The organism is Sutterella sp. AM11-39 (assembly GCF_003472385.1).
In the GTDB taxonomy this organism is placed as follows: Bacteria; Pseudomonadota; Gammaproteobacteria; order Burkholderiales; family Burkholderiaceae_F; genus Duodenibacillus; species Duodenibacillus intestinigallinarum.
This window is the reverse complement of sequence record NZ_QRLV01000003.1, coordinates 170489-260110: the sequence shown is the minus strand read 5'-3', so window position 1 is coordinate 260110 and position 89622 is coordinate 170489. Positions and strand designations below refer to the sequence as shown.

At 55.9% G+C, this 89622-nt stretch carries 71 protein-coding genes and 3 tRNA genes (1 of these 74 running past the window's edge); 28 read left to right on the top strand and 46 right to left on the bottom strand.

Annotated elements, in window-relative coordinates; genetic code table 11:
* Positions 1-347: 347 nt before the first annotated feature.
* The 3 genes from DW133_RS04430 to DW133_RS04420 all read right to left on the bottom strand — a co-directional run bounded on the left by DW133_RS04430 (position 348) and on the right by DW133_RS04420 (position 1429).
* Complete coding sequence (locus DW133_RS04430) at positions 348-638, bottom strand: hypothetical protein (RefSeq protein ID WP_147408869.1); 291 nt, start codon at positions 636-638, stop codon at positions 348-350.
* A gap of 209 nt (positions 639-847) precedes the next feature.
* Positions 848-1066, bottom strand: coding sequence for a hypothetical protein (locus DW133_RS04425; protein ID WP_118275424.1), 219 nt, complete (start codon positions 1064-1066; stop codon positions 848-850).
* 48 nt (positions 1067-1114) lie between these two features.
* Entirely contained in the window at positions 1115-1429 is a 315-nt protein-coding gene (locus DW133_RS04420) for an AAA family ATPase (protein ID WP_158571112.1), read from the bottom strand.
* 488 nt (positions 1430-1917) lie between these two features.
* Between DW133_RS04420 and DW133_RS04415 the strand changes: the two genes are divergently transcribed.
* From DW133_RS04415 to DW133_RS04400, 4 genes are all read left to right on the top strand, one after another.
* Positions 1918-2817, top strand: coding sequence for an amino acid ABC transporter substrate-binding protein (locus tag DW133_RS04415; protein WP_118275422.1), 900 nt, complete (start codon positions 1918-1920; stop codon positions 2815-2817).
* 140 nt (positions 2818-2957) lie between these two features.
* On the top strand, positions 2958-3692 hold the full coding sequence (locus tag DW133_RS04410; protein ID WP_118275421.1) for an amino acid ABC transporter permease: 735 nt from the start codon (positions 2958-2960) through the stop codon (positions 3690-3692).
* A 15-nt stretch (positions 3693-3707) separates the two neighbouring features.
* A complete protein-coding gene (locus tag DW133_RS04405; RefSeq protein ID WP_118275420.1) occupies positions 3708-4391 on the top strand; it encodes an amino acid ABC transporter permease in 684 nt (227 codons plus the stop codon).
* Between the two features lie 54 nt (positions 4392-4445).
* Positions 4446-5174 carry an amino acid ABC transporter ATP-binding protein gene (locus tag DW133_RS04400; protein ID WP_147408870.1) on the top strand — a complete coding sequence of 243 codons (729 nt, stop codon included), beginning with the start codon at positions 4446-4448 and terminating at the stop codon, positions 5172-5174.
* Positions 5175-5460: 286 nt separating this feature from the next.
* Here DW133_RS04400 and DW133_RS04395 read toward each other — a convergent pair whose 3' ends face one another.
* From DW133_RS04395 to DW133_RS04375, 5 genes are all read right to left on the bottom strand, one after another.
* Positions 5461-6717 (bottom strand): ATP-binding protein, encoded by a 1257-nt coding sequence (locus DW133_RS04395; protein ID WP_118275418.1) that lies wholly within the window; start codon positions 6715-6717, stop codon positions 5461-5463.
* Between the two features lie 128 nt (positions 6718-6845).
* Entirely contained in the window at positions 6846-7550 is a 705-nt protein-coding gene (locus DW133_RS04390; RefSeq protein ID WP_118275445.1) for a gamma-glutamyl-gamma-aminobutyrate hydrolase family protein, read from the bottom strand.
* Positions 7551-7838: 288 nt separating this feature from the next.
* Entirely contained in the window at positions 7839-9044 is a 1206-nt protein-coding gene (locus tag DW133_RS04385) for an MFS transporter (RefSeq protein ID WP_118275417.1), read from the bottom strand.
* Positions 9045-9244: 200 nt separating this feature from the next.
* Positions 9245-10381, bottom strand: a complete 1137-nt coding sequence (locus DW133_RS04380) for a porin (RefSeq protein ID WP_147408868.1) — start codon at positions 10379-10381, stop codon at positions 9245-9247.
* Positions 10382-10665: 284 nt separating this feature from the next.
* Entirely contained in the window at positions 10666-11409 is a 744-nt protein-coding gene (locus DW133_RS04375) for a hypothetical protein (protein ID WP_118275415.1), read from the bottom strand.
* Between the two features lie 269 nt (positions 11410-11678).
* On the opposite strand from DW133_RS04375, the gene DW133_RS04370 reads away from it, so the two are divergent.
* The 3 genes from DW133_RS04370 (at position 11679) to DW133_RS04360 (ending at position 17692) form a co-directional block, all read left to right on the top strand.
* Entirely contained in the window at positions 11679-14087 is a 2409-nt protein-coding gene (locus DW133_RS04370) for a DMSO/selenate family reductase complex A subunit (RefSeq protein ID WP_118275414.1), read from the top strand.
* Positions 14088-14099: 12 nt separating this feature from the next.
* On the top strand, positions 14100-14723 hold the full coding sequence (locus DW133_RS04365) for a DMSO/selenate family reductase complex B subunit (protein ID WP_118275413.1): 624 nt from the start codon (positions 14100-14102) through the stop codon (positions 14721-14723).
* Between the two features lie 737 nt (positions 14724-15460).
* On the top strand, positions 15461-17692 hold the full coding sequence (locus DW133_RS04360; RefSeq protein ID WP_118275412.1) for an autotransporter outer membrane beta-barrel domain-containing protein: 2232 nt from the start codon (positions 15461-15463) through the stop codon (positions 17690-17692).
* Between the two features lie 247 nt (positions 17693-17939).
* On the opposite strand, the gene DW133_RS04355 is transcribed toward DW133_RS04360, so the two are convergent.
* The 8 genes from DW133_RS04355 to DW133_RS04320 all read right to left on the bottom strand — a co-directional run bounded on the left by DW133_RS04355 (position 17940) and on the right by DW133_RS04320 (position 25391).
* Entirely contained in the window at positions 17940-18380 is a 441-nt protein-coding gene (locus tag DW133_RS04355; RefSeq protein WP_118275411.1) for a hypothetical protein, read from the bottom strand.
* Between the two features lie 6 nt (positions 18381-18386).
* Positions 18387-18821, bottom strand: coding sequence for a DNA polymerase III subunit chi (locus tag DW133_RS04350; protein WP_118275410.1), 435 nt, complete (start codon positions 18819-18821; stop codon positions 18387-18389).
* 45 nt (positions 18822-18866) lie between these two features.
* Entirely contained in the window at positions 18867-20486 is a 1620-nt protein-coding gene (locus tag DW133_RS04345; RefSeq protein ID WP_118275409.1) for a leucyl aminopeptidase, read from the bottom strand.
* Positions 20487-20562: 76 nt separating this feature from the next.
* Positions 20563-21744 carry a tetratricopeptide repeat protein gene (locus tag DW133_RS04340; RefSeq protein ID WP_118275408.1) on the bottom strand — a complete coding sequence of 394 codons (1182 nt, stop codon included), beginning with the start codon at positions 21742-21744 and terminating at the stop codon, positions 20563-20565.
* A 28-nt stretch (positions 21745-21772) separates the two neighbouring features.
* Positions 21773-22741 (bottom strand): uracil-DNA glycosylase, encoded by a 969-nt coding sequence (locus DW133_RS04335; RefSeq protein WP_199588791.1) that lies wholly within the window; start codon positions 22739-22741, stop codon positions 21773-21775.
* A 63-nt stretch (positions 22742-22804) separates the two neighbouring features.
* Positions 22805-23272: a ribosomal protein S18-alanine N-acetyltransferase gene (gene rimI / locus DW133_RS04330; protein ID WP_147408867.1), complete on the bottom strand. Its 468-nt coding sequence runs from the start codon at positions 23270-23272 to the stop codon at positions 22805-22807.
* Positions 23269-23979, bottom strand: a complete 711-nt coding sequence (tsaB, locus tag DW133_RS04325) for a tRNA (adenosine(37)-N6)-threonylcarbamoyltransferase complex dimerization subunit type 1 TsaB (protein WP_158571111.1) — start codon at positions 23977-23979, stop codon at positions 23269-23271. The genes rimI and tsaB overlap by 4 nt, the downstream gene beginning before the upstream one ends.
* Positions 23976-25391 (bottom strand): YihY family inner membrane protein, encoded by a 1416-nt coding sequence (locus DW133_RS04320; RefSeq protein WP_118275404.1) that lies wholly within the window; start codon positions 25389-25391, stop codon positions 23976-23978. Before DW133_RS04320 ends, tsaB begins: the two co-directional genes overlap by 4 nt.
* A 203-nt stretch (positions 25392-25594) precedes the next feature.
* Between DW133_RS04320 and DW133_RS04315 the strand changes: the two genes are divergently transcribed.
* The 3 genes from DW133_RS04315 (at position 25595) to DW133_RS04305 (ending at position 29734) form a co-directional block, all read left to right on the top strand.
* The gene (locus DW133_RS04315; RefSeq protein WP_118275403.1) at positions 25595-27346 is read left to right on the top strand and encodes a proline--tRNA ligase; all 1752 of its coding nucleotides are present in this window, start codon (positions 25595-25597) and stop codon (positions 27344-27346) included.
* Positions 27347-27669: 323 nt separating this feature from the next.
* Positions 27670-28674, top strand: a complete 1005-nt coding sequence (locus DW133_RS04310; RefSeq protein ID WP_118275402.1) for a YeiH family protein — start codon at positions 27670-27672, stop codon at positions 28672-28674.
* Positions 28675-29098: 424 nt separating this feature from the next.
* Positions 29099-29734, top strand: coding sequence for a response regulator transcription factor (locus DW133_RS04305; RefSeq protein WP_199588790.1), 636 nt, complete (start codon positions 29099-29101; stop codon positions 29732-29734).
* Between the two features lie 123 nt (positions 29735-29857).
* Here the strand turns inward: DW133_RS04305 and DW133_RS04300 are convergent, their stop codons facing one another.
* From DW133_RS04300 to leuC, 3 genes are all read right to left on the bottom strand, one after another.
* Positions 29858-30328 (bottom strand): hypothetical protein, encoded by a 471-nt coding sequence (locus DW133_RS04300; protein WP_118275401.1) that lies wholly within the window; start codon positions 30326-30328, stop codon positions 29858-29860.
* An 85-nt stretch (positions 30329-30413) separates the two neighbouring features.
* Positions 30414-31058: a 3-isopropylmalate dehydratase small subunit gene (gene leuD / locus DW133_RS04295; RefSeq protein WP_118275400.1), complete on the bottom strand. Its 645-nt coding sequence runs from the start codon at positions 31056-31058 to the stop codon at positions 30414-30416.
* Between the two features lie 18 nt (positions 31059-31076).
* Positions 31077-32486: a 3-isopropylmalate dehydratase large subunit gene (gene leuC, locus DW133_RS04290; RefSeq protein ID WP_118275399.1), complete on the bottom strand. Its 1410-nt coding sequence runs from the start codon at positions 32484-32486 to the stop codon at positions 31077-31079.
* Between the two features lie 138 nt (positions 32487-32624).
* On the opposite strand from leuC, the gene DW133_RS04285 reads away from it, so the two are divergent.
* Positions 32625-33587: a DMT family transporter gene (locus DW133_RS04285; protein WP_233542110.1), complete on the top strand. Its 963-nt coding sequence runs from the start codon at positions 32625-32627 to the stop codon at positions 33585-33587.
* Between the two features lie 225 nt (positions 33588-33812).
* Here the strand turns inward: DW133_RS04285 and DW133_RS04280 are convergent, their stop codons facing one another.
* From DW133_RS04280 to DW133_RS04235, 9 genes are all read right to left on the bottom strand, one after another.
* Positions 33813-35717 (bottom strand): SurA N-terminal domain-containing protein, encoded by a 1905-nt coding sequence (locus tag DW133_RS04280; protein ID WP_158571110.1) that lies wholly within the window; start codon positions 35715-35717, stop codon positions 33813-33815.
* 189 nt (positions 35718-35906) lie between these two features.
* A complete protein-coding gene (gene bioD, locus DW133_RS04275) occupies positions 35907-36584 on the bottom strand; it encodes a dethiobiotin synthase (protein ID WP_118275443.1) in 678 nt (225 codons plus the stop codon).
* A 318-nt stretch (positions 36585-36902) separates the two neighbouring features.
* Positions 36903-39161, bottom strand: a complete 2259-nt coding sequence (gene bioA / locus DW133_RS10175; RefSeq protein WP_118275396.1) for an adenosylmethionine--8-amino-7-oxononanoate transaminase — start codon at positions 39159-39161, stop codon at positions 36903-36905.
* Between the two features lie 264 nt (positions 39162-39425).
* Positions 39426-39502, bottom strand: a tRNA-Asp gene (locus tag DW133_RS04260).
* Positions 39503-39532: 30 nt separating this feature from the next.
* A tRNA-Asp gene (locus tag DW133_RS04255) sits at positions 39533-39609 on the bottom strand.
* 264 nt (positions 39610-39873) lie between these two features.
* Positions 39874-41283: an ATP-binding protein gene (locus tag DW133_RS04250; protein ID WP_118275442.1), complete on the bottom strand. Its 1410-nt coding sequence runs from the start codon at positions 41281-41283 to the stop codon at positions 39874-39876.
* A 169-nt stretch (positions 41284-41452) separates the two neighbouring features.
* A complete protein-coding gene (locus DW133_RS04245; protein WP_199588789.1) occupies positions 41453-42130 on the bottom strand; it encodes a GNAT family N-acetyltransferase in 678 nt (225 codons plus the stop codon).
* Between the two features lie 18 nt (positions 42131-42148).
* Positions 42149-43363 (bottom strand): MFS transporter, encoded by a 1215-nt coding sequence (locus tag DW133_RS04240; RefSeq protein ID WP_118275394.1) that lies wholly within the window; start codon positions 43361-43363, stop codon positions 42149-42151.
* Between the two features lie 264 nt (positions 43364-43627).
* Complete coding sequence (locus DW133_RS04235) at positions 43628-45172, bottom strand: flavocytochrome c (protein ID WP_118275393.1); 1545 nt, start codon at positions 45170-45172, stop codon at positions 43628-43630.
* A 184-nt stretch (positions 45173-45356) separates the two neighbouring features.
* Between DW133_RS04235 and DW133_RS04230 the strand changes: the two genes are divergently transcribed.
* The gene (locus DW133_RS04230; protein ID WP_118275392.1) at positions 45357-46313 is read left to right on the top strand and encodes a LysR family transcriptional regulator; all 957 of its coding nucleotides are present in this window, start codon (positions 45357-45359) and stop codon (positions 46311-46313) included.
* A 63-nt stretch (positions 46314-46376) separates the two neighbouring features.
* Here the strand turns inward: DW133_RS04230 and DW133_RS04225 are convergent, their stop codons facing one another.
* The 9 genes from DW133_RS04225 to tig all read right to left on the bottom strand — a co-directional run bounded on the left by DW133_RS04225 (position 46377) and on the right by tig (position 56654).
* Positions 46377-47222: an ABC transporter permease gene (locus DW133_RS04225; RefSeq protein WP_118275391.1), complete on the bottom strand. Its 846-nt coding sequence runs from the start codon at positions 47220-47222 to the stop codon at positions 46377-46379.
* A 33-nt stretch (positions 47223-47255) separates the two neighbouring features.
* Positions 47256-48077 (bottom strand): ABC transporter ATP-binding protein, encoded by an 822-nt coding sequence (locus tag DW133_RS04220; RefSeq protein WP_118275390.1) that lies wholly within the window; start codon positions 48075-48077, stop codon positions 47256-47258.
* A 57-nt stretch (positions 48078-48134) separates the two neighbouring features.
* The gene (locus DW133_RS04215; RefSeq protein WP_118275389.1) at positions 48135-49160 is read right to left on the bottom strand and encodes an ABC transporter substrate-binding protein; all 1026 of its coding nucleotides are present in this window, start codon (positions 49158-49160) and stop codon (positions 48135-48137) included.
* Between the two features lie 443 nt (positions 49161-49603).
* Positions 49604-49679: transfer RNA gene (locus DW133_RS04210), tRNA-Val, on the bottom strand.
* A 32-nt stretch (positions 49680-49711) separates the two neighbouring features.
* Entirely contained in the window at positions 49712-49984 is a 273-nt protein-coding gene (locus DW133_RS04205) for an HU family DNA-binding protein (RefSeq protein WP_118275388.1), read from the bottom strand.
* 264 nt (positions 49985-50248) lie between these two features.
* Positions 50249-52768, bottom strand: a complete 2520-nt coding sequence (gene lon, locus DW133_RS04200) for an endopeptidase La (protein WP_233542109.1) — start codon at positions 52766-52768, stop codon at positions 50249-50251.
* Positions 52769-53111: 343 nt separating this feature from the next.
* Positions 53112-54410, bottom strand: a complete 1299-nt coding sequence (clpX, locus tag DW133_RS04195) for an ATP-dependent Clp protease ATP-binding subunit ClpX (protein ID WP_118275387.1) — start codon at positions 54408-54410, stop codon at positions 53112-53114.
* Between the two features lie 20 nt (positions 54411-54430).
* A complete protein-coding gene (gene clpP / locus DW133_RS04190; protein ID WP_118275386.1) occupies positions 54431-55033 on the bottom strand; it encodes an ATP-dependent Clp endopeptidase proteolytic subunit ClpP in 603 nt (200 codons plus the stop codon).
* 238 nt (positions 55034-55271) lie between these two features.
* Positions 55272-56654, bottom strand: coding sequence for a trigger factor (gene tig, locus DW133_RS04185; protein WP_147408865.1), 1383 nt, complete (start codon positions 56652-56654; stop codon positions 55272-55274).
* A gap of 313 nt (positions 56655-56967) precedes the next feature.
* On the opposite strand from tig, the gene DW133_RS04180 reads away from it, so the two are divergent.
* Positions 56968-58527, top strand: a complete 1560-nt coding sequence (locus tag DW133_RS04180) for an FGGY-family carbohydrate kinase (RefSeq protein WP_118275384.1) — start codon at positions 56968-56970, stop codon at positions 58525-58527.
* A 158-nt stretch (positions 58528-58685) separates the two neighbouring features.
* On the opposite strand, the gene DW133_RS04175 is transcribed toward DW133_RS04180, so the two are convergent.
* Positions 58686-59639, bottom strand: a complete 954-nt coding sequence (locus tag DW133_RS04175) for a LysR family transcriptional regulator (protein ID WP_118275383.1) — start codon at positions 59637-59639, stop codon at positions 58686-58688.
* A 229-nt stretch (positions 59640-59868) separates the two neighbouring features.
* On the opposite strand from DW133_RS04175, the gene DW133_RS04170 reads away from it, so the two are divergent.
* Entirely contained in the window at positions 59869-61311 is a 1443-nt protein-coding gene (locus DW133_RS04170) for an aspartate ammonia-lyase (RefSeq protein WP_118275382.1), read from the top strand.
* 100 nt (positions 61312-61411) lie between these two features.
* Here the strand turns inward: DW133_RS04170 and DW133_RS04165 are convergent, their stop codons facing one another.
* Complete coding sequence (locus tag DW133_RS04165; RefSeq protein WP_118275381.1) at positions 61412-62761, bottom strand: ATP-binding protein; 1350 nt, start codon at positions 62759-62761, stop codon at positions 61412-61414.
* 166 nt (positions 62762-62927) lie between these two features.
* Entirely contained in the window at positions 62928-64358 is a 1431-nt protein-coding gene (hydG, locus tag DW133_RS04160; protein ID WP_233542108.1) for a [FeFe] hydrogenase H-cluster radical SAM maturase HydG, read from the bottom strand.
* 307 nt (positions 64359-64665) lie between these two features.
* On the opposite strand from hydG, the gene DW133_RS04155 reads away from it, so the two are divergent.
* Positions 64666-65589: a LysR family transcriptional regulator gene (locus tag DW133_RS04155; protein WP_118275380.1), complete on the top strand. Its 924-nt coding sequence runs from the start codon at positions 64666-64668 to the stop codon at positions 65587-65589.
* A 67-nt stretch (positions 65590-65656) separates the two neighbouring features.
* Here DW133_RS04155 and DW133_RS04150 read toward each other — a convergent pair whose 3' ends face one another.
* Positions 65657-68344 (bottom strand): pitrilysin family protein, encoded by a 2688-nt coding sequence (locus tag DW133_RS04150; protein WP_233542107.1) that lies wholly within the window; start codon positions 68342-68344, stop codon positions 65657-65659.
* 306 nt (positions 68345-68650) lie between these two features.
* On the opposite strand from DW133_RS04150, the gene DW133_RS04145 reads away from it, so the two are divergent.
* From DW133_RS04145 to DW133_RS04095, 11 genes are all read left to right on the top strand, one after another.
* The gene (locus DW133_RS04145) at positions 68651-69256 is read left to right on the top strand and encodes a septation protein A (protein WP_118275378.1); all 606 of its coding nucleotides are present in this window, start codon (positions 68651-68653) and stop codon (positions 69254-69256) included.
* Positions 69257-69298: 42 nt separating this feature from the next.
* The gene (locus tag DW133_RS04140; RefSeq protein WP_118275377.1) at positions 69299-70114 is read left to right on the top strand and encodes a peptidyl-prolyl cis-trans isomerase; all 816 of its coding nucleotides are present in this window, start codon (positions 69299-69301) and stop codon (positions 70112-70114) included.
* 357 nt (positions 70115-70471) lie between these two features.
* The gene (locus DW133_RS04135; protein ID WP_118275376.1) at positions 70472-71566 is read left to right on the top strand and encodes a hydrogenase small subunit; all 1095 of its coding nucleotides are present in this window, start codon (positions 70472-70474) and stop codon (positions 71564-71566) included.
* Positions 71563-73338 carry a nickel-dependent hydrogenase large subunit gene (locus DW133_RS04130; protein WP_118275375.1) on the top strand — a complete coding sequence of 592 codons (1776 nt, stop codon included), beginning with the start codon at positions 71563-71565 and terminating at the stop codon, positions 73336-73338. Before DW133_RS04135 ends, DW133_RS04130 begins: the two co-directional genes overlap by 4 nt.
* Before the next feature lie 81 nt (positions 73339-73419).
* Complete coding sequence (gene cybH / locus DW133_RS04125) at positions 73420-74136, top strand: Ni/Fe-hydrogenase, b-type cytochrome subunit (protein ID WP_118275374.1); 717 nt, start codon at positions 73420-73422, stop codon at positions 74134-74136.
* 215 nt (positions 74137-74351) lie between these two features.
* Entirely contained in the window at positions 74352-74993 is a 642-nt protein-coding gene (locus DW133_RS04120; protein WP_118275373.1) for a HyaD/HybD family hydrogenase maturation endopeptidase, read from the top strand.
* A 12-nt stretch (positions 74994-75005) separates the two neighbouring features.
* Positions 75006-75335, top strand: coding sequence for a HypC/HybG/HupF family hydrogenase formation chaperone (locus DW133_RS04115; RefSeq protein WP_118275372.1), 330 nt, complete (start codon positions 75006-75008; stop codon positions 75333-75335).
* Between the two features lie 116 nt (positions 75336-75451).
* Positions 75452-78937, top strand: a complete 3486-nt coding sequence (gene mfd / locus DW133_RS04110; RefSeq protein WP_118275371.1) for a transcription-repair coupling factor — start codon at positions 75452-75454, stop codon at positions 78935-78937.
* Between the two features lie 85 nt (positions 78938-79022).
* Entirely contained in the window at positions 79023-80474 is a 1452-nt protein-coding gene (locus DW133_RS04105; protein ID WP_118275370.1) for a hypothetical protein, read from the top strand.
* Complete coding sequence (locus tag DW133_RS04100) at positions 80471-81406, top strand: hypothetical protein (RefSeq protein ID WP_118275369.1); 936 nt, start codon at positions 80471-80473, stop codon at positions 81404-81406. The genes DW133_RS04105 and DW133_RS04100 overlap by 4 nt, the downstream gene beginning before the upstream one ends.
* Positions 81407-81602: 196 nt before the next feature.
* Positions 81603-82838: a DUF401 family protein gene (locus tag DW133_RS04095; protein WP_118275368.1), complete on the top strand. Its 1236-nt coding sequence runs from the start codon at positions 81603-81605 to the stop codon at positions 82836-82838.
* Between the two features lie 159 nt (positions 82839-82997).
* Here DW133_RS04095 and DW133_RS04090 read toward each other — a convergent pair whose 3' ends face one another.
* Positions 82998-85568, bottom strand: coding sequence for a heavy metal translocating P-type ATPase (locus DW133_RS04090; protein ID WP_118275367.1), 2571 nt, complete (start codon positions 85566-85568; stop codon positions 82998-83000).
* 142 nt (positions 85569-85710) lie between these two features.
* Here DW133_RS04090 and DW133_RS04085 point away from each other — a divergent pair, with 142 nt between their 5' ends.
* Positions 85711-86157, top strand: coding sequence for a helix-turn-helix domain-containing protein (locus DW133_RS04085; protein ID WP_118275366.1), 447 nt, complete (start codon positions 85711-85713; stop codon positions 86155-86157).
* A 184-nt stretch (positions 86158-86341) separates the two neighbouring features.
* Complete coding sequence (locus tag DW133_RS04080) at positions 86342-86596, top strand: AlpA family transcriptional regulator (RefSeq protein WP_118275365.1); 255 nt, start codon at positions 86342-86344, stop codon at positions 86594-86596.
* Positions 86597-86784: 188 nt separating this feature from the next.
* Here DW133_RS04080 and DW133_RS04075 read toward each other — a convergent pair whose 3' ends face one another.
* The 4 genes from DW133_RS04075 to DW133_RS04060 all read right to left on the bottom strand — a co-directional run.
* Positions 86785-87606, bottom strand: coding sequence for a MetQ/NlpA family ABC transporter substrate-binding protein (locus DW133_RS04075; RefSeq protein ID WP_118275364.1), 822 nt, complete (start codon positions 87604-87606; stop codon positions 86785-86787).
* A 155-nt stretch (positions 87607-87761) separates the two neighbouring features.
* The gene (locus DW133_RS04070; RefSeq protein WP_118275363.1) at positions 87762-88472 is read right to left on the bottom strand and encodes a dihydrofolate reductase family protein; all 711 of its coding nucleotides are present in this window, start codon (positions 88470-88472) and stop codon (positions 87762-87764) included.
* 127 nt (positions 88473-88599) lie between these two features.
* Positions 88600-89313 (bottom strand): SIMPL domain-containing protein, encoded by a 714-nt coding sequence (locus DW133_RS04065; protein WP_118275362.1) that lies wholly within the window; start codon positions 89311-89313, stop codon positions 88600-88602.
* 47 nt (positions 89314-89360) lie between these two features.
* Positions 89361-89622, bottom strand: partial view of a DNA topoisomerase IV subunit B gene (locus DW133_RS04060; protein ID WP_118275361.1) — the 3' portion only. The gene runs 1712 nt beyond the window's last position; only the last 262 of its 1974 coding nucleotides appear in the window; its start codon lies beyond the right edge, outside the window — the gene reads right to left on this strand; the stop codon is at positions 89361-89363.

The window sequence follows — 89622 nt, the reverse complement described above, 5'->3', positions numbered from 1 at the left end:
TCATGCCTGAAATTTTGTATACGCGCCAGCATTGCCCGATTTTTTATCGTGCGGTGCACGATCGGCCTTATATCCCTTGGCTGATCAGGGGCTTTACGGCCTCTACTGTAAGGTTTTTCATGTTTAATAAGCGGGCCAGTCCAAGCGAAGTCTGACGAAGTTACGAAAAGCGTTCAAGTCATCAGAAACACAGACACTCTTCGATTGTTAGCGATCGATTCAGAATACTCTCATGCCTAAAATTTAAGCACGCCGATAACCCTCTGATTTTTCTAGCCTTCTCAGGTTATACACAGCTGTTGTCCACACATCTGTGTAAAACCTGACAAAGCTAACGACTCGGCTTTTTAACGACGCTGCCAAAGCAACATCTCCGGCTTGAGCAAAAAATCCAAAAAACCGATGTAGAAAATGCCCTCTTCATCGTACGCCGGCACAATCGGGCGACCGAGCACGATTATTTTCTTGAAACTATCACGAATGGCCATCAGCGCCGCCTTTTGTGCCCGCACTCCAAACTCACCCGACGATTCATCGGCCACCTGTACGTAGATTCTGCGACTGAGCCGATTGGTCACGAAGCTGACCTCAAGCTGCTCGGCGAGACTCCTTCCGTTTCGTACTTTTCGCTTCAGCACGCTGCCGAGCTCAACCTCGTAACCTCGCACCCTCAGATCTGTGACTTCACCGGCGAGCCAAACCGCCTATTTCGCTTGATGTCGTACCGGCGCGCCGCCCTGATCAGAAACGCATCCTCCAAATATTTCAGATAGCAACCAACGGTATTGACCGTCACACTCGCGCCGTTTGTGGATTGCTTAGCGACCCGTGTTGAATTGAGGAATTGTCACGCGCAAGAGGCTATGACACGGATGAGCGCCTCAAGTTCACTCGTCTTGCCAACGTCATCGTAACCAGCCACGTCCGCCACACACGTGTCCTTGAGAAAGCTCGTGAGCCGGGACCTCTTCTCTTCTTCCGACTCCAAGGCGACCACCGCCGGCATTCCGCCGTAGCGGGAATATTGCGCCCACGCCTCGTGAAGACCACCGTCAAAGCCGGACATAAATTCGGCAAACGACAGCGGAAAAACGTACACCGCGTCACATCTGCCTCAAAACACCTTCGACACATCCGTCGCAAAGCCCGAAGCGTGACTCACGGTGACGTACACGTCCAGACGATCCTCATGGTTGAGAGAATTGAGAACTTGAGCTGCGTCGGAAAGATATTCGACATTGTCAAGCAAAAGGTAGCAACGACCGGTCCCGGGAAGCCTCTTTTTCAAATCGGCAAAAAAGACGTTGGGACTACACATTGAACGGTCTGATGAACGAGGAAATTCGTAGACGCAAATGTGGTCAGAAGCGACACCGCTTTTAATCAGATGGTCCCGGAAAAGTTTCCGAAGCAGATACGACTTGCGCAACCATGAATGCCCGTGAGAATCTTCACCAATCCGTTGTGCTTTCGTTCAATCAAACGATCCAAATACGTCTTTCGGGAGAATTCCATAAAGGCCTCTTTTAAGGATTTGGAGTCATTTTGCTCTTAATCGGCAATTCAGAGGCATTCCATCCCACCTTCCTGCGTTCGACTGCATCTTAACCATGCACCAATTTGATGCATCACAACTGCCTATAGCGCACCCAAACGGTGCTTTTCGTTTCCGTTTCGCCCCGTCTTAAGCTTTGTCGTTTCTCTAGTTCCTTCGACCTAATCATCGGGCAATTCAAGACAAAACTAATCATTACCGATTAGCTTTCTTAGTCACTAAACCTTAACGATTTAAGAAAAGAGCGAGGGTTCTCCCTATTGTGTCCAAAACTGGCACGCTCCTTGCAACAGTTAAAGACAAAAGGCGCGCACTCATTCACGCGCACCGAGAACGATCACACACTCAAATAGGAGCCTGATATGAAGCACACTTCCCGCTTTGCCCTCGCAGCCGTCGCCGCCGCTGTTCTCGCCATGAACGCAGCCACCGCCGCGGAGCTCACCGGAACGCTCAAGAAGATTCAGGAAACCGGCTCGATCACGCTCGGCTATCGTGAAAGCTCCGTGCCGTTTTCCTACCTCGGCGCCGACGGCAAGCCCGTTGGCTATGCCTTTGAGGTCTGCCGCAAGGTTGCCGAATCCGCTCAGAAGGAACTCGGCCTGGCCAAGCTTGATGTGAAATATCAGGCTGTGACTTCGGCAAACCGCATTCCGCTCATCCAGAACGGTACGGTTGACATCGAATGCGGCTCGACCACCAACTCTCTGGTTCGTCAGCGCGAAGCGGCCTTCTCCGTGAGCTACTTCGGCATCCAGGTTTCGGCCGCCGTCTGGAAGAACAGCGGCATCAATTCGATGAAGGACTTGAACGGCAAGACGATTGCCGTGACTTCCGGCACGACTTCCGTGGCGCTCATGAAGAAGTTTGAAAAAGAAAACGGCATTCGCGTGCGCTACATGATGACGAAGGACTTTGCCGAAGCCATGCAGCTCGTTGCCAACAAACGCGCCGACGCATTCGTGCTTGACGACGTTCTGCTCGCAGGTCAGATTGCGAACCTGAAGAACTCCGCCGACTTCAAGATTCTCGACGCCGCTCTTTCGGTCGAACCCTACGGCGCCATGTTCCGCAAGGACGATCCGCAGTTCAAGGCTCTCGTTGACAAGACGGTCACGAACATGATCAAGACCGGAGAACTCGAAAAGCTCTACAAGACCTGGTTCGAATCTCCCATTCCGCCCAAGAACGTCAACCTGAACTTCAAGATGAACAACTACACGAAGGAACTCTTTGCCAATCCTTCGGACAAGGGCATCTGATAGGGAAGTTTTATGCCGGGGCCGGTCTCAGTGGCGCCAACGTTGAGATGCCCCGGTCTTTTTGAAAATTCATTTCCCGCGGCTGCGGCAGTCCTTGCCCTTCACACGGGCTGCCGCACATAAAAAGAGGAAAGTTGAAAATGGCTCTCAATTTTGATCTGAACTCTCTGTTTGAGCCTGCGCTGCTCTCCGACGAGCCCTGGTGGTCGTACATTTTGGGCGGCGCCGGCTGGACGGTGGCTCTGATGCTCACCTCCTTTGCGCTGGCTCTCGTGCTGGGCATCATCGTGGGCACGCTGCGCACCTCCCAGAACAAATTCCTAAGCACGATCTGCGAAGTGTGGATCGAGACCTTCCGCAACATTCCGCTCATCGTTCAGATTTTCGTCTGGTTCTTCGTCGTTCCGGAATTCATTCCCTGGTACAAGGACTGGATGAACACGGTCGATCCCGTCTACTCGCAGTTCCTGACGGCTTTCATCTGCATGGGCTTTTTCACTTCCTCACGCGTTGCCGAACAGGTTCGCGCCGGCATCGCCTCCGTTCCGAAGGGCCTTCCCAACGCCGCCAAGGCTCTGGGCTTTACGCCGATTCAGACATACGCCTATGTGATTCTGCCGCTGGCGATGCGCCTGATCGTTCCGCCGCTCACGAGCGAAGCCATGAACCTCGTGAAGAACACCGCCGTGGCTCTCACCATCGGTCTGCCTGAACTCACGATGCGCGCCAACGAAATGGGCGAAAACACGTTCCAGTTCTTCGCCGCCTACATCTGGGCCACCATCATCTACATCGTCATCGCCCTGATCGTCAACAACGTCATGCGCGTCGTCGAGAAAAAGAGCGCCGTTCCCGGCCTCATCCTTGCCAAGTAAGAGAGGAGATAAGCGATGTTTGATTTTTCCTCGATTACGAATTCCTGGGCCTACATTCTCGAAGGCGTCAAGTACACGATCGAACTGACGATCATCACGGCCGTGGGCGGTCTGATTCTCGGTACGGGTCTCGCACTTTGCCGTCTGTCGACTTCCAAGATTCTTTCCGAGTTTTCCAAGCTCTACACCAACCTGATGCGCGCCGTGCCGCTCGTGCTCGTGCTCTTCTGGTTCTTCCTGCTGATGCCGGAAGTTCTCAAGGTTCTGCTCAGGCTCGATCATCCGGTCATGATCGGCGCGGAAATGACGGCCATCATCACCTTCGTGCTCTTTGAAGCGGCCTACTTTGCAGAAATCATGCGTGCCGGCATCCAGTCCGTGAGCAAGGGGCAGATGTCCGCGGCCATGGCGCTCGGCCTTCGCTACGGTCAGACGATGCGCTACGTCATCCTGCCGCAGGCCGTTCGCAACATGCTGCCGGTGCTGCTCACCCAGACCATCATTCTCTTCCAGGACACAAGTCTGGTGTACGTGATCAGCGGCAACGACTTCATGGGCGCCGTAAGCAAGATCGCTCAGCGCGACGGTCAGCTCGTCTTGATGTACTCCTTTGCCGCCGTCTGCTACCTCACCGTTTCCGTGTCGCTTTCGATGCTCGTGCGTCGCCTGCAGCGCAAGATCGCCGTGGCCGCCCGCTAAGAGCACAAGGACATCGCACAAAACCGGAATTACAGGATTAAAAGAAAAATGTCGATGATTGAAATCAAAAACGTGAGCAAGTGGTACGGAGACTTTCAGGTTCTCAAGAACTGCTCGGTGAACGTCGAAAAAGGCGAAGTGGTGGTTGTCTGCGGACCTTCCGGTTCGGGCAAGTCCACGCTCATTAAGACCGTCAACGCACTTGAACCCTTCCAGCAGGGCGAAATCCGCATCAACGGCATTTCCGTGGGCGACCCCAAGACGGATCTCGCGAAACTGCGCAGCCACGTCGGCATGGTCTTTCAGCATTTCGAGCTCTTTCCCCACATGAGCATCCGCGACAATCTGGCGCTTGCCCAGATCAAGGTGCTCGGACGCGACAAGGCCGAAGCCGAAGAACGCGGCTTAAAGCTGCTCGATCGCGTGGGCCTTTTGAAGCATTCGGAAAAGTTTCCGGGGCAGCTTTCGGGCGGTCAGCAGCAGCGTGTTGCCATTGCCCGCGCCTTGGCCATGGATCCGATCTGCATGCTCTTTGACGAACCCACCTCGGCGCTTGACCCCGAGATGATCAACGAAGTGCTTGACGTGATGGTGGAACTTGCTCACGAAGGCATGACCATGATGGTGGTGACGCACGAAATGGGCTTTGCCAAGAAAGTGGCCGACCACGTGATCTTTATGGATGCCGGCGAAGTCATTGAAAATCTTCCTTCGGACGAATTTTTCAATAAGCCGCACACGGAACGTGCGCAGAAGTTCCTATCGAAGATTCTCAACCACTAAGTCGAAACTTTCTGTCATCTTTCAAGACCTTTCCGAACCAATGGTGCTCGGGAAGGTCTTTTTGCATCCGTTTCTCTTTGCAGCAAAAAGAGTTCGTGCTGAATCCTCCCATCCTGCATCTGCGAACGATGCCGATAAACGATCGGTCAATTCGGGGACAAGAGAAGACTTATCCACATCCTCGGCCGCTCAGACTACTTACTGGGCCGTAGGCCGAGGTTGTGGGTAAGTCGTGAGGTCTGACAGCACCATTCATGCAGGCTTGCCTGCCCAATCACCCGGTTCTCTAGAGCCACAAATACGCCATCGGCAAAGCGAACTCGCGCTCACCATAACGAACAACATCGTGGCCCGTGTAAAGAACAACCGACCAAATACGGCGGTTCTTACCGAATTGTTCTTTGAACCAGCGAAGGTTCTTGAAATGTTCCGCTTTTACTCCTTCGCTTGCCTTTACCTCCAGACAAATCAATTCTCCATTTCTGTTTTCCAAAATAAAGTCGATCTCTTTGCCTGTCGTGTTACGGAAGTGATAAAGCTTCCACTTGCGCCCAATATCAGTAATCGGCACGAGTTGCTGATAAACCCATGTTTCAAGCAAATTTCCCACCAAATCCGTGGTTGCTTTGTCTTCCACATTAAGAGCCAGATCCACATCGCCTAGATCTGCCAAATATGCCATCAGTCCGCTGTCACAGAGCATCAGCTTGGGTGTCGATGATGCGCGTTTAATAATTTTGTTTTGCCATGCCGGTAACAATTCCACCAAAAACATGGTTTGCATTGCCGTCAAATACTGCATTACTGTCGGTCTGTTCACCTCCATCGCTGCAGATAATGATGAAACATTGACCATCCGGCTCGAGCTCCCAGCACACTGCTGCAACAACATCTGCATATAGTGCGGTTTACGAAAATCTCCCAACTCCAGCAGATCCCGTATAACGAGTGAACTTACATAGGCTTCGAACCAATAATCGCGTTCCCCGCCTTCCATTCGGAGGACATCCGGAAAACCGCCACGAAGAGCCTTTTCAATAATCACCCGTTTGCTACAGTCCTCTGCGGTTAATTTGTCATCAAACTCTTCATTGAAAAGTCTGTCGATAAACCGAGGGGGCTGTTCTTGTATTTCGCCCTCAGTCATCGGTCGCAAACGGACTTCTCCGAGTCGGCCGGCCATAGATTCGTGTATGGACGGCATCGTCTTGTAGTTGGACGATCCGGACAGCAAGTACTGCCTCAACTCGCGGGATTCATCCACAAACGCCTTGATTTCATGGAAAAGCGCTGGGACCTTTTGAACCTCGTCAATAGCTAAACAGCTTCGATTTCTGTACTGCTGCAGAAAACCTCCCGGAGCATCTGCAGCAGCCTGTCTAAAGATCTCTCTATCAAGGGACACATATGCCGCATCTTTTGGCAATAACTCTCTCATCAGAGTCGTTTTGCCGCACTGTCGCACTCCAGAAAAAATGACAGCCTTGAAAATCCTCTCGGCCATCTGAAATTCACTCTCAGCCCAACGTCGGATATAAGTCATTTTTTGTCTCAAGCAGTCCAGAAAACATATCGCATGAGAAATTGTAAAATAGACTTACGATAAATTGTCAAGTAGCATTGCAGATTTTTGTAAATCAGATTGACAATTTTACAAAAACACCTTTTCTCTCAGTTCTCCGAAGCCACCCGCACAAACACCTCGATCAGCCGACGGCACTTTTCTTCCTTCCGATACAGCGTCTCCGGATGCCACTGCACAGCTTGAAAGAACCTTTTGCCAGGCATCCAGACCGCCTCGACGATACCGTCTTCACTCACGGCCGAAACCTGAAGCGAAGGCGCCAAGTCTCGGATCGCCTGATGGTGATAGCTGTTCACCTCAATCGAGCCTGAGCCGACAATGTCTGCAAGCGGAGTGCCTTCCAGCACAAACACGCGGTGTATCGCACGGTCATACGGCGGCTCCATATCGTGCTCCACGCCGGGATGTTCAGTAGATAAATCCTGATAGAGCGTTCCGCCCAAGGTCGCATTGAGAATCTGAATGCCGCGGCAGATACCCAAAAGCGGCTTGTCTCGGGACTCGGCGCCTTGGATCACCAACCGCTCAAAAGCATCGCGCTCCGCACAAACTTCGCCGCACAAGGACAACTTCTTCTGACCGTAGATCGCTGGATCCACATCCTGGCCGCCCGTGAGCAAAAATCCGTCAAGTCGATCCAACAGAGACTCGATGGTTGAGACTTTTGTCGTCAACGGCAACACGACCGGCACGCCGCCTGCCTCTTCCACGGCCTGCAAGTATTCTGAACGCATCCAGATACGAGACGATCTCGCATCAAAAAGCGGACACACGCCAATCATTGGCAACATACTGCTCTCCTGTTTGGCCGCATCAAACGGCTTGGGTTGGAACAACTTTCACAGAAGATACTCTCTCGGAACAGTCAAAAACGCCTCTGCAATAAGCAAATTGCAAACCTAATTGACAATTAATCGTCATGCTGATTGACAATTTTCCGGCAATTTCCAATGCCTGCTGCATTGCCAATCCGGAATCGGACCTTCGAGAAAGACCGTACGACCTCTTGCAAACCGCATTCGGCAAGAAAAACTGAAAGCCACGTTCCAACACTTCTCTTTTCGTCTGCTAGATGTCTGTCAGTGTTCCGTGTGACTGCCTGCCACCGCACCGATAACCGTCGGCGCCGATCGCATCGCAAAAAGAAAGCCCAGAAAGACGAAAATGGCAAGTCCCCACAGGGACGCTCCGGCACCGATAACGGCCCCCAGCGCACCCATGGCCACCGGGAAAGTCGCTTTGCTTGAATTGATCAGCATCAGGCGCAGTCCGATCGCCTCGCCTGTTCTGCCTTTGGGCGCCAGACGATAAACAAGCGACATCATGTTCGGAAGCGACGCCCCCAGTCCCAAGCCCAACAGGAAAGCGCAGGCCATGAGCGGCAGTTGACTTTCAAAGAACGGAAAGAGAACGAAAGCCAAGGCCGAAATCAGAAGCGTAAGCGCAATCATGATCCATTCGCGCATATGCCGCATCAGATACGGCATCAGAAGCCGTACGGCAAAGGACGCCGCCGAGAAACTGCCCAGCACCCAGCCGATGTCCGAAGGCGAAAGATTCACGGATGCGCAGTAGACAGGAATCAGCAGATTGCCTACTTCCCAGGCGACTGAAACGACGACGGAACAGACCAAGACCGCTCGCATGGGCGGATCCCGGAAAAAGTCCATTACTTTTTGAGGATGCGTTCCCGCCGCCTTGCGAGCACCATTGCCTCCTGCAGGAAGTACATGCCGCATAAACGGCAACAAACACATCAGCCCAACAAAGATCGGAGCGCCCGCCACCCAACAATAGAAACTGGCAAAGCCGAAGTGCTCAATCAAGTAGCCCGTGATGATCGGCGTGAGCAAGCCGCTTAAGGCCGTCACGATTGACAACAGCGTAAAGGCCAGTGCTCTTGTCTCGTTGGTGGAAACGTCACCGGTCAGGCGCTGAACGACGGTGTTGGTGAGCATAAAGGCCGTGCCTACAAGAATGCAGGCCGAAAAGAGCGGCCAAAGGCCCGCTGTCTTGATGGGAAAGATGAGCGTCGCGGCACCGGCTGAAGCCGCACAGAAGATGGCCAAGGCCAGCGACGGTCTAGGCCCCGAACGATCCAGCCACCGACCGGCGGCAATGGCGCCGAATGCAGGAAACAAGGCGACGCTGGCGAGCATCGCGCCCACCTCAAAGGAACTCGCCCCGTGCTCAAGTGCATCGAGCGTCACGCAAAAGCGCATGCCGGTCGTGCAGGAATGCAGGATCAGCAATATGAACAGAACTCGAGCGAGCTTTCCGTACATTGCGCCGTCACCATATGGATTCAGCCGGCATAACACCGACATAAAGGCTTCTCTTACCGATGCTACGCCCGAATTCGAACGCGAGCAAAAAGCATTTGCCGCAAACAAAAAACCGAAGGCGCAACTCCAGCGTTTTAGCGCCAGATGCACCTTCGGCATGAAACCATGTCAAATGCGGCAACTGCCGCCGTCACTGACAATCAAAATGAGTGCGTCAAACCAATCGAAGCAGCCGTACGGTTCGTGGTATTTTCATCTTTGTTGAGCCAGCCTTCGCCTTTAGCCCAAGAGACGACAGCGTAACCCATCGTGCGGTTGCTGAAATAGTAGTGGCAGCCCAAACCCACGGCGTAACGCTTGAAGTCGCCGTCTTGCCCTGACGGTGCTCCCTCGAACTCGCCGTCCTGGTACTGCACCTGAGCAAGCCAATTGGCCGAACCCACGGTGTAGCGGACACCCAAGAATCCGGAAATCGCATCGTACGCGTCCGAGCTCGTCTTCAAGAGATCCGAATCGAAGTCGTATTCGTTCCAGTTGGCGTCGCTCATGCGGCGGTTGTTGGTGAAGTAGTTCAAGCCGGCGTAAAGCGTCGTGGCACCGCCACCCGGCGTCCATGTGGCAGCAAGCTTATAGCTGAAGGCATCTTCCCAGTTCTTCGTATCGTAACCGGTTCCGTAGTACTCGGAACTGTCACCGTAGAACTCGGCTTCAACCGCACCGATAACCTTGACGTTGTTGCCGTCCCAGCGCAGCGCCACATTGAGCCACTTGCTGTTGTTGACCCAGCGAACGTTTTCGTCGTCGGCTTCGTTCGTGAGCGAATACTGCACGCCGAGCTTGGCACCCGCAAACGTCGGCGACACGTAATAGATCGTGTTGCTGTGTACGTTCCAGACGTTGACCTGAGAGGCCTGGATACCGGCGTCGACGTAACCGGTTTCAAAAGGTTCGAAGTCCCAATACCAGGACAGAGAGCTCATACCGGACGAAAAGCCGCCGACACGACCGAAACCGAGCGTTCCCCAGTCGCCCGAGAGATAAATCTGCGATTCACGGTTGAAGATCTTGCCGTCCTCCCCCTGCGCACCGGTGTCGCTGTTGAAACCGGCTTCCAAAACAAAACCGAGCGTCAAATTGTCGCCCAGATCTTCGGTGCCCTTAAAACCGAAACGAGGACCGGCATAGTTGCCGCTCGTCATGGCAAACGAATCGTCGCCGCCTTCGGTGTGCTGATACGTAAAGCCCGTATCCACAACGCCGTAGAGCGTCACTTCCGTTGCGGAGGCTACGCAGGAGAGTGCGGACAAAACCGCGGCTGTGGTGAGTGTCTTTTTCATGATGTTTTGATTCGTGGAGTCAATCTTCACCCGCGGGCCGCGTCCAAAACGTGGCCCGCAAGTAAGATCAGGAGAAACAAAGGATGTGAATTATGACCGAATTACTTCAATGTAGCCGGATCGAGCGTGCGCAGGAACTTGATGCCGTTGTTGATGTCGTTGGTGTAGATGCGATCCTTCGTCACGAACGGAACGGTCTTGCGATAGCAAACGAGGAGATCTTTCCGGTCTCAACAAATCTGGCACATAATCGCCGCTCCTCTTTTGCGTCTGCAAATCGTCCTTTAGTTGTGCGAAACAACTTCAAAAAGCTGCCACTCGAGCCAACAACCGGCTGCAAAGACGTCTGTCATGCGCGCACGCAAAGCGTCTGAGCCGTTTTGGGCCAGTTTATCCGCAATTGACACCGCCTTTCGTGCAGAAACATCGGACGCCTCCGACCCCATACCCTCAACCCAATCTCGGAACGGATTGTCCTGAAGCTTGGCTGTGGGACGCAATGCCTTTCCGAATTCGTTCCAAATCCAGAAACACGGCAACAGAGCCGCCATTGCAACTCCGAGATCGGCAGACCGTACGGCTCGCGCTTCGAAATCCTGATAGGCCAGCAATTCCGGCAAAGGAACAATTTCAGACGGGTTGACCGATTGCCCCGTAAATGACTTCACATAGTCGATGGTCCAGACTCGCATATCGCGTGTTTCCCGAGCCCATTGTTTGAGCTCCCGAGCCTCCTGTTCAAAGCCTTGAATTTGAGACAAGCGAGCTGCGAGCAAATCCAGACAAGATGCGTAGGTGTCCAGATAACTGATGTTCTGGCAGAGATAAGCCGCGAACGTTCTTTTGGATAAAGTACCGTCAAACACTCCACACAGGAAGGCATGCCGCTTGACAGCTTGCAGACTTGAATCTGCCGCTGCAAATGCTTTCCGGCTCCAAGCCTCCTTGGGCTCTGCGGCAAAGGAGCCTCCGATGGGAAGAAGATACGCTGCGCAAAAGGCTTTCAGATAATCGCGTCGAGACAACATCAGTGAAAATTTTCCTCAGTCATAAAAGCAGATCGAGTGCGATTATTAACCATTTTTCAGAATCTGCAATCGGTGCCTTTCAGTTTTTGCTTGCGAATGGGTGTTTTCATGAGTGGGATCGGTTGAACTCTCTGCTTGGCGCGAACCCGAAATGGATTAACCTTAGAGATAAGGTGCGTTGCACCCCAGAGACCGCTGCCGACAAAACAATCGATCACGACCCCGATTATTTTGTCTCCCCAAAAGCAGCTCGCTCACAGGAGAAAAAAATGACATTTCAGTACCCAGCCGTATCGCGGCGCAACTTGATGAAATCGGTTGCAGCCGCCGGTCTACTGGCTAATTTTTCACTCACACCGCTCAGTCAAGCCGTTGCAGCGGCCATGGATGATATGGAAACCGTTCGCTGGACTTCGTGCGTTGTCAATTGCGGCAGCCGCTGCCCGTTGAAAGCCATCGTCAAAAACGGTCAGGTGATCCGCATTGAACCGGAAAACACCGGCGCCGACTCCACCAAGATGCCTCTGGCTGTCCCGCATGTCCGCGCCTGCTTGCGAGGCCGCTCCATGCGTCAGCGCTTGTACTCTCCCGAACGCCTCAAGTACCCGATGAAGCGCGTGGGCAAGCGCGGCGAAAACAAGTTCGAGCGCATCTCCTGGGACGAAGCGCTTGACATCGTCGCCAAGCAGCTCAAATACACCATCGAGAAATACGGCAACGAAGCCATCTACCTGCAGTACGGCTCCGGTTCCTATCAGCTCGTTTCCACGCGCCGCACGGCCGATCGTCTGCTCAATATGTTGGGCGGTTCTCTGGGCTGCTACGGCACCTACTCTTCGGCTCAGATCAACGGCGCCTTCCCCTACACCTACGGGCTCGGCGCCGGCGGCTCTCAGATGACCGAAGTCGGCAACGCCAAGCTCTACGTGTCCTTCGGCAACAACACGATGGTCACGCGCCAGTCGGGCGGCGGCCAAGCCTGGGAGCTCGATTGCGCTCGTCAGGGCAAGGATCGTCCGCGCATGATCATTGTCGATCCGATCTATACGGACACGTGTCTGGGCAAGGAAGACGAATGGGTGCCGATCCGTCCGGGTACCGATGCGGCTTTCGTTGAAGGCATCGCCTACGTCATGATCAAGGAAAACCTGGTCGATCAGGCCTTCCTCGACAAATACTGCGTGGGCTACGACGAAAAGACGCTGCCCAAGGGCGCGCCCGCCAAGAGCGACTACAAGAGCTACATTCTGGGCGAAGGCGAAGACAAGACGCCAAAGACTCCGGAATACGCCTCCCGCATCACCGGCATTCCGACCGAAACCATCATCCGGTTGGCCCGTGAAATGGCAAAGACCAAACCTGTTTTCTTTGCTCAAGGCTATGGTCCGCAACGTCAGGCCAACGGTGAACAAACGGCACGCGCCATTGCCATGCTGCCGATTCTGACGGGCAACATCGGTCTTCCCGGCACGAGCCACGGCGGCCGCGAGGGCGACATCGGCCTGGGCGACGTGGGCCTGCCTTCCGGAAAGAATCCGGTTAAGACGCTCATTTCGTTCTTTACTTGGAGCGACGCGATCGATCACGGCGAAAAGATGACCGCCACGGCCGACGGCGTGCGCGGCAAGGATAAGCTCGACGTGGGCATCAAGTTCCTGTGGACGCAGTGCTCCAACGTGAACATGAACCAGCATTCGGACCACAACGGCACGGCCAAGATTCTGGCTGACGAAAAGAAGTGCGAGTTCATCCTCGTCGTCGACAACCAGATGACCTCCACCGCCCGCTGGGCTGACCTCATCCTGCCCGACGTGATGCAGCAGGAACTCAACGACATCGCCGCCGACGGCTACGCCACGGGCACGAGCAACTTCATGGTCGCTCTGCAGAAATGCGTTGAGCCGCAGTGGGAACAACGCAGCGGCTACTGGATCTGCTCTCAGATCGCCAAGCGCTTCGGCATCGAAGACAAGTACACCGAAGGTCGCACGCAGGAAGAATGGGTGCGCTGGTGCTACGAAGAAACTCGGAAGAAACATCCGGACGTCATGCCCGACTTCGACACCTTCTGGAAGCAAGGCATCGTCAAGGTGCCGGGTCTGGGCAAGGGTAAAACCGTTGTCATGAAGGCCTTCCGCGACGATCCGGTGAAGAACCCCCTGAAGACTCCCTCGGGCAAGATCGAAATCTATTCCGAACGTCTGGCCAAGCTTGCCAAGGACTGGACTTTGCCTAAGGGCGACGTCATTTCGGCTCTGCCCAAGTTCTGCCGCACGTGGGAAATGCCGGGCGATCCGCTGCAAAAGAAGTATCCGCTGCAGTGCTTCGGCTATCACGGACACGGCCGCACCCACTCCACGTATCACAACGTGCCGTGGCTGCGTGAAGTGCAGCCCGACGAACTCCTGATGAATCCGATCGACGCCAGAGGTCGTGCGCTCAAGACCGGCGACATGGTGGAAGTCTTCAACGACCGCGGCCGCGTGCAGCTGCCGGTACACGTCACGCCTCGCATTTTCCCGGGCGTGGTGGCGTTCCCGCAGGGCGGTTGGTACACGCCCGACGCCAAGGGCGTAGACAAAGGTCCTTCCATCAACACGCTTACATCTCTCAAGAAGAGCCCGTTGGCCAAGGCCAACCCGCAGCACACCAATCTCGTCGAAGTCCGCAAGATCTAAAGGAGGCACATCATGGCAAAACAATACGGCTTTCTGATTGACGCCTCCCGCTGCACCGGCTGCAGAACGTGCGAGGTCGCCTGCAAAGATAAGAACAATCTTCCGGTCGGTCGCAACTTCCGACATGTCCTTTGCTTTGAGGGAGGCGGCTGGAGACAGGACCGCGCCACCGGCGCCTGGCGCACGGATACGTTTGCGTATTACGTCTCGGTGAGCTGCAATCACTGCGAAGATCCCGCCTGCGTCAAGGTCTGCCCCACCAAGGCTCACTTCAAGCGCAAGGAAGACGGTCTGGTTCTGATTGATCGCGACAAGTGCATCGGCTGCGGAATGTGCGCCAAGGCTTGCCCGTACGGCGCGCCGCAGCTCGATACGGTCGCAAAGAAGATGACCAAGTGCGACGCCTGTCAGGATCGTCTCGCCAAGGGACTCAACCCCGTCTGCGTGGACTCCTGCCCGCAGCGCGCCATCGAGTTCGGTGAAATGAGCGAGCTTTTAAAGAAGCACTCGGATCGCAAGCACATTGCACCGCTGCCCGATCCGTCCGTCACCAAGCCCAACCTGTTGGTGAAGGCGCCTCGCAACGCCAAGCCCGTGGGCGACAAAAACGGCACGGTTTTCGGAGCTGATCGTTAAGAGCTCCGGCTGACCGCTAAGGGCAACAACAGGACGCGGATTTCGGTTCGCGTCCTGTTCTTGTTTACGCACAACCCAAAACCACACAAGGTTGCGACGAGATCGCCTTCTCAGGGCGTACCCGGACACAGTCCGAACCCGTGTATCAAAAGACACCGAACCTACCGCACACCTGATGACACTTATTCATTGCGAGCACATCAAAGGTGTCTGCGTGTGCTCAGTTGGGCAGACGGGCGACACTCCGTCCGCTGTCTTTTTGTCTGTCCCGCTACCCATCCTCTGACCTACTTTCCACTTCTCCCGGTTCCTGCAAAACCGACGAAATTGCAAATTCTCCCGACAATCATCCAAACTGCGGATCATTCGAATACATCCATATCATTCTGTCACACAAAATCAAATATTCTTAAAAACATCAGAGACTTAACTACAATAAATCCAACACTATCTCCTTCAAAACGTTTCCTTCCAGAGTAGCTGAATAGAATTAGTATCACCAAATCAAAACCACTGCCCCATAGGCCATTCAAAAGCATCAGCACTCCGACACTTTCTCTATTGTCCACAACGGGCATATTGGTCACTGCTCAATTTGTCTTCAATATAAGAGCGCGAAGCAAGCAAAATTTCCTTTAGTTTGTTCTCGAATTGAACAAAACCGTCTTTACTCGCTTGACGCTCAAAACCAAGTCATGCAAACTCGCGACTTTCGCAACCCACAAACGGAGTAACAAATGCCCCGCTTTTACCTGACCGCCGTGGCCGCCGCTGTGATGGCCGCAACGGTTAACGCCGCCGAATTTCCCGCAATCCCGACAGATCAAACGGATTACAACGAAATCATCTATCGCGACGATGCGAACGATCCGACAAGCTATGAACAGTCTTCCTGGAATGGTATCGGCCTTGTCGCTTCTGGCGAACCGATGAGTTCCGGCTCCAAAGCACCTGCGTTCCTCAGCACGGCAAAGGGTGACATCGTCACTAACAACGGAAGCATCTGGGTGCTTGCCGACCGCATTCCTGGCAACAAACTCGGTCAGTACGCCTCCGGCATCCTCGCCAGCGGCGGCAAAAAAGGCGTGAATGCCGAAGGTGCCGTCATCTACGTCCACTCCGACAACAACGGCAAAGAAGACAACTACGAAGCGGCCAAAGGCATGGCAGCTGATGCCAGCACCGGCACAAAAACCTCCATCACCAACAGCGGCACGATCTACGTCGAAGGCGGCACCGGCATGTTGGCTACTTCCAACCCCAAGCCGGCTAACGCTCTGTCTTCAGAAAAAGGTTCCGTCATCACCAACGAAGGCACGATTCACGTCATCAACAGCGGTTTCGGCATGTCGCTTGGCGGCAACGATGCCAGCGGCGTTAAAATGACCAACGAGGGCACTATCATCGCCAGCGGCAAGAACGCCTATGGCATCACGGCTTCCGACGCCAAGGACGGTACAGTGACCAATGAAGGCACCATCATTGCCACCGACGGCGCCATCGCCATTTCCTCGGGCCGCTGGGATAAGGATGTCGACTTCAGACTGATTCTTAAGGGCAATTCGCATGTTGAAGGTGTCATTGAGCTCGGTAAGGGATCTGAGCTGACCGTAGAAAACCTGGCTCGCGCTGAAACCATCGTGTTGTCTTCCGGTACCCCGGAAAAGGTAAACGCTTTGGATGGCGATCCATGCGAAGACTGCAATGTGGGTAGCGTCCATGTGAACAACAGCAACCTGACCATTCGCTCTTCCGATGAGTCCCAGACGCTCAAAATCGGACTCATTGAGACAGTGGGAAACGGTTCGTTGACATTTGAATTCGATTCTGTCGGTTCCAAAGAGAAGCCTCTTCTTGATGTGGACACAGGTGGCCAAGATGATGCTGTCAAGTTCAACTACACCGGTACGGTCAGCGATAAATTGGCAAGCGGCTCGGTCAAGGCCGAAGAGCTCTTCAATGGCATCAGCCTGGACAACAACGCAACGCCTGAACGCATCACTACGTCCGACGGTTTGTGGGGCGGCGCTTCCGTTCACGAAAAGAAAGATGACGAAATCACGAGCACCTACTCCGGCCCGAGCAGCCTGATTACCTCCACCACCGATCTCGCCTTGATGAACGGTCTGGTATGGCGCTCCCAGCTCACCAACCTTTCCGATCGTATGGGCACGCTGCGCACCATGCCGCAGGCTGCCGGCGCTTGGGCACGCTACAACAACGGTCGTCTTGACGGCCGCGGCCTCGAATACGACTACAGCACGATCGAAGTGGGCTTTGACGCTCCCGTGAGCAGCAACTTCCTCGTTGGCGTGAGCTTTGACTACACGATCGGCGACACCGACCTCAATGCAGGTTCCGCCGACAACGACGTCTACACGCTGGGTCTTTACGGCACCTACTACGGTGACAACGGCGGCTTCGTTGACTTGATGGCCAAGATCGGCCGCATCGACAACGAATACAACGTTGCCAACTCGGCCGGGTCTGAAAAGGGCGACTACATGATGACCGGCGCCATCGTCGGTGTTGAAGCCGGCCACCGCTTTGATCTCGCTCACAACATGTTCGTCGAACCGCAGGTTCAGCTCTCCTACAGCTGGCTGCGCGCCACGGACTATGCGACCAACATCCGCAGCGTTGATTTCGAAACAATCGAAAGCTTGGTCGCTCGCGTGGGCGTCATGGGCGGCATGAAGTTTGCCGAAAACCGTGGTGCAGCCTACCTGAAGGCCTCCTACAACCATGACTTCCTGGGTAGCGTGGACGCAGCAATGCACGCTGTCAACGGCTCGAACAACTCCGCCAAGATCAGTGACGAGCTCGACGACAACTGGGCCGAAGTTTCTCTGGGCGTGTCCTACAGCGTGACCGATACGCTCAACACGTTCCTTGACGTGGGCACCGGTTTCGGTGGCGACATCGACCAGAAGTGGCGCATCAACTTCGGCGCCCGCTACGCATTCTGATCAAAGCTTTAAGTCCGGGTTGATTGATCGCCCGCAGTGAAGCATAACAGCCGCGTTCTCGATTCGTCGGGGGCGCGGCTTTTCGTTTGACCGACTTTCCTGTCAATGGGAAACGTCGTCTTGATTCGCTCAATTCAACGGGCTGCTCACCGACGTGCTTCCACTTTATCGACAGCAGGCAATCAAAAAATCGCCGCTCCCGGATCTCCCGACAACGGCGACTTGTTCAGCAAACGACAGAAAATCCTCAGCGTTTTCTGAGTTCTTCCTTCACAGTCATGCGCACGGTGTTTTCAACGGCCTTCTGCAGGTCCGATCGAATGCGCGTGGCAGCGGTCTTAAGCGTCACGTCCACGATGATCTCAATCTGCGAATTGAGGCGTTCCAGCACCTTCGGAACGATACGGGCAACGAGCTCCTCTTCGGACAAACCGGCGGCAACGGGGCCGGAAGCTCCGGCTTGCTGCTGAGAACGGGCCTGGGGCGTCACGGGCGCAGCTTCCTGCCGGCGGATGGGTTCGGGGTTCGGCATACGAGGCTCTTCGGGCTGCGGAGCAATCGGAGGCGTCACCTGCTCTTCGGACTGTCCCGGAATCGGTCCGTTCTTGAGCTCCTGCGCCGCGCGCTTGAGCTCCTCCCAGTCGTAGGGAACACGTTCTTTCAAAAGCGGAGAATGATAGGAATTCATTTGTTATTAACCTGCGCTGCGGTCGTAGGCGTTGAGCGTCACGCCGGCGGTTTTGTACAGCCGATAGCGGGCGCGGGAATTGAGAAGTTCCGTCTGATTGGTGGAGACGATGTCAACAACACGGTTAAACGGCGCCAGCGTATGCTGCCAGTCGGGCGGCACCGATTCGTCCAGAAGAATGATGACGTCGGACGGTTTCAACTGAGTGATGTCGCTTGCGAAAATCACGGGCGCATCGGCTTCAAAAGCCGAACCCGCCCAGGCGTGCGCGATGAAGGTCAAATCCTCAAAGCGCCACAGATCGTCGTAGGCGCGCCGCAACAGCACCTCGTTGCTGCTCCAGACGGCAACGGTAAGCCCCATCTTGCGCACCTTCTTGATCAGGCGGCAGGCATAGATGGTGCGTTGCGCGACATTGAAGTGAAAATCGATTTGCTGCATGCGGGCGTCTCGAGCGGTGTCTCAACCTCTGTCTGTCGGAAAAACTTACTTGGCGGCGGCCTTGCGGACGGTCTTGGCGGCAGCCTTTTTCTCCGTCGCTGCAGCCGTCTTCGTCTTTGCGGCTGCCTTAGCCTTCACGGTCTTTACCTTGTTTGCCTTGGTTGCCGGAGCACGGGAAAGCAACCACTCAAGAATGAGCGGCAAGGGACGCGCAGTGCCGCCGCTCTTGCCGCTTGCGGCCTGAGCGGTGCCTGCCACATCAAGGTGGGCCCAGGGGCACTTCGGCGCGAATGCGGCAAGGAACGTAGCAGCCGTGCAGGCGCCGGCACCCGCCGTCCAGCTGATGTTGGCAAGGTCTGCAACAGAGCTCTCCAAGGCCTTCTTGTAGGTTCCTCCCATCGGCATCGGCCAGACCGGGTCGTGCGCGCTGTCGGCAGCGCAGGCCAGAGCGGCCGTAAGCGGTTCGTCCTCGCAGAAAAGACCGGAGACGTCGGTGCCGAGCGCCACGATGCAGGCACCGGTGAGCGTTGCCACGTCGATGCAAACCTCGGGTTCGAGTTCAGCGGCGCGGGCCAGGGCGTCAGCCAGAATCAGTCGGCCTTCGGCGTCGGTGTTGAGCACTTCAACCGTAAGACCGCTTAAGGTCGTGATGACGTCGGCCGGTTTCAGAGCGCTGCCCGAAGGCAGGTTTTCCACGGCGGGCACGAGAGCCACCACGTTTTCCTTGAGTTCCATTTCGGCGGCGGCCTTGACGGCGGCCATGACGACGGCGGCGCCCGACATGTCGAACTTCATCTGATCCATCGTGCGGCTCGGCTTGAGGGAAATGCCGCCCGCGTCAAATGTCACGCCCTTGCCGACGAGCACGACGGGAGCCTTGGAGGCATCCGCGCCCTGCCATGCGAGTTCAATGAAGACAGGATCGGTTTGGCTGCCCTTGCTCACGCCGATCACGCCGCCCATGCCGGCCTCGTCGATGGCGTCCTTGTCGAGCACCTTGACGGTGAGCTTACCCTTGGCGGACTTGCCTGCGGTCTTTTCAAATTCGCGCACCACGCTTTCTGCGGCTTCGGCCAGGAACTGCGGATCGCAGATGTTGGGCGGCAGGTCCTGAAGTTCCTTCGCCCAGATCATGGCGCCGGCGGACACGCAGCCCACCTGAAGGCTTGAGGCCACATCCGTTTCGGAAACCCAGAGAATCTTTTCAACAGCCTGCGGTCCCTTGCCCTTGGTCTTCAGCCCGCGGGACTTGTGGGAGGCAAAGAGAAGTTCACGCACGGCGCTGCGGGCGGCCCAGGCTTCGTCGCGTTCGGGCAGCGTCCATTCTGCGGAAGTCAAAGCAACGGATCCGCTCTTTGCAAAACGCGCCACCTTGCGGTGCACGTTGATGAAGGTCTTTTCGCTGAAGGCGTCCTTCATGCCCAGACCCACGACGATCACGCGCTTGAAGTCCAGTCCGGCAACGCCGTAGAAAACGGCGACTTCGGAGGGCTTGCCCTTGAAGTCGCCCGCTTCGATCTGAGCGGAAATCAAGCCGCCGGCCTTGTCAACGGCCACTGCCGAGGGCGTGAGTTCGGGCTTGCCGTTTTCGCCGCCGCACCAGACACCCACCACGAGGGTGTCGGCCTGCAATTCCGTAAGCTTGTTTTCAACTTCAATCTGCATGTCTCGTCTCTCCGAATTTATGGTCAAAGCCTTTTTTGCCAAAAAGAAGGCTTTCAAAAATGCTCAATTTTGACTCTTAATGGTAGGAAGCCTTCTTGGCTTCGTCCACGCGCAGCGGCGGGAAGCTGTCCCAACGTTCGCACCCCGGGCACTGCCAGGCGAAAGTGTGCGCCAAAAAGCCGCAATGCGTGCACTGATAACGCGCAAAGTGCTTGCTCTGCTTGGTGGTAACCTCCGCCAGAAGTTTTGCCTGTTCATCATCGGGATCGGCCTTGGCGCGCAAGTTGCACAGAACCGAGAAGGCCGACAGCGACGGACGGTTCTTGAGGGCTTCACCGGCAAATGCAGCCGCCGTAGGCGCATCGGCCCACACGGACATGCGAGCGACGGCGGCAGTCAGCACATCCACTGATCCAGACTGCGCAAACACGTCCTTGAGATACTTCATGGCGGCAGCCTTGTCGGTTTCGGCCATGACGTCGGCCTTCTTGGCGGCAATGAGGGGCGCATAGGCGGGCTTGGCCTTTTCAATTTGACCCCAGGCGGCAAGCGCGTCCTGCGGCTTGCCCGCATCAAGCGCGAGATCGGCGGCCAAGGAAAGCGCACGCGGATTGTCGGGATTGGCCTTCAGAGCACTCGTCACGAATTCGGACGCGCGAGCCGCATCCTTGGTGCAGCGCGCGAGGTTGGCAAGTTCGCAGTAGTAATGACTGATTTCGACATGCAGATCCTTGCCGCTCTTTTGCAGGCGCTCGGCCGTCTCCACGGCCTTCTTCCATTCGCGTTCGGTGCAGTAGATGTGCATTAAAGCCTCAAGCGCCTCGACTTCGCGCCCCTTGAAGCCGGCAAGCTGTTCGTATGCCGATTCCGCGCGGTCGTACATGCCGGACTTCAGATAATCGAGCGCAAGCTCGGCCATCGCCAGAGCACGTTCCTTTTCGGGCAGCTCGGCGCGGTTGACGAGGAAGCTGTGCAGACGAATGGCGCGATCAAACTGTCCGCGACGGCGAAAGAGGTTGCCGAGGGCATGGTGCAGCTCAATCGTCTCAGGATCCAGGCGCACGACCTCGATGAAAAGATCAATCGCCTTGTCGGCCTTCACGGGATCGTCGCTCAGCAAAAGCGACAGACCCTTGGCGTAGTGCTCGTCAATGCCTTCCGTCGCCTTCTTGTGCTGTTTGAAATCCACCCCGCGCAGCCACCAGCCGGCGGCAAAAAGAATCGGGACCGCAATCAGATACCAGAGTTCGAATTCCATTTGCTTCACTAGTCAGTCAAAAATCAGTTCAATCCTGCGGCACGTTTTTCTTGGCAAAAAGGATGTCGTGCCAGCCGAGTTCCTTGGCAACGGGGTTGCGCAGCAGATAGGACGGATGATAGGTAACCACCGCGGGCACCTTACGGCCCGCAATTTGCACCTCATAAAGGTGACCTCGCATCTGCGAAATCGGCTTTGCCTCGCCCAAAAGCCGCCAGACCGCGTGCTTGCCCATCAGAATCAAAAGCTTGGGCTGCAGGAGGTCCAACTGTCGATCGAGGAAGGCCGCGCAAGCGGCCACTTCATCGGGCTTGGGGTCGCGGTTTCCGGGAGGACGGCACTTGAGAACGTTGCAGATGGCAACGTCCTTGCCGCGCTCGAGAGAACACGCCTTGAGAATTTCAGTTAAAAGCTTGCCGCTGTTGCCGACAAAAGGAATGCCCGAAAGGTCTTCTTCGCGACCCGGCGCTTCGCCCACCATCACGATGGGGCAGCCCGGTGCACCGTCGGCCACCACGGTGTTGGTGCGCTCAGCCGCCATCGGGCAGACACGGCACCGATCGGCAATTCCCTTGATGTCTTCCCAGCGTGCGGTGCGAAGTTCGGCAACGAGCTGAGCGTCGGCCTGCACCTGAGAGGCAGCAGCGGACTGCGGCCGGGGCGGCGCAACGGGACGCAGTGCGGGGCGCGTCGCAATCGATGCAGCTGCGGCAGGCTTGAGAGTTTGAGCGACAGCCGCAGAAGTTGCGGGATTCGCAGTCGTTGCGGCGGGAGCCGATTGGATGCCGGCGGCGGCCTGCTGTCGACGCAGGCGCGTGGCCATCGGACCGCGGCGCACCATCGCGGGAGCGGCCGGTGCGGAATCTGCGGGGATCGTAGCCGAAGGCGAGACGGCCGAAGGCTTAACCTCTGCCGGCGCGGCAGAAGCTGCAGGCTTGGGTTCCGGCGCAAGCGGATCAATGCCGTCGCGCAGCACCCACTGCACGCCGACATTCATTGCCTGCCAAATTTGACTTTGTTCCCGCGTTAGCGCCATTGATGCGTTACTTTCTCAATCTTCTTAATCGTGGGGCACGGACCGGGAAAACTGCGCCGTCATCAGAATCGCATCCTCCCGCCCGTTTTCGGTCGGATAGTAGTTCTTGCGGCGTCCGGTTTCCTCAAATCCGAACGAAGTGTACATTTTACGCGCACGCGCGTTGCTCTCCCGAACTTCGAGAAACATACGCACGGCGCCGTTGCGGCGAGCCAGCGCAATGGCCTGCGCCAACAGCGCCTTGCCGTAGCCTCTTCCCTGCATGGCAGGCTGCACCGCAATTTCCAGAAGTTCCGACTCGTCGAGCACGTGCATCACGGCGGCAATGCCCGACGTCACCCCGTCTACGGTCAAAACCGTGAGCGTATTTCCCGAGGCGTGTGCGTCGGAAAAGTTTCTCAGCGTCCAGCCGAAGGGATCGGCTCGGTGCGTGAGGTCGGCCACCGCCTCGAGATCTGCGGGCGTCATCGCGCGAAACGCAACCTCGCTCAAAGCTTTTCTCCTGCTCGGCGCTGTTCAATGGTGAGAGCCACGCGATTGCGCACGTAAAGCGGTGCGGCAAGATGCGGATCGGTCACCAGCCCCGCCTTCATCATCACGGCGGCCAATTCCACGATTTGCCCGGCGCTCACCTGTTCGGTTTCGATCGCGACGACGCCTTCCGGAACAAGGATTTCCTCGGCGTACGCAGCAAGAGCCGTGCCGATAACCGCCTGCACGTTGTCTTGCCTCAGGATCTGCACGACGTCTTCAGGTTTGACAAGTTCAGGGGCACGCACTTCATCGGGCATGCCGCCTTCGGGATCTCGTTCAAAGCTTGCCGTATAGCACTCGTGCATGCGCGCATCGTTCACAACGCAGACCCGCTTGACTTCGGGGTGCGACTCAAACAGGGCATACGCGGCGGCGGCAAGATTGCCCACCTGCACCGTGGGCTTGCCGATCGCCCAGGCCAAGCCCTGCGCCACCCCGCAGGCCACGCGCAGCCCCGTAAACGCTCCTGGGCCCGCTCCGAACGCCACGGCGTCCATGTCGGCCACCTTGAGGTTTTTGCCGCAAAGCACTTCGTCGGCAAGCGAGATCAGGCTTTCGGTATGGCGATTTTTTTCCTTAAAAATGTTGCAGACGACTTCGCCGTCGGCCAGCAAGGCGGCGCTCGCGTAGTCGCCGCTCGTTTCAACAGCAAGAATTCGAGTCACGGCTTTTGTGTTGTGCTTGAGTTGTTTTCGATGGCTTCTTCCGAAGAGAAGTCCTGCTCGGCGTCGTTGAGCGCAAATAGCTGCGCCATCGGACGGTTCAAAGCTTCGGTTGTAGAAAATTGCTTCCACCAATCGGCCAAAATTCCGCCGGCGCCTTCTTTGCCGGCCAAGCGCTGCATCTTACTCGAAACGAGTGAATTACCGCCGCTTACGGCAAAAAATTCGAAGGCGCGCAAAAGGGTTGTCTTCTGACTGTCGGCCACGAGCACCCACTCCTGTGTGCGCCCGCCCGCCTCCGTCGTGACGGGTGCGACGTAACCGGCATCGGCCAGGCGCGAGAGAATGCGCTCGGCCGCTTCCGGATAGGTATCGGCCGCGTCGCACAATTCCTCGACGTCGAGAATCGGACGCTTGTGGCGCAGACGCAGATGCACGAGTTCGCGCAGCATGGCCAAGGCCGTCAAAAAATCATTGCCCGGACGATAGTAGTCAAGGAAGCGCCCCGCGGTGAGTTTCGGAATTGTCGCGGCAATCGCGGCGCCTGCAAAAAAGAGGTACCAGGCCACGTACACCCAGAGCACGAACACGGGGATCGCCACGAAGGCGCCGTAGATGTTGGTGAGCGTTCCGGCCGTCACCCACATGCCGAAAAGCTGCTTGACGACCAAGCCGCAGACGCTTACCACAGCGCCGCCCACGAGCGCGTGACTGAAATGCACCCGACACGACGGCACGAACTTGTAGATCACGGCAAAGCCCAAAGCCTGCAGAATCACCTGTCCGACGTTGTAGAGCGTCTTTGAAAGACCGGGATCAACCCCTTCCAAAGCCATCGCCGCGTAGTGGCCGGTCATGGTGAGGCTCACGGCCACCGCCAGAGGTCCGACGGTCATCAGGGCCCAATAGATGAGCACCCTTTGAAACCACGGACGCGGCGCCGTCACCTTGAAAATGCGGTTGAGCGTCACGAAAAGCTTGTCGATCAGAAGAAAAGCCGTTACGGCCAAGCCGAGCAAACCGAAGGTTGTGAGTCCCGCAGCGTGTGACGTGAACTGACTGATGTAGCCCAGCAGCTGTTCGCTGTACTGCTCGGGCAGCAGACTCATCACGATCAGGTCTTCGAGAGCCTGGCGGGCGTTGGCAAATCCGGGGAAAGCGGAGAAAGCCGCAAGCGACAGGGCAAGCACCGGCACGATGGCCGTCAAAGTGGCCAGAGCCATCGTGGAAGTGACTTCCGTGAGGTCGTTTTCGCTGGCGCGATCGGCAGCAAAGCGCAGCAGCGTGCGTATGCTCGAAATGAGCCCCTTTTTGCGCAGTTTTTCGCGCAGCGTCAACCGATGACGAAGCCCGAGACGCCGTGATGCGGTGTCCTTGGACGCCGGTCGCCCTTGAGTATTGGAGGAATCGTTCATGAATAGACAAATAGCCGACTATCCGCTAATTATCGCAGGCTGCCGGCAAAGAGACGAAAACCAGCAAATGCACAACCGGCCGCCGCCTCAATCAAACGCTTCGGCAGCCGCCTTTTCAAGCGAGGACAGAGCGCAGTAAAATAACACGCTTCATTTTGACACGAGACAAACTTTCCGAAGTCTCATTTTGCAATTCGACATTCATGCGCGCCAGTCAATTTTTCATCAAGACGCTCAAGGAAGCTCCGGCCGACGCCGAAATTCCCAGCCAGATCTACTCGGCCCGTGCCGGCCTCATCAAAAAGCTTGCAGCAGGTGTGTTCACGTTCATGCCGATGGGCATGCGCGTCATGCGCAAGATTTCCGCCATCATCCGCGAGGAAATGGACCGCGCGGGCGCCATCGAACTTTCCATGCCGATCGTTCAGCCCGCCGAACTCTGGCAGGAATCCGGCCGCTGGGCCAAGTACGGCCCCGAACTTCTGCGCTTTAAGGACCGTCATCAGCGCGACTTCGTGATTCAGCCCACGAGCGAAGAAGTCATCACCGATCTGGCACGTCAGGAAATCACGAGCTGGCGTCAGCTTCCCGTCAACTTCTATCAAATTCGCACGAAGTTCCGCGACGAACGCCGTCCGCGCTTCGGCGTGATGCGCGCCCGCGAATTCATGATGAAGGACGCCTACAGCTTCGATCGCAACGCCGAAGAAGCCGGCAAGTCCTATGAAGTGATGTTCGACGCCTACATGCGCATCTTCACGCGTCTGGGCCTCGTGTTCCGCGCCGTTCGTGCCGACAGCGGCGCCATCGGCGGCTCGCGTTCTCAGGAATTCCAGGTGATCGCCGACGTGGGCGAAGACGTGATCGCCTACTGCCCCGATTCAGACTACGCGGCCAACATTGAACTGGCCGAAGCCTTCTCGCTCATTGACGAACGCAAGGCTCCCGCTCAGGAACTCGTCAAGCACGCCACCCCGGGCAAGGAAAAGTGCGAAGACGTCGCGCCTTTCCTCGGCATTGCACTCACCGACTGCGTCAAGAGCATCGTTCTTGCGCACGACGAAGAAGATGAAAACGGCAATCCGTTGCCCGCCAAGATTGTGCTCGTGCTGCTGCGAGCCGATCACGAGCTCAACGAAGTCAAGGCCGGCAAACTGCCCGAAATGAAGGGCGCTCTGCGCTTTGCCACCGAAGAAGAAATCCTCACCCACTTTAACGGCGCCGATCCGGGTTCTCTGGGCCCCATCGGCATTTCCGAAGACGTCGTGGTGTACGCCGATCGCACCGTCGCCAACATGAGCGACTTCTGCTGCGGCGCCAACGAAACGGGCTTTCACTACACGGGCGCCAACTTCGGGCGCGACCTTCCCGAACCCAAGGTTGCCGACCTGCGCAACGTCGTTGAAGGCGACAGGAGCCCGGACGGCAAGGGGCAGATCCGTCTGCAGCGCGGCATCGAAGTCGGTCACGTGTTCTATCTCGGCACGAAGTACTCCGAAGCCATGAAGGCAACCTATCTTGATGAAAACGGCAAGCCTCAGGTTCTCGAAATGGGCTGCTACGGCATCGGCGTGTCCCGTGTTGCGGGCGCTGCCATCGAACAGTGCCACGATGACAAGGGCATCATCTGGCCGGATCAGATCGCTCCGTTTGAAGTCGTCATCTGCCCGATGAACTACGCCAAGAGCGAAGCCGTGCGCGAAGCCGCCGACAAGCTCTACGCCGAATTGAAGGACCTGGGCGCCGACGTCATACTCGACGACCGCGATATGCGCGCTGGCCCCATGTTTGCCGACTGGGAACTCATCGGCGTGCCGCACCGCATCGTGATCGGCGACCGCGGCTTGAAGACCGGTGAAGTCGAATACGTCTGCCGCCGCAGCCTCGACAAGAAGGAAATGCTGCCGGTGGGCGAAGCCGCCGCAATCGTCAATTCCCGTATCGTGCGGGCGTAAACGCTTCCGGTCTTTTCGCACCGGGCCGACATCAACGCCGTTTTGCCTTTCTCTGCAAAGCGGCGTTTTTGTGTCTGGCTGCCGGCGCAGATTTGACAAATATCAAATTAACGGTTTTATCCTTACATTCTCAGTCAGATCAAACCCGGGGCCATGGGAAGCCCCTTTCCGATCCTGTCAATAAACCATTCATTTTTAACGATTTTTTCGCCTTTCCGGAATCTTGATCCGTAAGATTCTTCCTGTCGGCGGCACTCTTTCTTCCGGCGCATCTACGTCTTTCTGTTTCTCTCTCCTTCGGTCCGACAAGGATCCCGGTTCCTATGAAATCTTGGATTGAGTGCCGCTGGCGCGGCGTACTATCTTCCGTCGTGATCGGCGCCGCCGCACTGTTTGTCTCCAACACGTACGGCGGCCCGACAGTTCTCTACGCCCTGCTTCTCGGCATGGCGTTTCATTTCATCTTCGAGGATGATCGCGCCGTGGCGGGCATTGAACTGTGCGCCAAGAATTTCCTTCGCATCGGCGTGGGACTTCTCGGCGCACGCATCACCGCCGAAGAACTCGCGCAGCTCTCCCTGGGCTCCATCACCGTCCTCATCACGGGTGTCTTTGCAACCGTGGCTTTTTCCATGCTTTTGAACCGCTGGATCAGATGGCCGCGTGCGGAAGGTGCTCTGGCCGGCGCCTCGGTTGCCATTTGCGGCGCCAGTGCCGCAGCCGCCTTAGCGCTCGTGATCGACAAAAAGGCATTAAGAGAGCAGGCTCTTTTGGCCATCATCGTAACCGTGACGGCCTTGTCCACGATTTCGATGATCCTCTACCCGATCCTCTGCGAACTTCTCGGGTTTGAATCGTCTCGCGCCGGATTGCTTCTGGGCGGCACCATCCACGACGTAGCCCAGGTGGTGGGCGCGGGCGCAATGCTCGGCAACGACGCGCTTCAGACCGCAACCATGACCAAGATGCTGCGCGTGGCGATGCTCATTCCGATGATGTTCGTCTTTACGGCGTTGTTTGCCGCCAAGGGTGAACACGGAGAACCCAACGGCCCCAAGACCGTCAATCCCTTTGCGCAAATTCCCCTCTTTCTGATCGGCTTCGTGGTGCTCGCCGCACTCAATGTTGCCGGAGTCATCCCGACGTCGGTAAGCGACACGCTTGCTCAGGCCTCGCAGCTTCTCATTCTCGTAGCAATGGGCGCGCTCGGCATCAAGACGAGCCTCGGCAAGCTCAAGGCCGTAGGCTGGGCGCCGATCATTCTGATGACTGCAAACACCGTCTTTCTCTTCGTCTGGGTTCTCGCAGGCATCCTGCTTTTGGCCTGACCATCCTGAAGGCGCCCACTGAGGCGCCTTTTTGTTGTTTCCATGAGCTTATGAGTCTAAACAACTCCCCTCTGAAGAGGCGTTGTTTAGATCCCATGCACCGAGGACCGATTTTCCAGATGAAGTTTTCCTGAACGATTGTGCCGAGGCAGGCCTACCGGAACCGTCGGTGGCGCGTTGCTCAAAATTGGCACAAATATCTTTGACAACACTGAAGGAAAGCTTGTTATACCGGCGATTGAGTAATCCGGATGCAATTAAGGCATGTCAAGCACTTCAGAAACTCGGCGTTCTCTCCAGTTTCTGAATTTTTATAACGGAAGCTTTGCCTGTTGCTAAAATGCGCGGCAGAGTGGGTAGGTGTCTGAACCAATGTTTCGACACTGCGTGTAATATTGTCAACCCTGCCGACAGACAGGGTTATATGACCGGAGAAATCAAAGTGGAGTCGCTGAAGCCGCTGGTGCGCGTGATTGACGACGATGACGCAATGCGTCGTTCATGGGCCTTTCTGATCGAGGGTGAAGGCTGGGATGTGGCAGTCTATTCCGATGCCCTGGACTTCATCAGCTCCGGCGACTTCCAGCGTCCCGGCTGCCTCGTTCTCGACGTTCGCATGCCCCGCATGAGCGGCCTGGAACTCCAGGACAAGATGCGTGAACTCGGCATTGATCTGCCGATCATCTTCATTTCCGGCCACGGCGACATTGATATGGCCGTGCGCACGTTAAAGCTCGGCGCCGTTGACTTCCTGCAAAAGCCCGTCGACGATCAGCGTCTTCTGACCGCCATCGGCAGCGCTGTGATGAACAACCTCAACCACCGCCGCACGGAAATGGAACTCTCCTCCTTCCGCAGCCGTCTGATGCAGCTCACGCAGCGCGAACGCGAAGTGATCCGCATGGTCGCCCACGGCATGAGCAATAAGCAGGTTGCCGAAAATCTCGGCATCAGCGAAAAGACGGTTCAGGTGCATCGCGGTTCGGCCTATCGCAAGCTCGATCTGCACAACGCCGCCGAAATCGCACGTCTGTTGTTGCGTTCGGGCGACCCGCTCTGATGAATTTCTCCACAGGAGCCTGCAGCTAACTGATTGCGGTTCACTTTTCAGACAAAAACAGCGCGAATTTCGCGCTGTTTTTGTCTGTGTAGCAATAAGCCATGAAAAGCTATCGGTTCCCTGTCATTTTTTCTTCTCGACAACAACGGGGACGGTCTTTTGAACGCCCATTCGATTTTCGTACTTCAGAACATCAATGACTTGCGGGTTGTTAATCCGGACCATCTTGTCGTCGTACAACATTCCGTCCACAGATTTGGGAATGAATACGATTTTTCCCAAACAAACCAAAGCATCCGGTCTGTCACAGCTTTCTGCAAGTGCCCCATCGTCCAGAGTCTGGAACACTTTGTAGTACCCAACTTCAGGTGCTTCTGCCTCACGCTCCTGCATTGATACTTTTTTTGCTTCGGCAAGCTGAGCCTCAAGTTCGGCAATCCGCCGCTTCATCAAGGCTTCCGAATCCGTGTTTGAAGTTACGGTAGTCACCTCCGGGTCATAGGGCACGGCAAGCGATTGAGATTGAGACTGAGGCATTGTTTCGCAACCTGTCAACAGGGTTGCGAAGCTCAAAATGACAATTAGCTTTCTCATTTGCGTTCGTCCTCCGGAATAGGGAGCGTCAACACAGATAGATCCATTGTAATCGGTACCGTTCGCCCCCTCCCCGACTTCGGAATTAAGGCAACGACTCTCCTCTTGCCACCAACACGCGCTTGGCCTTGCCGGGCAATCCGCTCATCCACGGAAACTCCCGTTCATGGCGCTCACGGAATTGCTTGACCTCATTGATTTCGGAGAGCGTCGTATCGACCATGTCAAGGCCCAGCTCGAGCATGCGGCTGTGACGCGGTGCAATCGCAAAGCTGACAACAATGTCGCCGGTACAAACCGTCCGTGCGGCGAGATCAACAGTAAAAACAGCTTGAGGATCCTTGCGCAGGACATCAAAAAGCTTTTCCAAATCGTCGACCGAAACTTTACACGCCAAAAGGCCGTTGTTGAAACAATTGCTGTAGAAGATCTCTCCGAAGCTCGGCGCCACAACCACTCGGAAACCACCTTGCAAAAGTCCCCAGACGGCGTGTTCGCGGCTTGAACCGCATCCGAAGTTAGGGCCGGCCAGGAGTACGGCGGCTTTAGCCGCAGCAGGGGAATTGAGCACGCACTTCGGATCCAACGAGCCGTCCGCCTTGTGCTTGAGGTTGTAGAAGAGCCCCTTGTCGATTCCGCGCAGGAACTGCTTGGGCATAATCTGATCAGTATCGATATTGTCGGCTTCCAAGGCAACGGCACCGGTCGTGAGCGACGTAAATTTGTCCATTTCTGAGCTCCTTTCGTATTACAGCATTGCGGGATCGGTCAGTTTGCCCGTAATCGCAGCTGCGGCAGCAGCGGCCGGACTCACCAGATGCGTGCGCGCACCTCTTCCCTGGCGCCCCTCGAAATTTCGGTTCGTGGTCGATGCACAGCGCACGCCCGACTGCAAAATGTCATCGTTCATGGCCAAACACAGCGAGCAGCCGCTCTTGCGCCATTCAAATCCTGCTTCCTTGAAGATCTCGGCCAAGCCTTCGTCCTCGGCCTGCTTTCTCACGCGCATGCTGCCCGGCACCACCTGAGCGCGAACCCCCGGCGCCACCTTGCGTCCCTTTACCACGGCAGCGGCAGCTCTCAGGTCTGAAATCCGGGCGTTGGTGCACGACCCGATGAAGACGTGCTGCACGGCAAGTTGTGTCATGAGCGTTCCCGCTTCAATGCCCTGATACTCCAGGGCGCGGACGGCCGCCGCACGCTGTACGGGATCCTCGAAAGAGTCCGCTGCCGGAACAGGCTCATCGAACGCGACACACTGATCGGGGCTCGTACCCCAGGTCACCATGGGCTTGACGTCTCCCGCATTGATCACAACGGTCTTGGAAAAGACCGCCTCGGGGTCGGAAGCAAGCGTCTTCCAGTAGCGCGAAGCCGCTTCAAACTCATTCTGATCAAAGTCGAGCCAGTGCGTACGCACCCACTCGCGCGTCTTTTCGTCCGGGGCAATAATCGCCCCGCGCGCTCCGGCTTCCACCGTGAGATTGCAAAGCGTCATGCGTTCTTCAACGCTCAATGCCTCGACGCCCGAGCCTTGGTATTCGACGACGCAACCGAGCGCACCGCGGGCGGTGATTGTTCTCAGGACATAAAGGGCCAGATCCTTGGCGGTTGATCCCGGCTTTAATTTTCCGTCGATACGGATCAGCATGGGCTTGGCCAAACGATAGACAAGCGTTTGCGTAGCAAGAATATGCTCGATTTCGGAGGTACCGATGCCAAAGGCCAGAGCTCCCAGCGCACCGTGCGTCGTCGTGTGACTGTCGCCGCAGATCACGACCATACCAGGTCGCACGAGCCCCTGCTCGTCCATCAGGACATGTTCGATGCCTTGAGCTGCATCGTTGGGACCATAAAACGCATCAATGCCGAAATCGCGGCAGTTTTTGGCGAGATTGGACGCCTGAAGCGCGCTCGCCTCATCATGAATCACTCGCGGATTGGTATCGGCCGACGGAATGATGTGGTCGACCACGCACAGGTGCGAGTCGGGAGCAAAAACGCCGCAGCCGCGCTCGCGCACACCGCTGAAAGCCTGCGGACTCGTGTATTCGTTGGCAAAGTGAGCGTCCACGTAAAGAAGCACCGTTTCCCCGTCAATACGCTTGACCGTGTGGCTCTCCACAATCTTCTCGTATAGCGTTCTTGCTATCGCCATATTCGCCTCCTTGTTATAAATTGTTTTCTCAACAATAGGAATTCAGCAATGCTTTGATTCTACGCCTCAAAACGGCACTCTTCGGCTTTTCGGACGGTTCTGAAAACAAGGTGCGCTCGTTTAGAATGCCGACGTTTCTTGTCTGCAGTTTTGTCTTTCATCGTCATGCCGCTTCAAGTCCGCAACAGTTTCATTCTTTTCTTGTGCGCCGTCATCTGGGGCTCCGCCTTCGTCGCGCAGGCCCTCGGCATGAATCACATCGGACCGTTTGCCTTTACGTTTGCGCGCTCCATCATCGGCGGACTGTTTCTGCTGGCGGTGCTGCCCATTTTGGATCGGATCACACGCAAGAAGATCGATGAGACAACAGGCGAAAAATCCAACCCTTGGAGAAATCCCAAGGTTTGGACAGGCGGCATTCTCTGCGGCATCGTGCTTTTTGTTTCCGAATCGCTGCAGCAGTTCGGACTTCTCTACACCACGGTGGGCAAAGCGGGATTTTTGACGTGCCTGTATATCGTGATCGTTCCGGTCGTCGGCATGTTCATCGGTCGCAAGACGGGCTTTCTGGTGTGGATTGCGGTCGTGCTTTCGTGCCTTGGGCTCTATTATCTCTGCATGCCTCCCGGAGAATTTTCCCTGAGCCTCGGCGACGGCTTGGTGCTGGCTTGTGCGTTTAGTTACACCGCACACATCCTCGTAATCGACCACTACACAGACCACGTCGACGGCGTGCGCATGAGCTGCATTCAGTTCTTTGTGGGGAGCATCTTGGGCTTCATCCTGATGATGATCTTCGAACCGCCCACGCTCGAAGCCATGAAGGCAGCCGCTCCCGCCTTCCTCTACGCAGGTATCTGCAGCAACGGCATCGCCTACACGCTTCAGATCATCGGCCAGCGCGGCGTCAATCCGACCGTGGCTTCTCTGATCCTGAGTCTTGAAAGCGTTGTGAGCGTCATCGCCGGCTGGCTGATTCTGTCGCAATCCATGAATTCCCGCGAACTTTTAGGCTGCAGCCTGATGCTGAGTGCCGTCATTCTGGCTCAGCTTCCGAGATCGTTTTTCAAACGACTGTTTGAAGGACGCATGAGCCACTGACAGAAAACCGTATCCTCCGATTGACATTCTGAAACCTGCGGTTGCCTTTGGCCCAAACCACCGACGTTTCGTCGTAATTCGCCTTTATTCGTTTCTGTGGCTAGGAACCGACTCTCGAATAATTTTCCTCAGGCTTACGGACACAAAAAACCGGAAGGTCAGCTATCGATCTTCCGGTTCTTCGTTTTGATGCCGCCGTGAAAACGGCACCTTGAGCGCTAAAGCTTATTCAGCCTTCTTTTCCTCGGCGCCCGGCAGGTAATCCTTGCTCAGGACCACAGCGTTGTGCTTGGCGCGCAGGCTGTCGAGATAGGCGTTTTCTTCAGCCTGACCGAACATGCCGGCCAGCTCGTTGCGCGTGCCTTCCAGAGCGGAGGCGTCGGGCTCAACCGTTTCGGACTTGGTGATATGCACCAGCGTGTAGCCCGTGGGAGTGCGCACGCCGATATAGGCGGGCAGTTCCTTGGCGGGAACACGCATGAGCGAATTGATCAGGTTGAAGTCCCAACCCAGAGGCTGAGAACGGGACACGGTCATGGCTTTGTCGAACTTCACGTCCTTAGCTTCACCGGACTTGATCTTGGCAAGCAGAGCCTGACCGTCCTTTTCGGCGGCGTCAAGAGCGCGTTCGGTTGTCAGAAGCGAAAGAATGTCGGCGCGAACGTCTTCAAACTTGGCGATGTGAGCCGGCTGATAAGCCGTCACGCGAGCGGCAACGAGCGTGTTGGAAGCAACTTCGATGGCCTGCGTGTTGCGCTTTTCAACCAGACATTCTTCACCGAAGAGGTTTTCCATGACGTGCTGGTTGAGGAACTTCTTCTGAGCCGCATCGCTCGGGCCTTCAGCCGTCACGTTGTTGAGCGTCACGGGCTTGAGGTTGTACTTTTCGATCACGCTCTTGAGCGAATCGCTCTGTTCGTAAACCATGTTGGTGAAGTTGTCGGCTTCTTCGGCAAAGCGCTTCTGGCTTTCCTGATCCTGATAGAGCTTCACGATTTCGGCACGAACGTCAGCCAGGGGCTTGGCGGCCGTCGCCTTGACGCCGGTGACCGAAATGATGTGGAAACCGAATTCGGATTCCACCGGACCGACAATGTCGCCTTCCTTGGCGTTAAAGACCGCGTCTTCAAACGCCGGCACCATCATGCCCTTCGTGAACCAGCCCAGATCACCGCCTTCCTTGGCGCTGCCCGGATCGGCCGATTCCTTCTTGGCCACTTCGGCAAATGCCTTGGGATCGGCCTTGACCTGCTTGAAGATTTCTTCGGCCTTGGCCTTAGCCTTGTCCTTGCCCTGACCGAAGTCAATCAAGATGTGGGAGGCTCGCCGTTCTTCCGGAGCCTGGAAGCGGCCCTTGTTCTGTTCGTAGAAGGTCTTGATGTCTTCTTCGCTGGGTTCAACGTTCTTAAAGAGATCCGGAGAGAACACAACGTATTCGACATTGACGGCATCGGGACGTTCAAACTGCTTCTGGTTGTCCGTCCAGTACTTCTTGGCGTCTTCGTCAGACACCTTCACTTTGACCATGTATTCGCCGACGCTCAGGTTGTGCACGGCGGCTTCACGCTTTTCCGTGAGAAGGTTGAAGATGCTGCGCGAGGCGGTATCGGGCACCAACGTCGTGCGGGTGATGCCTTCGGTGAGCAGATTGCGGCTGATTTCACCGCGGATCATGTGCACGAAATATTCATCACTCATGCCGGAAGCGGCCAGATAGTTGGTGTATTTCTGGGCGTCGAATTTACCGTCGGTGAGAAAGCGCGGGAAGGTCTTGATCATTTCGATGGCGACCTGTTCGCTCACATGAATGTCTTCAAGAGACGTCTCACCGATGAGACTGCGTTCGTTCATGATCGCTTCGAGCAGCGCGACCTTGGCCTCCTGGCTGTCGAGCATATTGGAGCGGAATTCTTCACCGAGACGCACGCGCAGGTTTTCCAGACGTTGGCGCTTGGCTTCGTCAAACTGCTGCGGAAGGATCGAAACGTCGTCAACCTTGGCGATGGCGCCGTCGTCGCTGATCATTCGGTTGTAGGAATAGATACCTGTGACCACAAAGCTGGGAATCACGAGCACCATGGCGATGAACATCAGCCAGCGCTTGTGATTGCGGAACAACTCAAGAAGCATGAAATTAGCCTTTGGATTAAACAAAAATGCGGACTGCCGCATCAAGCCGCAGGGCCGCTGTGCGCCCACGAAAAACACTGAGCGCACTTTTCTACTCAATAGCCGTGCATTCTAACAAAAGCAAGCTGTCGGCTCGCTTAATTTCGCGCATCAGCCGCGTTGCAAAACGTTTTTTTCGTGACTCTGATATCAGCCGATCTCGTCGGGGGCAAAGACCGGGCACTCCAACCACAGCGCCTGCGGGAATCGACTGAAACAATACCGCTTCATATATTCCCGCGTATCCTCTTCAATCGTTGCGTCGGGCATCGGGTTGCATTGATTGAAGATCACGGCCGAAAGTTCGGCCCCGCGTCGCTGCAGCGCCTCAAGAGACAACACGGCGTGATTGATGGAGCCTAACCTCCCCGAAGTCACGAAAACAAAAGGCCAGTTCTGCGCGCACGCAAAATCAACCGTAAGTAAATTATCCGTCAGGGGCACGGCCAAACCTCCGGCTCCTTCGACAAGCACCACATCGTAGCTTTCGGCCAGTTTGTTCGCGCAGTCAATCAGATGCGCAAGATCAATCGGTCGGCCATCGATTTTGGCCGCCAGATGAGGTGACGCCGGGTAGGTGAAAAGTTCGGGCGCGGTGATCCCTTCCTCGTCTTCGGGCAGCGTCACCCCCATCAGACGCCGGTGCAGGCGAATGTCCGGACTGTAGTCTCCGCAACCGGTCTGCACCAATTTCATGGTGGCCACACGACGTCCGCAGCGCAGAAGTGCGCGAGCAAGCCACCCCGTGCAGACGGTCTTTCCCGCATCCGTATCGATGCCGCTCACGAAATGAATTCCTGAAGATAGCTTCACTACATTGTCCTGCATCAGTGCCATCGTTGATTACTCATAAACGGTTGCATTTAATCTGTTATTGGTGTTGTCACGACAAGAATTATTCTTCATTAAACAACCCGCGACTAAAGTCGCAGGCTTTGCAACTATCACATTCGTAATGTCGCATTAGGCCTGTTTACGTCCGGCCTCTGGGTCATCAGCAGATAGCCCAGACCGTGCAGATTTCGACCTGCATTCAGGTCGCTGTGCGCTCGGTAACCACAGTGCCTCAGACTGGTTTCAGTTAACACACCGAACTCAACGACCTTCTTTGAGCATTGAACGAGATTAACAGCTTATATTTGCTCTTTAAATCTTCTCTTCCACCCAATTGCGCGTCACCTTGACGAAACCGACAATCAATGTCTGCAGTTCATCGGGTTCGATCACAAAGGGCGGCATCACGTAGAAGATATTTCCGAAGGGACGCACCCAAATGCCTTCCTTGACGAACTGTGCGGCCAGAATTCTGTTGTCGGCAGCACGCTCGGTTTCCACCACACCGACGGCTCCGAGCACGCGCACATCCTTAACACCCGAGACTTTGCGCAAAGGCTCCAAACCTTTCTTCAGTTCGGATTCAATACGACGAACCTTGGCTTCCCAGTCTTCGGACATGTATACGTCCATCGCCGCGACAGCCGCCGCGCAAGCAATCGGATTGGCCATGAAAGTGGGACCGTGCATCAATGCGTTCGGAGCATGACAACTCACCGTATCGGCCACCGCATTGGAGGTGCACACGGCGCTTAACGTCACCGCGCCGCCCGTGAGAGCTTTCCCGAGCGTCATGATGTCTGGTACGATCTCGGCCCAATCGCAGGCAAATCGCTTGCCGGTCCGACCGAACCCCGTCGCAATTTCGTCAGCGATTAAAAGAATGTCGTACTTGTCGCACAAGCGGCGCGCTTCACGCAGGAACTGCGGGTGGTAGAACCGCATAGCGCTTGCCCCCTGAACGATCGGTTCGAGAATCAGGGCGCATATTTCGTCCTGTTGCGCATCGAAAACGCGCTCAAGTTCCTCAATGTCCCCCGGGTCCCATTGACCTCCGAAAACGGAAGACGGTTCATCAATAAAGATGCGCTTCTGCAGCGCTCCGGAAAAAAAGCCGTGCATTCCCGCAACCGGATCGCACACCCCCATCGCGTTCCAGGTGTCGCCGTGATAACCCTTGCGGATCGTCGCGAAGTTCGTGCGCGTCTTTCGGCCTTTGGCCAATTGATACTGCACGGCAAGCTTCATGGCCACCTCAACGGCAACCGATCCGGAATCCGCATAGAAAATCTTCGTGAGCTTCTCAGGCAGCAGACGAGTCAATCGTTTGGCCAGTTCCACCGCAGGTTGATGTGTAAACCCTGCAAACATGACGTGAGTGAGTTTGCTTGCCTGTTTTTGAATCGCCTCGACGATTTCAGGACGGTTGTATCCGAAGGCCGCGCACCACCAACTCGAAGTACCGTCGATGAGCTCTCTGCCGTCTTCCAAAACAATGCGCGCACCATGACCACCCGCAGCGACATTGACGGGAGGCGGTAAGGTGGCCGACGCATACGGATGCCACAAATGCGCTTCGTCAAAGGTTTTGATATCTTGCGTCTGATATCCGACCTCGGAAACAAGCTCGCGGTCGGCATCGATTGCACTGCCCTTCGTCGTCAGCATGTCTCCGGCAATGGCGGCGTTGATCCCGCACTCGAGTGCCGCCTTCTGAACTTCTCGTGACAAACGGGCTCTTCCGCCCGCAAAGCGCAGCTGAGCCTTGGGATTGATCAGTCGAAACAGAGCGACAGACCTCAGAATCTCTTCGTCGGACAGGAGCGGCTGATGCTCGAGCGCCGTGCCGGCAATGGGCGAGAGAATGTTGACGGGAATCGAAAGCACGTTGAGCGCACGCAATTGAAGTGCCAAATCAATGCGATCGCTTTCGCTCTCCCCCATCCCGATGATGCCGCCCGAGCAGACGTCCATACCGACCGCGCGTGCGTTCATGAGCGTTTTAACTTTGTCAGCGGTTGTATGTGTCGAGCAGAGCTTTCCGAAATGCGATTCGCTCGACTCAAGATTGCAGTGATAACGCACGACGCCTGCTTCAAAGAGACTTTGCAGTTCCTTCTCAGTCAACAGACCCGCGCTCAGGCACATCTGAAGATTCGTTTCCTTGCGAATGACTCGCACGAGTTCGATTGTTTCGCGCACTTCACGCGCAGAGAGCTTTCGACCGCTCGTCACAAGCGAAAACCGCGTGAGACCGTTTGCCTGTGCTTGTTTTGCAGCTTCGAGCGCCTTGTCGGCATTGATGAGCGGATAGATGGGAATGCCTGTGACAAAACGCCGCGACTGGGAGCACCAAGCGCAGTCTTCCGAACAACGGCCTGATTTGGCATTGATGATGCCGCAGAAGTTAAAGACCCGATCTGCGAACTTGATCGTCGCCTCTTTGGCTGCGGCCACGAGCGTCTGCGTGGAATACGCGCTCAGTTTCAAAGACTCCTCCCGAGTCGGCACGCGTTCCAGCGATCTGACGGCAAAGTCCAGGCAGGCGTTTTTTTCGGCTATCGGTTCCATTGTCTGCTTCTCATCCTTGAATTCTCTTGTGTGGCGGTCAGAAACTAATATATTGCAAATAAGCTGTTATCGCCTCTTTTTTTCTTAACACATCAACCGTGCAGGGAAGAAAAAGAGTCCTTAAAAGCAATGTTGCTCAATTTCGACCGTCTCGGCGAACAGGCAGGATACCAAACATCCCCATCCGTTTCGCTTGTTTTGAAACGAGAATTTGCAGACAATAAAAAACCCTGAAGATGCAAATCTACAGGGCATTTGGTGCTATGGCGGAGTGGACGGGACTCGAACCCGCGACCCCCGACGTGACAGGCCGGTATTCTAACCAACTGAACTACCACTCCGCAGAGCTTTTCAAATTGTCAAATTAATCGTGGCGGAGTGGACGGGACTCGAACCCGCGACCCCCGACGTGACAGGCCGGTATTCTAACCAACTGAACTACCACTCCGTTCGGATCAATTTGTTCTCCAAACTTTCGTCTGAAGAGACGTGCATTTTACAGACTCTTTTGAAAATTGCAAGTCCTCAATGAGTTCTTTGCTTTTCAAAACTTGGCTGTGTTCTGCACAACGACTGCGCATTCTACAGAAAAATAGGCATTTGCCAAGAGCTCAAACAAATTTTTTTGAGGCCGGAAAAATTTCCCCTGAAATATCAACGAACGCCGTCAGAAACAGCTTTCTCAGAATCGCTGAAAACTTTCACTCAAGTTTCAGGCTTTTATTGCATCACTTAACGCTGACAAATCGATGACAGGCATTTTTCCGGATGCAGCCTCCTCCGGTACAACGAACGGCACCATATACCAAGGCAGGTAGGTTACGGCGTTGTTTCTTTCAATGTTGCCACGACAAAAGACTATGGCTCGCTTCAGATTCCATTCGTCGACCGCAAGCACGTTTGAAAGCGCAGAATGCTTTTTGTAGTCTTTGCCGGATTTGATCTCTATCGGAGTGATGTCTCGTCCGTTTTGGATGACGAAATCAACTTCTCCCAGGCGTTTGGAGTTGTAGTAACGCAGTGCAAAGCCGTTGGCATGCAGTTGTTGCGCAAACAGATTCTCCAGCACGCTACCAAGATTGACTTCGACGTTGCCTTGCAGAATATCGAACTGAATGTTCTGCATGCTTGCTGCGGCAAGCAAACCCGTGTCGCACAAGAAAAGCTTGAAGAGATTTCGCTTTTCGCTTAAACCCAGAGGCGATGTTGGCTGTGTGACGTTGAAGCATGGCAAGGCCACACCTGCGTCGGAAAGCCAGACAAATGAATTTTCATAACGCAGAAGCCGGGCTGACTTCGCAATGTCGGAAAGAACGAAACGACGATTTTTGGCTTCCAACTGGGAAGGAATTGCATCAAAAATTTCCCTAATCTTTTCTTTATCTCTGTCAGCGTAGCGTGCAATGTCGAGGCGGTAAAGCGCAAGAATATCGTTCTGGATGGCAAGGATCTGCCCGATGTCGTGCGTGGCAATATAGGTGCAGACACACTGGGGCATCCCGCCGACAACCATGTATGCGTATAAGAGCTGCATCATGCTGTTGTGAACGGTTTCAGCTACAGGTTGCAATGTCTCAAAACACGTCTTGAGGTAGTCGAAAGTCTCGGGCTGAAGGCCGCAAGCCATACAAAACTCCGAAAAGTCCAACGGATACATCGTCAACGGCGTTTCAAAACCGACGGGAAAAGACGGGACGGAATTTGTCTTGACACCTAATAGAGAACCTGACTCGATGTAGTCAAACCGTCCGTCCTCAACCAGAAACTTTATCGCGGCTCGCGCCTGTGGGCATTCCTGAATCTCATCGAGAAAGATAAGTGTTTTTCCGGGAACCAACGGCCGACGTAGATATGCGGAGAGCGCGGTGACAATGGCATTGGCATTGAGCGAACCGGCAAACACGGCCTTGGCCTTCGGTTCTGTCACAAAATTTATTTCTACAAAGTGTTCGTAGTATTGCCGCGCAAAATGACGGATAAGCGTTGTTTTGCCGATCTGACGGGCGCCAACTACGCACAAAGCGCTGCGTCGAGGTGCTTCCTTCCAGGCAATCAGCTTCTGTAGGGCTTTGCGAGCAAGAAAGAGCTTTTCATCGGGATCATTTGTAACGTTTTTCGCCATTTTGAACATCCGTTTTGTAACGTTTGGCGATTATTCTAAACGCGTCCCGTAACGTTTTTCCAAAACAAGAGTTGGCGTTTTGTAACGTTTTTCTGAAAATTCTCGACCAAAAACGTAGAAATCACCTCAGTTTTTGCAGTGCGCACAAAAACCAAATCAAGCCGGCTCTCTAGCGTTTTGCGCCGTCAAACGGTCGCTGCATTTCAATAATTTCCAGCAATCGTTTTTGTGTCGACGTGTTCTCGAGGCGATCTTTCGGCGGAAATTGCTGATCAAATTCAAACGCCGCCTCCTGGCTGATGTTGTAGACGGCATCATCGCTGTAGCGACCGGCATAGGACTCCGGTCTCTTTTCCTGCAGCGGACAGATCTGTAGAGCAACAAAGTACTTGTTGTCAGCCGTTCGAATCCCAAAATTTTCCGCAGGCTCAAACCCCACTCGCGAGTAGTAGAGAGGATCTCCGCATAAGACAATCGCTGCATACCCCTGCCGTATGGCTTCCTTGCGAGCGTGGTCAATCAAACGGCGCCCCACTCCCTTCTTTTGGTATGCCGGAAGCACGGCAATCGGCCCGAGCGTGAGAACCTCTCGCACGACACCGTCGTCACCCGCTATCGTTCCCTTCACGAACATCACGCAACCGACTATCTTGCTGTCTGCAACCGCCACAAAGGCAAGCTCTCGCACGAAGTTTTCACTGCTGCGCATGACGTGCACCAGGTAATGCTCCGTGCAGCCCGGAGCGTATACGTTCCAAAACGCCTCGCGAACAACCTTTTCCGTCTCCGCATAATCCGCCGGCGTCTCTAATCTCAGCTCAATATCCATATGCTCAACTTCTTGCATACCTTTATCCGCCGCAGTTTAGCGGACTCGAGCCAGACATCCCCAGACACCGATCAGCGTCAGCAACACCCAAGCGGAAAAGCCGATGGCCATCATGGTTTCCGTCACCGGCATCGGCATGGAAGCAATCACGAGGTTGGGAATCACCGAGCCCACGTAAGCCGACAAATAAAGTGCCGAGATGACGCCGGCACGTTCCTGAATCGAAGTTCCCGCCAGGAGGAAACGCAGACCGCTTGAACAGGCCGCACCGTTGCCAGCACCTGTCAAGGCAATACTGATCAACAATACCCACACGGACGGATGAATGAGCGTTCCGAAAGCCACCAGAGCTGCCGCTGTAAAGAGCAAAATGGAGCGCTTGAGTGTGGGACGGGGCTCAAATCGCCCGGCAAAGACACCCATGGTCGCATTGGGAACGATCAAAACGAGATACAGGACACCGGCAAGGAGTGCATTGCTGTGTCCGAAGACAGCCTGACACAGATACGCCGAAAAGCCTTGAAGAAAGCTGCCAACACCCCAGGTTCCGACAAAAGCAATGGCGCTTGCGAAAAAACGACGACGCAGGTGCACAGGCAAGGCGATCTTGGGTACAAAGACGCTGCCCAGAGATTCGCTTCCAAAGCGCATGGTTTCGGTGGAAGCAAACGCCAACCCGGAACAAACAACGAGAAGCACAACAGCGCAGTCAAAAAGTTCGGCAGGCGTCAAAACACCGCTTTCAAGCACCACACCTGTGATCAGAGTACCGAGCGACAAACCGATATTGGGCCCTGCCGCCGTCAGAGCCGTGCCGAGCCAGGGATACTTGAGCGGGGCCGAGTCAACCACCCAGGACATCGCGGCACTGGACGCAAAGCCGCAGGAAAAACCCTGCAGAAAACGACCGATATAGATTTCAGAAGCCTCAAGTGCATTGGCGTACATAAGGCTTGCCGCCATGCCGAGCAAAAGTGCAGCGAGAACCACCGGCTTGCGGCCGAAGAAATTCGAAAGGCGCGCAAAGAAAAAAAGCGTGAGCACGCAACCGGCGAAATAGCTCACCACCGTCATGGCTATTTCGGATTCGCTCAAGCTCAGCCCGCTTCGCCACTCGGCCATCATCGGAATGGCGATGGCCGCTGCAATAAAGGTGCAGATAAGACAGGCTGTGGCGGCCACAAATGTGAGGCCGCGGCGCGGAAAATCGTTGTCGGTCTTGGCAAGTGACTTGTGAAAGACGGTGGTCATAGTCTTTTGTTTGCGGAACGGTATGGGAGCGAGATTATTCCACCATCCCAAGCGCGCCACATCCCGAAGGATAGGTTGCTCACAAAATTCGGCAATTTTTCGACACGGGTCAGCCGATTACATCGTTTTTTCGGCTCCTTCGAACAAGTCACTGACTGGGTTACCTTGAAGCAGTACGGATTTTTTGGACACTTAGGAGTCCAAAAATTCCATACCACTTCATTGATGGTTGATTCGGGAAACCCAAATCAACCATCTATTCCGTTAGCACCAAGGCTTTTCCTTGGCGATTTCCTTACCGATGATGCGGCCGTTGACAAGGCAATCCAGCGTAGCGCAGCTTCCCAGACGAACAGCTCCATGCACGCCGCCGGTGGCTTCACCTGCGGCATACAGGCCGGCAATGGGATTGTCGGTCTTGATGTCGATCACCTGTCCCTTATTGTTCGTCTCAACGCCGCCCATGCAATGATGAACTTTGGGCGAGAGAATAGAGCAATAGAAAGGAGCCGTGCCCATGGGCTTGGCACCGGGTGCGAAATAGCGCCCCATTTCATCGCCCTTGCCGGCGGCCAGAGCAGCGTTGTAATCCGCAATTGTCTTTTTCAAAGCCTCGAGAGGGATCTTGTATTCGGAAGCCAAAGCTTCAAGCGTGTCGAATTTATGAACAACACCGCGTTCGAGCTGTTTTTCGAAAATACCGGGACGGGTTTTTGCAATCGTTCTTTCGATTGTCGGCGCGTCCGCTATGGCAATCGACATATGGCCTTTGTTGCTGTTATTGATCACAGCATCCGCGCGAACTTTGCGGTTTGCCAATTCATTGATAAAGCGCTTGCCCGTTGCACAGTCGACCCAAACACCCTGCGTGGCAGCGGCGCCTTGCGCAAAGTAAAGAGCAATGCCCATGCCTTTTTCTTCAGGCGAATTCCATGGACCGCACTGAATCCAGTCCTCCTGAATGACATTGCAGCCGATGCGGGAAGCTTCTCGCCACATCTCAGAAGTGGCACCGGGCTGGTTTGTGGTATCGAACTTATCCGTCAACTTCGGGTCAAATTTCATACGGAACTTAACGTCCGCTCCAAAACCGCCGTAGCATAGAGCCACTCCTTTTCGGGCACGGATAAATTTCACCTTGCCGGATTTGGCGTCCGGGAACCGATAGCCTTCACGCACCTTGAGTCCTTTTACGCGGCCATCCCCGTCTCGAATGATCTCTTCGACATAGGTACGAAGCCGAACTTCCACACCGAGTTTCTTGCAGTAGTCGTATTCCTTTTTGACGATTTCCGATCCCGATCCGTTGACTGTGAAAAGATGGCGAGGAACAGAATGTCCGCCTTCCGCACCGACGCGATCCGGAATCCACTCGACATGCAACTCGTTGACCGTCCATTCGTACGTGGCCATGGCCTGTTTGGCCATTGTGAGAACTTTATCCGGATAGTTGTATCCGAGACCTTCGCGGATCATATCTTCGGCAAGAAGTTCCGGGGAGTCCTTGATGCCGAGTTTTTTCTGCGCCGCATTTCCGGGGACCGACATGATGCCTCCGTTGATGGTGGAGTTGCCTCCGTAGGCGCGCATTTTTTCAAGAACCAGCACACTGGCTCCGGCCTTCCTGGCCTCAATGGCGCAGGCAAGGCCTGCAAATCCCGAGCCGATTACAAGAACGTCAACTGTCACGTCCCATTTGGCGGGCATCGGGTCAGTGCACTTTGCCGATACGCTTGCCGGAATCAACGCAGCGGCTGCGGCAGCCGATCCTGCAGTTAGAAATGTGCGGCGATTTAGCTGTGTTGTCATAACTTTTCTCTCCCATTTGGACTTGACACAAACCGAATATCCGGCCTGTTCAGCTCAAGGCCCGTTACGGTCCTGTTAGTCTTGCGTTCTGTTTTCATTTTTACTGTCAAAAAGATATTTAGCGACACTTCCGCCTAAAATTAATTGTCAAAACGACAAACAAACGTTTTGAGGAATAAGGTCGGTGCGGGTTACGGAAAACATCAAGGCTTGGAAAACACTTCTTGCGCTTTCGGCGGGCGAAGGCTTTTTCTCGGCTGCCGTGGCGGTCGACAAAGATATGGCCGCTTGTTCGAGGATGATCGGGCGGCTTGAAGCTGATTTGGGCATTGACCTCATTGACCATACGCACCGACCGGTACAACTCACGGCATCGGGTCGAGCGCTTTTACCCTATGCAAAAGCGCTCGCTGACGCACACTGCCGACTTGAAGAAGCTGCCCGGCAATGTCTGGCAATGCCGATTGTCGTGCGCATGGGCATTCCCGTAAACATCTCCCGCAGCTCGGTCTTTGACTTTCTAAAACGGTACGAAAGAATCGATCCCAACCTGCGGCTTGAGATTCTTTCGGACATTGATCATCAAGATCTCTTCGAAGGCAAGGCCGATGTGGCTTACCTGCCCTACAGACCGCCGGCAGAAGGTCTGAGGCTTTGGCATATCGGTTATACCGAAAACTGTCTGCTGGCTTCGCCGGATTACCTCAAGACTCGGGGTGAACCGCTTGAACCCAAGGATCTCGCCGAACACGATCTGATCATTCGAAGCGGCAGAAATTATCCGACAACGAAGGAACTGATCTGTGGTGAAAAACGCACGCCGCTGATGTATAAGCGCATTGCCTTTGCCGGAGATGTCCTGACGGGAAAAGAGGTGCTGTTGGCTGCGGAAGGAATTGCTGTCGACCTGTCATTTCACATTTGTCGACACGAAATCGAACAAGGGCGTTTAGTTCGGGTGCTTGCCGGCTGGCACAGGCCGCCCTGGGATTTGACCATCGCCGTTTGTGACGAACGTGTGACGGACAGCAGAATTCTTAATTTCTGCAGACTGTTTGCGGAGTACGAGAAAAAGGCTTCGGCCATGCGTCTGCGTCACATGCACAAATTCTTCCTCGAACGAGATCTCAACAGCCGATAAAAAAGAGGCTGGCACCTGTAGCAGGACACCGGCCTCTTTACTCGTTTTGCTCGCAGAACGCTACTAGAGACTGCCGCCTTTGAGCGTTGTAGAAGTCCCTGCTCGAGGCTGCCAACGCATGGCGCGGCGTTCGACAACGCCCACGATCCAGTCAAGCACCAAGGCAAACGCTGTGAGCACAAGAATCCCCGCCATGACGGTGTTGATGTCAAAGACACCTTCGGCCTGAAGAATCAGGTAGCCAACACCGTGGCTTGAACCAAGGTATTCACCGACCACCGCGCCGACAAACGCCATGCCGACCGACGTATGAAGAGATGAAAACACCCAGCTCATGGCAGACGGCAGATAAACGTTCTTGAGCAACTGCTGCCGATTGGCACCAAGCATGCGAGCCGACGCCAACACATTCGGGTTTACCTCACGCACGCCCTGATAGACGTTGAAGAACACGATGAAGAAAACGAGCGTGACGCCCAGCGCCACCTTGCTGGCAATACCCAAACCGAACCACACCGCAAAGATCGGAGCGAGAATCACGCGGGGCATGGAGTTGAGCCCCTTGATAAAGGGATCGGCCACCGCCGCAGCAAAGGGCGACAGCGCAAGCCACATGCCGACCAAACCGCCGCTTACCGTGCCGAAAGCAAACGCAAGTATCGTTTCCACAAGCGTCGTCCACAAGTGCGCATAAATGTCAGCGTTGACGACAAACCAATCCCAAATTCTCGAGAAAATCACCAGCGGTTCGCCGAAGAAAAACGCCGCTTGATTATCGTTATCAAAAACGAAGGCAGGTATGAGACCTGGTTTGGTGAGCGCCCACCAAACGAAAAAGATCGCAGCCAGAAGCCCGAATTGCCAAACTCGAAGTTTGAGACGGTACTTTGCCACTTGATTGCTGTTCATTCTTTGTCTCCCGAGTCTAATTTCCGCTTTTTTCTACGGTTGTACTTTTCTTTGCTGCTGCGCGTAGCCCTTCAAAACCTCTTCACGCAACACCGACCAGATGGCCGTGTGCAGCTCAATGAATCGGGGCGTCACGCGTACCTCACTGACATCTCGGGGTCTGGGCAGATCAATCGTAAACTCACCGATGGGATGGCTCTCGGGGCCCGCACTCATCACCACGACGCGATCGCTCATGGAGATGGCCTCGTCCAAGTCGTGCGTGATGAAAAGCACGGCTTTGCGCTTTGCCTGCCAGAGGTTAAGAAGCTCGTTTTCCATCAGCTGACGCGTCTGAATGTCAAGCGCGGAAAAAGATTCGTCCATCAGAATGATGTCGGGATCCTTGATCAGCGTCTGAGCCATCGCCACGCGCTTTCTCATGCCGCCCGAGAGATGGTGCGGATAACGATCTTCAAACCCGGTCAACCCGACGCGCGCCAACCACTCGCGGGCTCTTTGAGCAGCCTCTTTCTCAGGCACCCCCTCGAAAAGAAGTCCTGCCGCCACATTGTCCAAAGCACTCTTCCAGGGCATCAGGCTGTCGGCCTGAAACATGTATCCGGCTCGGCGATTGAGGCCGACAAGCGGTTCACCGAAGATGCTGACAGTACCGGCGCTGGGCTCCAAAAGTCCTGCGCTCATATTGAGCAGTGTGGATTTGCCGCAGCCGGTGGGGCCGACGACACTCACAAACTCACCGTCGGCCACCGTCAGATCCACATTTTTGACAGCCGTGTAGGTGGACAGGGTCCCGGAATCGTCACTCACAAAAGTACAGGCAATGCCTTTGAGTTCTATTGCAGCTTGAGACATTTGATTCTTAGTGTTGTTTTTCAAAAATGAACTTGCCTATGCTCAAATACGCACCGCTCAGTCAGGGTACTTCTTGTGCGCCGCTTCCACGAAACGGTTCGTAAAGACCGCCTTGTAGTCAGGCTTGAAGTCGGCGAGCTTGTCGTTGATGATCTGCAGCGACTTAAAGGAGATCTCAGGCGCGTGTTCCGGAATGAATCCGTCCTTGGAAAGCGCAGGGCGGTTCTTCAAGAAGCCCGTGACGTAGATATCCTTGTTGCCGAGGAAATACGACTCCGGAACAGCTTTGACGATGTCTTCGGCCGTGGCCTTGGCAAGCCAGCGATTGGCACGCACCACGGCGTTGGTAAGTCCCTGCACAATGTCCGGATTCTCCTTGATGTAGCGCGTCGGCGCGTAGAGACAGCCAGCAACCATGGGACCGCCGAAAATCTTGTCGCTTTCTTCCACGACACGCGTATCGGCCACGATGCGGATCACATTGTCCTTTTCGAGCGTGGCGATCACCGGATCGAGATTGACAAACGCATCAATCTGTCCTGCGCGCATCGCGGCGACAGCAGCAGCCGACGCGCCCACGCCGATAAAGGAGACGTCCTTGGGTTCAATGCCGGCATTGCGCAGAATGAAGATGGCAATCGCGTGCGAGCTTGAGCCCGGAGCCGTCACGCCGATCTTCTTGCCTTTGAGCTCGGCCATCGACTTGAAATCAGGCATCGTTTTGTTGCTCACTGCAAAGACGCACTGCGGCGCTCTGCCCTGCAGGACAAATGCCTGCATTGCTTGGCCTCGGGCTTGCATCGACAAGGTGTGCTCGAAAGCGCCCGACACAACATCTGCGGAGCCGCCGACAACGGCCTGCAAGGAGCGCGAGCCCCCCTGAAAATCAATGATCTCGACGTCAAGTCCTTCATCCTTGAAGTAACCGAGACTTTCGGCAATGGAGATCGGCAGGTAGTAGTAGAGCGCCTTGCCGCCCACAGCGATTTTGACGGACTTGCTGCTCGCAAAGACCGGCGGCACGGAACACATGGCGGTAGCCGCAGCGGCTGAGGCGATGAGTTGACGACGAGTGAAAGGCATTTTTGTCTCCCTAATAAAAAACGCACATCCCCGAAAGGTGTGCGTCTGTTGTCCAGTGACGTATTGTCTTGATTTTTAGTCTTCGAAGGTCGTTGGAAGCTTCGGATTTCGTTGAAGTCTTTCGGTAACTCGACTCCCCTCTTCTTACACTTCCTGCGCCGACGCACCCGCGCACGCCCTCTCCGTGTCTACCGATAGCAGCAGACCCAGAGACAGCAGGCACAATCGACCGTAGGCCTTCGCAAGAGGGCTCTTCTCAATAAGAGTCGGTCGTATATGCGTCATTTGCGTTTCCCATCGATGGTGCTCACCGGAGCACCGATGCGTGAAACGGTAGCGCGTTGATTTTTACACGTCAATAATTGAAATTGCCTAGAACAACCCACGGACGACAAAAAACCTCGCAAAATCAACATCCTGCGAGGTTCTATCAGCTGTATTGGTGGTGGATGCTGAGAGTCTCGAACTCCCGACCTACGCCTTGTAAGGGCGCCGCTCTACCAACTGAGCTAAGCATCCGACCTTTTTCAGCTCGTCATCAAACGAGTCAATTATTGTACAGCATCCTTAAGCTTTTTGCCAGCGCGGAACTTCGGCTGCTTGCAAGCGGCGATCTTGATGGTTTCGCCGGTCTGCGGGTTGCGACCCGTGCGTTCAGAGCGTTCGGAAACCGTGAAGGTGCCGAAGCCAACCAACGACACGTCCTCACCCTTCTGCAGGGAGGTCGTCACAGCTTCGATGAAAGCTTCGAGAGCAAGGCCGGCCTTAGCCTTGGTGATGTCGGCAGACACGGCGATCTGTTCGATCAGTTCGTTCTTGTTCATGGGTATCCCCTTAGTGTTGTTACGCCCTGAGGGCGGTCAAAGAAAAATCCTGAGCACTATAGCCTAAAAACTGCGCGAGACCAAGCAAAATCACACGAAAGCCCAGAAAAATAAGGCAATGTTGGTTTTTTTGCGTCACTTTTGTCCAACAAAGCTTCTCTCTCGAGCCTTTTGGGCCGCGTTTCGCCTCTCCGGGCAGGAAAACGCCCGCTCGAGACTTTCTCAAACGGGCGTCTTTACGGCGTCAGTCAGACGACTGCTGCATCAGCAGTTGCAGTGACCACCGGCAGTCGTCGGTTCTCCGGAGTCGGAGTCCTGAGCCTGCGCGACGACGTCGGCGACAACCTCCTTATCCTTCTTAGGCTCAAGCGGAGTGGGTTTGCTCACAAGCGCCTCCTCAAGCACCTTGTCGATCCAGCGAACCGGGACGATCTCCACAGCCTGCTTGACGTTGTCAGGAACTTCCTCGAGGTCCTTGACGTTTTCTTCCGGAATTAGAACCTTCTTGATCCCGGCTCGAACGGCCGCAAGAAGCTTTTCCTTCAGACCGCCGATTTCAAGCACTTCACCGCGCAGCGTAATTTCACCGGTCATGGCGATGTCGCTGCGAACCGCAATGCCGGTCATCGCGGAAGCCAAAGCCGTCGTGATGGCGGCGCCGGCACTCGGACCGTCCTTCGGAACGGCTCCTTCGGGGAAGTGGATGTGCCAGTCGGTCTTGGCGAAGATTTCCGGATCAATGCCAAGCTTGGCGGCGCGGGCACGAACCACGCTCAAGGCAGCCTGCACGCTTTCCTTCATCACGTCGCCCAGCGAGCCGGTACGAACCACATTGCCGCGGCCGGGGAAGCACACGGCTTCCACCGCAAGCGTATCTCCGCCCACGCTGGTCCAGGCAAGGCCGTTGACCTGACCGACGCGAGCTTCCGTAGGCGCCACGCCGTACGTGAACTTGCGAACGCCCAGATAGTCGTGCAGGTTTTTCGGAGTCACGCGAACCTTACGCACGCGCACCTTCGCGCTCTTGACTTCTTCGGTGCCGGCTTGGGCGGCCTTGGCGGCCATTTCATCCTCACGCTCGCACTGCTGACGGACAATCTTGCGAAGGATCTTGCTGATGGCGCGTTCCAGACCGCGCACGCCGGCTTCACGCGTGTAGAAGCGAATGATGTCGAGCACCGCTTCCTGGGTGATTTCGGCTTCGGTCTTCTTGAGTCCGTTCAAGCGCATCTGCTTCGGAAGGAGATGCTCCATCGCAATATGCACCTTTTCGTCTTCGGTATAGCCCGCAAGATCGATGGTTTCCATACGATCGAGCAAAGGCGGATCGATGGCGTAGCTGTTGCTCGTTGCCACGAACATCACGTCGGAAAGGTCAAAACCCACATCCACATAGTGATCTTCGAACTCGCGATTCTGTTCGGGATCGAGTACTTCGAGCAAAGCGGCCGAAGGATCGCCCCGCACGCCGGAACCGATCTTGTCGATTTCGTCCAAAAGGAAGAGCGGATTTTTCACGCCCACCTTGGCCATGGCCTGGATGATCTTGCCCGGCATCGAACCGATGTAGGTACGGCGGTGACCGCGGATGTCGCTCGAATCCTGCACGCCGCCCAAAGCCACGCGCACGTACTTGCGGCCCGTGGCGCGGGCGATCGATTCACCGAGACTGGTCTTGCCGACGCCGGGAGCGCCCACCAGACACAGAATCGGCGACTTGATCTTGTCGACTCGACGCTGCACGGCCAGGTATTCCAGGATGCGCTCCTTGACCTTTTCCAGCCCCCAGTGATCGGCGTTGAGGATTTCCTCGGCCTTCTGGAGATCCTTGTTGACTTCGGTCTTTTCCTTCCAGGGCAGCGAAATCAGCGTTTCGATGTAGCCGCGAACCACCGTGGCTTCGGCGTTCGAAGGCGACATCTGCTTTAGCTTGTTGAGTTCTTCCAAGGCCTTTTCCTCGGTCTTGGCAGGCATGCCGCAGGCCTTGATCTTGTCGCGCAGGATCGTGATTTCGTCGTTGCCGTCGGCTGCTTCATCGTCGGCACCGAGTTCCTTGCGGATCGCCTTGATCTGCTCGTTGAGGTAGTAGTTGCGCTGATTCTTCTCCATCTGCTTCTTGACGCGGCCATGGATACGGCGTTCGACCGCCAAAATGTCCATTTCGTTGTCAAGAATGTCGATGATTTCGTTCAGGCACCCCTGAAGCGTCGTCTGGTCCAGAATCTTCTGCTTGCGGGCATTGTCAACGGGCAGTTGGCTGGCAACAGCGTCGGCCAAAGCCATGGCCGTCGCGCTTTCGCGAATCGGCTGTAGCACCTCTTCGGGCAGCTTCTTGCTTTCCTGTGCGTATTCGATGAAGCGCTGCAGGACAGCTCGGCGGGAGGCCTCTTCGTTGGTCGTTCCCTGCACCACGCACGGATGCGGCGTGTAGGTTGCGCTGTAGCCGTCCTTCGGATTGGAGAGGATGCTTTGAATGTCAATGCGCTCGTCGGCCTCAACGAGCACTTTAAGAGTGCCGTCGGGCAGTTTGAGCATCTGAAGCACACGCGCCAGGGTTCCCGTCTTGTACAAATCTTCAAGCTTGGGATCGTCCCTGCCGCTTTCCTTCTGGGTCACCAGCGCAATCTTTCTGTCGCCGTTCATGGCAGTGCGCACGGAACGAATCGTAAGCGGACGGCCGATGAAAAGCGGAAGCACCGTGTGAGGAAACACCACCAGGTCGCGGATGGGAAGCAAAGGAGCCTGCATCGGCGCGGCTTGCGTGACGTTAACGTTTTCAGTCATAAATCGGGTTCTCGTAATCGAAAAAAGTTTTCCGGACAGCTTATATGGAGACAATTTCAGCCATTTTCAAGCCGAACGAATGCTCCGCGAAACAAAAGAGTCTATCCGGCAGGCTTGCGCCTTGTGTTGATTCCATTGTACGAACAAACGGAGTCGCCCAACCGCAGCAAACCGACTGTTTGCTCATGGTTGGCAAAAATAACTGAAGATCAGGCAAAGAAAGATGCAAAAGCGACCGATTACGGCCGTCTGAGTCAGAGGCAAGACAGCCCGCAGACCGTCTTGCTCTCCTCATAAAAATTGGCGATCGGAAAGAGGATTCTCCGCCTTAGGAGAAGGCCTCTTACTTGTCGACAGAAGCCTGAACGGCAGTGCGGGGCCCTTCGATGAGTTCGGCGCGCACATTGCCTTCCTTGACGTCACCTTCGACCTCAAGCTTCACAGTACCGACTTCGGGCTTGGCGGGCACTTCAAACATGGCATCGAGCAGGGACGATTCCACAATGCTGCGAAGACCTCGAGCGCCGGTCTTGCGTTGCATCGCCTTGTGAGCAATGGCGGCAAGCGCTTCAGGCGTGGTTTCGAACGTGACGCCTTCCATGGCAAACAGTTCAGCGAACTGCTTGATCAAAGCGTTCTTCGGTTCGGTGAGAATCGAGATGAAAGCCTTTTCGTCGAGTTCGTCAAGCGTGGCGACAACCGGCAGACGCCCCACGAGTTCGGGAATCAAACCGTATTTCACCAGATCGGCAGGTTCGGCCTGCGCAAAAAGGTCGGTGAGCGTTTCCTGCGATTCGCTGTGCACCTGCGCGCTGAAACCGATGCCGCTTTTCACGGAACGGCGGCGAACGATCTTTTCAAGTCCGTCAAAGGCGCCGCCGCAGATAAAGAGGATGTTGCTCGTGTCAACCGCCACCATCTTGCCGCGAGGATTCTTACGTCCGCCTTCTGCAGGCACATTGCAGACCGTGCCTTCGATGAGTTTCAAAAGCGCCTGCTGAACGCCTTCGCCCGAAACGTCGCGCGTGATCGACGGATTTTCGCTCTTGCGGGCAATCTTGTCGATTTCATCGAGATAGACAATGCCGCACTGTGCGCGCTCGACGTCGCCGTCGGCCGAAAGCAACAGCTTGTGGATGATGTTTTCCACGTCTTCGCCCACGTAACCGGCTTCAGTCAGCGTCGTGGCGTCGGCAATCGCAAACGGCACATTGAGCGTGCGCGCGAGCGTCTGCGCAAGCAGTGTCTTGCCCGAACCCGTGGGACCAACCAGCAAAATGTTGGACTTTTGCAGCTCAACGCCTTCGGCCGTGGCCTTGTGCTTCAAGCGCTTGTAGTGGTTGTAGACCGCAACGGACAACACACGCTTGGCACGCTGCTGACCGATCACGTAGTTGTCGAGATGCTCATAGAGCTTCTGCGGCGTCGGAATAGGAGCCGACAGAATATCGGCGACTGCCGCCTCGGAGCTCGATTCAGACGCAGTCTCGCCATGAGCCGAATCAGATCCGCCGACAGCCGACATCATGCCGCGAATGCATCGATCGCAGATGAGAAAGCCGCGATGCGTGTCGATGAGCGTTTCGACGTCGTTCTTATGGCGTCCGCAAATAGAGCAACGAAGCTCGTTATTCTTTTCCATGATTTCCTTGAATGTCGGGGTTACTCGCCGCGGCGGGTATAGATGCGGTCAATGATGCCGTATTCGAGCGCTTCGGCCGGGCTCATGTAATAGTCGCGGTCGGTGTCGCGGGTGACGATGTCGAGCGGCTTGCCGGTACGTTCCGAAAGGATGCCGTTTAAGAGCCCCTTGAGGTCCTGGATTTCGCGAGCCTGAATCTGGATATCGCTTGCCATGCCGCGGCTGCCGCCCGAGGGCTGATGAATCATGATGCGGGAGTTGGGAAGCGAATAGCGCTTGCCCTTGGCGCCGGCCGCCAGAAGGAAGGCCCCCATCGAAGCGGCCATGCCCACGCAGATCGTCTGCACGTCAGGCTTGATGAACTGCATCGTGTCGTAGATGCCCAAACCGGCGTAAACCGATCCGCCCGGGCTATTGATGTAGAGCGAAATATCCTTGTCGGGATTTTCACTTTCAAGGAACAACAGCTGGGCAATCACAAGATTTGCCGATTCGTCGTTGACTTCGCCCGACAGGAACACGATGCGGTCGCGCAGCAGACGCGAATAAATATCGAAGCTGCGTTCACCGCGGCCGCTCTGTTCGATCACCATCGGGATCAATGCGTTTTGAATGTCGTGCATGATTTGATATTTCGCTTGTTGGAACTCCGCCTCACAGGCCGAGCCGTAAAAAATTCAACGCTTCGGTCGCGCTCAAAGCTTTGCGCTCCCGTAGAAACAAAAACGGAAAAAAGCCCGTGGAAGCTAACGCCTCCTCTGTTGCTTTTTCCCGCTTTCGTGTACCTGACAGGCCCTTGGTACGGCTTGACTGCCGGTGCCTCAGAGCCTGTCGGCGCAGATCAGTTCGCAAGGAACCGAATTATTGGCGACCCATGCCGGAGAGCTGCTCGAAGGTGAGCGTTTCTTCGGTGGTCTTGGCCTTGCTGAAGAGGAATTCGAGAGCCTTTTCTTCGAGGACGCGGCTGGCAAGGTTGTTGCGCTGCGTCTTGACGAGGTCTTCGACCACTTCTTCGGGCTGTTCGTAAGCGGCGGCGAGCAAAGAAGCGCGGGCCTTGATGTCGTCGTCGGTGGCTTCAAGCTTGTTCTGGTCGATGATCGCGGTGATCATCATGCCGATGCGAGCCTGCTTCTTGGCGGGCTCAAGGAAGAGATCCAGCGGAGCGCCTTCCTTGTTCTTCTGACCGGTCATGCCGTAGAGCATCTGCTGGAAGTTTTCGCGCAGACGTTCCTGTTCGGAGTGAACGATGGCGGCGGGAGCCTGGTAGTTGAAGGCTTCGACGGCAGCGTTGAAGGCTTCGGTGCGGTTGCGGTCGTAGAGACGTTCCTGCACTTCGCGTTCGATGTTGCTACGGATTTCGGTCTTGAGAACTTCAACGGATTCGACAGCGAGGGACTTCGCGAATTCATCGTTGACTTCCGGGTAGTGCGGAGCTTCGACGCTCACGCATTCGAGCTCAAACTGAGCTTCCTTGCCGGCGAGTTCCTTGTTGCCGTAGTTTTCCGGGAAGGTAAGCGAGAAGGTCTTCTTCTGGCCGGCAGCCATGCCCGTGGCGGCATCCTCGAATTCGGGGAGCATGCGGCCCTGACCGAGCACGAAGCTGAAGCCTTCGGCCTTGCCGCCCTGGAATTCTTCGCCGTTGATCGTGCCGGTGAAGTTGACCGTCAGACGGTCTTCAGCGGCAGCCTGGCGGCCTTCTTCCTTCGTGAAGGTGACGCGCTGCTTGACGATCGTGTCGATCGTCTTGTTGACGGCTTCGTCATCGACCGTGCAGAGGTAGCGCTTGAGTTCAACGGAAGAGAAGTCCGGCAGAACGATGTCGGGATAAACCTCGAAGCTCACTTCGAAACGAAGGTCCTTGCTGCCTTCGGCCGGAGCGAGCGGCTTGGCGTCGAACTGGCCGACAACACGGTACTGACCGTCGCGCATGGCCTTGTTGGCTTCGCGTTCGAGCAGCGTGTTGATGACTTCGGCGGAAGCCTGCTGACCGTACATGGCCTCAACCATGGCAAACGGCACATGGCCCGGACGGAAGCCCGGCATCTTGGCCTTCTTGGAAAGGCGACGCAGTTCCTTGGTCACGCCGTCCTGGAATTCCTTGCCGTCGATCGTCACTTCAAGAGTGCGCAGATTCGGGTTGACGGCTTCTTCCTTCTTTTCGGCAGCGGCTTCCTGGGTAGCGGCAACAGCCTTTTCTTCCTGAACGGTTTCTTCAGCCTTCACAGCTTCTTGATTTTCGGTCATTGTTTTTTCTTTCTCAAAGCGCCCGAAACCTCGGCGAATCGCCGGGAACAAAGCGCAGACAGTCGGTTAAAAATTCGGTACAAAAGGGCCAAAAAACGCCCGTAAGCGCCGGATTATACCAAAGAGAGACCTGAAAAAACACGACTTTTTTCAACGTGCACCGCGCTCCGAGTTCGCCCCTAACCGACACTCTCTCGGCTCGGTACTTTCAGAAACACTTTTCCTGCCGGCACCTAGGAAAAAACACCTAGAAAACCTGCGTACAATGCTTGCTCGAAAAATGACCGCTAACGATTCTTAGGAATAATTGAACATGGCAAAGCTTTACATGGGTTTCGATGCCGGCACGCAGTCGGTTAAGGTTGCCGTCTACGACGAAAACTTCAATCCGGTCGCGTCGCACTCGCTTCCCACCACTCTGCACTACCCGCAGCCGGGCTGGGTGCAGATGAACATCGATGAGTTTCTCAACATCACCGTTGAGTGCATGAAGAAGACCGTCGAGGCCATCAAGGGCAAAGGCTACAGTCCGTCCGACATCGCCGCCGTCATGGGTGACGGCATCATCTGCGGCATCTGCGGTGTGGACGAAAACGGCAAAGCCGTCACACCCTATATCAATTATCTCGACAGCCGCACGCAGGCTGACGTTGACGCAATCAACGCCAAGAACCTCGACATCTGGGGACGTGAAACCGGCAACCCGGAAACCAACTGCATGTTCCCGGCCATGTTTGCCCGCTGGTTCCTCGCCAACAGCGAAGACTTCCGCAAGAAGGGCGTGAAATTCGTGCATAACGCTCCCTACATCCTTATGAACCTCGCAGGCCTCAAGGGCGAAGACGCCTTCATCGACTGGGGTGCGATGTCAGGCTGGGGTCTCGGCTACAAGGTCGAAAAGAAGGAATGGTCCGACGAGCAGCTCGACATCCTGGGCATCGACAAGAAGTACATGCCCCGCATTCTCAAGCCCTGGGACATTGTGGGCGGTGTGAGCGAAGAAATGGCCGCGCGCACGGGGCTCGTTGCGGGCACTCCTGTCTGCGCTGGCGCAGGCGACACGATGCAGTCGATGCTGGGCTCAGGCGTTTTCGAAGCCGGTCAGGGCGTGGACGTGGCTGGCACCTGCGCCATGTTCTGCGTGTCCACCAAAGGCATCGTTCCGGAACTCTCCAAGAAGGGCTCGGGCCTGATCTTTAACAGCGGCACGCTCGAAAACACCTACTTCTACTGGGGCTTCATCCGTACGGGCGGTTTGTCGCTTCGCTGGTTCAAGGACAACATTTGCCAGAAAGCTGACGACTCGAGCTACTACCGCGTGTTGTCGGAAAAGGCCGAAGAAGTGCCTGCAGGCAGCAACGGCGTGGTTTTCCTCCCCTACCTCACCGGCGGCACCGGCGAATTCAAGGGCGCCAGCGGCATGTTCCTCAACATGACCCTGGACGACGATCAGTTCGTGCAGTGGCGCGCCGTTCTGGAAGCCATCGGCTACGACTACATGGAAATCACGGACACCTATCGTGCGGCAGGCGTGGACCTTAACCGCATCACCGTCACGGAAGGCGGCAGCCGCGATTCTCTCTGGAATCAGATCAAGGCTGATATGTTGAACGCAACGGTTGTCCGCTACCGCAATGCGGGCGGCGCCGTGGTGACGAACTGCGTGTTTGCTGCCAAGGCAGCCGGTCACATTGAAGATGTGCGTCCGCTTTTGGAAAAGACGATCATCAAGGACGCCGAGTACACGTCCAACGCCGACAACTCGACGCTTTACCGCAAGCTTTTCGATCTCAAGACGAAGCTTGTGAAGACCGATCTGCAGCCCGCTTACGCCACGCTCATGCAGATGCGCGAGACCAAGGTCGAGAAGTAATAATTCGGCCGATTCTGTCAGATTAACGAACTGCCTGCGGTAAAAACTGCAGGCAGTTTTTTTGAATCGAGCCGACGTTGTTGCATCACCTTAACGCCGTTAAGCCTGATGCGATTAAGGTCAGCCTTCCGGTGAAGAGTCGACCGGTATAGTCAGTGTCAAAGCCGCACAAATTGCTCCAAGCCCGGCGCCGCGTTTTTGAATTCTTCGAGCATCTGTTCTCGCATGACTTCAACCGCAAGCGACCGGACAAGTTCTATTGCTTCGATTCCCCGATTGGCTCCGCCCACCACCCACATCTTCCTCGTCTCTCGCAGAGAAACAGGTAACCGGCAAAACCGAACATCTGACAAAAACTGTCGTCCGCACCACACATCGGACGGCGGCAACAAAGCGAAACCACCGGCTTGTGCAACTAAACCGACAACGGCGTAACTCGACGAAACCGCAATGCGTTCCGTCGAAAAAATACCGCTTGAATTCAGTATGCGGTTTGCTTGTATTTGATCCGAGCTTTCTTGGTTGTAGCAAATGTAGGGATGCGTCTGCGCGACATGCCTTAAATCTTCAACCGAACTCACCGACGGCAGAGTTCGTGAACAAACCAAAAGAAACTCTTCCTCGTAAGCAGACTGCCATGACCATTTCTCACCCTCCAATTGAGCTCCGGAACAGATCACGACGTCCAGCGCCCCGTTCCTGAGCTTCTCAGACATCGGTTGGGCCAAACCGGAATAGACGACCAGGTTGGCCACCTTTTTATACAGTCGTGCCAACAACCAAGGACTCATGGTTGTGGTCACAGACTCTCCAAGCCCAAGCCTCAACTCCTGCATCGACAACGTCTCCGCACAGACGCGGGCTTTGAGTCGACATACCTCTCCCATCAGATGCTCACCGCTCTGAAGCATTCGCCGGCCGGCAGGCGTCAGTCTTAACGGTCGCGCATCTCGAATAAACAACTCAACACCAAGACTTTTCTCCAAGCCGACAATGGATTGAGAAACCGCCGAAGGCGTCACATCCAGTACTTGTGCCGCTTTGCGTACGGTCCTGTGTTCCACAACAGTCAAAAACGCCTGCAATCCTTTGAGATCTAATTCGGTCTGCATTTCTATGTTCAGAAATAATTAACAAAAGTTTGAACAAACCTGAACTGACTTGCCGTTCATAGTCATAAAAGATGAAAATGTTCTTCGCTTAAATAATATGTCTTTTATTTGATTTTCAATCCAAAATTTCAGTTCAGCAACACCGCACTGACTTCCACTAATCGTTCAAAATTTTTGAATCATTGATTACTGACTCCACCCCAAAAACGGAGCCTTCGGAGAATTCAATATGACCGACACCCGTATTGAACGCGATTGCCTCGGTGAAATGTCCATCCCCAATGACCGTTACTACGGCATTCAAACAACTCGCATGCTCAAGGTTTCGGGCGCAGCGGGCTTTCCCGTGATTGCCTACCCGGACATGCACATCGCGCTTTGCAAAATCAAGAAGGCCTGCGCCTTGGCCAACGCCGAAATCGGAGCTCTGAAGCCTGAAATTGCAAAAGCCATTGAACAGGCTTGCGACAAAGTGATCGCCGGAGGATTTGAAAAGGAGTTTCCGCTCGATATGTGGCAGGGCGGCGGCTACACCTGCGTCAACATGAACGTCAATGAAGTGATCGGCAATCTGGCCAACGAACTGATGACCGGCCACAAGGGACAAGATGCCGTGCACCCCAATACGCACGTCAACATGGCGCAGTCCACCAACGACACCATCCCGTCTGCAACGCATCTGGCTATCGCTCCGCGTTTGGACGTAATCGTCGCCGAAGGCGAAAAACTCGCCGACGCATTTGATGCCAAGGCCAAAGAATTCAAAGAAATCGTTAAGGTCGGCCGCACCTGCTGGCAGGACGCACTGCCCGTCACGCTCGGGCAGGAGTTTTCAGGCTTTGCCAGCGCCGTTCGCCGTCAGGTCAAAGTGCTTCGAGCTCTTCGCGGCGGCTGCTTTGAATTGATCATGGGCGGCAACGCCGTTGGCACGGGGCTCGGAGCCGCTCCTGGGTATACGGACGCGTTTTATAAGCACATCTCCGAAATTGTGGGTGAGACGGTCCACCCCAATCCCAATCTCTTCGACGGTTTCCAAAATCCGGACTTTTTCCTTGCCGTCTCGGGCGCAGTCAAGTCCTTTGCCGTCACGCTGTCCAAGATCAGCAAGGATTTGCGCCTGATGAGTTCGGGACCGCGCGCTGGTTGGATGGAAATCAATCTTCCCGCTCTGTCCCCGGGAAGCTCCATCATGCCAGGCAAGATCAACCCGACAGTTCCAGAGATGGTCATTCAGATTGCTCATCAGGTCTGCGGCAACGACGTGGCCATCACCATGGCCGTCGACGAAGGCGAGCTCGACCTCAACGTCTGGGATGCAACCTTCTACAAGTGCCTCTTTGAAAACATGCAGATCCTCGGAGCCGAAATTCCGATTTTGCGTGAACACTGCGTTGAGGGCATCACGGCCAATGTCGCCCGCTGTAAGACAGAAGCTCTGGAATCGATTGCGCTGAGTACGGTTGTAGCTGCCACTTTCGGCTATCCGGAAGGCGTGCGCGTTGCCCACTACTGTGAAGAAAAGGGCTGTGATGTCAAACAAGCCGTGATCGAACTGAAACTGATGACGCCGGAGCAGGCCGACGTTCTCGTTGATCCGCTTTTGATGGCTGAACCCGAAAAGATGGCTCCCATCGTGGCCCGCTTCAAAAAAGAACTCGGCATCCTTATCTAATCCGGCCAGACGCCTGAACGCGCAAACGCCGCCTGAAGAGCCTTTCCTCGGGCGGCGCTTTGTTTGTCGGAACGACACATTAGACCGTATCACTGCAAATTCAGGCACCGAACATGTCTTGAACAGAGAATCCTCGGAGCTCAACGGAATAGTCCGACAGTTTCTGCTCCTGAAGAAAAACTTGTACCTTGCCGCGCAGCTTTGTCTCATCCAATTTCTGCGGATTGGTTTTCACCTCACCGATCAAAAGGCGCTTGGCTTCTCGATCAATCGCGATCAGATCAATTTCGTTTTGACCTTTCCGATCCCACCAGCTGCCGACTTGATCCCACTGACCGCTTTCGATCGTTGAGCGGACAAACCAATGTTCGAGACTGCGTCCCAGAAATGTCGGCAATCCGGCTTTAGTGAGCCCGATCATGCGTTCCCATTGCCCGGCTTCGGCAAGCGCCTGCATTTGCGCCGTCGAGATGAAACGCAACCAGAATCGAAAGTACGGATCCGCAATGCGATAGCGTATCTGCCGCGAACGGTTTTCTCCGAGAAGCGGACTCACTCGCTGAACAATGCCGAACAGCTCTTCGAGTCTCTTGATATATGCCGACACATCCTGCGCGATGTTGTCTTGAATCTCAGAGCGTTTCGTGGCACCTGAGGCAATTTTCTGCAGGATTTCAAGGTAAATCGAAGAAGAGACTCGAAACTCGTTGGCAAGCATCACATTGCCTTCCGAGCGAAACCAACTGCCGTCGTTTGAGAAGATAAGCCGCAACATTGCTTCGCGCGTCATCGCTTCATTGTCGGCGAAGTATTCCACGTAGCGAGCAACGCCGCCCGTGACGGCATAAAGCATCAGGAAATCCGCTGCCTCCGCGTTCGAAGACTCGTGCAGAAAAATCTCTCGCATCAAACTTGTTGAGAACGGCTGCAGGGTCATCAACACATCGCAACGGCCGTACAACGGTTCACTTCTGCTGCCGAAGATACGCTCCAGGCTCGACTGCAAGGAGCCGCTCATCACCAGCAGCAATCGGGCTTCGTTCTTGCCCAAATCCCACACTTTCTGCAATTGCGACCAAAAGGCAGGAGCAAAGCCGTCAATCTCCTGGCACTCATCTATGACGAGCACCATGGGCCTCGTCTTCGAAAGCTCAAGAACATAGCCCACCGTTTCGGCCAAACTTGTGAGCGCAGGCGGGAATTTGATCGCGAGCTGCTCAGAGAGCATTGCAATGATCTGCGCAGAGAGCTGGGCCTCAGAGGTGACGCGCGGCACAAAGCAGTAGGCAAAAGGCACCTTGCGGCCTTCCAATGCCTTGAGGATAAGCTTCGTTTTGCCGACTCTCCTGCGCCCCGTTACAACGGCCATGCGGGCGCATTTTCTTTTTTCGCACAGCTCAAGTTGTCGTTGGAGTGTCCGGATTTCGTCCTTTCTGCCGAAGAATTTCACGATCGATACCTTTCTTTTTCTGAGATTCTACAAAATCTTAACACTGTTAAGCTTAATATTGTTAAGGTTTTAGGCAAAAAGGGGATTTGATTGTGACATTCAGAAAAATCAAATGCCGCCGGAAGAAGTCATTCCTCGGGCGGCGTTTTGCTAGGAAGTCGACAGGTTAGAAGCGGAAGTCGCGTTCGCCTTCTTCGATGCGGATGATGCGTTTTTCGCAGGCAATGCGCATCTTCTCGTGACAGATCTTCGGAATTTCGTTGGCAATCACGCGTTCGCCAGCTTCCTTCGTGGCGGGGCTCGCGTAATCGCACAGATATTCCTTCATCGTCATCACGGCGTTGGCCTGGCAGTAGCGGGCAATGGAGCCGTCCTTGGCAAATTCCATGAAGCGGTCGCCCGTGCGGCCGGCGCGGTAGCACGCCGTGCAGAAGCTCGGCAGATAGTGGTTGTCCAGGAGCCAATGCACCACTTCATCGAGGCTGCGGCGGTCGCTCGTGTCGAACTGTGCCGTGTTTTCGATTTTGGTGATGTCCTTGATCGTGTAGCCGCCCACGGACGTGCGAGAGCCGCCCGAAATCTGCGACACGCCGAGCTTGAGCGCTTCGGTACGGATGCGCGCGCTTTCACGCGTCGACATGATCATGCCGGTATAAGGCACGGACAGACGGATCAAAGCCACGACCTTAAGGAACACGTCGTCGGGCACCGCGTTGGAGAACGTTGCCGGATCGATGTCGTCGGCCGGGCAGATGCGGGGCACGGAGATCGTGTGCGGACCGCAGCCGTAGGTGGCTTCCAAGTGTTCGGCGTGCATCAGGAGCGCAATGAGATCGTAGCGATAGAGATTAAGTCCGAAGAGTACGCCGAGACCCACGTCGTCGATGCCGGCCTGCATGGCGCGGTCGTGCGCCTCCGTGTGATAGCAATAGTCGGACTTCGGTCCCTTCGGGTGCAGCTCTTCGTAGGTCGGCTTGTGATACGTTTCCTGGAAGAGTTGATAGGTACCGATCTGGGCGTCGTGCAGCTTCTTGTAGTTTTCTACGGTCGTTGCCGCGATGTTGACGTTGACGCGGCGGATGGCGCCGTTCTTGTGCTTGATCGAATAAATCGTCTTGATGGCGTCAAGGATGTATTCGATCGGGTTGTACTTCGGGTGTTCGCCCGCTTCGAGAAGCAGACGCTTGTGACCGAGGTCCTGCAGTGCAATCACTTCACGCTCGATTTCCTCCATCGTGAGCTTCTTGCGCACGATGTGCTTGTTCTTGGCGTGATACGGGCAGTATGTGCAGCCGTTGATGCAGTAGTTGGAGAGGTAGAGCGGCGCAAAAAGCACGATGCGCTTGCCGTAGATGTGTTCCTTCACCTTAATGGCGGCGTCGAAAATGCGCTTAGTGACTTCCGGATCATCGTTGGCAAGCAGCACAGCCGCTTCGCGGTGAGTAAGCCCCTTGAAGGTCATCACCTTGTCGAGCAGCTGATCAATCAGGGCTGCGTTATTCTTGTTTTCTTCACCGTAGGCCAGAGAAGCAAGAACTTCCTCGTCGTTGATGAACTCTTCTGCGCGCGTCGAGCGCGGATCGTAAGGGATGCTCACGGCTGTGACTCCTGAAATGCGTGTGCAGGATTATTCTTGTCGTCGGCAACAGACCTCCGGACTCCCGCAAAAATCAGGGCCGATCAGTTGCCCGACCGGCCCTACCTTCTCTATACAGGAGATCCGCCGACCAGGTCTTTCGCAAGCCGTCTCTTGCTCGAGTGAAAGACCGGCGTCGTGTCTGTGTTGATGCGCATTGTGAACGATTTGCTATATTTCGTAAAGTGCAAATATTGCAGACTTTATTTCCCTTTCTGCAACTTTCTGCAGTAATCCTTTGATTTCAATCCGTTTTCTGTCTTTCGCCATGGAACTCAAATCGAAATCCGTCCGACTCTTCTGCGCCGTTGTCGAATCCGGAAGTCTGCTTGCGGCCGCCGACAAGATCGCGCTGTCGGCTTCCGCCGCAAGCCGCGTGATTTCTCAGCTCGAAGAGCGACTTGGATTTGCGTTGTTCGATCGTTCGGGAAAAGCGCTCACTCTTACCGAAGACGGCGCAGATTTTTATCGGGTGGCCATGGAATCAATGCGCGCCTGGCAACGTCTCGAAGATTATTCAAGAGAGCGCGACCGCAAAAAAACACTGCGTATCGCAGTACTTGCCCGCCATTGCTCGGATGTCATCATTCCGGCCGTTGTCACCATCATGAAACGCCACGAAGAAACGCTGAGAGTGACAATGGACGTGCATGCCAGCCGCGATATTCACTACTCCAAATACTCCCACCCGTTTGATGTAGGGTTCGGAACACTCTTGAGCAGCCACGACGATTTGGAAAAAACAGCGCTTGCTCACCTGCCGTTTTGTCTGGTCGCCAGCCGTCAGCACCCGATCGCAAGGTATGACACCATCGGACAGGAAGATTGTCGTGAAGCAGAATTCGTGATTCTTTCGCGCGATACGCTCGAACAGGAACACGCTCGTCGCCTGATGCCCGCTCATGCGCGCGTCGCGGCCGAAGTGTCTTCCACACAGGTAGCGCTTCGCTTCGTCAAGCGCAATGTCGGCATTCACTTCACCGATCGACTTGCCGCCAAGAGTGTCTCCAACGACTGCAAGCTCATCGAGCTCAAGGAGCCGCTCACGATCCCCTTCTATGTCTTCTGGCCCAAAGCCGCCGGGCGCATCGATCCCGCCGTATTCGAATGCACGCGAGAGATCGCTGCGAGCATTAAGGCTGCGGGCATTGAACTGACTCCTGAAGGGGAAGCCTTCCTGCGCGACCACTGACGAAAAAGGCAGCGCCGACTTATGGAATCGAGCACTGCCTTTCAGTTGCGTTTGGATTTTTTTTGGCTTACTTCTTCAGACCGGCCTTGGCGAGGTCACCCGAAAGAATCCAGGTCACGTTTTCCGGCACCACCATGCGGCGCAGGGCGGCGTTGACGGAGTCAACCGTCACGGCGGCGATCCGTTCTTCAAACTGCTTGCTGAAAGCAAACGTCTTGCCGGCTTCCATGAACTGCAGCCAACTCTGGGCAAGGTAGTCATCCTGAGCGCGATTGACGGCGCGGGAGTCGAGAATGCCCTTGACGGCTTCCTTAACTTCCTGCTCGGTAAAGCCGTCCTTGACGGCGCGCGCAATCTCTTCCTTGGCGCAGGCTTCAGCCTTGGGCAGATTCTGCGGCGCGACGATTGCAGACATCATCCAACTCGAGCGGTTGCCGAACTGCGGCAGTTTCACGTGAGAGCCAACGCCGTAAGAAAGACCTTCCTTCTGACGCAGACGATCGACCAGGCGGTTTGAAAGACCCGTACCACCGCCCAGAATCCAGTCGGCGACAACGAGAGCCGCCGCGTCCTCGTCGTTGACGTTGCCCTCAAAATCGACACGCGCGAAGATCACGGCGTTTTCCTTGCTCGGGGCGTCAATCACAATGCGCTCGGCCGCCACGGGCTTGAATTCGCTGTAGTAGCGCTCAAATGCATACGCCTTGTCAACCTTCTTGCCGTTGGCGTAGGCCTTTTGCAAAGCAGCCTTGACGGCAGCCGGATCGAATTCGCCGACAATTGCAATCGCACCGTGCTCGGTGCTCACGGCGGTCTTATACCAATCGTAGAGTTCGTCGCGAGTGAGGCTCTTGAAGGCCGCAAGCATCTCTTCGTTGAGCGAAGCGTTGCGGGGATCGCCTGCCGGATAGGTGCGGAAGTGCTTCTTTAAAGCTTCGCGAGCCATGTAGACCGGATCGTCGCTCTTGGCCTCCATCATCGCCGTCATCTGCTTGACGAGCTGATTGACTTCCTTTTCAGGGAACGTGCTCTTTTCGATGAGCTTACCGAAGAGTTCGATCGTGGCGACCAGGTTGTCTGCCGTGGTCGTGTACCCCATCACGTCGCCCTGGACCTTGAGTTCGGTGCAGGCGTCGGCAATGGCCTTACGATCCATCCCCTCGGCACCGCGCGAGAGCATCGGCAGAACAAGCGTGTTCAGAGCCGCCTTGCCGCGGTTGCTTTCGAGATTGCCCCACTGCACGTTCGTCAAGACGGTCACGGTGCGGCCGCGCGTCTTTTTGGGCAGCAACGCAACTTCAAGTCCGCCGATGCGCAGGCGTTCGGTGCGCGCATCGATATTGGCCTGGCTCGCATCAAAGGCTTCGGCCTGATCGCCCTCTTCCTTGAAGGTCGCCTTGGCGATCACGTCCTTGACGTCAGGAGTCGTCATGTAGGGCGCGCGCTTGGGATGATCGTCCGGAATGAAGAGGCCGACCACACGGTTGTCGCGCACGAAGTAGGTTGCTGCGGCGGTGTTGACGTCCGCAGGCGTCACCTTGGCCGTAGCGTCGCGATCGGCAAAGAAGAGTCGCCAGTCACCCAGAGCGATGTAGTCCGAGAGGTCAATCGCAAAACCCTCGGGATCCGAAAGCGCGCGATCGTAGTCGACGGCAGCCTCGGACAGACTCGTACCCACTTCCTCGTCGGTGGCAGGCTTCTTCGCAAACGAAAGTTCAATGGTTTCAATGAGCTTATTTTTCACCGATTCGATATCGTCGCCCTTTTTCACCATGGCGCCGAACATCACGAAGCCCGGATCGCGCGTGGACATGGGCCAGCCGAAGACCTGCGTAGCCATGCCGGTTTCAACGAGCGCCTTGTAAAGTCGTCCGCGCGGGGAATCGGCAAGAATGTCGGTTGCCGTTTCCACCGCATTGGTGTCTTGGGCAAGAGCCGAAGGCACGCGGTAGCCTACCGCAACAAGCTGGGTTTCACCAGGGCGGCGGATTTCGAAGGTGCGCGGACCGTCGGCGACGGGCTCAATCGTCCAGGCCTTCGGCAGCACGCGGTCCGGGCGCTTGATCTTGCCGAACGTCTCCTGGATCCACTCGAGAACCTTGGCTTCGTCGAACTTGCCGGAAACCGTCAGCACGGCGTTATCGGGCTGATACCACTTGCGATAGAACGCCTGCAGATTTTCAATGGGCACATTTTCAATATCGCTGCGCGCCCCGATCGTGCTGCGGCCATAGGCATGCCAATCGTAGAGCACGGACTGCATGCGCTTGAGCATCACGGAGATGGGCTTGTTTTCCCCCATTTCGTACTCGTTGCGCACGACGGTCATTTCGGTGTCGAGGTCCTTCTTGGCGATGAAGGAATTGGTCATCGCGTCGGCACTCCAGCCGAGCGCCCACTTCATGTTGTCGTCGTTGGCGGTAAAGCTCACGAAGTAGTTCGTGCGGTCGAGCCACGTCGTGCCGTTCATGCGAAAACCGCGGCGCGTGAATTCCTTGGTGGGATCGGGATAGTTCTTGCTGCCCTTGAACATCAAATGTTCAAGAAGATGAGCCATGCCGGTTTCGCCGTAGTTTTCCATACGGCTGCCGACGAGGTAGGTCGTGTTGACCGTGGCCGTGGGCTTGCTCTGATCAGCAAAAAGAACGATCTGCAGACCGTTGTCGAGTTCGTAGCTCTTGATGCCTTCGACCGTGTGCACGGGCTTGAGGCCCGCAGCGCAGGCCGACATTGCAGTGACTGCTGCTGAAGTCATAAGTACGTATTTAAGTCCTTGATTCATATGTAAGAAATCCAATCTGTGCACTCATACGAGCGTGCGGTTCTCCAAAGATTCGGCTTATCCGGCAGTCCGAGAACAAGCACAATAGCCACAAATCTATAGTTCCGTGCGCGTCAAATCCGTGTAAGAGGGCAACAAAAGTTCGAAAATGTTACGCAAGCTGTCCTCAGATGTCCACGAATCCAGGGCGTCTTTCTCCGACCTTATAATGGCCGAACTGAAAAAACGGCCGGCTTATGCTCTGTCCGGCTTTTCCATCCGCTTATCGAAGAAACCGCCGTGAAATTATTTTTCGACCTTTTCCCCATCATTCTGTTTTTCGGAGCATTCAAGTTCGGCGAATCCGATCCGCAGACAGCAGCCGACATTCTGACCGTAATCACCGGCGGCACCGGCCCGGAACACGCCCCCGTCATGCTGGCCACGCTCGTAGCCATCATTTCCACCTTCATTCAAATCGCGATCGTGTTCGCCCGCGGCAAAAAACCTGAACCGATGCTGTGGATTTCGCTTGCGGTGATCGTCGTCTTCGGTTCTCTTACGATCTGGTTGCAAAACGAGATGTTCATCAAGTGGAAACCGAGCATTCTCTACTGGATTTTCGGCGGCATTCTTCTATTTGCGCAGTGCACCGGCCGCAACTACATCCGCAAGCTTTTGTCGACCGCGGAAATCGTAATGAACGACGCCGCATGGAATACGCTGCAGAAAGCCTGGATTGCCTTTTTCGCCGTCGTCGGCATCATCAATCTTGCTGTGGCATACACTTGTTCGACCGACACATGGGTGAACTTCAAGTTATTCGGTTTGATGGGGTTGACACTGATTTTTACAATTGGCATGGGGTTTTGGATCGCCAAAAATTCACCATCTTTGGAAAAATAATCGGACTTTATTTTCGTTTTACCAACGAAGGAACTTTCTTCTATGGCTATCAAACATTTCGCTGTCGGCTGCGCCGCCATCCTGACCGCCGCCGGCGCCGTGGCCGCGACCTCCAACTTCACCGTCAACGGCCAGACGATCACCAAGGCTCAGCAAGAAGAACTTATCCGCGTCTACACCTCTCGGGGACAAGAACGCACGCCGCAACTTGAAACGCAGGTCCGCCATCTGCTGACCCGCGACGCACTGTTGCTGCAAGAAGCTCGCAAAGCCAAAATTTCGGAACGCGATGATGTTCAGCGCATGATCGACAATGCCACCAAGAACATTCTGATGAGCACCGTCATCAACGACTGGCTCGCGAAGAACCCCGTCAAGGAAGAAGAAGTCAAGGCTCTCTTTGAAAAGGAACAGAAACGCTGGGGCAAGACCGAAGTGTCCGTGCGCCACATCCTCGTTGAAGACGAAAAGACCGCCAAGGATCTTCTGGCCCGCGTCAGGAAAGGCGGAGACTTTGACCGCATCGCTCGCGAAAACTCCAAGGACACGGCACAGAACCGCGCCATGGGCGGCCTGATCGATTGGACCTCGCCCAATATGTTCGACAAGGAATTCGCCGAAAGCTTCAAGGACCTCAAGCCGGGCCAGATCGCCAAGAAGCCCATCAAGACGCAGCTAGGCTGGCACGTCGTGAAGCTCGAGGGTGTTCGTCCCGCACAGCGCTTCGTGAACTATCAGGCCGAAAGCCCCGCTCTGCGTCAGCTTCTGAACCAGCAGCGCGTGCAGAGCTACATCGACAATCTGATCAAGAACGCCAAGATCAGCGATCAGACGAAAACTAAAGCGAAGTCGAAATAATTTTCCGAACGGCTCAATCTCAAACGCCCGCCTCTTTCTTGAGCGGGCGTTTGTTTTTGCTCGGGCCGATTTGCTCTCCACCATTATGGTTAGTCTCCGCTCACGGTTTCCTCACTTCTGCCTTGTACTTTCGATCTAATACTCGTCGTCGCGAGGTGTAACCAAACACGGTCGTTGGAAGGAAAGTAGTCCTGCCGTATGAGATAAAGTACTTTCGGCGTATAGGTTTTCTCAAGGTGCCTCGATAGCATCCTTACAAAGCCTCAGGGGGATTATTTGTTTAAAAAACCTCTTGAAGCTCTCGGTACGAGATTCGAATTAAAACTGAATCGCCCCTTCACCGAAAGGAGAAAGCCTATGTTTGAAACGCAATATGAAGCGTTACGACGCCAAGGCATCAGCCGCAGAAGCTTCTTGCAGTTCTGCTCGCTCACGGCCGCAAGCCTCGGGCTCGGAAGCGCCGGCGCACAGGAAATTGCTCAGGCCATGAAGACCAAACCCCGCACGCCGGTCGTTTGGCTGCACGGTCTCGAATGCACCTGCTGCACGGAATCGTTCATCCGCAGCTATAACCCCATCGCCGCCAACATGGTGATGGATCTGATCAGTCTCGACTACGACGACACGATCATGGCCGCCGCCGGCCACCAGGCAGAAAGCGCCCTGGCCGACACCATCGAAAAGTACAAGGGCAACTACATCGTTGCCGTGGAAGGCAACATCCCGCTCGGCCAGGATGGCGTCTTCTGCATTCCGGGCGGCGAAACGTTCCTGAACAAGATCAAGCACGTCTGCCACGACGCCAAGGCCGTTATCGGCTGGGGTTCCTGCGCCGCCTGGGGTTGCGTGCAGGCCGCCAAACCCAATCCCACGAAATCGGTGCCGATCACCGAAGTGATCACCGACAAGCCCGTTGTTCTCGTTCCGGGCTGCCCGCCGATTCCCGAAGTGATGACCGCCGTCATCACCTATATCCTCACCTACGACCGTCTGCCGCCTCTGGATCGCCTCGGCCGTCCGAAGATGTTCTACGGCCAGCGCATTCACGACAAGTGCTATCGCCGCGCCCACTTCGACGCCGGTCAGTTCGTTGAAAAGTTCGACGACGAAGGCGCCAAGCTCGGCTATTGCCTGTACAAAGTCGGCTGCAAGGGCCCGACCACCTATAACGCCTGCTCGACGGTCGAATGGAACGAAGGTCTGTCCTGGCCCGTCAAGTCCGGCCACGGCTGCATCGGCTGCTCGGAAAACAACTTCTTTGACAAGGGCAGCTTCTACAACCACGAACCCGACATCCTGCCTCCGGGCTGGGGTGGCGTCGAAGCCACGGTCGACAAGGTCGGCATCGCCACCGTTGCCGTCGTCGGCGTGGCCGCCGCAGCGCACGCAGCCATGAGCGCGGTTGCCCAAGCCCGCGCCAAGACCAACAAGGACATCGGAGGTAAAGAATGAGCAACAGCCAGAACACCCGCCGCGTTGTCGTTGACCCCGTCACCCGCATCGAAGGTCATCTGCGCGTGCAGGCAGAAATCGACGCCAACGGCGTCATCACCGACGCGATGAGCACCGGCACGATGTGGCGCGGTCTCGAAGTGATTCTCAAGGGGCGCGATCCGCGCGACGCCTGGGCGTTCGTCGAACGCATCTGCGGTGTCTGCACCGGCATTCACGCGCTTGCAGCCGTGCGCGCCGTCGAAGACGCCATCGGCATCAAGATCCCGAAGAACGCCAACATCATCCGCAACCTGATGAATGCCACCCTGTACGTACAGGACCATCTGGTGCACTTCTATCAGCTCTCGGCTCTGGACTGGGTCGACGTGGTGAGCGCTCTGTCGGCCGATCCGCGCGAAACGAGCGAAATTCAACAGAAGATCAGCCCGCATCACCATCTGGCGACCGCAGGCTACTTCCGTGACGTGCAGGCGCGTCTGAAGAAATTCGTCGAAAGCGGCCAGCTTTCCATCTTCAAGAATGGCTACTGGGGCCACCCGGCCATGAAGCTGCCGCCGGCCGTCAATCTCCTTGCCGTTGCGCACTACCTTGAAGTGCTCGACTTCCACAAGGAAATCATCAAGATCCACACCATCCTCGGCGGCAAGAACCCGCATCCGAACTACCTCGTGGGCGGCGTCGCCTGCCCGATCAACATGCACGACACAGGCGCCGCAGGTGTCATGGTCAACGAAGTGAGCATGAACTACATGCGCGACATCGCCAAGGCGTGCGTGGACATCGTCAACAACGTCTACATTCCCGACGTCAAGGCGATTGCGAGCATGTATCCGGATTGGTTCAAGATCGGCGGCGGCATCAGCTCCAAGAACCTCCTTTGCTACGGCGACTTCCCCGAAATCCCCAACGAATGGAGCGACAAGAGCCTGATGATGCCGATGGGCGCGATCATCGACGGCAAACTCAACGAAGTGCATCCGGTCGACCTGCGCAACCCGGACGAAATCCAGGAATTCGTCGATCACTCGTGGTACAAGTACCCGGGCGACAAGAAGGGTCTGCATCCTTGGGACGGCGTCACCGACCACGCCTTCGGCTTTGCCCCGGACTCCGACGGCACGCCGCAGAAGTACAACTGGATTTCCCAGAACGGCAAGTACACGTGGGTGAAGAGCCCGCGCTGGAAGGGCCACATGATGGAAGTCGGACCGCTTGCCCGAGTCGTCATGGGTGTCGCCAAGAACATGCCGCAGTACAAGGATCCGGCATTGGCCACTTTGAAGGAACTCAACCTTCCGCTCGAAGCCATGTTCTCGACGCTCGGCCGCCACGCCGCCCGCGCGCTCGAAGCAAGCTTCATGACCGACATGATGGTGAAGTACGTCGACGATCTGATCGCCAACATCCGTGCCGGCGACGAAGCTGCCGCCAACATGGAATTCTGGGAACCCAAGACCTGGCCCAAGCAGTGCAAGGGCGTGGGTGCGTGCGAAGCACCCCGCGGCGCACTGGCACACTACTGCGTCATCGACAACGGCAAGATCGCCAATTGGCAGGCCGTCGTCCCGACGACGTGGAACGCCAGTCCGCGCGACACGGAAGGCAACCACGGCGCCTTTGAGGCTTCGCTCATCGGCACCAAGCTTGCCAAGCCCGAAGAACCGCTTGAAATCATCCGCACGATCCACTCGTTTGACCCGTGCCTGGCCTGTGCAACACACGTGCTGGACAACAAGGGCGAAGAGCTCGTGAGCGTCAAGGTTCGCTGATCCGGATATTGACGCGCCAAGTCCGGACGAGCGGCAAAATCGCTTTGCCGCCCGTCGGACCAACAGATTGAAGGTACGTTTATGAAAATCGATCCCGTCACCTATGAAGTTGACGTTTCGGCAGGAACGCACCCGCTGTACGTGTGGGAAGCGCCCGTGCGAATCTGGCACTGGGCGATGGCCGTGTGCATGGCGGTGATGATCGTCACGGGTTTTCTCATCGGAGCTCCTCTGGTGGCAAACCTGGGCGACACCTGGGCAACGTATGACTTCGCATACATTCGGCTTGCGCACTTTGCCGCCGGCATGATCTTTACGGTCATCTTTATCTGGCGACTGTACTGGGGCATCGTCGGCAACAAATACTCGCGCATGATCCTCGTGCCGCCGCTCTGGAGTCTGAAGTGGTGGAAGATGCTCTTTGAGCAGGTCAAGTACTACCTGTTCCTGAGAAAAACCTCCCCCGAGTACGCCGGGCACAACCCGCTTGCTCAGTGCGCCATGTTCTTCATGTTCACTCTGGGCAGCATCGTGATCATCATCACGGGGCTCGCGCTCTACGCTCAGGCCTGGGGTGCCGACGCCGGCTGGTACGCCTGGTTCGAATGGGTGTTCGTGCTCTTTGGCGACAGCCAGGCCGTGCGCACCACGCACCACGCGTTCATGTACATCTTCATCCTCTTCTCGATTGCTCACATCTACATGAGCTTCCGTGAAGACGTCATGGGCGGTGCCACCACCATCAGCTCGATGACGAGCGGCTTGAGAATGTTCAAGCACGGCGGCGAAGAACACTGACCGTAACTCAACCCGCGCAGCCCTGCGGGGCTGCCGCATCCGACGGACTGCAGGCGACTGCGGTCCGTTTCTTTTTATGCGCGGTGTAGGTCGGCCGAAGTATGCCGCTTTCGACTAACGACTGAGGAATAAAGGGGCGCTTTCGCGCACAATTGGTAAGGCGTTGTTTGGCCGGAGGCCACTGTCCTACCGGTTCTATTTGTCAAGGTTTTCGCATGCAGACCGTTCCCGGATTCGATCTTTTTGAACCGACCGACGTGCTCGTTTTGGGCGTCGGAAACATCCTCTGGGCCGACGAAGGCTTCGGCGTTCGCGCCGTTGAAGCATTCAACGCCCGCTACAAGCTTCCCGAAAGGACGAAGGTGGCCGACGGCGGCACGCTCGGTATGTATCTTCTCGAACTCATCGGCGCCACTAAGGATCTGCTGCTTTTTGACTGCGCCGATCTGCAGGAAAAACCCGGCACTCTCAAGCTTTTGACGGGCGACGAGGTGAAGTTCTGGTCGGCCACGAAAATCTCTCCGCACCAGACCGGCATGAATGAAGTGCTCGCACTTGCCGAACTGCAAGGCCATGCTCCCGAGCGCATCGCCGTGGTCGCCATTCAGCCCGAAATTCTGCAGGACTACGGCGGCTCGCTCACGCCCGCCTGTGAAGCAGCGCTCGATCAAGCCGTCGAAATGGCCAAAAACGTGCTCACGGACTGGGGTTATGCCGTTGCGGTCCGTCCCGAAGGAGAAAAGGTTTCCCCTCTGGGCGATGCGTCACTGAACAAACGCGACTACGAAACACAACGCCCCTCCGAAGAAGAGGCACCGCGAGAGGGCGACGTCCGCTTCTTTCCCAAATTTCAATAAGGAGACCAAAACATGTGCATCGCCGTTCCCATGCGTGTTCTGGAAGTGCGAAGCGACAGCGACGTCGTCGTAACGCGTCCCGGACGCACGGAGATCGCCAATGCTTCCTTCGCCGATGAAATGCCGGCGGTCGGCGATCTGGTTTTGGTTTTCCGCGGCACGATTCTTCGCACCGTATCCCAAGACGAGGCGCTCAAAATCGAGTCGGCATTGTGCTGCGTGGAAGAAGCCATGCGCACGGACGAAGCCGAAAGCGCCGACGCCGCCTTTGCCGACATCATTGAAAACACCGGGAAGCTTCCGCCGCACCTGCAAAAGCTCGTCGGTCAGAAAACGATGTAGCCTCCTTTCGGAAAAAGGCCGGCGAGCGTTCTCTCCGGCTCTTTTGTTTTGACGGACGCTGCCGCATCTCTACCGTACAATTGCGCACATTGTGGGTACCTTTTTTTGCTCATCCGATGTCAGACGTTTTGTCCGTTCTCGCCTCTTCTCTTAACGATACGCAACTGGCCGCTGCCACTCGGCGCCTCAAGACGACGACCGCGTCGGGCGGCAACCGTTCGGCTGCTCTCACGGCCCTCATTGAACTGGCCCGCAGTCAAAAACGAATGGCGGTTTTAATTTGCGCCAACGCGTTTGACGTCGCTCGTCTCAATCAGGAAATCGCCTGGCTCGACCCCTCGCTCAAAGTCTCAAGCCTTCCCGATTGGGAGACGCTCCCCTACGACACGATGAGTCCGCATGCGGATTTGGTCAGCGAACGCTTGGAGACCCTCTACAACCTCACAAGCGACGATCTGCCAGCTCGCCCGGACATTCTCATTGCGGCCGCGAGCACCGCTGCGCAGCGCTTTGCACCGAAATCCTACGTCGCGGGCAACACGTTTTTCTTTCGCAAAGGACAGACCATCAGCATCGCCAAGCTTGAGGCCGACCTAGTGGCAGCCGGCTACGGGCGCGTCGAGCAGACGATGGCTCCGGGCGAATTCGCCGTGCGCGGCGGCATCGTCGACATCTTTCCGATGGGCACCGAAGCCCCGCTTCGTCTAGACCTCTTTGACGACGAGATAGACGCGATCCGCAGTTTCGATCCCGACTCGCAGCGCAGCACCGGAAACGTTGATCGCGTGCGCATTCTGCCCGGTCACGAATTTGCTTTTGACGAAGAATCCCGCAATCGGTTCCGTGCCGCCTGGCGCGCAGCTTTCCCGGGCGACCCCAACAAGTGCCCGGTGTACGTTGACGTGGGCACGGGGATCTGCTCTCCGGGCATCGAATACTATCTGCCCCTCTTTTTCGAGTCGACGGGAACGCTTGCCGATTATCTTCCGGACAATGCTCTATTCATCACTTTGGGTGAAACGCGAGACGCCATCGACGCCTTCATGCGTCAAACGCAGGAGCGCTACAAGTTTCTCTCGCACGATGCGCAAAGACCGGCGCTTGCCCCCGAAAAGCTCTTTGACAAGGCTGACGACTTTTTCGATGCCATTGCGCCCTTCGGCCGCATTTCTCTCAAAGCCCCCGAAACAGGCATCGATACACCGCTTACGATCGAGCGATCGGCTAAGGATCCGGCCGCCAAGTTGAAGGACTTCATCGCAAAGTGCCGCATTGAGAAAAAACGCATTCTTATCGTCGCAACAGGCTCGGGTCGTGCGGCGCGTCTGCAGGAACTGCTGCGCGACGGCGTGCGCGAACCGGAACTCGTCGAATCCTTTGCGGCTTTCGTAAACGGCACGGAGCCCCTTTCGATTGCCGTAGGGCCGCTCTCGGGCGGCTTTGTGCTCGAAGAGTCGGGCCTGGTGGTCGTCACCGAGTCCGAGCTCTACAACACGAAAGCGGTCATTCGCCGCCGCGGACACAGCCGCACCACCAACGTCGAAGCGATCATTCGCGACGTGAGCGAACTGCGCGAGGGCGATCCGGTCGTGCACGCCGCCCACGGCGTAGGCCGATACCACGGGCTGGAAACGATCTCCACCGAAGAAGGTCCCGCCGAATTCGTACGCATCGACTATGCCAACGACGCCAAGCTGTTCGTGCCGGTCTCGCAACTCAACCTCATCAGTCGCTATACGGGTGCCGACAGCGAGCACGCGCCGCTCAACAACCTCGGGCGCGGCGACTGGGAAAAGGCCCGCAAAAAGGCGGCGCTGAAAGTGCGCGACACCGCTGCCGAACTCTTGCACCTTTACGCCATGCGCGAAGCCAAGCAGGGCTTTGCGTTTGAAACGGAATCGTCGGATTATCAGGCTTTCTGCGAAGGCTTTGCCTTTGAGGAAACGCCCGATCAGGCCGCTGCCATCGCCGCCGTCATCAATGACATGCACTCGGGCCGTCCTATGGACCGACTCGTATGCGGCGACGTGGGCTTCGGAAAGACCGAAGTGGCCCTGCGCGCTGCCTTCATCGCCGTCATGAACGGCAAACAGGTCGCGATCCTCTGCCCGACGACGCTTCTTGCCGAACAGCACGCCCAGACCTTCAAGGACCGCTTTGCAGCCTGGCCCGTGAAAGTCGCTGAGCTCTCGCGCTTCCGCACCTCCAAGCAGACGGCCCAGACGATCGAAGGTCTTGAAACCGGCACGGTCGACGTCGTCATCGGCACGCACAAGCTTTTGAGCGAATCGGTCAAATTCAAACGTCTCGGGCTCGTTGTGATCGACGAAGAACACCGCTTCGGCGTTCGACAGAAGGAACGCTTAAAGAGCCTGCGCGCGGAAGTCGACGTTTTGACGCTCACCGCCACTCCGATTCCCCGAACGCTGGCGATGAGCCTTGAGGGCATCCGCGACTTCTCGGTGATTGCCACGGCACCGCAAAAGCGCCTCGCGATCAAGACTTTCGTGCGCCGCGAATCCAAGGCGCTGATTCGAGAGGCCGTTATCCGCGAACTCAAGCGCGGCGGACAGGTGTATTTCCTTCATAACGACGTGGATACCATTCAGGCCCGCGCCGAGATGCTCCGAGAGCTGATTCCGGAAGCGCGCATTGGCATTGCCCACGGCCAAATGAGCGAGCGAGAACTCGAGCGCGTCATGCGCGAGTTCTACCGGCGCGAGTTCAATGTGCTCGTCTGCACAACCATCATCGAGACGGGCATCGACATTCCGATTGCCAACACGATCATCATGCACCGCGCCGACAAGTTCGGGCTCGCACAACTGCACCAGCTGCGAGGCCGCGTCGGACGTAGTCACCATCAGGCCTACGCGTACCTGCTCATTCCCGACGAAGGGGCGATTACGAAGAACGCCGAACGGCGACTTGAAGCCATCCAAAATCTCGAAGAGCTCGGAAGCGGCTTTTACCTTTCCATGCACGACCTGGAAATCCGAGGCGCGGGTGAAGTTCTCGGTGACGAACAATCGGGCGAAATGGCGCAGGTGGGCTTTGAGCTCTATACGCAGATGCTCAAGCGCGCCGTCGATTCGCTTCGCCGCGGCGAAGAGCCGACCTTTGACTCACCCTTTGAGACGCTCACTGAAATCAACCTGCATCTGCCGGCATTGCTGCCCGACGACTACGTGCCCGACGTCGGCACGCGTCTGTCGCTTTACAAGCAATTGGCCGCTGCCCAGACGCTCGAAGAGCTCGGCGAGTGCACCGACGATCTCACGGATCGCTTCGGGATGCCCGTGCCTGCCGCAAAGACGCTTCTGGCTGTTCACCGTCTGCGCATCGAGTGCGCCGCCATCGGCATCCGCAAGATCGATGCGGCCGAACAAGCCATCGTCTTTACCTTCGCTCAAAAGACCATGTTCGATCCGGCCGTGATGTTTGCGCTGCTGCAAAAGCGCCGAGACCTGCGCGTGCTGCCGGGCACGTTCACGCGACTCAAGATGACGGTCAATTCCGAAAACGCCGTCACGAGGGTTCAAAACGTCCGCACGATCGTCAACGCGCTGTTGGAAAGCCTGCCGCCCGAAAAGCGGCCTTGAGTCTCAAGCAATCCGCCGCAGCGCTCTTTCTTGAGCCGATGAGCGCTGCGGTACAATTGGGCGCGTCATTTCACAGAATAAAACGATGTCCGCCTCTCGCATCTCTTCGCCTCAACCCTTTGTCTTCACCGTCATCTGTCCCAAGGATGAAGTGATCGCAATCGAGTTCTTCGCCGTGCCGCAGTTTGCTGCCGAGCACATCGGAGACATTCGCATCGACTGGGGAGACGGCAACGTAACGGTTGCCGATGTCGCAATGTCGTCCGACTCCGTCGCGGAGATTGTTTCGGGCGAGGACATCATGCCGACGAGCAGCTGCTCGCACCGCTACGCTGAAGACGGCAAGCGCACCATAACGGTGACAACACCTTCGGGTTTTTTGCCGCTAAAAAAACTGCCCTATCAAACAGTGAGCGTCTCAACCGCCTTGCCGACGCTCACCATGGGCGAATCGGATCCGGAAGGCCGTCCCGAGCCCTCAGACACCCTGCCGCCGCTTTTTGCGATGAATCCCAAAACGGGACGATCGCCATTGAATTTCATTTGCCCGGATTTTCTCGCGAACAACCCCAATCTGGCCTTTTTCGACGAAGCTTTCATGGGGGTGTCGCTCAAGACCGTTCCGGTGTCGCTCTTTTCACCATGCAAGTCCATAAAGAGCCTTGCGCGCACGTTTGCCCACAGCCAACTTACGGCCATTCCATACGGCCTGCTGCGTCACGCGCTCACTCTTTCGCTGTGCGAAGAGACTTTTGCGCACTGCAGTTCGCTGCGCGACGTCGACAATCCGTTCGGCGACAAGAAGAATTTGCCGGTGTGCCTGGAAGGCTTCATGCTGGGCGCTGCGCCCCGCCTGTTTGCATGGTGCGACAAAGGGCGTCGACAGGAAGCGGGCTGGATTCGCCCGCACGCCAATCTTGCCGACCCGTGCTTTGAGTTCGATTGGCACGCCGCGCCACTCTCATCCGAACCCATCGTGCTCTTTTACCCCATTGATCTGGAGCTCGAGGGCGACCTTTTCGTCGAATGGGGCGACGGAGCTGTCGAGCGCATCGACTGGAACAGCACCGATGCGCTTTCGCACACCTACGCGCAGCCGGGAGTCTATCGCGTGAAACTGCACTACACGGCAGGCGAAGAGGTTCGCCCCTTCCGCTTGGGCAGAGCCGTCACGGCCATACACAATGCGCTTCCCGCTTTCCACCCGCGCACCGTCGAAACCTTGGGCGACTTCTGCGGTTGGGCGGCCGACCGCCGAGAACTCAGAAGCATTCCCGAGGATCTCTTTGCCAACAATCCGACGATCGTCAATCTCGAGCAGGCCTTCGCGGGCTGCGTGCAGCTTACCGACGTCGCCGACGGCATCGTCTCGATGCTCCCCGATTTGAAGTGCACCGACGGCATGTTTGCCTTTTGTAAGAGCCTCAAGGCGCTTCCCGCCAGTTATCTCGCTTCGCCTCGTTTACCACGCTACGACTGCTTTGCGGGTGAGGCGACAACCGAAACCTCTGACCGTAACCAGGAGACTGCAGCATGACCAAGTTTGTCGCAGAAATCACCGTCGGCAAACGCGATCGTCTCGTCACGCTGCGCATTCCCGCCGGCAACACGATCGCTCCGTCGCTACGCCAAGTGTCTGTGACGTTTGACGGCGAGACCTCACATCATCACCGCGAGCCCATTTCGAGCACCGTGCTTGAATATCACCCCATGCCGGGCACGCATCGACTGGAAATCGACTTCGGCGGCTCGATGCCCGCCGCCACGCTCATTCTGCCCGAACAGACGACGGCGATCATCTCGCCCATTCCCGCTTTGTACAACGACGCCACGGGGATGCTCAGCACGGCGGGCCACATCTGGAACCCGATCAAGCCTCCGCGGCAGTTGACGCATCTGGTCTCATCGCTTTTTGCGCACAACACGCATCTGGTGGCGCTCTCGGGGACCTTTGCAGGCCTTACGGCATTAACCGAAGTTCCCGAATCCCTCTTTTTTCCGCTCATCTACGCGCGGACGTTCACGGGCGTGTTTGCCTTAAGCGGCCTGGCACACGTAAGCCGGCAGCTTTTTACGGCCAACCTTCAGGCCGAAGACTTCTCGGAAGCCTTCATGGGCTGCAAGATGCTGCACACGATTCCGGCGGAGCTTTTCAGCACCAACACTCATGCGCGCATCTTTGACCGTACCTTTGCCGAAAGCGCATTGGGCGATGTGCCCGCGACACTCTTTGCGAACATCGCCAAGCGCGGCTCGTTTGTCGAAACGTTTGCCCGCACGCAGGTCAGGCGCGTTCCTGAGGGCCTCATGAACGGCACAGAGCCGCTCAACGTTGACGGCATGTTTGAGCCTGCGCAAACCCTCGAACACGATCCGATGAACATCAAGGCCGCTGCCGACCTCCCGCAGGATTTTTTCGAGGCCACACGCACGGCAGCGGGCGTACCGACCAAGCGAGTCAGCTTCTGACGGAAAGCCATTGCATCAACCGCCCGAGCGCCGGCAACGGTCTCGGGCGTTTTGTTTCCCTCGATTTGCTAACACCATCGCAATAGGCCTCAGAAGCGCCGCGCTATAGAAATGCCTCTCAGTACGGAAACCGCCCGACGAGGCGTACAATCGACCTTACTGTTGCTTTTCGGTGCCCTTCGGGGCTTTTTTGAACATGAATATCTTTGTCGTTCTTGCCCTTGCGATGCTCCTCATCATCGTGGCGCTTCGCAAGAAAGTTCCCATCGGTCCGGCCATTCTGGCGGGCGGCCTGCTCATCTGGGTCGCCGTCAAGCCGGAAATCCCCCTGCTCGGTGAAGCCGCCAAGCAAATGTTCACCATGCAGCGCACCTACGACCTGCTCTTTGCTCTCTATTTCGTGGTGTGCCTTGAAATCGAACTTCGCAAGAGTGGCTGCCTCAAGGGCATGGTGCAGTACCTCAACCACCTGATTCACTCCACTAAGGTGACGATGGCGGTGATGCCGGCCTTCCTGGGATTGTTGCCTTCCGTGGGCGGCGCTCGCTTCTCAGCGCCGATCGTCGACAACGCTTCCAAGGGCATGACGATCACGGCAGAACAGAAGGCAACGATTAACTTCTGGTTCCGTCACATCTTTGAATTCTCAAGTCCCATCATTCCGGGCATGATTCTTGCCTGCTCGATCGTGGGCGTGGGTGTGGGCGACGTGATTATTCACCTTGTTTGGGTGACGGCTCTGATGTTTGCCATCGGCTGGCTGATGTTCGTGCGTCCGATGAAGTTCGAAGACCTGCGCGCCCAGAATATGAGTGAAGACCCGGACTTTGATCTCGCACGCAACCGCATGGACTTCTGGCTTTCGATTCTGCCCGTGGCGGCCGTCTTCCTTCTGATGGTTTTCGGCGGCATCGGTGCAGCCGTCTCCATGGGCGTGGTGGCCGCCGCCATGGTCTTCGTGCTGATGGGCACCAACCGCGCCGTTCCGATCAAGGATATCTTCATCGGCGCCATCGAATGGAAGCTGCTGCGCGACGTCACCTGCATTCTTTTCTTCATCCAGCTGCTTGACGTCACGGGCGTTCTGGGTCAGGTCGTCGAAAGCTTCAAGGCCGCTCCTCTTCCCACTCCCGTCATCATCGCGGGCCTGAGCTTCCTGATCGGCGTTCTGACCGGCATGTCTCAGGGCCATGTGGCCATCGTCATGCCGATCGTGGCACTCCTGGCTCCTGCGGGTTCTCTGGATCTCGTGGGCGTCGCTCTCGTTTTCGGTGTCGGCGGTCAGATGATCACGCCCACGCACGTGTGCCTCATTGTGTCACTTGACTACTTCAAGGCGGATTTCTTCAAGACCCTCGTTCCGGTGATCGTAGCCGAAGCATTGCTGCTCGGGGTCTTTTCGGCATACAGCTATCTCACCTGGGCCGGTTAGTTACACTGAGTCTTTCCAAGGTTTTAGACGCCTCAAGTTGCACCGCAATTTGAGGCGTTTTCTTTGAGCGTCTTGATTGAAACGGATGCGAAAACGGACGGCAGTCGTTTTGAGGAACTGTCGTCCGTTGAGATCGTTTCTGCGGAAATCAAAACGCCGTTATTTCGTTTCGATGCCGGTCACTTCAAAGTCAAGATCCGTGATCGTGGCCTTGAGCACGTCGTCGGTCACGGTTTCTTCGCATTCGATCACGGCGCACTTCTTTTCAAGGCTCACGTCGACACTCGTCACGCCGGCAAGCTTTGTGAGCGCCTTGGTTACGGCGCCTGAACAGTGCGGGCAGTGCATGCCTTCGATCGAGATCACTTTTTGCATGGTTTTACTCCTTTGCTCCAAAGGCAATTGGTAGGCTGCGTAGGCCGCAGCAACGGTTGAGAAAGATGATAAGGAATTCCTGCTCGTCGGCTTAAAGCGTCTCAGACGCAGCGCGTTGGTCACCACGCACACGGAACTCATGCTCATGGCCGCAGCACCGATCATAGGGTTGAGAGACCAGCCGAGCGTCGTAAAGAAGACGCCGGCTGCCACGGGAATGCCGATAGCGTTGTAAAAGAACGCCCAGAAGAGGTTCTGCTTGATGTTGCGAAGCACCGCTCCCGACAGTTCATAGGCCGACACCGCGTCGGTCAGTTTGCTGTTGACGAGCACCACGTCGGCACATTCAATCGCCACATCAGTCCCCGCACCGATTGCCATGCCCACGTCAGCCGTCGCAAGCGCGGGCGCATCGTTGATGCCGTCACCGATCATCAGCACGCGGGCTCCTTGCTGCTGCGTTTGTTTGACGACAGCGGCCTTGTCGGCGGGAAGCACTTCGCTTACCACCTCATCAATTCCGACGGCTCGTGCAATGGCTTTGGCCGTGCGCTCGTTGTCCCCCGTGAGCATCATCACACGGAGCCCCGCCGCCTTAAAGGCGCGGATAGCCTCAGCGCTGTCGCTTTTGATCGTATCGGCGCAGGCTACGATGCCTACCGGCACGTTGTCTTCGCAGACGACGAGAGCCGTCTTGCCCGCTTCGGACAAAGTTTCGAGTTCCTTGAGGATAGCGACATTGTTTTGTGCGAGCGTACGGTTGCCAATGGAGTAGTTTTTGCCATTGATCTTTGCAAAAACGCTGCCCGGCTGCTGGCCGAAGTCCTTCGCTTCATAAAGTCCCGTTTCGTTTTCACGTGCGCTTCGGACGATCGCCTGAGCCAGGGGATGCTCGCTTTTGACTTCAACGGAAGCCGCGAGTTTCAGAAGGTCGCGCTCACGCAGGTGCGAAGCAAATACACGCACGTCAGTCACAACAGGTTTGCCTTCGGTCACGGTGCCGGTTTTATCCAGAATCACGGCGCTGATTCCACTGCACTTTTCAAGCGCTTCGGCCGATTTAAAGAGAATGCCAAGACGCGCCGCCCGTCCCGTACCCACCATCACGGCCGTGGGTGTTGCGAGTCCCAATGCGCACGGGCAGGAAATTACAAGAACGCTCACGGCAAGCGTCATGGCGAATTCAACATCTGCGCCCACGGCAATCCAGACAAGGGCTGTCACAAGCGCAATCGCAAGCACCACGGGCACAAAAATGCCGCTGATGCGATCGGCAAGACGAGCTACAGGCGCCTTGGAGGAAGTCGCTTCATCCACCAGAGCAATCACCTGCGCCAACGTCGTGTCAGCCCCCACGCGCGTGGCTTTGGCGTGAATGTGACCGGAATGCATGAGCGTTGCGGCCGAAATCTTGCTGCCCGCCCCTTTTTCGACCGGCAGACTTTCTCCGGTTAGGGCCGACTCGTCGACCTGAGCACGCCCCTCGATCACCACGCCGTCGACTGCGATGCGCTCGCCCGTTTTCACCACGAGGACATCGCCCACCGCTACCTCGTCGGCAGGCACTTCCGTTTCCTCGCCGTTACGGATGACTCGTGCCGTATCCGGTACAAGGCTTACGAGCTGCGAGACGGCGTCCGTGGTTCTCGCTTTTGCTCGGGCTTCAAAATACTTGCCCAGACCGATAAGCGTCAGAATCATCGCGGCAGAATCGAAGTAGAGATTGTGAGCGTGGTGGCTCACAGTGCTCCAATCACCGGCGCCCGCCGCATACAACATCACGTAAAGCGACACGATGCCCGAGAGCATTGAGGCGGTCGCACCCAGCGCGACCAATGAATCCATGTTGGGCGCGAGCCCCACAAGCGCCTTGAAGCCACGCGTGAAAAAGTTTTTGTTGAGCACCAGCACCGGCAACGTCAGCAGGAGCTGTGTGAAGGCAAAGGCCGGCGCTTTTTGCGCTCCCTCAAAAAAGGAGAACGTGATGCCAACCATCGGCAGCATCGTGATCACCATCAGAAGCGCGCAGAAAAAGAGGCTCCAGTAGAGGCGCTTGCGCGTGGCCGTCAATTCCTGCTGCAGGACCTCTGCCTGGCTGTTTTTCTTTTGAGTCTTGGTCTTGCCCGAGGGGTTCGAGTCGTTATCCCGGAGGCTGGCGCCGTAACCGGCCGCCGTCACAGCCTTGACTACGTCATCCTGCGAGAGTTTGGCGTCATCGAGCTCCAGCGTCATGTCGTTTTTGAGAAGGTTGACAGTGACGTTACAGCAGCCGTCGAGCGCCTTGACGGCTTTTTCCACGCGCGCCGAGCAAGCCGCGCAGCTCATCCCCGTGACATCAAAGTGAAGTTTCTGCATCTTTTAGGCAATTGAATTCCGTTGTGCGAAGAAGGCCTCGCCTCCCCATGGTGAGAACGATTCTAATCAAATACTTTCTTTTGGGAAGAAGGTACCTTTACGGTATATACTTTCAAAAAAGTAACTTAGATAGAAATTCCGTATGCCTTCCTCCAAAGACAACCCCGTTTCCGAACCCGCACACTGCCCGGTGCGCACCACGCTCGCACTTATCGGCGGCAAACACAAAGCCTTCATTCTCTGGAATCTTTTTGACGGCACGAAACGCTTTTCTCAGTTGCAGAAAGCCGTACCCCAAGCAAACGCCAAGATGCTCTCTCAGCAGCTCAAAGAGCTTGAGCGCGACGGCCTGATTTCCCGCAAGGCATACGCGGTGGTGCCGCCCAAGGTGGAATATTCGCTCACGGATCTCGGCAAAAGTCTGAAACCGGTCTTGAGTTGCGTCTATGAATGGGGCACAAGTTACCTTCAATCACGCGGCATTTCTCCGGACTGTTCCATGCAACCGCTCGACGAGAAGTCTGAACAAACTTCCGGCAGCGCCTGCTGTTGTGGTCACCATCCGGTTCATCCCGAAGTTGATGGCTGATCTTTTTTGACACCGCCAAACGGAACTTCTCCACACATTGGCCGGGAATTTCTGAAAATCAAGATTTGGCCGCAAGTTAAGACGCTAAAAATTCCGTCGGCTGAGCAAAAGTTGCTCATCAGAGCGCCATAGCGAAGTACGGAGCCGGCAAAAATTCTCTTTTCAACCTTTGTAGGAGAATCCTATGCCGATATTTTTTGTACGCCTTCCTGAGCTGCTTGAGCAATTGGCCATCGGAAAAACTACGCTGTACGCCCGCATTAAGCAAGGAACCTTTCCGCCGCCCGTCAAATTTGGAGAGCGCGTTTCTGCCTGGCCTGAACACGAGGTGGATACCGTTGTCAGTGCTTATATGCGATCAGCAACAAAAGAGGATCTTCAGAAGCTGGTCGCTCAGCTCATGATTGCTCGACATTCCGGCTGCACCGGAACGAAATAAGTGAGCTACCTCAAATCAATTAAAGGCTTGTTTACGAGCTTTTATATTTGATCTTTGACATAAGAAAACCTCCCGCTTTTTGCGATCACCGAAAGATGATTCGGAAACGGGAGGCTCTCTTTTTTGCCCTCTAAAACGGGCGATCCGATAGGTTTTTCTTTAACTTTTAAAGGTTCACATTTAGCCTATTAGAAAGCCGGCACCACGGAGCCCTTGTACTTCTCAAGAATGAAGTCGCGCACGGCCGGGGACGTGATGGCGGACTTCAGCTTCTGCAGAACTTCGCGGTTGTCATCGGCGCGAACGGCCACGATGTTAGCGTACGGCGAATCCTTGGCTTCGGTAAAGAGCGAATCCTTGGTGGGATTGAGCCCCACGCTCAGAGCAAAGTTGGAATTGATGACGGCGTAATCAACGTCATCGAGCGTGCGCGGCAGCACGGCAGCTTCCATTTCCAGGATCTTCACGTTCTTGGCATTGTTGACAATGTCGGCAGGAGTACCATTGACACCCACGCCGTCCTTCAGACCGAAGATGCCGGCGTCAGCCAGAACGCGCAACGCGCGGCCGCCGTTGGTCGGGTCATTCGGAATGGCGATCTTGGCGCCATCGGGAACACTCTTGACGTCCTTGAACTTCTTGGAGTACACGCCCATCGGTTCAATGTGCACGGCAACGAGCGAAGAAAGCTTCAGGCCGCGTTCTTTGGCAAAGCTGTCCAAGTAGGGCTTATGCTGGAAGAAGTTTGCGTCAATTTCCTTGTCGGCCAGAGCCATATTGGGCTTGACGTAGTCGGAGAATTCCAACACCTTGAGCGTCACGCCCTGCTTCTTCATTTCCGGAGCGATAAAGTTAAGGATGTCAGCGTGCGGAACCGGAGTGGCCCCCACAGTAATCGTTGTGTCAGCCGAAGCCGTCTTTGCGGGTTCCTTCGCCTTATCGTCACCGCAACCGGTCAGTGCAATGGCAGCCGCCGCGCAAACGGCAACGCTCGTGAAAAACTTCTTCATTGGTCTATTCTCCCAAGTGTGCAGACAAAGACACCCCAGAGTCGTCAGGCTCTTCGTCTTGTCAATGATTCTTCGATTGTACACGGACGCCTCGCCCTACACGGCAAAGCGTCCGTTTGAGAGAACAAAACCTGCCGAATTCTTGCGGTATTACCTCACTTCGCCGGTACGACCTCGTAATTAAGCCAAACAGCGCCGCCCGAAAGGATTTTGGACTCCTTAAACCGCAGACTAAGGTTTTTGGCGGGGAAGACCCCCTCTTGCGCGGCTTCATAAATTGCGGGACTTTCTTTGGTCGCGTCAATGGCCGGATAAATTACCGTACTCACCTCGTCGACAAGTCCCGCCTGGATGAAGGCCGCATTGATGATGGCGCCGCCTTCGAGCATCCACACGCCGTCGCCGTAGTCCTTGGCAAGTTGCTCCATGGCAAGGACGAGTTCATTGCCGTTGACGGGAACCGCCACGACACCCACTCCGCTTTGACGAAGTTCTTCAATATATTCGTCGCAGACGCGGTCGCTCACCACCGTCACGATCTGCTCGCCCGTTTCCTGCACGGGCTGACCATAGTGAAGCTTGCCCTTGAAGTCGAACGCAACCGAAATCTTGCGGCCCTTCGGGTCAACCTTAATGCCTTGCGCGGGTGCGGCCTCAGCCGGCCGCAGTTTTGCGGGTTCGCTCTCCGTGATGGCCTCGCTGTATTCGGCCATCGTCACGCGGCCGATCATCCAGCCGACATAGTCGTACTGATTTGCCACCTCTTCGTAGACGCCGCCCACCGAACAGTCTTCGACAAACGGACTCCAGCGGCTCGGGTGCAGACGACCATCGACGCTCGCGGCCATATGGCAAACGATATGCATGATCCACTCCTCAAAAATTAAAGCCCGCAACCCAAAAAAGGAAGCGGGCTGTTTCGACACAAATGATGCCGAAAAGGCTCTCTTGAGGAACACACGGAACGAGCAAAAGCTTGCTCGAAATTCTCGATTAGTCCTTGAGGTAATACTCAACAGTCGTCACGACACGCACGTTCTTTATCCAGCGCGTGTTGGCGTCGCGATCAAAGATCTGGAACTGTCCTTGCGAGGCGCGGCGGATTTTGCCCAAAGTCGAACCGGAGTCTTTTGCAAACTTCTCGGCCGCCTCGCGCGCATTGACCGTCGCCGCCTCAATCATCGCTGGCTTGATGCTGTTTAACTTCGTGTAATTGAAGATCGTGCGGAAGCTGTAGTCTTCGGTCGGCGTCACGCCCTTGGCTATCAGCCCGCTCATCGAGCGCTGAAGAGCTAGCACGGCATCCACATTCTTCGTCGAGACGGTCACGGACGGCGTCAGAATATAGCGGTATGCGCGCTTGTTTTCGCCGTACATATTGGCCTGAGCGTCGTCAACCTTGGGGCTGGCGTCCGTGATTTCGTCAGGCTTGATGCCACCCGACTTGAGAAACTCCTTGACAATCTGCGTCTGGGCTTCGGCCTGACGGTAGACCTCCTGCAGATCGTTTCCAAGCACTCGGAAGGAAATCGGCCAGAGCACCTCGTCGGCGATGACGGAGGCCGTTGCAAGGCCCTTGACTGTCACCACGCGATCGCGATCGACAAAGGCGTTGATGCCGTCGGAAAGCTGACTGCCCAAAAGTCCCAGACCGCCGATCAGACCCGCGGCCACAATCACGCTTTGTGCAATACCTTTTGAATCCATCACTCTCTCCTTCAAAAGCGATTTCAACCGCGACGACGTTTGGTTCCTCAGACATCCACCTCCACGTCGTCGCCGTGCATTTCCATCCAGCTGCGGCGTCCGGTTGCTTCGCCCTTGCCCATCAGCAATCCCATCACGGCGTCGGTCTGCGCCTTTTCGATGCCGCCGAGCGTCACGGGCAGCAGACGACGGGTGTCGGGATGAAACGCGGCTTCGGCAAGCTGCTTTTCGCTCATTTCACCCAGACCTTTGAATCGGGAGATACTGAGCTTTTCAAGCGGCAGCCCTTCTTTCTCGAGTTTACTCAAG

Excerpts from the sequence above, each read along its gene's own strand:
- DW133_RS04425 (WP_118275424.1), bottom strand. The coding sequence starts at position 1,066 with ATGTCCGGCTTTGACGGTGGTCTTCACGAGGCGTGGGCGCAATATTCC.
- DW133_RS04415 (WP_118275422.1), top strand. The coding sequence starts at position 1,918 with ATGAAGCACACTTCCCGCTTTGCCCTCGCAGCCGTCGCCGCCGCTGTT.
- DW133_RS04410 (WP_118275421.1), top strand. The coding sequence starts at position 2,958 with ATGGCTCTCAATTTTGATCTGAACTCTCTGTTTGAGCCTGCGCTGCTC.
- DW133_RS04405 (WP_118275420.1), top strand. The coding sequence starts at position 3,708 with ATGTTTGATTTTTCCTCGATTACGAATTCCTGGGCCTACATTCTCGAA.
- DW133_RS04400 (WP_147408870.1), top strand. The coding sequence starts at position 4,446 with ATGATTGAAATCAAAAACGTGAGCAAGTGGTACGGAGACTTTCAGGTT.
- DW133_RS04395 (WP_118275418.1), bottom strand. The coding sequence starts at position 6,717 with ATGACTTATATCCGACGTTGGGCTGAGAGTGAATTTCAGATGGCCGAG.
- DW133_RS04390 (WP_118275445.1), bottom strand. The coding sequence starts at position 7,550 with ATGTTGCCAATGATTGGCGTGTGTCCGCTTTTTGATGCGAGATCGTCT.
- DW133_RS04385 (WP_118275417.1), bottom strand. The coding sequence starts at position 9,044 with ATGTACGGAAAGCTCGCTCGAGTTCTGTTCATATTGCTGATCCTGCAT.
- DW133_RS04380 (WP_147408868.1), bottom strand. The coding sequence starts at position 10,381 with ATGAAAAAGACACTCACCACAGCCGCGGTTTTGTCCGCACTCTCCTGC.
- DW133_RS04375 (WP_118275415.1), bottom strand. The coding sequence starts at position 11,409 with ATGTTGTCTCGACGCGATTATCTGAAAGCCTTTTGCGCAGCGTATCTT.
- DW133_RS04370 (WP_118275414.1), top strand. The coding sequence starts at position 11,679 with ATGACATTTCAGTACCCAGCCGTATCGCGGCGCAACTTGATGAAATCG.
- DW133_RS04365 (WP_118275413.1), top strand. The coding sequence starts at position 14,100 with ATGGCAAAACAATACGGCTTTCTGATTGACGCCTCCCGCTGCACCGGC.
- DW133_RS04360 (WP_118275412.1), top strand. The coding sequence starts at position 15,461 with ATGCCCCGCTTTTACCTGACCGCCGTGGCCGCCGCTGTGATGGCCGCA.
- DW133_RS04355 (WP_118275411.1), bottom strand. The coding sequence starts at position 18,380 with ATGAATTCCTATCATTCTCCGCTTTTGAAAGAACGTGTTCCCTACGAC.
- DW133_RS04350 (WP_118275410.1), bottom strand. The coding sequence starts at position 18,821 with ATGCAGCAAATCGATTTTCACTTCAATGTCGCGCAACGCACCATCTAT.
- DW133_RS04345 (WP_118275409.1), bottom strand. The coding sequence starts at position 20,486 with ATGCAGATTGAAGTTGAAAACAAGCTTACGGAATTGCAGGCCGACACC.
- DW133_RS04340 (WP_118275408.1), bottom strand. The coding sequence starts at position 21,744 with ATGGAATTCGAACTCTGGTATCTGATTGCGGTCCCGATTCTTTTTGCC.
- DW133_RS04335 (WP_199588791.1), bottom strand. The coding sequence starts at position 22,741 with ATGAATGTCGGCGTGCAGTGGGTGCTGCGCGACGGCATTGATCCGCTT.
- DW133_RS04320 (WP_118275404.1), bottom strand. The coding sequence starts at position 25,391 with ATGAACGATTCCTCCAATACTCAAGGGCGACCGGCGTCCAAGGACACC.
- DW133_RS04315 (WP_118275403.1), top strand. The coding sequence starts at position 25,595 with ATGCGCGCCAGTCAATTTTTCATCAAGACGCTCAAGGAAGCTCCGGCC.
- DW133_RS04310 (WP_118275402.1), top strand. The coding sequence starts at position 27,670 with ATGAAATCTTGGATTGAGTGCCGCTGGCGCGGCGTACTATCTTCCGTC.
- DW133_RS04305 (WP_199588790.1), top strand. The coding sequence starts at position 29,099 with ATGACCGGAGAAATCAAAGTGGAGTCGCTGAAGCCGCTGGTGCGCGTG.
- DW133_RS04300 (WP_118275401.1), bottom strand. The coding sequence starts at position 30,328 with ATGAGAAAGCTAATTGTCATTTTGAGCTTCGCAACCCTGTTGACAGGT.
- leuD (WP_118275400.1), bottom strand. The coding sequence starts at position 31,058 with ATGGACAAATTTACGTCGCTCACGACCGGTGCCGTTGCCTTGGAAGCC.
- leuC (WP_118275399.1), bottom strand. The coding sequence starts at position 32,486 with ATGGCGATAGCAAGAACGCTATACGAGAAGATTGTGGAGAGCCACACG.
- DW133_RS04280 (WP_158571110.1), bottom strand. The coding sequence starts at position 35,717 with ATGCTTCTTGAGTTGTTCCGCAATCACAAGCGCTGGCTGATGTTCATC.
- bioD (WP_118275443.1), bottom strand. The coding sequence starts at position 36,584 with ATGCAGGACAATGTAGTGAAGCTATCTTCAGGAATTCATTTCGTGAGC.
- bioA (WP_118275396.1), bottom strand. The coding sequence starts at position 39,161 with ATGGAACCGATAGCCGAAAAAAACGCCTGCCTGGACTTTGCCGTCAGA.
- DW133_RS04250 (WP_118275442.1), bottom strand. The coding sequence starts at position 41,283 with ATGGCGAAAAACGTTACAAATGATCCCGATGAAAAGCTCTTTCTTGCT.
- DW133_RS04245 (WP_199588789.1), bottom strand. The coding sequence starts at position 42,130 with ATGCAAGAAGTTGAGCATATGGATATTGAGCTGAGATTAGAGACGCCG.
- DW133_RS04240 (WP_118275394.1), bottom strand. The coding sequence starts at position 43,363 with ATGACCACCGTCTTTCACAAGTCACTTGCCAAGACCGACAACGATTTT.
- DW133_RS04235 (WP_118275393.1), bottom strand. The coding sequence starts at position 45,172 with ATGACAACACAGCTAAATCGCCGCACATTTCTAACTGCAGGATCGGCT.
- DW133_RS04225 (WP_118275391.1), bottom strand. The coding sequence starts at position 47,222 with ATGAACAGCAATCAAGTGGCAAAGTACCGTCTCAAACTTCGAGTTTGG.
- DW133_RS04220 (WP_118275390.1), bottom strand. The coding sequence starts at position 48,077 with ATGTCTCAAGCTGCAATAGAACTCAAAGGCATTGCCTGTACTTTTGTG.
- DW133_RS04215 (WP_118275389.1), bottom strand. The coding sequence starts at position 49,160 with ATGCCTTTCACTCGTCGTCAACTCATCGCCTCAGCCGCTGCGGCTACC.
- DW133_RS04205 (WP_118275388.1), bottom strand. The coding sequence starts at position 49,984 with ATGAACAAGAACGAACTGATCGAACAGATCGCCGTGTCTGCCGACATC.
- lon (WP_233542109.1), bottom strand. The coding sequence starts at position 52,768 with ATGACTGAAAACGTTAACGTCACGCAAGCCGCGCCGATGCAGGCTCCT.
- clpX (WP_118275387.1), bottom strand. The coding sequence starts at position 54,410 with ATGGAAAAGAATAACGAGCTTCGTTGCTCTATTTGCGGACGCCATAAG.
- clpP (WP_118275386.1), bottom strand. The coding sequence starts at position 55,033 with ATGCACGACATTCAAAACGCATTGATCCCGATGGTGATCGAACAGAGC.
- tig (WP_147408865.1), bottom strand. The coding sequence starts at position 56,654 with ATGACCGAAAATCAAGAAGCTGTGAAGGCTGAAGAAACCGTTCAGGAA.
- DW133_RS04180 (WP_118275384.1), top strand. The coding sequence starts at position 56,968 with ATGGCAAAGCTTTACATGGGTTTCGATGCCGGCACGCAGTCGGTTAAG.
- DW133_RS04175 (WP_118275383.1), bottom strand. The coding sequence starts at position 59,639 with ATGCAGACCGAATTAGATCTCAAAGGATTGCAGGCGTTTTTGACTGTT.
- DW133_RS04170 (WP_118275382.1), top strand. The coding sequence starts at position 59,869 with ATGACCGACACCCGTATTGAACGCGATTGCCTCGGTGAAATGTCCATC.
- DW133_RS04155 (WP_118275380.1), top strand. The coding sequence starts at position 64,666 with ATGGAACTCAAATCGAAATCCGTCCGACTCTTCTGCGCCGTTGTCGAA.
- DW133_RS04150 (WP_233542107.1), bottom strand. The coding sequence starts at position 68,344 with ATGACTTCAGCAGCAGTCACTGCAATGTCGGCCTGCGCTGCGGGCCTC.
- DW133_RS04140 (WP_118275377.1), top strand. The coding sequence starts at position 69,299 with ATGGCTATCAAACATTTCGCTGTCGGCTGCGCCGCCATCCTGACCGCC.
- DW133_RS04135 (WP_118275376.1), top strand. The coding sequence starts at position 70,472 with ATGTTTGAAACGCAATATGAAGCGTTACGACGCCAAGGCATCAGCCGC.
- DW133_RS04130 (WP_118275375.1), top strand. The coding sequence starts at position 71,563 with ATGAGCAACAGCCAGAACACCCGCCGCGTTGTCGTTGACCCCGTCACC.
- cybH (WP_118275374.1), top strand. The coding sequence starts at position 73,420 with ATGAAAATCGATCCCGTCACCTATGAAGTTGACGTTTCGGCAGGAACG.
- DW133_RS04120 (WP_118275373.1), top strand. The coding sequence starts at position 74,352 with ATGCAGACCGTTCCCGGATTCGATCTTTTTGAACCGACCGACGTGCTC.
- DW133_RS04115 (WP_118275372.1), top strand. The coding sequence starts at position 75,006 with ATGTGCATCGCCGTTCCCATGCGTGTTCTGGAAGTGCGAAGCGACAGC.
- mfd (WP_118275371.1), top strand. The coding sequence starts at position 75,452 with ATGTCAGACGTTTTGTCCGTTCTCGCCTCTTCTCTTAACGATACGCAA.
- DW133_RS04105 (WP_118275370.1), top strand. The coding sequence starts at position 79,023 with ATGTCCGCCTCTCGCATCTCTTCGCCTCAACCCTTTGTCTTCACCGTC.
- DW133_RS04100 (WP_118275369.1), top strand. The coding sequence starts at position 80,471 with ATGACCAAGTTTGTCGCAGAAATCACCGTCGGCAAACGCGATCGTCTC.
- DW133_RS04095 (WP_118275368.1), top strand. The coding sequence starts at position 81,603 with ATGAATATCTTTGTCGTTCTTGCCCTTGCGATGCTCCTCATCATCGTG.
- DW133_RS04090 (WP_118275367.1), bottom strand. The coding sequence starts at position 85,568 with ATGCAGAAACTTCACTTTGATGTCACGGGGATGAGCTGCGCGGCTTGC.
- DW133_RS04085 (WP_118275366.1), top strand. The coding sequence starts at position 85,711 with ATGCCTTCCTCCAAAGACAACCCCGTTTCCGAACCCGCACACTGCCCG.
- DW133_RS04080 (WP_118275365.1), top strand. The coding sequence starts at position 86,342 with ATGCCGATATTTTTTGTACGCCTTCCTGAGCTGCTTGAGCAATTGGCC.
- DW133_RS04075 (WP_118275364.1), bottom strand. The coding sequence starts at position 87,606 with ATGAAGAAGTTTTTCACGAGCGTTGCCGTTTGCGCGGCGGCTGCCATT.
- DW133_RS04070 (WP_118275363.1), bottom strand. The coding sequence starts at position 88,472 with ATGCATATCGTTTGCCATATGGCCGCGAGCGTCGATGGTCGTCTGCAC.
- DW133_RS04065 (WP_118275362.1), bottom strand. The coding sequence starts at position 89,313 with ATGGATTCAAAAGGTATTGCACAAAGCGTGATTGTGGCCGCGGGTCTG.